This is a genomic window from Mesorhizobium sp. B2-1-3A, assembly GCF_006442655.1.
In the GTDB taxonomy this organism is placed as follows: domain Bacteria; phylum Pseudomonadota; class Alphaproteobacteria; order Rhizobiales; family Rhizobiaceae; genus Mesorhizobium.
Window position 1 is genome coordinate 615453 of sequence record NZ_VFWK01000001.1, and the last position, 112617, is coordinate 728069.

The following is a 112617-nucleotide window of genomic DNA, read 5'->3' on the forward strand; positions in this document are numbered from 1 at the left end:
AATCCGCGGCGCGGGTGAACGGGCAAAACCCAATGGGCGCCGGAAAGCCAGACGCTCCGCATTTCGTGAAGCCGCCGCCGGCTTGCGCACCTATGCCATTGCCGTCAAGATTCCGATCGGGGCGGGAGCAGATCTCATGAAAAGCTGGATATTCACGATCCGCGTTGTTTTTCCCACACTGACGCTGGCCATCTTGCCGGCATTGCCGGGCCATGCGCTGGCACAGAGCAAGCCATCCTTCGACTGCGCCAAGGCGGCCAACGTGGCGGAAAAGGAGATCTGCGCCGACCCGGTTCTCGCCCAGGCCGACGCCGACGTGGCGAAGAACTATGCGGCATTGCTCAGGACACTCGACCCTCGTGCCGGCAAGGCCTTGCGCGACGACCAGAGCGATTTCATCGCATACCGCGACCAGATCGCCGGTTTCAACGAGAATACGCCCAAGGACCAGCAGACTTTCGACCTCGGCGAATTTCTGCGCGACCGCGCGACCTTACTGGCCGGCATCCGCAAACCTGCGGACACCGGCTTCACCGGCACGTGGAGCAGTGTCCGAGGCACAGTCGAGATCAAGGCGGCGGGCGCTGGCAAGCTCGAAGTGTCGGAAGATGTCGCCAATCCTGTCTCCGGTGGGGGAGAGTGCGATGTCGGCGGCACGGTCAAGGCCGGCAAGAGCTTGCAGCTGGTCGACACCGACGACAATGACAAGCCGACCGGCTTTGTGTTCACCTTCCGCCGCAGTGGCGATGCGCTTGTGGTCGAGCAAAACGGCGCCGGCAAGGATGGCGCTTCGGAGCCGCCCTCATGCGGCGCCAACGGCCATGCCGATGGGACATTCTTCCTGAGTGAAAAGCAGTAACCCCCTGTCGGCAAACCGCCCTCTCGCCCGTCCTTGGTGAGAAGCGCCTCATCGCACCCGCAAGGGTTGATAGGGCGTGCAACGGAGGCTCCCGATCATGCAGATATCATCCGGCATCAAACCTCGTCTGGTCATTGAGGGCCTTGCCTTCGGGGAATCGCCGCGCTGGCATGACGGGCGGCTGTGGGTCTGCAACTGGGGCACCGGTGAGATCATCGCAGTCGATGCCGACGGCAACCGCGAGATCATGCTCACGGTACCCGCCGTCCTGCCCTACTCCATCGACTGGTTGCCGGATGGACGCCTGCTCATTGTCTCAGGCCGGGAAGGCTTGCTGTTGCGGCAGGAAGCCGATGGCAGGCTCGTCACTCATGCCGATCTGCGCAGCCTGTCGAAAAGCCCTTGGAATGAGATCGTCGTCGATGGGCGCGGCAATGCCTATGTCAATGGCGGTGGGCCGGCGCCGGCGCCCGGTGAGCATTTCGGTCCGGGCACCATCGTGCTGATCACGCCGGACGGTGCGGTCCGGCAAGTGGCTGACAACATCGCCTTTGCCAATGGCATGGCCGTGACCCCGGACAACAAGACGCTGATCCTTGCCGAATCCCACGGCAACCGGCTGGCCGCTTTCGACATCGCCGCCGACGGCATCCTGTCCAACCGGCGCGCCTGGGCCGATCTCGACGGCTATCCGGACGGCATCTGCCTCGATGCCGAAGGTGCGGTCTGGTACGCGGATGTTCCCAACAAGCACTGCGTGCGGGTGCGCGAGGGCGGCGAGGTGCTGCAGACCGTCACCGCCGATCGCGGCTGCTTTGCCTGCATGCTGGGCGGTGCGGACCGAAGGACATTGTTCATCGCCGCCGCGCAATGGCGCGGCTTCGAGCACATGATCAGCGATATCAGAACCGGCCAGGTGCTCAACATTGAAGCGCCGGCACCTGGCGTCGGCTGGCCTGGTTAAAGCGCTTCGCGTCGACGCGCTTTAACTCTCTTTGTTTGCGTATGTCGTTGTCCCAAAACCGTTACACGCTTTTGGGGGGACATGCGTTACGCCTCTGGAATCCGCTGATAGTTGGCGATGTCGGCGCGTACCCCAAGCCTGGCGATCGTTTCCTGCGGATTGAACGCGACGCGCTCGTGCGCGGCCTTGACGATCGGCACGACCTTGTCGACGGCCGCCTGGCTTTCCCATTCGACGATCGTCACCAGGTTGAATTCGCCCGGCCCCGAAAATTGCTCGAGCAGAAAATCCTGCACGAAGCCCTGCTGCCGGCGCAACAATTCGTGCGTCGTCCTGACCTTGACGAGGATCTCCTCGCGGGCCGCGGCCGGGACGACGAACTTGTCCACCCTGAACACGCTGCCGCCGTTAACGTTCTGCTTTAGGTCGTTCATTTCGATTGTTCCGTTCCTGGATCATGGTGTTTGCGGGCTCCAGAGCGGCGTACAATCTCAACTTAAGTTGAGGTCAAGCACAAAATCAATTCACCTCCGACGTGCGCCGGCGAACGATGACTCCAAGCTCGTCGCCCTCGCGGGCGAGGCGCAGCCGCTCCTCGGCCTCGGTCGCTTCGCGCTGACGGTCCCACATAGAGGCGTAGAGGCCATGTTTGCGCATCAGTTCGACATGGGTGCCGCGCTCGGCGATCTGTCCGTCCTTCAGCACGATGATCTCATCGGCGGAAATCACCGTCGACAGACGGTGGGCAATGACAATGGTGGTGCGGCCCTTGCTGACCAGGTCGAGCGCGGCCTGAATCTCCTGCTCGGTGTGGCTGTCCAGTGCCGATGTTGCTTCGTCGAGCATCAGGATCGGCGGCGCCTTCAGGATGGTGCGGGCAATCGCGACACGCTGCTTCTCGCCGCCCGAAAGCTTTAACCCGCGCTCGCCGACCATCGACTTGTAGCCTTCGGGCAGCTTCTCGATGAACGGTCCGATCTGGGCGAGCTCGGCCGCCTTGCGCACCTCCTCCTCGCTCGCGCCGACGCGGCCGTAGCGGATGTTGTAGGCGATGGTGTCATTGAACAGCACCGTGTCCTGCGGCACCATGCCGAGTACCGCGCGCAAGCTGTCCTGGGTGACGTCCCTGACGTCCTGGCCGTCGATCAGCACCTGGCCGCCCTGCACGTCGTAGAAGCGGAACAGCAGGCGCGAAATGGTCGACTTTCCGGCGCCCGACGGCCCGACAATGGCGACCGTCTTGCCAGCCGGTACTTCGAAGGACACGCCTTTGAGGATCTTGCGGTTGGGGTCATAGGAGAAATGCACGTCGCGGAATTCGACCTTGCCGGCGCCGACGGCGAGCGGCTTGGCGTCTGGCTTGTCGACGATCTCCTGCGGCACGTCGAGCAGATCGAACATGTGCTCGATATCGGTCAGGCCTTGCCGGATTTCGCGGTAGATGAAGCCGATGAAGTTGAGCGGTACGGAAAGCTGCACCAGCATGGCGTTGATGAAGACGAAATCGCCGACTGTCTGCGTGTGGGCCTGCACCTCCAGTGCCGACATGCACATGACGACGACCGTGCCGAGGCCGAAGATGACGCCCTGGCCGAAATTCAGCCAGCCGAGCGAGGTCCAGGTCTTGGTGGCGGCGACCTCGTAGCGGGCCATCGAGCGGTCGAAGCGCTCCGCTTCCATGCGCTCATTGGTGAAGTATTTGACCGTCTCGAAATTGAGCAGCGAGTCGATCGCCTTGGTGTTGGCGTCGGTGTCACTGTCGTTCATGTCGCGGCGGATCGAGATGCGCCAGTCGCTGGCCTTGACCGTGAACCAGACGTAGAGCCAGACGGTGATTGCCACCACGGCCACGTATTTCCAGCCATAGGTGAAACCGAATATGCCGGCGGTCAGCGCGAATTCAAGGATGGTCGGCGCAGTGTTGAGCATGATGAAGCGCACGATCGTTTCGATGCCCTTGGTGCCGCGTTCGATGATGCGCGACAGGCCGCCGGTGCGGCGCTCCAGGTGGAAGCGCAGCGACAGCTGGTGCATGTGGACGAAGGTGCGGAAAGCAAGCTGTCGCACCGCGTGCTGGCCGACCCGTGCAAACAGCGCATCGCGCAACTGGTTGAAACCGAGTTGGACGAGCCTCAGGACATTGTAGGCAATGACCAGCATCACCGGGGCAAGCAGGAAGGACGGCAATGGCGGCGGCGTTCTGGCCCCACCAGCCAGCGCATCGGTCGCCCATTTGAAGAAATAGGGACCGGCGACCAGTGTTACCTTGGCAACGACCAGCAGCAGCGTCGCCCAGGTGACGCGCGCCCTGAGATCGGCGCGTTCGGCCGGCCACATATAGGGCCAGAGATTGCGCAATGTCGTCAGGGTGGATGTTTCGGCGGAGACGGTTTTTTCGGCCACTTTTTCTTGCCTTTTGGGTGGGAGGGTCAGCGGCCGGAGCAGCAGGAATTGACGAGTGCGCTCAGCGATGCCGATGTTTCGGCGAGGGCCGCGCGATCGACGGCATAGCGAGAGCGCTGGCGGTCGGGCTCGAAGCGGACAAGGCCGGCCTCGACCAGTATCTTCAGATGCTGCGAGACCGTCGATTGCGCCAGATCGAAACGATCGACGACCTCGCGGCAGCAGCACGAATTGCTGGCCGAGAGGTGCTTCAGTATCTCGATACGCGCGGGATGCGACAGCGCCGCGAATCGCGCCGCGACAGCGCGACTGTCGCAGATGCGGCTGGGTAGCGCGCTGCCGGCGCTGTCTGGTGCAAGGGTGGATTCTGTCATCGTTCATCGGCGATAGACGATGGACGTCACCGCCGCAAGCTGCTCTTGCGGGCAGATCGTATCGCGCTAATGCCCCGAGATGGATTTCTCGATCCCTGGAATGGCGGCAATCTGTTCAGCCAGAAACTCGACCAGCAAGCGGACCCTTGCGACGCCCGCGCGCTCCGGGACAATCAACATGTTCAGCGGGACGGACGGCAGCGAATAATCCGTCAGGATCGTCTCGAGAAGGCCCGCCGCCAGAAGATCGTCCACAAGCCATCGATGCGCCGGCGCGATCCCTCGACCAGCGACCATGGCCTGCCGCGCGGCAAGCCCGTGATCGATCCGCAGCCGCCCCGCGAAAGGCACGGTGTGGCGTTCGCCGCCTGCGCCCTGCAAGGCAAGCGTTTCGCTGCCCGCCACGTTCGACATCCGGATACCCTCATGCCGAGACAGATCCGAAGGAACGGCCGGTCTTCCCCGCGCCGCCAGATAGTCCGGCGATGCCACGAGCAGACGCCGCGACCGGCCGAGGGCCCGCAGCTTCAAAGAACTGTCCGTGAGCGGGCCAAGCCGAAGCGCGATATCGACACCTTCGCGGACGAGATCCACCCGCTCGTCGGTAAGGCTGAGGTCAATGCCGATGTCGGGATGACGGTCTTGAAAGGCGAAGATCAGCCGGCTGACATGCAAGACGCCGAAGGCGGCAGTACAGCTTATCCGGATCGTGCCGGCGGGCGCGCCACGCGTGCCTCGGGCCTCATCGCTGGCCTGCTCGATAAGACGCAGGATCTGAACGCTATTGGCATAATAGCGGCTGCCTTCGGCGGTCATCGTGACTCGCCGGGTCGTTCTGCTGAGCAAAGGCACGCCGACAGCTTCCTCGAGCTCCCGCACATGCCGCGTGATCGTTGACTGCCCGACACCAAATTCCCGCGCGACCGCCGACAGGCTGCCACGCTCGGCCACGCGGATGAAGGTGCGCATGCGCTCGAATGTGATGTCCGATTTATCCATTATTCGGCACAATATTATGCATTACCGACATATAGTGGATTGAACAGCCATTGGCTACCTTCCCGTCAGTTTCCTCAATGTTGGATCTGACCCATGAAAGTCCTGCTTGTCTTCGCTCACCCTGAATCACGCTCGCTGAGCGGCGCGCTTCGCGACGTCGCCGTCAAGGAACTCGAGGCTCAAGGGCATGAGGTGCGCGTATCGGACCTGTACGCCGATGGCTGGAAGTCCGAGGTCGATCGCGCCGACTTCCCATCACTGGAACCCGATGCGCGGCTCATCCCGGTCGCGGCTTCCAAGAAGGGTTTCGAGGCCAACATGCTGACCGCAGATGTAAAGGCCGAGATCGAGAAGCTCCTGTGGGCCGACACCTTGATCCTGCAGTTCCCGCTTTGGTGGTTCGCCATGCCGGCGATCCTCAAGGGCTGGGTCGACCGTGTCTTCGCCTACGGATTCGCCTATGGCGTTGGTGAGCATAGCGATCGGCGCTGGGGCGATCGCTATGGCGAGGGTACCCTTGTCGGAAAACGCGCGATGTTGATCGTGACCGCCGGAGGCTGGGAGGAGCACTATACGCCGCGCGGGATCAATGGACCCATTGATGACCTGCTGTTCCCGATCAATCACGGGATCCTTTACTACCCCGGATACGACGTACTTCCGCCGTTCGTGGTCTACAAGGTCGATCGTCTCGAAGAGGCCGGCTTCGAACCCCTGGCCGAACGCCTGCGTGACAGGATGCGGACACTGGCGGCGACACCGCCCATCCCATATCGTCGGCAAAATGGCGGAGATTATCTCATCCCGAGCATGAATCTCCGCCCTGAGTTGGGCGATCCGGGTGCAACCGGTTTTGCGCTTCACGCCAACCGCGTGGGCGATGCCAGTTGATGCGGGCTTCTACTGCGTCTTTGCCGGAGCCGTGGTCGCCTGCTCGCCCATCGCCTTGAGGTCGGCGGCTTCGCCTTCCTTGGACTTTCCCGGGACCTTGAACACCTGTCCGGGCCAGATGCGGTCAGGATTCCTGATCTGGTCCTGGTTGGCGAGGTAGATTGTGGAATAGCGCACGCCATGGCCATAGACGCGCCGCGAAATCCGCCACAGCGTATCGTGGCGGCGGATGACGACGGCGCCGTCGGCATGTTCGAGCTTGGGCGATACGACCTCCGGCACGTCGCTTGGCGGCGTGGCTTCCGCGACGACGGCCGGAGCCTCGGTGGCGGGCGCACCTGGAGCCGGAGCGGCAGGAGCTTCCGCGGCGGCCGGTGCGGCCGGCTTGGTCTCGGCTGGCTTGCCATCCGCTGGCTTGGTTTCGGCTGGCGCCACGGCGGCGACCGCTTCGCCCGGCTCGCGCTCGAACGGCACGGCGGCGCGAGCCACAACCTTCACGCCATCGGCATCGAGGCCGTCGACATGAATGGTGTAGCTGCCGACCGGAATGTCGCGCGTTGCCTCGACGAGGAAATGACCATCCGGCGATGTCTGCGCGTCACCGAGCAGGATGTCGTTGGCATAGGCGCGCACCTTGCGGCCCGGATCGGCGAGGCCGGCGACAAAGATCTTGTTGCCGTCTATCTCCACCGCCTCGACGACGATCTTGGGTTCGCCCACGGCCGCGGCGGGCGGTGTTGCCTCCGCGACGGCTGGCGCGGGTGCGGCTGGTGCAGGCGATGCAGCGGCGGGAGCAGTCGGTGCCGGAGCAGCGGGAGCGGCTGGTGCCGCCGCTGCATCGCCGGCGGGTGCGGCTGGTTTGGTCTCGGGTGCTGGAACTGTCAGCAGTTCGGCCGGCTTGCCTGGCTCCTCGACCATGGCCAGCACCTGGCCGGCCGCGTTTGCCGGAACCGAGACCACGGCGGTCTGCGCCGAGGCGGTCACAACCGTGCCGACAGTCGAACGCAGGGCAATCGTATAGTCGCCGGGCTTCAGCGGATCGTCGAGCACGATGACAAAGGCGCCATCCGGACCCGCCAAGGTAGAGCCAATCACGGCCGTGCCGTTCAGGATCTCGACCTTTGAATTGGGTGCCGCATTGCCCGCAACGACGATCGAACCATTGCTCTCGACGCGCACGACATCGAAAGTCGGCGCAATAGGACCAGTTGCTGCCGGCGCAACGGGCGCCGCCGCATCGGCAGCGGGCGCGGCTGGGGGCGTGGCCTCTGTTGCAGGCGCGGCGGGGGCCGCTGTCTGCGGCGCCGCGGCGGGAGCAGCCGGCACCGCCGGAGCAGGCAGTCGTCCTTCCGTGCCAGGATCAGCCGGTTTCGGCGCCTCGGGCGGCGTCAAGGCCGCGACCTGCGCCGGGGCGGCTGGATGAAGATACGGGTCGAGTGCCCCCGACACATAGGCGGTTCCCGCGGCCGCGACGGTCCCACCCGCCGCGAACAGGAACGCCTTTAATGGATTAATTGCCATATTTCCCTACCCCTTAGCCACCTAATGCCGGTCTAGCGTGTTTTCCCAAAATCGACAAGAAAAACGGGCCGGCAAGAAAAAGCCCGGGCTTGTCAACCCTTGGGGCTTGACCACGCTTTCAGACCCAATCACCAATCATCCGTATGAATACGATTCGATCCGTCTGCGTCTATTGCGGCTCGTCTCCGGGCCGCGATGAAGTCTATGCGAAGGCCGGACACCTGCTTGGGCGCTCAATCGCCAGAGCGGGCCTGCGGCTGATATATGGCGGCGGCACCAAAGGCATTATGGGCGCCGTCGCCGACGGCGCGCTCAAGGCCGGCGGCAAGGTCACGGGCATCATTCCCCGCTTCCTGATCAACAGGGAAGCAACCGAAACCGCACTTGACCGGCTCGACGAGTTGCTGATCACCGACAACATGCACGAGCGCAAACACAAGATGTTCGAGAAATCCGACGCCTTTGTGGCGCTGCCTGGCGGCATCGGCACAGTCGAGGAGATCGTCGAGATCATGACCTGGGCGCAACTCGGCCATCACCGCAAGCCGATCGTCTTCGGCAACGTCAACGGATTCTGGGACCCGATGACGGCGTTGCTTGATCACATGGCGGCGGAAGGCTTTATTCACACCGCGCAACGGGTCAAGCCGCTGGTCGTCAACGACCCGGAGGCCATCGTCGCAGCCATCATGGTGGCAGGCTCCTCCGTCGACGCCCCGACCGAGGGTGTGCAGTCGGTGATAGACAAAATGTAGGGAATAGGCAGTAGGGGATAGGGCTTGCCTACTGCCCTACTGCCCTCCGCAAATCCCCTATCACCGCGCGCTCATCCTGCCGCCGCCAGGCGAGATGGATCGCCACGCTGCGCTTGAACCAGGGAAGGTCTCGGAAAACGATCCCCGGCGGCGCGACGCTTCGCAGGCTCTCCTGGACCGTCGCCAGGCCCAGTCCGGCGCTGACCAGGCCGAGCGAGGTCAAGGGATCGGCCGTCTCATAAGCGATGTCGGGCACGAAGCCAGCTTCGATGCAGGCAGCCAGGAACTGGCCGCGGTTGGTATCGGCGGGCTGGCGCACCACGGTGATCCAGGTGCGGCCATCGAGATGATGCGGGCGGATGTCGGCCACAGCCGTGAGCGCATCGCCCTCGGGTATCGCCAGCACCAACGGCTCGCGGCGGACCAGCGTCGAGGCGATTTCGGGATAGTCGGCCGGCGGCGGGGAATAGACCAGGCCGAGATCGAGCGTGCGCTGGCGCAGCCCCTCCAACTGCGCGGCAGAGCGCAGGCTCATCAGACTGAGATGCAATTGCGGCCGCTCTCGCCGAAACTGCCTGAGCATGCCGGCGACCAGCCCGGCATGCACGGCACCCTCGACATAGCCGACAGCAAGGCGGCCGGCCGCGCCGGTCGCAAGGTCACGGCCGAACATCTCCAGCCGCTTCGCGCCAGCGAGAAGCATCTTGGCCTCGGCGAGAAAGGCGCGACCTTCAGCACTGAGGTGAATCCGCTGCTTTGCCCTTTCGAACAGAGCAAAGCCCAGTTGCTCCTCAAGCTGGATGATCTGCCGGCTGAGCGGCGATTGCGAGATGTGCAGCAGTTCGGCGGCGCGGCCAACATTGCCGGTCTCGGCGACGGTGACGAAATACCGGATCTGGCGCAGGTCGAACAATTTTTCTCCGAATTTCCAGTCTCTTCAGGTCTCAACTTTAGCCTAATCAGTCTTGGACAGTCTGACCAGCCAAAAGCGATAGTCGGCCATCCCAACCAAAGGAGACCGACATGCAGTTCTTTGCCCTTCTCACCCGCAACACCACAAAGTTCAGCGACGCCGACTTTGCACCGCTTTTGCCGGGCGAGGCCGAGCAGCGGCGCACGCTCTACGCCGAAGGCGCTGTGCGCCAAGTCTGGAACCGCGGCGACATTCCCGGCAGCAGCATGATGTTCGAAGCATCCGACGATGCCGAAGTGCGCGGCCATCTCGCCACTTTGCCGCTGATAAAGGCCGGCATGATGGAGATCACCGCGATCGTGCCGCTCAATCCCTATCCGGGATTTGGGCCGAAGCGCTGAGCCGCATCAGACGGCGCGTTCGGCGACATTGTTCGGCGGCCGCCGGTCGAGCGGCAATTGGAGCCCTCACGGCCGCTCTGGCGATTTCCATTTGCGGCGAATCTCCTGGTTGGCTATCGGGAAGATGCGCAAGGGGAGTCAACGGTGGTGGATAGAAAAGGCGGCGATGCGGATCGCGTTCCACGCGCTTCCGTCGTCATGACCGTCTATACGGACCAGCGCTTTCTCGATGCCGCGGTCAACAGCATCCTGACCCAAGAATTCGACGATCTCGAACTCATCATCGTCGATGACGGGACCGGCCAGGACGCGGTCTTCCAGGAGCTGGCGCGTCGCGATCGGCGCATCCGGCTGGTCATCAATCCCACCAATCTCGGTACCGCCGCCGCCGCCAACCGCGGCATCGAGGCGGCCCGAGGCGAAATCATCCTGCGCCTAGACGCGGACGATATCGCCGAGCCCGCGCATGTCGGGCGACTGGTCGCGGCGCTGGACGAGGACAGCGAGCTTGGCCTCGTTGGACACGCGGTGACGCTGATCGACGAAGCTGACCGCGTCGTCGGTACGCAACGCATGCCCGAGACGGATCTGGAGATCCGCTGGACGATCCTGTTCCACAATCCCTTCTACCATTCGACGATCGCCTACCGCCGGGGTTGCTTCGAGGTCGCCGGACGCTACAGGATCGATGAACTGGTTTCGCAGGACCATTATCTGTGGTTCGACATGCTGCCTTTGTGCCGGGCGCGAAATTTTGCCGAACCGCTGACGCGCTACCGGCTGAACGCACTCGGGCTGACCGCGACAAATGCAACGAATGCCCGCAATCGCACGCATCCGATCCGCCAGGCATCATGGGCGCGCCTCGGCTTGACCTATGACCTTTATGACGACGCTTTCGCCCAGGATCTCACCCAGTTCATCCGCGGGCAAGTGATCGCCGTCGACCGACGCGCCGCCGCCTACGGCAAGTTGCTTGGCGTACTCAAGGCCTTCCTTGCAGCGTCGCGGCCCTTCAGGCGCCCGGAGGATGCGGTTGCGGCAAGACAGCTGACCCATGGCATCGTCGCGCGCATGCTCGCCAACCCGCCGCCGGGTCTCACGGGGAGGCTGCGCGTCTGCTATCTGTGCTGGCCGCTCGACTGGCGCGCTGCAACCGGCGCGGTGACAGAACGGCTGGCGATCAGGCTCAAGGCGTGGCTGCCCAAAACAGGCAGATGACTGGACCGCTTCTGGAGACCGAAAGTGCCGTCTCCGCGCTAAAGAGTGAGAATTATGGACCCTGACTATTCTGCGTGGTTTGCCGGCAAGAGCCTTTCGACCGACTGGACGTCGGGCTTCTTTCCCCTCTGGGCCACACTGCTCCGGCCGCGCCGCGACGAGGCCCTCGATGTCCTGGAGATCGGCTCTTGGGAGGGCCGCTCCGCGCTCTTCTTTCTCAACTACTTCGGCAAGTGCCGGCTCACATGCATCGATACATTCGGTGGCAGTCCTGAACACATCCAGCGCCAGAAGTGGAGCGACCAGCTTGCGCATGTCGAGCAACGCTTCGACAGCAATCTCGCCGCGTTCGGCGAACGGGTCGAGAAGATCAAAAGTCCCTCGTCCCAGGCACTGGCCCGCCTGATCACCGACGAGCGGCGCTTCGACCTCGTCTATGTCGATGGCAGCCATCACAGTGCCGACGTCCAGTCGGATGCGGTGTTCTCCTGGCCGATGGTACGGGATGGCGGGATCGTCATTTTCGACGATTACGAATGGACGTTCTTTGCCAGCGAGGTCGAGCGTCCAAAACTCGGGATCGACAGTTTCCTGTCGGTGCATGCCGGCCAATACCGCGAGCTGTACCGAGGAGAACAAATCATCATCCAGAAGATTGGCGTCGGCAGGAATGAGCGCCCGGCAGTTCCCACTCGGCCATCTCCTGTCCCGCGCGAAGAACCCGTCAACAGACCCCAAGCCGAAAACGTCGAGTTCGTGCTGATTGCCGAAGCTGGCATTCTCGAAGCCCAGGCCCTGCTGCTATGCGAAAGCATAAGGTGTTTCGCCGGCTCTTATTCGCAATCCCCGATAACGGCGGTTTCGCCCAGAAGCAGCCGTCGTCCCTCGCCGTCGACGATCGACCGGCTCGAGCAACTGGGCGTGGACTATCTGCCCATCGAGATCGACAGCTGCTGTCCGCAATACGGCACCTCATACCGGATACATTCTCTCGCTCACGCCGAAAGACGGACCGGGCCGCCGGTCATCATCCAGCTTGACAGCGATGCGATATTCATCGCCGAGCCCGACTTTTCGTTGGGCACATGCTCCGCCGCCGCCCGCCCGGTGGACAGCAAGGGGATGTGCACGACAGGCCCTGGAGACCCATTCGACCCCTACTGGAGACAGCTATGCGCCCTTGCCGGTGTCGACTATGAGCACCTGCCCATCGTGCGCACGAGCGTCAACGGTCTGGCTGTGCGCGCCAGCTACAATGGCGGGCTCATCGCCGCAAAAAGGGCCAGTGGCCTCTTTCAGCGCACCGAGGACATTTTCAGAAGGTTGGTGGACGCCAATATGAAGCCGTGGGCCGGCGCCGAGCCAGTCTACAACACCGGGACCGGCATTTTGCAGGGAGATGCTACGGCCTTCTGGGGCACGAGCCAGGCTGCCTTCTCACTGGCAGCCGTCGCCGGGAACCATTCCGTGCGGCTTTTGCCGGCGACCCATAATTTTCCGCTTCACAACTTCAATCCGGCCAAGGCGCCAGACCCGGCCCGGCTGGTTCATATTCACTATCATGGACTGTTCAACGAGGGCTCCGCTACAGCGAACCCGATCCTGGACGGAACGCTGGCGTTGCCCGCGGGAATACGCGAATGGCTTGAAGCCCGGTTGCCGTTGCGGGAGGCCCAGCCTCCGGTCGCGTCGATACCGGACCGCGCGCGCCACTCCCGGAGAAAAGCGATCCTCGTGCTTGGAATGCATCGCAGCGGAACCTCGATGCTTGCCGGCACCATCGCCGCGTTAGGATCGGCCCCTCCCAAAAAGCCATTGCGCGCGGACGGCAACAATCCCAGGGGATACTGGGAAAGCGCCCCGCTCAACTTCGCCAACAATGATCTGCTCGCAGCGGCGGCCTCCTCGTGGCATGACTGGCGGCCGCTCGATCCGCAATGGCTGCGATCACCTGCGGCGGAGCATCACCGCCACAAGATCAAGGCGATCCTTGCAAGCGAATTTGGCGATGAACCGCTGTTTTTCATCAAGGATCCCAGGATCTGCCGGTTCGTTCCGTTCATGTCGTCGATCCTTGCCGAGATGCAGATCGACCCGGTGGCCTTGCTTCCGCTCCGCAACCCTCTCGAGGTCGCTTGCTCGCTGGAGCGGCGGGATGGGTTGCCCCTGGCAAAATCCCTTTTGCTCTGGCTGAGGCACGTGCTCGAGGCGGAATTTCATTCGCGACACATGCCACGTTGTTTCATTCGCCACGAACGCTTCCTGATCGACTGGCGACATCACGTCGACCTTGCGGCGGAGAAGACCGCCATCACCTGGCCAACACCATCCGACAAGGCGGAGACGGAGATAGGGCGTTTCCTGACAGCGGACCTGCATCATCAACGGGCAACAGTCATGGAATTGCGAAGCGATGTGACACCGCTGATCCGCACCGCCTACGACATTCTATGTACCATGGCAGACGACGGTGACAGCCAGGAATTGCGCGACGAGCTGGACCTGATGCGAGCGAAATTCGATGACGCCTGCGATGTTGTGGGTGCCGCCGTGGCCGCAGAGGCAGACCATTTACGCGGCGAACGCGACGCAATCAGCCGCGCCTATCAAGAGCTCAGCCTCGAACGGAACGCATTGGTGCATGATCGAAACCGTCTCGTTTCCAAGCGCGCCGCACTGTTGGCATCGTCCAGTTGGCGACGATTGACAGCCCCGTTGCGATGGATGCGAAGTCCATCCAAGCGTCGAAAATGACTGTGGTGCATTGAGGCCTCCCTGCTCGACACACTGTGATCGGCTGTCAAGAAACCGTCACACGGAACCGGGTTCGCGCGTGCTAGAAATCGTGGTGAGGTGCCGCAGTGCGGCGCTGCGCTCGCAACCTGTATCTGGCACTGCCCATGGATATCGCCCTCGCTCCGGAAGGCTCCGACCTGTCGCCTTATCTGCCCGATGAGCACGGGTTGTTCTTCAGCTATCATTTCACGGCGGAAGGCTCCCGCACCAAGGACCCCGCGCAGGCGCGATGGACATGGCGCAGCTACCAGATCACCGACCTCCACGCTCGCCAGGAGATCGGCGCCGAGAAGGCTCTGCCGCCCCCGGCGCGCGATGCTTTCCTCGCCCCCAGCCATGGCTGCCACATCGACTATGAGGATGGCTGGCTCTACGGCGATCTGCCGGACCTCAAGCACGATTTTTCGGAAGCGCGCGGGCTCGTCCATTTCCGCTTCGCCTTCAACGACACGATGCTGATCGGCGCCCGCAAGCAGCCGCTGGAGTCTGTCGACGCCGTGCGCAAGGTAGTGGAGAGTGGATCGCGGAAATTCCGCTCGCCGTCGAACCTGATCGAGGCGGTCATGGGCCAGTCGCTTGATGGCATGGCGATCGAGCTCGGCAAGCTCGGGGACACGCTCGATGGCATAGAGGACCGCGTCGTGCGCGACGCATGGCACAATGAACGGCAGGCACTGGTCGAGGCGCGCCGGCAGCTGGTGGTCATCCACCGGCAGATGGCAACGCTGACCACCCTGTTCCGGCATCTCGACCATTCGCATCGCGACGAGTTGCCGGATTCGATCAACGACATGGCGGCCCGGCTCTCGCACCGGGCGCAGACGCTCTACCATGATGGCGAGCAGTTGCAGGCGCGCACGAGGCTTCTGCAGGACGAGCTTATGGCCAAACTGACCATGCAGTCGAACCAGTTGCTCTACGTTCTCTCTGTCATGACGGCCGTGCTGCTGCCGATGACCATTATCTCCGGCCTGTTCGGCATGAATGTCGGCGGACTGCCGCTTGTCGACACGCCATTGGGCTTCTGGGTGGTGACGGCGGTGTCAATGGCTATCGCCGCGGCCACCTATCTGTTCGTCAGACGGCTTGGCCGGGGCCTGTAGCGGCAACCCATCGGCAATATCTTGCGCGGAAGCCTATCGGGCAGCAGCCCGCCGGGCCGTCATCAGCATCGACCAGGAATAGATCGCCAAGGCCATCCAGATCAGGGCAAAGGCAACGGCCTGGGTGGTGCCGAACGGCTCATCGAAAATCAGGACCGCGATCAGGAACACCATGGTCGGCGCGATATATTGCATGATGCCGATGGTGGAGAGGCGCAAAAGCTTGGCGCCGAACGCAAATAGAAGCAGCGGCACCGATGTGACAGGGCCGCAGCCGATCAGCAATGCCGTATCGGTGCCGTTGCCGGACACGATGTGATCCTGTCCGGTCGCGATCAGGTAGGCGATATAGAAGAGTGCGGGCACGGACAGCAAAAGCACTTCGAGCAGAAAGCCCTGGCTTGGCCCGATCGGCAGCGTCTTGCGGAAGAAGCCGTAGGCGGCGAAGGAAAAGGCCAGCGCCAGCGATACCCAGGGCAGCTTGCCGCCCTCGATTGTCAGCACCGCCACGGCAACCGTCGCCAGCACCACCGCCGCGATCTGCAATTTGTCGAGGCGTTCGCCAAGCAGCAGCGCGCCAACAACGACGCTGACCAACGGGTTGATGTAGTATCCAAGCGCGGTCTCGACGGTGCGGTCGACGGCGATCGCCCAGACATAGATGCCCCAGTTGACCGAGATCAGCGCCGCCGTCAGTGCCGCCATGGCGATGGTGCGGGGTGAACGAATTGCCGCCTTGAAGTCCGCCGTGCGGCCGGCCCAGACCAGAACCGCCGCCGCGATCGGCACGGACCAGACAATGCGGTGGGCGATCACCTCGGCAAGCGGCAGATGCGCCACCGCCTTCATGTAGAAAGGCAGCAACCCCCACAGGAGATAGGCGCCCAATGCCAGCAGGAAGCCGCGGCGGGCTTTTGAATCCGCGTCCAGGGCAATTGCTTCAGTGGCCATGGGCCAACGCTATGGCCCAGTAATCTTGGCAAGACCATCACAAAGTTCTGATGGATCAATGGACTTTCGCTGATGGGTCAACCTTATTCGGCGGCAACCAAGCCAGCCATCTCACGGTTCTTCATCAGCTTGTACACGATCGAATCCATCAGCGCCTGGAATGAAGCGTCGATGATGTTTTCGGAAACTCCGACCGTCCACCAGCGCGCACCGGTGCCGTCATGCGATTCGATCAGCACGCGGGTGATCGCCTCGGTGCCGCCATTGAGGATACGCACCTTGAAGTCGGCGAGTTCTAGATCGACGATCTCGCTCTGGTATTTGCCGAGATCCTTGCGCAGCGCGATGTCGAGCGCGTTGACCGGTCCGTGTCCCTCGGCCACCGACATCTTCTCCTCGCCGTCGACCAGCACCTTCACGATCGCTTCGGACACGGTCTTCAACTGACCGTTGGCATCGAAACGCCGCTCGACCATGCAGCGGAACGAGGTGACATTGAAGAATTCCGGCAGGCCGTGCAGCATCTTGCGGGCGAGCAGTTCGAAGGAGGCGTCGGCGCCCTCATAGGCATAGCCTTCGGCCTCGCGTTCCTTGACCACGGCAATCAGCGCATCGAGCCGATGATCGTCCCTGGGCACGTCAATGCCGCGCCGCTTCAGTTCGGCGAGGAAATTGGCCTTGCCGCCCTGGTCGGAGACCATGACGCGGCGGCGGTTGCCGACGGATTCCGGCGGAACATGCTCATAGGTCGCCGGTTCCTTGGCCAGCGCCGAGGCATGGATACCGGCCTTGGTGGCGAAAGCCGAGGCGCCGACATAGGGCGCTTGCGCTTCCGGGGCACGGTTCAAGAGTTCATCGAATGCGCGCGACAGACGCGAGATGCCGGTCAGCGCTTCGGCCGAAATACCCGTCTCGAAGCGATCCGCGAATGCTGGCTTCAGCGCCAGTGTCGGCACGATCGAGATCAGGTTGGCATTGCCGCAGCGCTCGCCAATGCCGTTCAACGTGCCCTGGATCTGGCGCACACCGGCCTCGACGGCGGCGAGGGAATTCGCAACCGCCTGGCCGGTGTCGTCATGGGCGTGGATACCCAGATGATCGCCGGCAATGCCCGATGCGATGACCTTGGCGACGATGGTGCGCACTTCCGAAGGCTGCGTGCCGCCATTGGTATCGCACAGCACCACCCAGCGCGCGCCGGCATCATACGCCGTTTTCGCGCAGGCCAGCGCATAATCCGGATTGGCCTTGAAGCCATCGAAGAAATGCTCGCAGTCGACCATCGCTTCTTTGCCGGCGGCGACGGCGGCCTCGACCGAAGTCTTGATCGACTCCAGATTCTCCTCGTTTGTGCAGCCGAGCGCCACGCGGACATGATAATCCCAGCTCTTGGCGACGAAGCAGATGGCGTCCGATTTCGACTGCACGAGCGCCGCAAGGCCGGGATCGTTCGAGGCGGAGACCCCTGCCCGCTTGGTCATGCCGAAGGCGACGAACTTCGCCTTGGCCGTGCGCTTCTTCTGGAAGAAGGCGGTGTCGGTCGGATTCGCGCCGGGATAGCCGCCCTCGACATAGTCCATGCCGAAGTCGTCGAGCAGTTTTGCAATCGCGATCTTGTCCTCGACCGAAAAGTCGATGCCCGGCGTCTGCTGGCCATCGCGCAATGTGGTGTCGAAGAGATAGAGGCGGTCGCGGGTCATGGTCATTTGCCTGCAAATTTGTCCGTCGCACGGATCAACTGGTCGAGGATGCCGGGCTCGGAATAGGCGTGGCCGGCGCCTTCGATCAGGTGGAAATCGGCCTTTGGCCAGGCCTTGTGCAGCGCCCAGGCATAGCGCGCCGGACACGGCATGTCGTAGCGGCCATGGACGATGGTGCCGGGAATGTCCTTGAGCTTGTGCGCATCGCGCAGAAGCTGCCCCTCCCCCAGCCAGCCGGCATGGACGAAATAGTGGTTCTCGATACGGGCAAAGGCGACGGCATAGTCGTCCTGTCCAAACGGACCGCTGGTTTCAGGCTCCGGCAGCAGCGTGATCGTCTCCCCTTCCCACAGGCTCCAGGCGCGAGCAGCCTCTATCTGCGCCTTGCGGTCCGTGCCGACCAGACGCTTGCGGTAGGCCGCCATCATATCGCCGCGCTCGGCCTCGGGGATGGGCGCCAGGAAACGTTCCCATTTGTCGGGAAACATCTCGGAGACACCGAACTGATAATACCATTCGAGCTCCGCGCGCGTCAGCGTATAGATGCCACGCACCACCAGCTCGCTGACGCGGTCAGGGTGCGTCTCCGCGTAGGCGAGCGCCAGCGTCGAGCCCCAGGAACCGCCGAACACCAGCCATTTGTCGAAGTCGGCCATTTCGCGCAGGCGTTCGATGTCGGCGACGAGATGCCAGGTCGTATTGGCCTCCAGCGAGGCGTTCGGCGTCGATTTTCCGCAGCCGCGCTGATCGAACAGGATGACGTCGTAGAGTTTTGGATCGAACAGCCGCCGGTGTTTTGGCGAGATGGTGCCGCCTGGCCCGCCATGCAGGAACACGGCCGGCTTGGCACCCTTGGTGCCGGAACGCTCCCAATAGACCGTGTGGCCGTCGCCGACATCGAGCATGCCTGAGTCGAACGGTTCGATTTCCGGATAGAGTGTGCGCAAGTTCATAGTTTCAAGCCCTGTTGCGGCCAGTTGGCCGTTTCGTGGTCGGGGTGTTGGAAAGAGATGATCTGCTCCTGCCTGGCGTAGTAGTCGGGGTCGTCGTGGACCGGCGCCTCGAAGATCTTTTCCACCCAGGGCAACCGGGCCCCATAATTGACCTGGATTTGCGGTGCCAGATCCGAGCGGTCGTCGAAGGCGCCGATAGCGATCTCGAGCCCGCCGGGTTGGCGGTAGGTCAACGGCGTGCCGCAGCGGGCGCAGAATCCGCGATCGATGTTGATCGACGACTGGAAATAGCTCGGTTCCTCATGGGTCCATTCGACGTCTTCCCGGGGCACGGTAACCAGCGCGCCGAAGAACGAGCCGAACTGCTTCTGGCACATGCGGCAATGGCAGATTGACGGACGCCCGAGCGCTCCCTTGATACGGAAGCGCACGGCGCCGCACTGGCAGCCGCCGGTTCGGACGGTCTCGGTCATGGTCTTTCCTCCGGCGGCCATTGTTCGGTGTCGTGATCGGGATGCTGGTAGGAGACAAGCTCGGCGAGATAAGGGGCCGAACCCATGTCCGCCATCGTATCTTCGCCCGGCAATTGCGGAATGGTGTCGACATAAGGCAGTTTTGCTTCGGTGCCCCACTGTACAGTCGGTGCGATGCCTGCCGGATCGTCGAAGGTGGCGATCGCCAGCGCAAGTCCGTCGGGCGCCTCGAATGTCAGCGGCGTGCCGCATTCGGCGCAGAAGCCGCGCCAGGCGGCATTGGAGGAGCGGAAACGCTTGGGCTCGCCGCGCGTCCAGTCGAGCTTGGCGCCATGCACCGAGACCAGCGGCATGTAGAAATTGCCGCTCGCCTTCTGGCACATGCGGCAGTGGCAGATCGAGGCGTCGCCAAGCGTGCCTTCGACGCGGAAGCGCACCGCGCCGCATTGGCAGCCGCCTGTGTAGACCGGCCGGTTGTCGAGGCTCATCGCGTCTCACTCCGGATCATGGCAGACGGCCTCGACATTGTTGCCGTCGGGATCGAAGACGAAGGCACCGTAGTAATTCGGGTGATAGTGTGGGCGCAGCCCCGGCCTGCCATTGTCCTTGCCGCCGGCGGCAAGCGCCGCCGCGTGAAAGGCGTCGACCTCGGCACGGCTGCGCGCGGTGAAGGCAATGTGCTGATGGGCCTTGGGCTTGTCCTTTGCGGCCTGCAACCAGAACACCGGGCGGTCGCGGCCGTAGCCACCGACTTTCTCACCGCCGGTGTATTCCAGCGGCACCATGTAGATCAGCGAAGCGCCAAGCGGTGCCATCGCCTTGTCGTAGAAAGCCTTCGAAGTGTCAAAATCGGCAACGTTGATGCCGAGATGGTCGATCATCTTTTTACCTCCCAGGTCGTGATGCGTTCGCCGGTCGCCGGATCCTTGCCGTCCTTCAACTGCACGCCTTGCGCCAAAAGGTCATCGCGGATGCGGTCGGCCTCGGCCCAGTTCTTCGCCGCGATGAGAGCGAGGCGATTGGCGATTGCCTTGGCGATCTTGTCCTCATCCACCTCTTCGAAGCCGACATCGAAGCCAAGAAACAGCAGCGACGCCTTCAGTGCGGCAGCGGCTTCGTTGCCGTCGGCTGCCTCACCGGCCAACTGCGTCAAAACCTGGAAGGCGGCATAGGTGGCCAGGTCATCGGAGAGTGCCTCCACGACCTTTGCCGGCAGTTGCCCGACGGCCGGCGCCAGGTCCGCCGCGCGTTTCCACTTGCGCAGCGTGTTCTCCGCCTCCTCCAGCTTGCGCACGGAGAAGTCGATCGGCTCGCGGTAGTGCGTCATCAGCATCGCCAGCCGCAGAACATCGCCCGGCCAGCTGCGGCCGCCGAAGGTCTCGGTCTCCAGCAGTTCATGGATCGAGTAGAAATTGCCGAGGCTCTTCGACATCTTCTGGCCCTCGACCTGCAGGAAGCCATTGTGCATCCAGACATTGGCCATGACCGACGTGCCGTGGGCGCAGCGCGACTGGGCGATCTCGTTCTCATGATGCGGGAAGATCAGGTCGAGGCCGCCGCCATGGATGTCGAAAACCTCGCCGAGATAGGCCGCGGACATGGCGGAGCATTCGATGTGCCAGCCCGGCCGGCCCCTGCCCCATGGGCTCTCCCAGCCCGGCTCTTCCCGCGATGACAGCTTCCACAGCACGAAATCCTGCGGGTTCTTCTTGTGCGCGTCGACGGCGATGCGAGCGCCGGCCTGCTGCTCGTCGAGATTGCGCTTCGACAATTGCCCATAGTCCGGCATCGACGCCGTGTCGAAGAGAACTTCGCCAGCGGCGACATAGGCATGGCCGCGTTGGATCAGGCTTTGAATCAAGGTGATCATGTCGGCCTTGCCGTCGGCGCGCGGCTCGACGAATTCGGTGGCGCGCGGTTCGACTGTCGGCTCGAGGCAGCCGAGCGTGGCGACATCCCTGTGGAACTGGTCGGCGGTCTTTTCCGTCACCCGCCGGATCGCTTCGTTGAGCGACAGCTTTCCGGTGGATATCTCGCCGCCGAAATCGCGCAACGCACGCGCGTTGATCTTGTCATCGACGTCGGTGATGTTGCGCACATAGGTGACGTGGGCTTGTCCATAGAGATGGCGCAGCAGGCGGAACAGCACGTCGAAGACAATGACCGGCCTGGCATTTCCGATATGGGCGAAGTCGTAGACGGTCGGGCCGCAGACATACATGCGCACGTTCAGCGCATCGATCGGAACGAAATCCGTCTTCGTACGCGTCAGCGTGTTGTAGAGGTGCAGGCCCTTCGATGCGTCAGACATTCCATGCCTTCCCGGTTCAGAACTTCTTGTTTGCATGGAGCCAGCCTCGCGCCGAGGCGCAAATCAGGCTCCAGCCTGCTGGCCGGGGCGTTTGTCCAATCTGGGGAAAGATGAGGCGAAAACGTCCGGACCAGCGCGAGGCTAGCCAATAATGCAAATGCCACAAATGGCGAAAGACGTTTTCATGGGCGGCTTTATCGCCTTGGCCATTGTTGCCGTCAAGTCGCTGATCCCGGGAAAAACGTCGCCAAGACAGGCAAACCCGTCGCTCGATCACGCGGAATCAGCCAGTGAAACATTTTATTAAACATGTCGGCACAGTCATGAAACATTCGCCGGCTAGATCACCAAGCGTCACGATTTGGTCGGAATCAGCCATCAAACGCAGACACGAAAACGTTACCAGGGAAGAGAACATGCCTCGAAGCAAGCAGGAAGCCAACCGCGCCAAGCAACCGGCGCTGGCCAGCCACTATCGCGCAATCGGCCCGGCCGCGATCGTCGCCGCACTTCTTCATACCGCGAAGAAGAAGAAGCCGGCGCAGAAGATCGTATCGCCGCGCGCCGCCTGAGATGATGTTCCGCCGGCGCGAGCGCCGGCGATGAGGGTGCGAACAAGCATCCTGGAATAAGGCCCTCGACAGGCTTCGCTAGAACAGCGTCATCTGACTGTCGTCGGTGCCAGGTTTCTGGCGTCTGGCCTTCTCGGGCTCCGGGCCGATCTCCCCTCTTACTTGAATCTCCGGTCCGGTGTTGGCGACCTTGTTGACGAGGTCGGAGACTGGAATCGCCTCGAAGAAATCGAGTTGCGCCGGTCGCAACAGGTCGGCGACGTCGCGCGGCTCCTGCGTGCGGCAATCCAGCCAGCGAGCGAAGTCCCTGGGATCGATGACGACCGGCATCCGATCATGAATATGGGCGATGTCGGCATTGGCGTTGACCGTCAGGATTGCGCCGGTATCCATTTCCGAGCCGCCCGGCTCCGCATAGGTCTCGATCAGGCCGGCAAAGGCGACCAGCCCGCCATGCCTGGGCCGGATCCAATAGGGCTGCCCCTTCTTGCCCCCGGTCTGCCGCCATTCGTAGAAGCCTGATGCCGGCACCAGCGCGCGGCGATGGCGCATGGCAGCCTTGAACGAGGCCTTTTCGATCGCGCCTTCCGAGCGCGCGTTGAACAGCAGCGGAAACTCCCTGGTGTCCTTCACCCAGGTCGGGATGAGCCCCCAGCGCACCAGCATCGGTTGCCGGTCCGGCAAATTGGAACCTGGTGAGCGCGGCGCACCAGCGGTCGCCATCAGCACCGGCTGGGTTGGCGCGATGTTGTAGCGCGCCGGGAAATCTTCCAGTTCGGCCAAGCCCAGAAAGGCAGCGGTTTGATCCGGCGTGGCCGTTAAGGCAAAACGTCCGCACATGATCGATTGCTCCTGCCCTGGAATGGCTGCGCAAGAAAGTGGCGATGGAACAGCCGCACTGCAACCGCTAAAGCTGTCTGGCGCCAACCGTCCACAGCGGGCTGCGGCGGTCGAACGGTTGAGAGCCATGAACGACATGCGAAAGATACTGCCAGCTGTCTCCGTAGCCGTGGTGCGTGGCGACACCGTGCTGCTGGTCAAGCGAGCCCGGCAGCCCTCACAGGGACTTTATGCATTTCCGGGCGGCAAGGTCGAGGCCGGCGAGACGCTGGAGGATGCCGCGAAGCGCGAACTGCTGGAAGAGACCGGTCTGCGTGCCACCGGTTTCCGCCCGCTTCGGGAAATCCATATCGACGGCAGGGATGATTCCCACCCTGTCGATTACCGACTCACGGTCTTCGGCGCCGCCTATGCCGGCGGCGAGGCCGTGGCCAGCGACGATGCCGAGACAGCCGCCTTCTACACGCTCCGCGAGATGACGGCGCTGCCGCTTGCCGGTTCGGTGTTCGCGGTGGCGGAAGATCTGCTTGGCCGACCTGCTGGTTCCCCTGAAAGCCGCTGAATTCCTCAACGGCGGCGCCGGAAACGCCTTGCAGGCGACAAATTGTTTGGCCACATAGACCTATGAGCCGCGCTCCTCTTCTTGTTGCTTTATGCCTTGCCGTCAGTACCGCCGTGGCCGTGCGGCCGGCGTTCAGCGCCGAGTCGCCGTTCGAGCCGGGGCTGATGCGGCTGGCAGAGGTTCTGGGGTCGCTGCATTTCCTGCGCAATCTGTGCGGGGAGAAGGGCGACCAATGGCGCGGCGAGATGGAAAAACTGCTCGATTCGGAAAATCCGGACCCGGAGCGCCGCGCCCGCTTCATCGCCAGCTTCAATCGCGGCTATCGTTCCTTCGGCGGCACCTATACCCAGTGCACCGCTTCAGCCACCGAAGCCATCAGCCGCTACATGAAGGAAGGCGAGACGCTGTCGCGCGATATCGCCTCGCGCTATGGAAACTAATGTATGTCGCCCAAAGTGCCCCGGCTTTGGGACGCGACATGCATAAGTACAAAGACATGAAACGCGTTGCATGACTCTGTTTCGACGCACGTGCTTCAGGCGATCCATCAACAGGTATCGGGGCCATCATCGGTGATGTTGGAGAAATCCGGCTTGTACCGGTCTGTGTCTTGGTGCAATCCTGATGTTGCACTTCTGCAACAGCGTTAATCAAACGTTACCGCACGAATGCGAAATTAACTCAAACTGAAGGTTTTCAACCCGCAGGCCGGCCTAATCGGCTAAGTTCGATCCGGGTTGAAACGCAGCTTCGCCAGATACAGCCGCCCCCTGTAAAAGACGATCAAAAAAATGTCGTATTTACAGATACTTACTTAGGCTGCGTGTAAACGGAACAGATCAAGCATGATCCCCATTGACGGGTCGCCGCTTGAAAGGGTGGACATCGCTTATGGAACATGGTGTCAACGACATCGACGCGCTGGTCAGGGAAGAAAAACGCCTGACGGCGGTGGAGAGCCACAGCGAAGCCTGGGCTGAGGGCCTTTCGGCCGGCATCGAGCCCGAGATCATTGCCGAGGCAGCGCTAGAGACCGCGTTCGGTGAAATGCTGCGCGCCAATGGCGAGACATCGGCCCTTGCCCTGCTCGACCGCATGCGTGAAAAGGTTATTGCTGGCGCCTTCGAACCCGAGCGGCTGCGGCACTGAACCGACATCCGGTTCTTTGACGATCGATTGCCGTTTGGGCATCATGCCCGGGAGCCAAGGAGATACGGGCAGTGAATTTTCCGATGTCGGGCCGGTCGAAGGGCCTGGTCCTCCACATCCGCCTCGCCGCTTGCTGTGCCGCGATTGCCTTTGTGACGTGCCTGCCAAGCAGCCAGGCCTATGCGCTGAGCGAAATCCAGCGCGAAGAGCTTCCCTCACCCGTCACACCGTCAGCGGATAACGACGCTTCGTCGCCCGGCGGCGCGATTCCCATGCCTGACCCGGTGGGAACGCCACCTTCGACCGGCCAGCAGCCGGCCGCTCCGGACGCGGCGGAGCCCAACAGCCCGGCGGATGGCGGCAGCAACAGACCGCGTGTCGATCCCGAAGCACCCTTGCCGGAAGTCGTATACGACCTCGGCAAGCTGCCGGAGCCCGTGCGGCGCATGCACGACCTCATCATCGAAGCCTGCAAGAGCGGCGACATCGAAAAGCTCAGGCCCCTGATCGGCAAGGGCGACAGCATGACCCAGCTGTCGCTGGCCGACATCGACGGCGACGCCATCGCCTTCCTCAAAGGCCTGTCGGGTGACCCGGACGGCCAGGAGATCCTGGCCATCCTGGAGGAAGTGCTCAGTGCCGGCTATGTTCATGTCGATGCCGAAACACCGCAGGAACTCTACGTCTGGCCGTATTTCTTCGCGCTGCCGCTGGACAAGCTCGACGCCAAGCAGCGGGTCGAGCTGTTCAAGATCGTCACCGCCGGCGATTTCGACGACATGAAGCAGTTCGGCGCCTATATCTTCTATCGCGTCGGCATCACGCCCGCCGGGGAGTGGACCTTCTTCGTCGCCGGGGATTGAATATCGGGTTACGCGAATGCCTATCCGCGCTGAGCGCCGGTGAGAATGCCTATATCCGGCCAAATGCGGATACCTTCATCTCGAAGGGCTGAGATCGCTTCTGTAGCCAAGCCGGGATCCATTTGCAGGACCTCGGCGGCGTTGTGTAGCTCGTCCCGGTCCTGAAGCTTGTTCGCGACCCACGCAACCTTGTTCTGGATATCAGTGCCGTAGGCAGTCTGTGCCTTGCCGAGAGCCTCCGTCGGGATTTTTCCATGGATACCAATCAAGATCCCAAGGTCGATGGCATCGCGATACGCGGTCGCGCGATCCTGGCACCGATCGGCATTGGCCAGCAGTTTCTCGGCGAACATGTCCGCTGCAGTGAGAGTAGGTACCTTTAGATCTTTGTCGAATTGACCTTGAAGTTGGATGCGACCTTCGCGGATCACTTCGAATTTGATCGGTTGGCCTTGCAATCTCACGATTGTTCTCAAACCATACTGGTCAATCTGGAAATCTCGAACAGCTTCTACGGGTTCAGGGAAAAACGCCTTGATCCCACGTTCGATCGCATGGGTCCGCAATTCGCGATAGCCATCGGGATCAGCGCACAGGAAATCAACATCCAGGGATCGTCGGTACTCGCCGAATTTCATAACAATCGCCGTCCCGCCCCCAAACCAGCATTTGTTTGCGGTAAGGAGATGGCGATCCATCAACGCGAGAGCTTCGCCAATGATGCGATGTTCGGGTCTTCTGAATTCCTTCATGATCCGCTCGCGCTATATCCAGTTCAATGTTGTAGACGCGAGACGAAAACAGACAAGAAAGGGCTTCAGCCAGCAGTCAAAAGGACGCCATGACCGAATTCGTCGGCCAGATTCTGTATAAGCAGCTTTTCGCGCGCCGTAAGCCGCGTTTGGTCGACAAAACGCCAATTGCGCTCGTACAAAGCAAACGCCTCCTCGGCAGGGATCGGGCGCGCGACATCACGGTCCCACAAGAGCGCCTGCAGCTCCGGAAACTCAGCGGGGACAATCATGGGCAGCGCATATGTGTTCATAGCGTCCTGAACATAGTGCAGAAACGCTTGAGAATCAAAGGCGTGAAGCATGTTGAAGGGGAAGCCTATCCCGGCAACGCCTCGGAAAACTCCACCGCCCGGCCCTGCCCAGGCATCACGATCTCGCCGTCCCACATGATGCGGCGGCCGCGAATGACCGTGCCGACCGGCCAGCCGGTCACTTCCTTGCCGTCATAGGGCGTCCAGCCTGCCTTCGAGCCGGCTTGCGCATTGGTGATGGTCTCGCGCCGCTTCATGTCGACAATGGTGAAGTCGGCATCATAGCCGGCGGCGATGCGGCCTTTTCTGGCCATGCCGAAGATGCGTTGCGGGCCGTGGCTGGAGAGATCGACAAAGCGCTGCAGGGTCAGCCGTCCCGCGTTGACGTGGTCGAGCATGATCGGCACCAGCGTCTGCACACCGGTCATGCCCGAGGGTGAGGCCGGATAGGGCTTTGCCTTTTCGGCCAGCGTGTGCGGCGCGTGGTCGGAGCCGAGCACATCGACAATGCCTTGTGCGATGCCATGCCAGACGCCGTCGCGGTGGCGGGAGGCGCGCACTGGCGGGTTCATCTGGATCAGCGTACCGAGCCGGGCATAATCGTCGGCACTCAGCGTCAGATGGTGCGGCGTCGCCTCGCAGGTCGCGACGTCCTTGTGCTGTTCGAGGAACAGAATCTCCTCGGCGGTCGAGATGTGCAGGACGTGGATCCGGGCGCGAGCGTCGCGCGCGATGTGCACCAGCCGTTCGGTGCAGCGCAAGGCGGCGATCTCGTCGCGCCAGACCGGATGCGATGACGGATCGCCCTCGATGCGTTCGCCCAGACGTTCGCGCAACCTGAATTCGTCCTCGGAATGGAACGCGGCACGACGGCGGGTGTTCCTCAGGATGGAAGCGACGCCTTCGTCGTCCTCGACCAGCAGATCGCCGGTGGACGATCCCATGAAGACCTTTATGCCTGCTGCCCCCGGCAACCGCTCGAGTTCTCCGACATCCCTGGCGTTATCGCGAGTCCCGCCGACCCAGAACGCGAAGTCGCAATGCATGCGGCCGCTGCCGCGCCGGACCTTGTCGGCAAGCGTTGCCTCGCTGGTGGTCAGCGGGTTGGTGTTCGGCATCTCGAACACCGCGGTGACGCCGCCGAGCACCGCCGCCCGCGAGCCTGTTTCCAGATCTTCCTTGTGCTCCAGTCCAGGCTCGCGAAAATGCACCTGGCTGTCGACGACACCGGGCAGGATGTGCAAGCCGCGGCAGTCGATCGTCTCACCGGCCGAGGCCCGGTGGAGATCGCCGATGACCGCTATGCGCCCGTCCTTCACCCCGAGATCGCGTTGCCCCTCGCCGTCATGGTTGACCACCGTGCCGCCTGTCAGGATGAGGTCGTAGGTCATGAGCATGCTCTCTTGCGGGGGGAGTGTCAGCGGCTTACGTAATGGCCAACCGTTTTGCAAGATCAGGCTTTTATTCTCCCCATGCCCTTTGCCCTGCTGAAAGACCGCGCGCTCATCTCCGTTTCCGGCCTGGATGCCGAGCACTTTCTGCAAAACATCCTGACCACCGATCTCGATACGCTTGGCAAAAGCGAAGCAAAGCCCGGCGCGCTGTTGACCCCGCAAGGCAAGATCCTGTTCGATTTCCTGATCTCGCGTGCCGGTGAAAACGCCTTCCTGCTGGAATGCCGTGCCGACATTTCAGATGATTTCATTCGCCGGCTGATGCTCTACAGGCTTCGCGCCAAGGTCGAGATTGCCAAGTCGGAACAGGCGCTTGTCACCGTTGCGTGGGGAAAAGGGTCAATCGCCTCGGAAAATGATTCAACCGCGGTTGCCGACACACGCTTTCTCAATGAAGGCGTCACGCGCTCCTATGCCGGCACTGCGGGCGCCGGCGACGCCGCCGCCTGGCAAGCCTTCCGCATCGCCCACGGCATTGCCGAGAGCGGTGCCGATTATGCGTTGGGCGACGCCTTTCCCCATGACGTCCTGCTCGACGAGACGGGTGGCGTCGGCTTTAGGAAGGGATGCTATGTCGGCCAGGAAGTCGTCTCGCGCATGCAGCATCGCGGCACAGCGAGGCGCCGTGTGCTGATTGTCCAGGCAAGTCCTCCCCTGCCCGCCGCAGGCACCGACCTCACCGTCGAGGGACGGCCGGTCGGTACACTCGGCTCGAGTGCCGACGGCACGGGACTTGCCATTGCCCGCATAGACAGGGTCAAGGCAGCCTTGGACGCCGGCCAGCCGATCCTGGCGGGTGATGTCCCGGTGACGGTGACCATTCCCGCATGGGCCAAATTCCGTTTTCCTCAGGAAACCGTCAGCGCGGAGGAAACCTGATGGCGGCGGACCGCGCCGGTGCGCCGCCACGTGCCTGGCAGCGCATGCTGTCCGGCCGTAGGCTCGACCTGCTCGACCCCTCCCCACTCGACATCGAGATTTCGGACATTGCCCATGGGCTTGCCCGGGTCGCGCGCTGGAACGGCCAGACCAGCGGCGAGCATGCGTTTTCGGTCGCCCAGCATTCGCTGCTGGTGGAGGCCCTGTTCAACGAACTGGCGCCACAGGCTTCGGCCGATGACCAGTTGGCCGCGCTGCTGCACGATGCGCCCGAATATGTCATCGGCGACATGATCTCGCCGTTCAAGTCGGTGATGGGCGGCAGCTACAAGGACTGCGAGTTGCGCCTGCAGCGCGCCATCCATCTGCGCTTTTCGCTGCCGCCCGAACCGGCCGCGGCACTGCGCAGGGAGATCAAGCGCGCCGACCAGATCGCCGCCTATTTCGAGGCAACGCTGCTCGCCGGCTTCTCTACCGCCGAAGCGACCGAATTCTTCGGCCGTCCGCGCGGTTTTTCCGCCGAGCGCTTCGACTTCACACCGCGCTCGGTGACCTCCGCGCAGAATGCCTTCCTGAAGCGGTTTTCAGGGATCGAGAAGTCGCGGCGCCCAGTTGCGACGTCGGCGGTAGGGTAGAAAACGCTAAATTAACCGGAAAAGATAACAGTGCGGTGTTCGATCACGCACCGCAGGCGCGCCTCATGCCCGTCGTGGATGTCAAGAATGGTTCGGTCGTCCCGGAGCGGGCGGCCGAAGGCATGGAGCGCTCGCGCCGCATGGAAGACGAGCTGCGCGAACAGAACGAACGCTTTTCAGCCGCCGTCGAGAACATGTCGCACGGCCTGTGCATGTTCGACGCCGACGAACGCATGATCATCTGCAACGGCAACTACCTCAATATCTTTCGCCTCGACGCCAAGCTGATACGTCCGGGCATCCGCTTCATCGACATCCTGCGGCACAGCGCCGACATCGGCATCGCCTCGCAAACCGCAGACGAGCTTTATGCCATCCGCAAACCCTATATCGACCAGGCGAAACCCTCGACCTACGAGGAGACGCTGTCGGATGACCGCATCGTCAGCATCTCGCACCGCCCGCTGGCCTTGGGCGGCTGGGTTTCGATCTACGAGGACATCACCGAACAGCGACGCGCCGAGCAGGACCTCAAGGAGCAGCACCGCCGCTTCGACGCCGCGCTCGCCAACATGTCGCAAGGCCTGCTGATGTACGACGGCAACGGCAAGATGATCGTGCGCAACCGGCGTTTTCTGGAGCTCTACAACGTCACCGCGGCGGACTTCCCGCTTGGAACAACGCACCGCGACGCGCTGGAACGATTGCTGGAACTCGGCATCTATACGAAGATCGATGTCGACAGCGAAGTCGCCAAAACCGAAGCCTGCCTGGTGGCGGCAAAGATGCATTCGGCCTATCGGTATCTAACCGACGGCAGGACGGTTCTGGTCACGCGCCAGCCGATGAGCGGCGGCGGCTGGGTGGTGACCTTCGACGACGTCACCGAACGCCGCCGCACCGAAGAGCGCATGACCCATCTTGCGCATCACGACACGCTGACCGGACTGCCCAACCGCTCGATGTTTCGCGAGCGGCTCGACCTGGCGCTGGACGATGAGGCGGCTACGCCGTTGGCGATCTTCTCGCTCGATCTCGACCGCTTCAAGGCGGTCAACGACACCTGGGGACATCCTGCCGGCGACTGGCTCCTGAAAAGCGTGGCCGAGAGGCTGCAGCACTGCCTGCGCAATGAAACAGACATCGTCGCCCGTTTCGGCGGCGACGAGTTCGTCATCATGCAGTTCAATTCCAGGGGCATCGCCGAAGCGGAGAAACTGGCGAAGCGCATCGTCGAGGCGATCGCAAAACCGTTTCGCGACAAGAGCCGGGAGATGCACATCGGTATCAGCCTGGGCATTGCCGTTTTCCCCGACGATGGCAGGGACGCCGATACGCTGCTGAAAAACGCGGATACCGCGCTCTATCGGGCGAAGAGCGAAGGGAGAAACCTGTATCGCTTCTTCGAGCCCGAAATGGACGCCGTGGTGCAGGCCCGCCGGGCGATCGAGGTGGACCTCGAGGCTGCGCTGCCGCGCCAGGAATTCGATCTCGACTTCCAACCCATCATGAACATCGCTTCCGGCGAGATCATCGGCGCGGAGGCCTTGATGCGCTGGCATTCGCCGGCGCGCGGCACTGTCGCGCCAGACGAATTCATTCCGGTCGCCGAAGAAACCGGACTGATCGTGCCGCTTGGCGAGTGGGCGCTGAGAACGGCCTGTACGGCGGCGGCAAGCTGGCCTTCTGGCTTGCGCATCGCGGTCAATGTCTCGGCCGTGCAGCTTAGAAGCGGCGGCTTTGCCCGCAGCGTTATCTCGGCGTTGGCCTTTTCCGGCGTGCCGGCCGCACAGCTAGAGCTGGAAATCACCGAAACCGTGCTGATGGACGAGAGCAAAGCCGTGCTCAAGACGCTGCGGCAGTTGCGCGAACTCGGCATCCGCATCGCGCTGGATGATTTCGGCACCGGCTATTCCTCGCTCGGCTACCTCAGGCGTTTCCCGGTGGACAAGATCAAGATCGATCGCTCATTCATTGGCGACATGGCCAATCACGACACGGCGGCCATCGTCCGCACCGTCATCGGGCTCGGCACCGAGCTTGGCATTGTTGTCACGGCCGAGGGCGTCGAGACCGAGGTGCAGCTCGACATGCTGCGCAAGAATGGCTGCGTCGAGGCTCAGGGGTACCTGATCGGCGTACCGTCAAAGGCATCGGATATTCAGCGTCTGTTGAAATCGCGTGCACTGCGCAGCCAGATCGGCTGACCTTAGGCCAAAGGCGTTTTGTCACTCCGTCCCGAACCGAGCCGTTCCGAGAGCATGCCGTCGGGCCTCTATTGTTCCGCCGCGCCATCTATTTGGAGATCAGTTCCCAGCTTGGTCTCGACAGGTGCGCCGCCATGAATCCGGCGACGGCTTCCACCTTCGCCGGGCGCGAGCGGGCCGACGGCGTGACGAAATACAGCGCGCCTCTGGGTAAAGTCCAGTCGGTCAGGATCGCTTCCATGCGCCCGTCGGCAAGGTATTCGCTGGCAATGAATTCCGGCAGCTCGGCAATTGCCAACCCCGCCAAAACGGTCGGAACCAGGGCGTCTGAGTTGGTTACTCGCAACGGCCCTGACGGTGTGACAACTTCCTGATCACCCACGACATTGCTGAAATGCCAGACGTCCTGCCGCGGACGATAGGCGTAGCCCAGGCAGTGATGCGCGTCGAGATCGCGTGGTGTGCCTGGACGGCCATGCCTGGCGAGATAGGACGGTGCAGCCACGATATACGGGGCGATGCCGCACAGGCGCCTGGCAACCAGCGAAGAGTCCGGCAACACGGCAATCCGCAGTGCTGCGTCGAACCCTTCACCGATCAGATCGACGACCGCATCGCTCAGGTGCATATCGATCGACACATCAGGATAGAGCTTGAAGAAATCAGGAAGCAACGGCGCCACCCACCGCAACCCAAACGACATCGGCACGGCCAGACGCACCAGGCCGCGCGGGCTGGCTGACAGTTCTCGCGCCGCGTTCTCGGCATTCTCCGCGTCGCGGTAGAGTCGAGACGCACGTTCGGCGAGCCGCTGACCAAAATCGGTAAGAGCCAGCCGCCGCGACGTGCGGTTGAAAAGCCTTGCGCCAAGTCGCTCCTCCAGCCGACTGACACCACGCGACACCGTTGCCACCGACAGGCCGAGCACGCGTGCGGCAGCGGCAAAGGACCGCTCCTCCGCGACCTTGGCGAACATGGCCAACCCTTCGAAATCCGGAACTTTCGACATCACCAATTCTGCAACGATTGTTTTCAAGCATTGCTATTTCGAAAAGAACCGGCTGTCCATATGTCTTCGCTACCCACAACAGGAGTAGCGAAAATGATACGGAAGCTCGAAGGAAAGATCGCCCTGGTTACCGGCGGCAGCAGCGGCATCGGCCTTGGCATCGCCAAGCGCTTCGCCGCCGAAGGCGCGCATGTCTACATCACCGGACGGCGACAGGCCGAGATCGACAAGGCCGTCGCGGCAATCGGCAAGAACGCCACCGGAATCCAGGCGGATTCGACCCGCTCTGCCGATCTCGACCGTCTCTATGCCCAGGTGAAAACGCAAAGCGGCCACATCGATGTACTCTCGGTCAATGCCGGCGGCGGTTCCATGCTGCCGCTCGGCCAGATAACCGAACAGCATTTTGACGAAACCTTCGACCGTAACGTCAAGGCAGTGCTGTTCACGGTGCAGAAGGCGCTCGCACTGCTGACCGATGGGGCCTCGGTGATCCTGACCGGTTCGACAGCCGGCTCGACCGGCGCGGCCGCGTTCAGCGTCTACGGCGCGTCCAAGGCGGCGCTGCGTAACTTTGCCCGCAGCTGGATTCTCGACCTGAAGGAGCGGCAGATCCGCGTCAACATCCTCAGTCCTGGCCCGACCCGTACGACAGGCCTCGCCGAGCTTGCCGGACCTGAAGCCCAGAACCAGAAGGGCTTGCTGGACTTCCTTGCTGCCCAGGTGCCGATGGGCCGGCTTGGCGATCCTGATGAGATCGGCAAGGCGGCAGTGTTCCTGGCCTCGGACGATTCCAGCTTTGTCACCGGGGCCGAACTGTTCGTCGACGGCGGCATAGCCCAGGTCTGACCGCTCATGCCGAACGGTCGCGCCCTCAACCGGACGCGACCGTTTGCCGGCTGCCCGGCATCAGCGCAATGTCTCTATGTATTTCTCATGGAAGCTGACATAGCCCGGCTCGACCACCTTGAGATGCCGCTCGATCAGCGCGTGAAACTGCGGCAATTGGTGAAACGGCACACCAGGATAGGCATGATGCTCGGCGTGGAACGGCATGTTCCAGGCGAGCTTGCGCACCACCCAATTGGTCAGCGTGGTTCTTGTGTTCTCCAACATGTTGGCGACAAACGGACAGCGGCCGTGCTCGGCCAGGAGATAGAGGCGCAGAAACGGCTGACCGAGCAGAGCCGGAATGATCCAGACATAAAGGAGCACGGAGAGCTGGAAATAGACGGCGAGCAGAATTAGCACAGCGTAGAAGACAATCATGGCGCGCGCCTCGGCGCTAACCTTGGGTCGACCTTTCGGCGGCACATAGCTTTCCTGGCTGCCGCCGGCCGCATTGGCGTAGAGCGTCTTGAGATGGCCCAACCACAGCGGAATGCCGGAAACATGCACGAGATACTGTCGCAGCGTTTCCGGCTTGGGAAAGGCCAGTTCCGGGTCGTTCTCGGGATCCTGAGTGAAGCGGTGATGGGCGAAATGGAAATAGCGGAACCAGTCGGCCGGCAATGCAAGCGCCAGGCTGCACACCCGCGCCACGGCATCGTTCAGCCACTGTGTCTCGAAGGCGGTGCGATGAACCGTCTCGTGCAGCAGCGTGAACAGGAACACGATCAGGATGCCTTGCGGCAGCATCAGCAACGGCCAGAATGGCACTTTCGCGGCAATCAGCGATCCAATGATCACAATCGCACCCCAGTGGGCGCCGAGCTGAACGAGACCCGCGGCATCGGACTTGGCGGTCAGGCGGCTGCGTTCTTCCGGGGTTAGTGACGCGATTATGTCGCGATGATCCATCGGCTCGATCCAGGCCGGCGATTTGACGAGGCTTACCCTATCCGCTGAAAAAGCTTTTCAAAAGCGACGATTCCTGCAATTTGGATAAGGTTATCTTGTCTATATGGCGATCATGGTCACATCTCCATCACTCAAAGGGCTTCAGGCTTTCGAGGCCGCGGCACGCACGGGCAGCTTTGCTGCGGCGGCGGAGGAGCTTTCGGTTTCGGCCGCCGCCGTCAGCCAGCTTATCCGCACCGTCGAGGAGCAGATGGGCCGCAGGCTGTTTCATCGGGTCAACCGCAAAGTGGTGCTCACCGAGGCCGGCGTGGAGATGCTGCCACGGCTGACCATGGCCTTCCAGGAAATCGGCAGTGTCTCGCGCGAACTGGGCGGCGACACATTTCGCCCGCGCCTGGTGGTCTCGGTGCCGCCATCCATGGCCATGGGCTGGCTTTCGCAGCGTCTGTCCGGTTTTGTCGCAAGCCATGGCGCCGCCGATATATCGCTGCGCGGTGACGACGACCCGGTGCCGTTCGACCGCGAGTTGATCGACATCAGGCTCTCTTACGGTCCGCACTATCGCGAGCACCCGACCGAGGATATCGCCCGGGACGCCGTCTATCCCGTCTGCGCACCATCGCTTTCCAGCACAATCAACGCAGGCGACGGTCCGCTTGCAGGGCTGCCGCTGATCCACACCGACTGGGGTCCGACCGGCGCATCGTTTCCGTCCTGGCGCAACTGGTTCGAGGCCGCCGGTGTCCAACCTGGCAGGGCAGCGCAGCGAGGCCTGTCGGCCAATTCGTCGCGTGCGGCGCTCGACCTCGCCATTTCGGGGCTGGGCGTTGCGCTGGCACAAGGGGTCTATTGTGCCGAGGCAGTGGAGGACGGCAGGCTGATAAGGCCGGCAGCCGGGGCAATTGCGCTACGCCAGCCCTATTGCCTGACGATCCCGGAGCGCAGCGCCAGACGCGATGTCGTGGCGGCGTTCCGCGGCTGGCTGATCAAGGAATGCCAGCGCAAGGTGGGCTCACCGGCGTTGCGTTGATACGCGATGGTCACAGGTGTCCGCTCAAGGCCACCACCATGTCCTTGCTGGTGGCCACGGGAATGATCTCGAATTCGACCAGATCAGCCCATTCGATGACCCAGCGCTGCAGGAGCGTGACGTCATCGGCCTCGACGAGCAGGAAGCAGCGGCTCATATCCGCAGCGATCCAGCTGTGGTGCACGACAAGCTCCTCCGGCTTCAGACGGCCCCGGTCGCGAAAGCGGCGGTAAATGTCCTTGCGATCGCAGCCGGTGAAATCCTCGATCACGATGAACTGCATGTTTCCCCCTGGAGCAATTTCAGGAAAAGTGTGAAGCGGTTTTCCGTCCGGAATTGCTTCAAAACAAAGAGATAGAGCAGCTCGCCGTTTCCGTGAAACGGCGAGCTGCTCGGGCCGAACTATTGCCGCCCCGGCCGGTCGAGCCGTTCCAGAAACCACTGCGTCAGCCGGATCCAGACCTCGTCCTTTTCGCCGGAATCCTCCCAGCCATGGTCGAGATTGGGATTATCGTTGACCTCGATGACGAAGACGCCGTCCTTGGTCTCCTTGAGGTCGACGCCGTAGAGGCCGTCACCGATGCAGCGTGCCGCCTTCACCGCCGTTTCGACGACATGGGTGGGCGTCTCCTTCAGCGTGAAGGTCTTGATGCCGCCCTGGTCGGGCTTGCCGTTGGCCTTGTGATTGACGATCTGCCAGTGCTTCTTGGCCATCAGATAGTGCACGGCAAACAGCGGCTGGCCGCCGAGCACGCCGACGCGCCAGTCATATTCGGTGGGAATGAATTTCTGCGCGATGAGGAGGTCGGAATCCTCCAGCCATTCGGTAGCGAGCGTCTTCAGTTCCTCGAAGTTGGCGCATTTCTTGACGCCGCGCGAGAAGGACGAATCCGGGATCTTCAGTACCAGCGGGAAGCCCAGAGTCTGCGCCGCGAGTTCAAGATCCGAGGTGCCGGCGATCATCACCGTCGGCGGCACCGGCACCTTGTTGTAGGACATCAGCTCGTTGAGATAGACCTTGTTGGTGCAACGGATCATAGACAGCGGATCGTCGATGACCGGCATGCCTTCCTGCTGCGCGCGGCGGGCGAAGCGATAGGTGTGGTTGGAGATCGACGTGGTCTCGCGGATGAACAGCGCGTCGTAGTTCGCGAGCTTGGCGAGATCCTTTCTGGTGATAGGCTCGATTTCGACCCCCATCTTTTCGGCGATCTTGGCCCAGTAGCGCAGCGACGAAATTTCCGATGGCGGCAACTCCTCATGCGGATCGACCAACGTGGCGAAGGTGTAGCGCGCAGGCGTGCGCCCCTTGGTGTCGCGCCATTCGCGGTTGGTGTAGGTCTCCAGGCACTGGATGAAGCTCTTTTCCTCGTCCTCGGTCATGCGCGCCAGCGGATGAAAGCCGATCTTGCGGATCGAGGCCCATTCGGCGCTGTCCTTGATGTGGACTTCGAGCGCCGGCGCCCGGAACCAGTCGAACAGGAGCTTGGCGAAGCGGTCCCAGACCTTTGACGGGCCGATGCCGAAGAAGATGCAGACCTTGGCGGGAAAGGCGCCGCCGAGATCCTTGCGGCATTTGTTGAGCGCCAGTTCCAGTTCGGGCAGCGCATGCTCGTAGAGTTTGCGCTCCGACAGGTCGATCATCGTCTCGACGGTCGGGATAACCTTGTGGCCACGCGAGCTCGCCAGCAGCGAGGCATAGTAGCCGCGGCTCTGGTAGCCATAATTGTTCGACAGGTTGATGACCTTCGGACGCTGGCCCCGAAACAGCGAGGGATGCGCGAGGTAATCGCGGTTGGTGATGATCTTGTGCGGTGTCGCCACCTGGTCGAGATCGCTCTGCCGGCCGGTAAGAATGACCCAGGTCATTGTGTGTCGCGCTTCCCCAGAGTGATGGCGGCACGCAGTCCGTCGCGGCCGAACTGCGCCATGTTCATGAAGATGCCGTAGGGCACTGGAATGTTGGCGGCATCAAGGATGGTTTCCTGCCTTTCGTCCTCGACCCAGGGATCGTGGATCAGAATATGATCGCCGTCATCGCCGATGGCCAGCACCCAGTGCGGCACCTTCTTGCCGAACATCAAGAAGCCGCTGATCAGCACCAGCACCAGTTTTCCCTCTGATATCGCGGTGCGGATATCATCGATGGCGAACGAGCGGTAATTCACCGGGATGCCGTAAAGTTCCGCGCGGCGGCGAAAGTCGACCTGGGCCAGTTCCATCACCCGGCGCTTGTCCTCGCTGCGCACCGACTGCAGGAACAGCGCGCCGTAGAAGGAAACAAAAATCTCCGCCGCGAGCCCGCTTTCGTACCCCGACACAGCCAGGCCGAACGGCTCGCAGCCGCCCGGACCCGACATCATGAAGACGGTGGTCGCCTCGCGCCAGAGGCGGATTTCCATCACCGGATCGGGCACGAAGTCGCGGTCGAAATTGGCCATCGCCATCATCAGGCAGCATGGGCCGCAGGTGAACTCGCAGGTCTGCTGATAGAATGGCACCCTGGTGGCGACAGGAAGGTCGCCGCGCAATGTCTTTTCATAACGAAGCGCCGTCGCGCCGTCCTCGTAGTAGCCGGGCTCGCGGCCAATCTTGCGGTAGCCGGCCTGCTCATAGATGCGGATGGCCCGGTCGTTGTCCTCGCGCACTTCGAGACGCAGCATCATACGGTCGTGCTCGAAGGCGGCCTCCTCCGCCGCCGACAGCAGCCGGCGCCCGATGCCGAGCGCGCCGAAAAACGGGCCGACGGCTATGGAGTAAAGCCGGGCCACCCCACTGCCCTTGCGAAACAGCACGATCGCATAGCCGGCGACGCGGCCTTCGACTTCGGCGACCAGCGTCTCGGCGGTCTCGCGCTCGATGAACAGGCGAAAAGAGCGGCGGGAAATGCGATCGCTCGAAAAAACGGCTTTCTCGATGGCGGCGAGATCATCGACGTCAGAGGCGCGGGCCGTGCGGATCTCGGCAGGCATGCGACTTGAGAAAACCTCGATTGCGTTGCGGAAACGGCCCCAGTCAAAAGCGTCGCAAACACCGGCCGAAGCGCCGGTATTCATCAAGCGCTATCGCTCCTTGATTAGGGCCGAATTGTGACAGGTTCCCTGGCGGCAAGGAAGCTCGCGGGCTTTGAACAGGATCGCTGTTTCGACAGGTCGCCGGCGGCGGATGATTGCAGCCGACTCAGCTTGCCAAGCCTGCCAGAAGCTGGCCGTAGGCACTCTTGGCCACGACCGCCAATTGCTCGCGCGGCAGCGAACCGACGACGGCGCAGCCATAGCCCTTGTCCAGCCAGTAGACGGCCTGCGGGCCATCCTGCGCCGAAGCGTAGGTGCCCTTGGCGTTCTCCGTCGATTCGGCGGTGACGAAGAGGGATATGCGCTCGCCCTTGTCGTCCTCGTAGAGCAGCATCGCGGCCTTGCTGTCGCCGGCCGGCAGCAACCGGCCGCCGATCAGTTGAAAGCCATTCGCGCTCAAGTCCGGCGCCACCAGCTTCAGCCCGACCCGGTTGGACAGCCAGGTCTGCAAATGATCCTTGTCGCTGGCCAGCACTTCCACCGCATGCCGCTTCTCGGCAGCATAGATGACATGGGCGGCGATCGCCTGTTCGGCGAGCCGATCCTCGGCAGGATTCTCCTGCCCGATGCCGTCAATGCCTGCAAAGTAGCCGCCAAATCCGCCCGTGGCCAGAAGCACGGCCGCCGCCGCGGCAAGCCACCAGCGCGAGCGGGGCACCGCAGTCCTAACAGGTGCTTCGCCGAGCACCACCTTGCGCAAGCGGGCGGGAACAGGCTCATCCAGCACACCGGCAAAGGCGGAGCGCAAAGCCTCCCGGTCGGCTGTGAAGCGGGCGCTTCTGGCCTTCATCTCGGGATTGGCATCAAGCCAGGCATCGTAAGCGGTACGCTCGTCGGAGGGCAGTTCGCCATCGAGCGCCATATGGATGTCACGTTCGGAAAAATCGCGGCGGATCATTTCTCTACGATCCTTATCGCGCGGCGGCGTGCCGTGTCATCCAGCAACCCGCGTAATTCCTCACGCCCGCGCGCAATGCGCGACATCAGCGTGCCGGCGGGCACGCCCAGAATATTGGCGGCCTCGGCATAGGAAAAGCCTTCGATGGCAACCATGACAAGGGCCGCGCGGCGATCGGGGCTGATCGCCTGCAGCGCGTCGATGATCTCGCGCGAGGCGATGCCGTCCAACTGCTCGGCCGGCTGGGCAACCGCCTCGCCCGCTTCCAGTGGCAGCATCGCCGCTTCGCCGCGACGGTTCACCTTGCGCATCTGGTCGATGAACAAATGATGCATGATCGTAAACAGCCACCTCCTGGGGCTTTCTCCCGTCTGCCAGTTTTCGAGCCGCATGAGTGCGCGCTCGAGGCAGTCCTGAACGAGGTCGTCGGCAGAATCGCGGTCGCGCAAAAGCGAGCGTGCGTAGCGGCGCAGGCGCGGTATTTCGCCAAGGATTGCTGCCTTCTTTTCGTCCATGACCGCTGGTTCTGAAATCGCCCTTATTGATCCCGATTCAACGCGCCTTCCCGGCGCGACGCAAGCGGCCAGCGCGAAGCGGTCCGCCGCCCCGGTCACCCAAGCAATGAGATAACGTTCCCACTGGCCGATTTATTCCCGGCCGGGCTGAAATCTTATTGTTCTTGCTTGCCTTTATCCATTTTCCTTCGCCGCCCTGGTCAAAAGCCGCTGGTAGAACAGGCCGATGCCGATCAGCACGGCGCCAAGGCCGATGAAGGACAGCGCCCTGAGCACGCCTTCCAACTCCGACATGTCGAAGAGGAAGACCTTCAGCACCGCGATCGCGATCAGTACGGCGGAGGCGATGCGAAGCACCTGCGATTTCAGCCAGACGCCGGCGGTGAGCAATGCCACGCCGATCACCAGCCAGAGCGCCGAATAGGTGTAGGTTTCCAGCTGGCCGAGCCCGCTCCACAGGCCGATGAACTCGCCCTTGAACAGGCGCCTTACCGAAAGCGTAGCGTAGGTGAAGGCAAGTACCGCCGCCACCAGCGCCAGCATTTGCGCGTACCATTTCGGTCGCTTGTCCCTGATGTAGAGCGCCAGCCCGCCGGCAGCGACCGCCGGCAGGAGATAGGCCAGGAACAAGAGGTTGAAGACCGGGATCCGGCCTGTCGATTCGTCGGTGAATAATGGGTTCAGCACGACGAAATGCCGGATGACAATGAGGGCGACCGAAACCACCCCGGCGGCCATCGAACCATAGCGCAGCACCGAACTTGGCGAGCGCATGTCGATGGCGACCAGGATGGCGCCGGCGCCGATGGCGATCAGTGTGTAGATCGCCTGTTCGGCGAGCGTCATCGCACCCGTGTCGATGACGCCGCCATGCATGGCGTGACGCACCAGCATGGCGACGGTCAGCAGCGCAAACAGCGCCGCAGCCGCCTCCATGGCGAGGCGCGGCCGGCCATTGGTGGTGCGGGCGAGCTGCCAGGCGGCGAAGCCAGAGGCGAGCGCCGGTACGCCGTAGCCCGGCAGCAGCCAGTTGAACACCGGTGTCGTCGACAGGAATTCGGCGCCGACGATCGTCGGATCGAAGGCGACGCGGCCAAGCACGGCGATCACGGCGCCAACCGAAATCCAGCCGAGCACGGGATAAGAGCGCCAGCGCGTTGCCAGCGCAGGCACGATGGCCGCGGCACCGAGCAGAATGGCGGTCCAGCCGGAATCGAAAGCCATGTGCAGCATCAAGAGGCCGGCGACCGCCGCGCCGCTCAAGGCAAACGACACCGCCATGCCGCCCTTGAGTGGCGGCCCCTCGGCGCGCGCGATCCACTCGCCGCCGGCGGCGAAGACCACGACCAGCAGGGCTGCAACGGCGGCATAGACAAAGTCGCGGTCGAGGTTGCCGAAGGTGAACCAGAGCGCCAGCAGGATGACCAGTGGCACGATGACACCCGATGCCGCCCAGGAGGCGGACCGCAACCAGGACGATGCCGCGAACTTGCGGGCGGCCCACAAGCCCGCGCCGATGAAGACCAGGCCCAGTGCAATGCCAATGCGCTGGGTCAGACCATTGGACGTGGCCAAGGGCAAGCCATCGACGCCGAGAGCGCCGGCCGAAAAGTCGGACGCGATCGAGGTTGGCGGGATGATGCCGAGATAGATCAGTACTGTCGCCAGCCCTGCGGCGTAAAGCAGCGGCAGCGCCAGCGGACGATAGAGCGCAACGGCCACCATTGCCGCGAGGATCGCGGCGCCTGGCAAGGCATAGCCTGCGGCGGCGAAGACCGGGTCGACCGACAGGCCCAGCGCCGAGAAGGCAACGAACAGGCCAGGCACGATGGACGGCCAGTCAAAGGCCCTGGCGGTTTCGTCGCGATGGCCGCCGAGCCAGACAAAAGCGAGGATGGCCAGCGTGACGGCGTCGATAAACAGGATCGCGGACAGATTCACGCCCGGGGCATCCGTCATGTAGAGGATGGTCCAGATGCCGGTGCCGAAAAAGGCCGCCGCCATCAGCGCTTTCCAGTCGCGCATGCGAGCGATGACGCCGGTGGCGGCGAGCACTATGGCGAGATAGCCGAACAGCGCCCAGGGATTGGGCGCCTGGGAGGCGATCAGCACCGGCGTCACCATGGCGCCGACAAGGCCGATGCCGGCCAAAGCCTGGCCATGGACGAGAGCCGCAGCGATGGTGGCAACGCCGATGGCGCCGAGCAGCGTAAAGGCGAGCGCCGGGCCGATGAAGCCGTAAATGCCGTGGGCGGCATAGACGGTGCCGAACAGGATGAAGGCACCTGCCGCCGTCAGGATCGCCGGAATATAGGCGCCCGCAACACCTTGCACCGGCACCTTGAAGCCGGTGCGGCGAATGAATTCGCCGCCGGCGACCAGCACCAACCCGAGCACCGCTGCCATAGTGAGCCGCACGCCAGGGCCGAAAATGCCGGCCTCAATCGTGTAGCGGATCAGGAACAGGCCACCCAGTGCCAGCGCGATGCCGCCGACCCAGACGGCCCAGCGGGTGCCGAGCGCCGTCTCGATATCCGGCTTGCCGGGAGCCCTTGCCGCGACGGCCGGCTCGACAGGTTCAACTGCCTTCGGAGCCTCGCCCGCGGACCAGGGGCCGGACACGATCTCGCCTGGCGGAGATTCTGTCTCCGTGGTCGGTGTCCCTGCAGTCGGCGTCTCCGCTACCGCCGGCTCGCTTACCGCTGACGAGGCGATATCGGCCGCCGCTGCAGCCACCGGCACGGCGTCCGTCTTGCCATCGGTCGCGGCCTGCTCGGGCGGCTTGGCCACCGGCGGCACGACACCCGAAAGGACAAGGCTGCGCAGCGCGCCAAGCTCGCGCTCGATCAGACCGATACGGTTCTGCTGGCGCGAAATGATGACGAACAGGGCGATGATGGCGACAAGGCCAATCAGGCTCTCAAACATGGCGGTTCCCCCAAACCAGGCCAGTTTTCACTGACGTTTCATCTCACTGACATTCAAATACGGCGGCTAAACGGCTGGAAAACTCAACGTGCCGCCAGATTGGCGGCCGGAAATATCGAACATGTCTCCGTGCCGAAAGCCAGTAGCTTGCCGCCGGCATCCTTCAGCGTCGCTTCCGACACGGCAAGCGTGCGGCCCTTGTGGACCACCTTGCCTTCGCAGACCACCTCGCCGGTCCAGGGCGTGATCGGCCGCGTGAGATTCACCTTGAACTCCGCCGTCGAATAGGCCTCGCCTTTTTCAAGCAATGTCTGCACGGCGCAGCCCAATGCCGAATCGAGCAGCGTCGCCGCCCAGCCGCCATGCACGCTGCCCAGCGGATTGAGGTGACGCTCGCTCGGCATACCGCGAAAAACCGCCCGCCCCTCCGACACTTCGGTAAGGGCGAAATTCAACTGAAAGGAAATTGGCGGCGCCGGATATCCGCCGTCGATGATGCGCTGCAGCAGTTCCAGGCCTGTGTATTTCAGGATGTCGGCGTGCGGAATAGTGCCGAGGCCGAGCGGCGAGACCCGGCCCGGATACAGTTCGACTTCGGTCATGCTGCGTTGTCTCCGGCAATGGTCTTGCGCGTCGCATGGTGCTTGCGCAAGGCGGCGAGAAAGCCGGCGCGGGCATCGGGCTGTTCGATGGCACGCGGCTCGTAGACGTGGCGCGTGAAGAAAAACCCTGTCAGCCGGAAGGCATCCTCGACCGCCGCCGGATCAGCGCGCAGGCCGGAGCCGCGCTGCAGAAACGCCGGCAGCACCAGCATCTTGTCGCGCCAGGGCGCGCCAGCGTCGCGCGACACCGCGCGGCCCGACTTCGGCGAGACATAGGCAAGGTCCTGCCTCGTGCCGGTGGCGGCGCATTGGCTGAGATCGAGGCCGAAGCCGAGTTCATCAAGGATCAGAAGCTCGAAGCGCGCTACCAATTCTCCGGCGGCATCGGCATCGTCGAGATGGGCGATCATGACGGCGAGCGCTTCGTAAAGGCCGCCATGGGCGTCACGCTCGGGCAACAGGCGCAGATGCGTGGCCATGGTCTGCAGCCCGTAGACGGCGACGGCGCTGTCCATCAGCCGGGCGGCGTTCATTTCGATCGCCTCGACCTGGAACGTACCGAGATGTTCGTCAAGGCGCGCGCGCCATAAGAGATCAACGCGATTGCCGGGTTGGAGAACAGGTTGCTGCTTTCGCGAACGGCCGCCGCGAACGAGGCCGAGATAACGGCCATGCGCACGCGTCATCACCTCGAGAATGGCGCTGGTTTCGCCATGCTTGCGGGTGCCGAGAATGATTCCCTCGTCGCGCCATTCCATGCCCAGAGCTTTTCACCGATCGGGTGGCGAAATCAAGGTATGGGCCTGGCGCCTGGGCAGATCGTGAGCGGGACTCGGCGCAAAAAACCACCCGTAGCGGTGTGCCACGGGCGGTTCGATGACGATCGGTCGATCTGTTAGAATGAACGCTGGAAGCGGAAAATGCCACCGATCGCGTCTGAGTTGTTCTTGTCGAAATTGTCGTAATAATCGACTTCGGCGGTGATCGTGTAGCCCGGGACGATCGTGTAAGCCACGTTGGCCGCCACCGCGAAGTCGCTGGCATCGGTGTAGGAGACCTGTGCGTTGAGTGCGACCTTCTTGTTCACCGTGTAGGTGCCACCGCCCCAGACCGCGAAGTTTCCATTCCAAGGCTTGTAGAAGCTCTTGGCAACGTTGTCGTCGGTGCCGTAACCAACCATTGCGAACAAGGTCAGATCCGCCGTCGCCTTCAGGTCAAGACGGGCCTTGCCTGCCCATTCTTCCCAGTTGCTGTTGTAGGCGCCAACCGCGGTGATCGCACCCCAATCGCCCTTGTACTTCACACCGCCGACAACATGCGGAACGTAGCTGTCGATGGTCTCTGTTGTGCCGGAACCTTCTTCCAGCGAAGCTACGGCCGAGAAGCCGTTGCCGATGTCAAAGTAGTAGCTGATCAGGTTGGTGTCTTTAATACCATATTTTATGATCGTATCCTGCACGACGTTACCAGCGTAGCCGATGAACGAATCATAAGGGGTTTCATCCTTACCGACGCGTAGACCACCAAGCTGTATCCAGGCGAAATTCAGGGTAACACTCTTGTTGGCAGCGCCTGCATTGTAGCTTTCAGTATATTGATTGTAGCTTGCAATGCCGCTTTTTGAAGTGTTGCCAAAATTAAAGCGGGTTTCAGTATAGGTCTTCAAAGTGCCAAGCTCGGTTTCCTGGCCGGTCCACGTCTTCAAATTGAAGCGAGTGTTTTTCAACCAGGTTCCCTGCTGGCTACCGTCGCGGACATCAGTGGCGCGAGCGCCGTCCAACGAGCCGACATCACCAAAACCGGCGTCATAGCGGATATAGCCGCCGATGCGCAGGCAGGTCTCGGTGCCCGGGATGTAGAAGTAGCCGGCGCCGTAGACGTCGCAGATCTTGACGTATTCGGCCGGTTCCGGTTCGGCGACGACAACCGCGTCCGCGGCGCGAGCGCCGGAAACCGCGATCAGGGCCGCGGCTGAGCCGAGAAGGAGGCTCTTGATGTTCATTTTCTGACCTCTCCAGTCATAGTTTAAATGGCTTCGGATTTGTGGCTGGCGGATATGTTTTCCCGCCTCACCCCCACAACGAAAAGGCGCGCACCGCGTCCCCTTTTCGCGGCGAACATACCCATCAATCCTCCGCCTTCAATGACGGTTTTGGAAATAAAGGCGATTCTTCGAACAGATTAATGTCGTGTTGCACAAATAACACTGATATACATAACGATTGGCACAAATGGCACAACGTCATATATTCAATATATATTTGGATAGTTTCGCGGCTAACTATGCGTTCAATACGAGATGTTCCAATTAATGGACTTAAAATGGCATTTTTTGGCTACTTGCCCTCAGAAACACCATTACGTTGCGCTCAGGAGATGACAGGCTGGTGTCCTCCACCTCGTGATGACGCAGGGGAACTCCAACGCTGCCTGCAAGGTCGGCCAAATTTCGCGAAGACGGTCGAGACAGGCCGGCGCACGCTCCGGCGCTATCGATTGTGACAGCCACCCCTCACCGTGAGCCTCTGCGGGACAACTTTTCAAACCCAATGCGACAGATGCAGGCGGCAAGAAACAAGAGCGATGGCGGAATCAGATCAAGCTGAATTCCTGTAGTCGGCCAGCACTTCGCCGATCACGTGTCCGGATTTTTCGACTTCTGCCTGGTTGTTCGTATGGCCAGCGACCGTGATCAGCGCCTTCCATAGCGCCCAGCCACGCCCGCGTGCCCAGATCGCCTCATCAACGGCAAGACCGGTGCGGAAAACCTCCCTGCTCTCGCCCTCAAACAAGGTCCAGGCGATCGCCAGGTCGCAGGACGGATCGCCGACACCCGACGTGCCGAAGTCGATCACCGCGCTCAAACGATCCTTTTCGACAAGCAGGTCGCCCCAGCTGACATCGCCATGGAACCAGACCGGTGCCCCGTGCCAGGTGGCGGCAAGGGCAGCCGCACGGTCATCTGGTCGCCAAGATGAAAGGTCCTGTTGTCCCATCCGCCAAGCTCAACCGGCCTGACCGCAAGATCCTTCCACAAGGGGAATTGCCTGGCGACCAGCCGGCGGACCAGAGCCGTGTCGATGATGAGCCTGCTATCCATGGGCCGCTAATGCGGGAATTCGAGACCCATCTCGCGGTAACGCTCGGGATCGTCGCCCCAGTTCTCGCGCACCTTCACGAACAGGAACAGATGCACCTTCTGCTCGAGGATGCCTGCAATCTCCATGCGTGCCGCCTGGCCGATGGCACGGATGGTTTCGCCCTTGTGGCCAAGCACGATCTTCTTCTGGCTGTCGCGCTCGACATAGATGGTCTGGTCGATGCGCACCGAGCCGTCCGGCTTCTCTTCCCATTTCTCGGTCTCGATATGCGAGGAATAGGGCAGTTCCTGATGCAGCCTGAGATAGAGTTTTTCGCGGGTGATCTCGGCCGCAAGCTGGCGCATCGGCAGATCGGAGATCTGGTCTTCCGGATAATACCAGGGGCCTGCGGGCAACGCATGCGCCAGATAGTCGAGCAGGTCCTTGCAGCCAGAGCCGGTCAGTGCTGAGACCATGAAGGTGCGCTTGAAAGGCACTTTCTCGTTCGCAGCCGCGGACAGGGCCAGCAACGTCTCATGCTTGACCCGGTCGACCTTGTTGAGGATCAGCGCCATCGGCTGGCGCACGTCCTTCAGCCTTTCGAGGATGGCGTCGGCATCGCCCCTTATGCCACGCTCGGCGTCGATCAGCAGCAGAACGATATCGGCATCCTTGGCGCCGCCCCACGCGGTGGTCACCATAGCCGTGTCGAGGCGCCGCTTCGGCTTGAAGATACCCGGCGTGTCCACGAAGACGATCTGCGCGTTGTCGTGCGTGGCGATGCCGCGCACTATGGCGCGTGTCGTCTGCACCTTGTGCGTGACTATCGACACCTTGGCTCCGACCAACTGGTTGACCAGCGTCGACTTGCCTGCATTCGGCGCACCGATCAGCGCGACGAAGCCGGAATGCGTGGCGGGGGCTTCAGCAGTTTCAATATCGGTCATGCTGCGTTCCATACACCTTCGCGCAGCAGAAGGGCAGCCGCGGCGGCCTGCTCCGCTTCACGCTTTGAACGACCGCTGCCTGTCGCCGGCTGAAATGCACCAACCCTGACGCTGACGGTGAACAACGGATCGTGGTCCGGCCCTTCGCGGCTGTCGATGTTGTAAGCCGGGACGGCACTCGCCGCCTGATGCGCCCATTCCTGCAATTCGGTCTTGGCGTCGCGGCGCGCGGCACCCGAAGCCTGCGAACGCGGTTGCCAGTATTTGTGGATGAAAGCGCGCGCCGCCTCCAGGCCGCCGTCGAGATAGAGCACGGCGATCAGTGATTCCAATGCGTCGGCGCGCAGATTGACGCGCTTGCGACCCTCGAGCCCGCGCACGTCGGATCCGGCGCGGACGAGGTCCGGCAACCCGATATGCTCGGCGATCTCGGAAAGTGCCTCGGCGTTGACCAGCGCGTTGAGCCGCAGTGACAACTCGCCTTCCGCCGCATCGGGAAAAGCAGCCAGCAGCATGTCGGCAACAACCAGACCAAGAACTCGATCGCCGAGAAATTCGAAACGCTCATAGTCCGTGCCGGCATTGGCGCCCCGGGCACTGGCATGGGTGAGCGCGCGCTGCAGACGCTGGCGGTCGGCAAAGGCATGGCCCGTGCGTTCCACAAGCGCTTCGGCGAGCGCATCGGCGGTCAACCGCTTCGCCGCTGCCATCCCTAGTTGACGAAATGGAACAGGCGCGAAGCGCGCATCAGCGACGGCCATTTCCAGATTTCGAGCGGGCTTGCCTTGCCGGCGATCGAGAAGAAGACAAGGTTGGCGCGGCCAACCAGATTCTCGGCAGGAACGTAGCCGACGGTGAAACGGCTATCGGCGGAATTGTCCCTGTTGTCGCCCATCATGAAATAATGGCCGGGCGGCACGTCGAATTCACGTGTGTTGTCGCCGATTGAATTCGGATTGAGGTCGAGCGTGTCGTAGCTGACGCCGTTGGGCAGCGTTTCCCGGTAGACATCGATCGGCTGAGGCATTTCGGTGATATCGGGATTGTCGATCTGGCCGGTCTTCACGCGCGGCACGCCGACGCCGTTGATGAACAGTTGGCCATCCTTCATCTGGATCTTGTCACCAGGCAGGCCAACCACGCGCTTGATGTAATCGACGGACGGATCCGGCGGGAACTTGAACACCACCACATCGCCGCGCTTGGGCTCGGAGCCCCAGATACGGCCCGAGAAGAGGTCGGGACCGAAAGGCAGCGAATAGCGCGAATAGCCGTAGGACCATTTGGTGACGAACAGATAGTCGCCTTCCAGAAGCGTCGGCCGCATTGATCCCGACGGGATAGAAAAGGGCTGGAACAAGAGCGTGCGGATGACGAGCGCGAGCAAAAGCGCCTGGACGATGACGCTGACGGTTTCGCCAAGCCCGCCGGATTTCTTCTGGGATTTTTCAGCCACGCTCATGTCGTCCTCGATTGTGCGTTGGATGTATAGAGTCTCGGCGCGCGCTGGGCAACGTCAATGCCGGACGTCAGATGCAATCAATGTGGCGCTTCTTCGACGGGCAACGCCTCGATGATCACAAAGGCTTGAGCGAGCGGGAAATCATCCGTGATGGTGAGGTGGATCGCTGCCCGATGGCCTCGGGGAAGTATCTTTTGCAGTCGCGCCAGCGCTCCGCCGGTCAGCGCCATCGTCGGCGCGCCGCTGGGCAGGTTGACGACGCCCATGTCGCGCCAGAAGACGCCTTGCGCCAGACCGGTACCCAGCGCCTTGGCGCAAGCTTCCTTGGCGGCGAAGCGCTTGGCGTAGGAGGCGGCGCGCGCGCCGCGGTTCTCCGAACGCGCCTGTTCAACCTCGGTGTAGATTCTCTGGATGAAGCGCTGACCGTGACGCTCCAGCGATTTCTCGATGCGCCTGATATCGATCAGATCGCTGCCGATGCCGATGATCATCGGGCGGCTGAACCGATGCCTGCGCCGGGGTGGGCCGACTGCTCACGGCGACTTGCACGCTCTGCCAGCCGCTTGCGCCTTTGCTCGCGGAAGACATTCATGCCCCAGCGCGTGACACCGTAGAACAAGAGGCCGAACACCAGCCCGAGCGGCACCGCGCCGATCAGCATGGGCTCCAGAACGGGATGCCACAGCTTCGCGAAGGAAAGCGTGTGCATCATCTCGCCCAGATGCGCCGGCGGACCATGCGCCGGCAGGCGATCGTGCAAGATGAGTTTGCCGGTTTCCCAGGATGCACCCCACAGAATGGGAAAAGTCAGCGGATTGCCAAAGAAAACAGCGCCGAGCGCCGCCGCCACCAGATTGCCGGCGATAACCCAACACAGAACGGCGGCAATGATGAAATGGAAGCCCACGGGAAAGAACGAGGCGAAGACACCAGCCGCCACCCCGGCGGCCACCGCATGCGGCGTGGCCTTCAGGCGCAGGATGCGCTTGGAAAAATACTGCAGCGAGCGCGAAAACGAACGGCGCGGCCACAAATAGGTGCGCACCCGCTCCAGGAGACCATCAGGCTTGCGGCGACGAAAAAGCACTCTCTTCCTATTCCCGATACTTTACAGCTTACATGCCAGCCGTCTCCAGCCGGGCTTCAACCGCCACATCTTGCGCTTTGCGGCCACTGAAAGGCAATCGCCACTTTGATATAGCGATACGCAACCCCGACAACAACCGAAGGCTGCCTGTACAGCGGCCGCGGCAGCATAATCTTTGGTAAGGTCCACCCTTCCAACACCTGACAATCACGGCGAATTTGAGAAGTGCGTTCGGCCTTTTGTCGCAGTCGAATGCTTGAGATACTACCGCAGGTACCGGCTGACCTCGACAAGATTGCCGTCCGGGTCGCGGAAATAGACGGACATCATCGGGCCTCGCGCCCCGATGCGTTCGACCGGCCCCAGTTCAAGCACAACACCATCGGCTTCGAGACGGGCACAGATTTCGCCGAGCGGCAGTTCGGTGATCAGGCAGAAATCGCCTGAGCCCGGCGTCGGCGACTTCGCCTTGGGCTCAAAAGTGCGGCTGATCTCATGGACGTTGATCTTCTGGCCGCCAAACGCCAGCGCTGTCGGCCGGCCCGGCGCATCGATGCGCTCAAAGCCCAGCACGCGCTGGTAAAAGGCGCAGGTCGCCTCGAGCGAGGCCACGGTCAATACGAAATGATCGATACCGACGATCATCGCCAATTTGCTTTCATGCATATCGTCATTCCCAAACCGCCGGATACTTTTGGGCGACATGCATGTTTGTTTCATGCATGTCGTTGTCCCAAAACCGCTGCACACTTTTGGGCGACATGCACAGTCAAATGTTGCGGCTGCCGGGCTTGACCGCAGGTATCGCGGCAAGCTCCGGCGGCAGCCGGTCCGGCGGATAGGCCGGAACCTCATATTCGGCGAGCGCGATCAGCGGCACCCCGACATGGGTCTTCCCAGCCGAACGGTCGATGATGCAGGCCGCGGCCACCACCTCGGCGCCAAGTTCGCGCAGGCACTCGATGGTTTCGCGGATCGACAGGCCGGTGGTGACGATGTCCTCGACGATGACGACGCGCGCACCCCGAGCGATCTCGAAGCGGCGCAGGCGGAACTCGCCCCCTTCCCGCTCGACCCAGATCGCCGGCACGCCGAGATGACGTGAGGTCTCGTAAGCCGGGATCAGGCCGCCGATCGCCGGGCCGACGATATAGTCTATCTTGCCCGGCACCGCGGCGCGGATCTTCTCGGCCAGCGCCTTGCACAAGCGCTCGGTCTTGTCGGCATGCATGAACACCCGTGCCTTCTGCAGGAAGACCGGGCTGCGCAAGCCCGACGTCAGGATGAAATGCCCCTCCAGAACAGCGCCCGCCTCGCGGAAAATGCCCAGCACTTCATCGGTATTCATCTGTGTCCCTCTGGATTGACCATGATCCCAAAGAACGGTTCCCCCGTTTCGGGATCATGGTTCTAGCCATTCACGCGCCGTGCATCGCTGACGCTGGAATTGTCCTTGAGCTGCGATAGCAGCCGGTTGAGATGCTTCAGATCCCAGACTTCGAGATCGATCAGCATTTCGGTGAAGTCAGGCGCGGTGCGCACCATCGACAGCGTATGGATGTTGGCGTCGTTGGACGCGACGACCTGGGCTATATCGGCGAGCGACCCCGGCGCATTGATGGCGGTGACCGAGACACGCGCGGGGAACCGTTCCTTGGTGCGCTCGTCGATGTCCCAGCGCACGTCGATCCAACGCTCGGGCTGGTCGTCGAAGGCCTGCAGGGCCGGCGACTGGATCGGATAGATGGTTATGCCGGTGCCCGGCTGGACGATGCCGACGATACGGTCGCCCGGTACCGCGCCTTCCGGCGCGAAGCGCACCGGCAGGTCGCCACGCACGCCTCGGATCGGCACGGCGCCGTCGCGTGGCTGGTCCTTGTCCTTGCGCGCCGCGCGGCCTGGAATCTGGAACAGCATGCCGGCGGCGTTGCGGATCTTCGACCAACCTTCCTCGCGCTGCTTGGGGGCCGCAGGCGTGACGCGCTCGTCCTTGTAGTCAGGGAAGACCGCCTTCATGACGTCGGTGGAGGCCAGTTCGCCACGACCGACGGACGCCAGCACATCCTCTATATCCTTGCGCGCCAGCCGGTGCAGAACCGGCTTCAGGCTTTCCTTGGTGAAATTCTTGCCGGCCCGCTCGAAGGCGCGCTCCAGAATGCGCGCGCCGAGGCCCGAATACTGCTTGCGGATGGCGTTCTTGGTGGCACGGCGGATGGCGGCGCGCGCCTTGCCGGTGACGACGACCGATTCCCACGCGGCCGGCGGCACCTGCGCCTTGGAGCGGATGATCTCGACCTCGTCGCCGTTCTTCAGCTCCGTCATCAGCGGCATGATGCGGCCATTGACCTTGGCGCCGACGCAGGTGTCACCGACATCGGTGTGCACGGCGTAGGCGAAGTCGATGGGCGTGGCGCCTCGCGGCAAGGCGATCAGCATGCCCTTCGGGGTGAAGCAGAACACCTGGTCCTGGAACAGCTCCAGCTTGGTATTTTCGAGAAAGTCCTCTGGATTGTCGCCCTCGGCGAGCTGCTCGATGGTGCGCCGCAGCCAGGCATAGGCATTGGTTTCCTTCGAGATCGCATGGCCGGCGCCATTCGTCTTGCCGCCGGTGTCCTTGTAGATCGAATGCGCCGCGACGCCGTATTCGGCGATCTTGTTCATCTCGCGGGTGCGGATCTGCAGTTCGACGCGCTGGCGCGACGGCCCGACGATGGTGGTGTGGATTGAACGGTAGTCGTTCTGCTTCGGCGTCGAGATGTAGTCCTTGAAGCGGCCCGGCACCATCGACCATGTGGTGTGGATGGCGCCGAGCGCGCGATAGCAGTCCTCGACCGTATCGACGACGACGCGGAAGCCGAAAATATCGGACAGCTGCTCGAAGGACAGCGCCTTGGCCTCCATCTTGCGGAATACAGACCAAGGCTTCTTCTGCCGGCTCTTCACGCTGGCGTTGATGGCATGCTTTTCAAACAGCGCCGACAGCGCCTTTTCAATATCGGTCAGCACGCCCTTGTTGCGCTCGAAGATCTCGGCAAGCCGCGCGGTGACGGCTCGGTAGGCTTCCGGATTGATGAAGCGGAAGGCGATCTCCTCCAGCTCTTCGCGCATGCCTTGCATGCCCATGCGCCCGGCCAGCGGCGCGTAAATGTCCATCGTCTCCTCGGCGATGCGCAGGCGTTTGGCCTCGGGCATATGGTCGAGGGTGCGCATGTTGTGCAGCCGGTCGGCGAGCTTGACCAGCAGCACGCGGACATCTTCCGAAATCGCCAGCAGAAGCTTGCGCAGGTTTTCCGCCTGCTCGGCCTTCTTCGACACGAGATCAAGCTTCTTGAGCTTGGTCAGGCCCTCGACCAGCTTGCCCATTTCGGGACCGAACAGATCGTCGATCTCGGCCCGCGTCGCCGTGGTGTCCTCGATGGTGTCGTGCAGCAGGGCGACGGCGATCGTCGCCTCGTCCATATGCATTTCGGTGAGGATGGCGGCGACTTCGAGCGGATGCGAGAAATAGGGATCGCCAGAAGCGCGCTTCTGGTGGCCATGCTTCTGCATGGCATAGACATAGGCCTTGTTGAGCAATGCCTCGTTGACGTCAGGCTTGTAGCGCTGGACGCGCTCGACAAGCTCATACTGACGCATCATGGGCGGAATCTCGCGGTGCTGAAATGATTGATGCGCCGCACTAGCGTACGGCGCATCCCATAGATAGCCACGAAACTGACTGGACGGAAGTGCCGGAAACGTATTCCGGGCAGTCCAGAGTGCTCGCTTAGTAGTCGTCGCTCTTTTCCGGCGGTACCAGACCCTCGATGCCGGCCAGCAGGTCTTCCTCAGTCATCCGATCGAACGTGACATTCTCCTCGGCGTCATCGGTGTCGGCGGCCGCAACGGCGCCGCCGGTCTGATCGGCGATCACCTCGCCATCGGCTTCGGGCTCGTCGACCTCGACATGCTTCTGCAGCGAATGGATCAGGTCTTCCTTGAGATCGTCGGGCGACAGCGTCTCGTCGGCGATCTCGCGCAAGGCGATGACCGGGTTCTTGTCGTTGTCGCGAGGAACGGTGATCTGCGCGCCCTGGCTGATCTGGCGAGCACGGTGGCCGGCCAAAAGCACCAGCTCGAAGCGGTTGTCGACCTTGTCGATGCAATCTTCAACGGTTACGCGGGCCATGGACTGCCCCTTTCATGCCTGGATTTGATGGAAAACAGGCGCGGTCCATAACCCGAACGCCGCCAAAATACAAGCATCATGGCATTGACGGTAGCATTGGGCACCCAATCCCCGTTCAGACATTGGATTTGGCAAAACCGGGCCGCATCCTTGGTTCAGCGCCGCGATCACAATTGCTTGCGTTGTGCCATCACGCCTTGGATTGCCCCCAAACTGGCGTTATCTCGGATGGCTAGGGTCAGCCGGTTTATTATGAGCCTGACCGATAGTCGCTACCGCATTTCGTTTAGACGGCCGCATTTTCGAAAAAGGACTATTTTCCATGTTCGACCCCCGTGAAAAGATCGCCCTCTTCATCGACGGTGCCAATCTCTACGCCACGTCGCGGGCGCTCGGCTTCGACATCGACTATCGCAAGCTGCTGTCCAGCTTCCAGAAGCGCGGCTATCTCCTGCGCGCCTATTATTACACGGCGCTGGTCGAGGATCAGGAATACTCCTCGATCCGCCCGCTGATCGACTGGCTCGACTATAACGGCTTCAAGGTGGTGACGAAGCCAGCCAAGGAATTCACCGACTCGACCGGCCGCCGCAAGATCAAAGGCAATATGGACATCGAGCTCACTGTCGATGCGCTGGAACTGGCCGATGTCGTCGACCACTATGTCATCTTTTCCGGCGATGGCGACTTCCGCACGCTCGTCGAGGCGCTGCAGCGGCGCGGGCGCAAGGTATCGATCGTCTCGACCATGGCCTCGCAGCCGCCGATGATCTCGGACGATCTGCGCCGCCAGGCCGACCACTTCATCGACCTGACTACGCTGAAGAACGAAGTCGGCCGTGATCCCTCCGAACGGCCGGTGCGCCGGCCCGAGCCGGCTGAAGTTGAAGAGGACGACTACTGAGGCCGGTCGCCTTGACCGCCCTCTCCCATGCCGAACCGAACCGCGACTGCCCGCTGTGCCCGCGGCTGCATGACTTCATTGCCGAATGGCGGCAGCGCGAGCCGTCCTGGTTCAACGCACCGGTGCCAACCTTCCTGCCACTGGGCGGCGAGGATACCGTCCAGCTTCTGATCGTCGGCCTGGCGCCTGGCCTGCGCGGCGCCAACCGTACCGGACGCCCCTTCACCGGCGATTATGCCGGCGACCTGCTCTACTCGACGCTGATCGCGCACGGCTTTGCACGCGGTGAATTCAAGGCACGGCCCGATGACGGGCTGGAGCTTGTCGGCACCGCGATCACCAATGCGGTGCGCTGCGTGCCGCCGGAGAACAAGCCGGTCGGCGCCGAGATTTCGACGTGCAGAACATTCCTGGTGCCGACCATCGCCCGCTTTCCGAAACTGCGCGCCGTTCTGGCGCTGGGATCGATCGCGCACCAGTCGACCGTGCGCGCGCTGGGCGGACGCGTCGCCGCCTATCCGTTCAAACATGGCGGGCAGATGGAGGCTGGCAGTATTACGCTGTTTTCGAGCTATCATTGCTCGCGCTACAACACCAATACCGGCGTTTTGACGGAAGCCATGTTCGTCAATGTATTCAGCCAGATCGCGACGTTCCTGCGAACATGACGCCGTACTATTCTTGACGCAATTCCCAAGGGAAAGCGCTACGCGCCTTTCCCGGAATTGCTCTAAAACCCCTCCAGCACGATCTTGCCCTTGGCCGTGCCGGTCTCGATCAGCGCATGGGCGCGCTTCAGATTGGCGGCGTTGATACGGCCGAATGTTTCGCCCAGCGTGGTGCGGATGGTGCCGGCGTCGACAAGGCGTGACAGTTCGTTGAGATGCTCGCCTTGCAAGGCCATGTCCTGCGTCTCGAACAGCGAGCGCGTGAACATCAGCTCCCAATGGACCGAAACGCTCTTGCGCTTGAACGGATTGATATCGAGCGTCTGGGGATCGTCGATCAACCCGAACCGGCCCTGCGGAGCGATCAATTCGGCAATCTCGGCCAGGTGCCGGTCGGTATTGGTTGTCGAGAACACAAAGGCCGGCGCGCCGATGCCCAGCGCGGCGACTTCGGCGGCCAGAGGCCTGGAATGATCGATGACATGATGGGCGCCAAGCCCAAGCACCCAGTCGCGTGTTTCAGGCCTCGATGCGGTGGCCACCACAGTCAGATCGGTCAGTTGGCGTGCAAACTGGACCGCAATCGAGCCGACGCCGCCAGCGCCGCCGATGATGACGATGGCATTCGCGGCGCCCATGACAGGCTTCTTCACGTCAAGACGGTCGAACAGCGCCTCAGAGGCGGTGATCGCCGTCAGCGGCAGCGCGGCAGCCTGCGCATAGTCGAGCGAGCCAGGCTTGCGGCCGACAAGGCGCTCATCGACAAGGTGGAATTCGGCATTGGTGCCTTGCGGCGCGAGCGCACCGGAATAGAAGACGTCGTCACCGAGCTTGAACAGGCTGACATCCGCACCCGTTGCAGCGACCCGACCGGCGGCATCCCAACCAAGCACCCGCCAGGTTCCGGCTTCGGGCCTGGCACTTCGGCGTATCTTGGTGTCGACCGGATTGACCGAGATCGCTTTCACCTCGACCAGCAGTTGACGGCCTTTCGGCTCCGGCTTGGGCAGGTCGATATCGACGAGGGACGCCTCATCACTGATGGGAGCTGGGATCTGATAGCCGACGGCGCGCATTTTTATCTCCGCGATTGCTGTTGAGCTTTGTCTGGGGCAGAGATGCGGACTATGCGCGCCAAGCGCAAGAATGCACATATAAAGCACATAGTGTCGAAAAGGATACCGTCATGCCGCGCATTCGCCATGAGCGATTCGATTGCAGCCCCGGCTGCACCGTGGAGGGAACGCTCCGCTATATCGACGGAAAGTGGAAAGGAGTCGTGCTCTACCATCTGTTCGAGGGCACGCTGCGCTTCAACGAGATACGCCGGCGCATTCCCAATTGCACGCCGCGCATGCTGACCAACCAGCTGCGCGAACTGGAAGCCGATAGGCTGATCGCCCGCAAGATCTATCCGGAAGTGCCGCCGAAGGTGGAATACAGCCTGACCCCGCGCGGCAGAAGCCTGGAGCCGGTCATCACAGCCCTGAAAGTGTGGGGCGATGCGAATGTGACGCTGGCGTCGGAGGTATCGCGGGCGGCGGCTTGAAGTGGTGGCGGCAGGGACTGACGGAATTCATACCGGCAGCAGGGCATCCGGTTTCACGTCGCCGATCGACGCATAGGTGTGTGTCTCCTTCACTCCAGGCAATGGCAGGATCACGCGTTTGAGAAAGTCCTGATAGTCGGCCATCTCGGCAATGCGCGCCTTCACCAGATAGTCGAAACCGCCGACGACCATGTGGCATTCCAGAACCTCGGGCGCCTTTGCCACCGCCTCGGCGAAGCGGTCGAAGATATGGGGAGCCGTATGATCCAGCCGCACCTCGATGAAGACGAGCGTGCCGCGGCCAATCTTTGCCGGATTGAGCACCGCCCTGACGGCAGTAATGAACCCGTCGCGGAACAGTCGTTTCACGCGCTGGCTGGTACCGGTCGGCGACAGGCCGACGCGCACTGCCAGATCAAGCGTGGTGCGACGTCCATCTTCCTGCAGCAGCCGCAGGAGACCGCGATCGATGGCGTCAAGATCATCTGATTCTGAATTCACGTTGTAACCGGCATATTTGCGTGAATTGCACTCAACTCTTTTAAAATGAGCGTATTTTATCGCAGGCTCTTCGGCAATAGCCTGTGTTTATGCCGCAACGCCTTATCGATCCAGCGGCGGTTGTTGTGGGTGACTGGACGTGGCACAGAGCACGGGAAGCGCAAGGTTGGCGATCGTCGCCGGGCTGACCATGATCGGCATCTATGCCGTTCAATTCGTCGCAGCCCGCTTCAGCCTGAGAGAGCATCTGACGGTGACCGATATGGTCGTCTTGCGCTTTGCAGGTGCGGGTGCTGCCTTCCTACCGCTCGTCTGGCGAAGCGGCTTCGCCCGAATAAGGGCATCGGGCTGGAGGCGGGCACTGGCATTGGCGGCGCTGGCGGGATTGCCTTATCCGCTGATCATCAATTGGGGCCTCACCTATGCGCCTGCCGTCCATGGGGCGGCGCTTTGCCCTGCCTCGATCGTCGTCTTCTCGTTCCTGCTGTCGATCTTCCAGGAACGCGCTTCGCACCAACGGACCATCGGGGTCGCCACCATAATCGTTGGGCTGTTGCTGTTCATCGCGCCGGCACGCGGCAGCAATGAAGTTCTCCTCGGCGATCTGCTGTTCGTCGGATCGGGCCTCATGTTTTCGGCCTATGCAACGCTTGTGCGGCAATGGCGTATCGATCCGTTCACGGCCACCGCCGCCGTCGTGCTTCTGTCTTGCCTGCCATTGCCGTTTCTCGCCCTCTTCGCGCCGAGCGGCTTGCATGCCGCGGCAAGCGCCGAGATCGTCGGCCAGGTCATTATCCAGGGGCTTCTTGCCGGTGCGGCCGCCATGTTCCTCTACACTTATATCGTTGGCCAACTCGGGTCGCAGGCGGCGTCGCTGTTCATGCCGGGCGTACCGATCGCCACGGTGGTGGTCGGCATGGTCGTGCTCGGCGAAACACCGACCCCGATCCAATTCGCGGCAGTCGCGATCATGGCCGCAGGGATGGGTTTTTCAGCGATGGCAAGACGCGCTGCAAGGGCGGTCTGACGATGCCGATCGCAGCCGGATCATCAACGCACACAAGAGCATAGCCCGGTTTGTGAAGAAACCGATTCGGACGCGCGATCGCGATCGCTTCGGCCGCAAGGCCTCAATGCGCTGATGCAAGCAGCGCCGCCAATTTCTCCGACCCGCCCTGCAAAACGTTCAGGTCGACGTCACCCTGGATGCCATCCACACGCCCCCTGTTGTGATACTGCCAATAGATCCAGTCGTGGCGGTCCGGTTCCATCAACAGTGAGCGAAGCCACAGCGGGCGCGCGGCGATCTGCCCGGCATAGGCGGCCTCGGCCTCATCGGTCAGATAAACGATCGCCGTCTTGCCGAACGCCGCCTCGACAGGTCCAAGGAAAGCCTGGAGTTCGGCATTCAATTGTTCGGGCGATGGACGCTGCGGACAGTTGCCGCCGAACTCGATATCGACGACCGGAGGCAGCAAGGGCTGATCCTGCGGCACGACCGAGATGAAATTCTTCGCCTGGTCGGCGCCGGGGCGGCAGAAGGTGAAGAAATGATAGGCGCCGACGGCGAGGCCAGCCGCGCGAGCCTCACGCAGATTGGTGGCAAAGGCACGATCGACGTGATCGCCACCTTCGGTCGCCTTGATGATGGCGAAGGCGACATCGTCGGCGGCAACGCGCCGCCAGTCGATTTCGCCCTGATGGTGGGAAACGTCGATGCCTCTGACCGGATATCTGCCACGGTCCGGGGAGTATGTGTGGAAGTAGACGAAGCCACCGGCGGCGACGAGCGCAGCAAAGACCAGGCTGACCGCCCCCCAGAGGATTATCCGGTTCTTCAAGACGACCCTCTCTCTGGTATTTTCTGGCTCCGTGTGTTCGAAACTTGAAAGCCAAACGGTTGGCTTTTCTAGGGCTACCGCCCGATACCCCGCCCTTCGCTATGGCTCCCTGCCCTTCGGGCGTTCAGTCCCTTAAAAAGGTCCACTGGACCTTTTTATCCGCCCGAAGGCGGACCGGGCCTCCACCGTTCGTCGCTCGAAAAGCCGAATCGTTGGCTTTTCGCCCGCTTCGCGGACCGCTCCTCACCCACGCTCCTTCAAGAGCCGGCCCTTCTCGCGTGACCAGTCGCGCTGCTTTTCGGTCTCACGCTTGTCGTGCAGCTTCTTGCCCCGGCCGACGGCGAGCAGCAGCTTGGCGCGGCCCTGATCGTTGAAATAGATCTTTAGCGGCACCAGGGTCATCCCTTCGCGGTCGACGCTCTGCGACAGCTTGGCCATCTCGCGCTTGTTCAGCAGGAGTTTGCGGCGCCTCCGGGGCTCGTGATTGAAGCGGTTGGCCTGCAGATATTCCGGCAGATAGGAATTGATCAGCCAGATCTCGCCGCCTTCGACCGAGGCGTAGCTGTCCTGAATGTTTGCCTGGCCCTGGCGCAGCGACTTGACCTCGGTGCCGGTCAGCACCAAGCCGGCCTCGATCGTGTCGAGAACCTCATAGGAAAACCGCGCCTTGCGGTTTTCCGCAACGGTCTTGTTGTTGGGATCGGCTTTTCTGACTTGATTCATGATGTGGAGAGGTGGCGCCTCATCCTCAATTAATCAAGCCGGCGTGCTTCATGGCCGCATCGATCTTTGCCGCGGTCGACTCCTCGACCGTGACCAGCGGCGAACGCAGCACGTTCTCGACCTTGCCGAGCTTCGACAGCGCGTATTTGGCGCCGGACACGCCGGGCTCCAGGAAGATCGCCTTGTGTAGCGGCAACAGACGATCCTGCAACTCAAGCGCCTTTGCACTGTCGCCGGACAGCGTCGCTTCCTGGAATTCGGCGCACAGCCGCGGCGCGACATTCGACGTCACCGAGATGCAGCCGACACCGCCATGGGCGTTGAACCCGAGCGCCGAAGCATCCTCGCCGGACAGCTGGATGAAATCCTTGCCGCAGGTCATGCGCTGCTCGGAAACACGCTCGACCTTGCCGGTGGCATCCTTGACGCCGACGATGTTCTTGAAGTCGTGCGCCAGCCGGCCCATCGTCTCGGGCATCATGTCGATCACCGAGCGCGGCGGAATGTTGTAGATGATGATCGGCAGCTTGGTCGCCCTGGCGACGGCGGCGAAATGCTCGTAGAGGCCGCGCTGCGTCGGCCTGTTGTAATAGGGTGTGACGACCAGGGCGGCATCGGCACCGGCCTTCTCGGCATATTGTACAAGCCCGACTGCTTCCGCGGTGTTGTTGGAACCGGCGCCGGCGACGACCGGAGCGCGGCCCTTGGCCACCTCGATGCAGACCTTGACGACATGGCGATGCTCATCATGCGACAGGGTCGGCGACTCGCCGGTCGTGCCCACCGGAACCAGGCCCGTCGTGCCTTCCGCGAGCTGCCATTCGACAAATGCGCGAAAGGCTTTCTCGTCGAAACGCCCGCTCTTTTCGAACGGTGTCACGAGCGCAGTAAGCGAGCCTCTCAGCATGTCGTCCAACTCCTTGGGACTTGTTTGTTTGTGCATGTCGTTGTCCCAAAACCGGTATCCACTTTTGGGCGACATGTATCGGTGTTTTGTCGATCAGTTGTCGTGCGCGCCTTCTAGCCGAAAGCGAAGCGGCGCACCATAGTCTCGACATGGTTGCGCGGCAAGCATTGCCATGGTGCCAGCAAGCGCAATTCGAACGGCCTCGATAACTCTTTGTTTACGAGCCCTTCACGACCTAAGTTTAGGCTTCGAGGCTTCTTCGCCTTCTGGTAAAATGCTGGATTAGGAAAGACACGAGATCATGCCGGCCAGTCGGCCCCACCTCTTCGCGCTGCTTGGCGCCATCGCCGCGCTGATGCCCGGTGTGGCGATCAGCGGCAGCGTCGATGTGCAGGTCACCTCGGCGATCCCGATGCCCAGCCCGCAGGACGGGGCGCAGCAGGCACCCTCACCCAGCGTCGCTATGTTGAAGAGCGGGTTGGACGCACTGGCGGCCGGCGATATTCCAGGCGCCCGCGGTGTGCGCGACGCGCTTCCGGCTCAATCGCTCGACCAGCATATTCTGGCTTGGGCGATCGCCCTTTACGGCGGCGACAAGGTTCCGAGCGGCGATATCGCCGCGGCCGCGAGGATGCTGCCCAACTGGCCGGGCACCGTCGCCTTGCGCAAGAACAGCGAGCGCGCGCTCTATCGGGAAAACCCAGCCCCCGGCATCGTCACTGCGGCCTTCGGCGGCAGCCAGCCGCAAACATTCGAAGGCATCATGGTTCTCGCTCGCGCCTATGTGGCGGCGGGCAACGTCAAGGCGGCACGCTCGGTGCTGTCGCCGTTCTGGCGCACCGCGATCCTGGAAGCCAAGGACGAGACGGCGCTGATCAAGGAGTTCGGCGGCCTGATCCCTGCCGCCGACCACCGTTTTCGCATGGATCGTATGTTCTATGCCGATCGGGTGAACTCCGCCCTGCGGATTGCCGGCCTTGCCGGCGCCCAGCAGTTCGCCGACGCCTGGGCTGCGGCCGACAGAGGCGACAAGAATGCGCTGAAACTGCTGAAGGCGGTGCCGGCATCCCAGCGTTCGGCCGGCTATTTCTTCGCCCAGGCCGAATATCTGCGCAAGCAGGAAGACTTTGCCGGCGCCGCCGCCATCGTGATGAAGGCGCCGACGGACCGCGAGGCTTTGGTCGACCCGGACGCCTGGTGGGTCGAACGCCGGGTGCTGTCGCGCGAACTGGTCGACCAGGGCGACATGAAGACGGCTTACCGGATCGTCGCCACGCATGCCGCCGAAAGCGCGGCCAATGCGGCCGAGGCCGAATTCCACGCCGGCTGGTATGCGCTGCGTGGCCTCAACGATCCCAAGCTTGCCGCGACGCATTTTTCGCGCATCGCCGAGCTCGCGCAGGGGCCGATGACATTGTCGCGCGCCTATTACTGGCTCGGTCGTGCGGCGGAAGTCGGCGGGCCGGGCAATGCCAAGGACTATTTCGGGCGTGCGGCTGCCTATGGCACGACCTTTTACGGCCAGCTTGCCGCCGAACGCGTCGGCCGGCAGGCACTCAATATCGTCTATCCCCAGCCGAGCGCTGCCGACCGGCAGAACTTTGCCAGCCGCGAGGCCGTCAGCGCCATCAAACGCCTGCAGGAGGCAGGCTACGACCGCTACGCCGAAACGCTCTATCGCGACCTTGCCGGGCAGTTGACCAGCCCTGGTGAACTGGCGCTGCTCGCGGTCCTTGCCGAGAAGCAGGGCAACCATTTCATGGCGCTGAAAGTCGGCAAGATCGCCGGCGCGCGCGGCATCGATGTCGGCGCGCTGTCGCATCCGCTCGGCGTCATCCCTGATTCGGCCAATATTTCCGGCTCGGGCAAGGCGCTGGCCTATGCAATCGCGCGCCAGGAAAGCGAATTCAACATCGGTGCCGTATCAAGCGCCGGCGCACGCGGGCTGCTGCAGCTGATGCCGGGAACCGCCAAGCAACTGGCGAAGAAGGCCGGATTGCAGTTTTCGCAGGCACGGCTGACCACCGACGCCGGCTACAATGCCACGCTCGGTTCAGCCTTCCTTGGCGAACAGCTCGACCGCTTCAACGGCTCCTATGTGCTGACCTTCGCCGGCTACAATGCCGGCCCCAACCGGGCCAGCCAGTGGGTGGCGAAATACGGCGACCCGCGCGGCAAGGACATCGATGCGGTGGTGGACTGGATCGAGCGGATTCCCTACACGGAAACAAGAAGTTACGTACAGCGCGTGATGGAGAATTACGAAGTCTACAAGATGCGTATTTCCGGCAAATACGACATCGTCGGCGACCTCGTGAACGGGCGCAGCTGAGGGCTCGACAAGAGGGGTGGGAAGGATCTCCAGTCCTTTGAATGGTCCTATCCCTGGGAATGAGCTTACAGGTCAACGCGACAGCCCCTCTCCTTGCCAAGGCATCTCTGCCGCAGGAGGAGATCGGGAACTTCAGTCTCGCCTTCTATTTGACCGCTCCCACTCTCACCTGTAGCAATCCGAGACGATCCCGCGGCAAGAAGGTGGCATGTCCAGATGCCTGGTACCGAAGGCTTTTCCGACTTCTTCTACGCCGCGCCGGATGGGCTGAGACTTCATGTGCGAGTCTATGGCGAGGCGAATTCCGGACATTGGCCGGTCGTCTGCTTGCCTGGCCTGACCCGCAACGCACGAGATTTTCATGAGTTGGCGCAGCACCTTTCGACGGGCTCCAATCCGCGCAAGGTGATTGCCTTCGACTATCGCGGGCGCGGGCAATCGGCCTACGACCCCGATGTCAGCCACTATAATGTCGGCGTCGAGGCCGGCGACATCCTTGCCGGTCTGTCCGCACTCGGTATCGAGGAGGCAGCTTTCATCGGCACCTCACGCGGCGGGCTGATCATCCATGTGCTCGGCGCCCTGCGGCCGGGAGTGCTCAAAGCCATTGTTCTCAATGATATCGGGCCTGTGATCGAGCCGGCCGGCCTCGCCCATATCCAGTCCTATCTCGAACGCGCGCCGAAGCCGAAGACTTTCGCTGAAGTGGTGAATGTCCAACGCCATGTTCATGGCCAGGACTTTCCCGCACTCACCGACGCCGACTGGGCTCGGATGGTGGGGGCGCTCTACCGTGAGACGGATCAAGGGCTGTTGCCGGATTTTGACCCGAAACTGGTCGACACGGTTGCAAGTCTCGACCTGTCGCAGCCATTGCCGGCGCTCTGGCCGCAGTTCGACGCGTTGGCGGCCATTCCCTTGCTCACTGTCCGCGGCGCCAACTCAAGATTGCTGTCGACCCAAACGCTGGATGAGATGCGAAAGCGCCATCTTGGCACCGAGACGATCACCGTCACGGGTCAGGGGCACGCACCATTCCTCGAAACCGGCAGTCTGCCTGGCGATATAGCAACCTTTCTTGATCGGGCTGAGCGCCACAAAGAAAACCCCAAGACCAGATCTGGTCCTGAGGTCACAGCAGCAGTATAGCCGCGTCTGTCGGAATTATTTGACCTTGGAGCTTTTCCCTAGGGATTTTGCCGGCTTCGCCGCACCCGCCTCGCTCGTTTTGCCACGCTTTGGCGCCGAAGGCGCGGTCAGCGGGGACGAGAAGGCCGAGCTTTCATCACCACGCGACGCATCTTCGCTTCGCGGCGTCTCCAGCACGACGACACAGCCGTCGAGATCGTTGGTGGCCAGATGCGCGTAGCGCATGGTCATTGAAAGAGTCTGATGGCCAAGCCACATCTGCACGCGCCTGATGTCGATGCCGCCCTGGACAAGGCGCGAGGCGCAGGTGTGACGCAAGATGTGCGGCACGACCTGGTCGTCGGCGCCAAGACCGACTTCGGCCTTCGCATCATTCCAGATGGCACGGAACTGTGCCTGGCTGAGCTTGGTGAACGGGCCCTTGGGCCGACGCCCTTCGGCCGGAGGCAGCTTGATGACCTCTTTGACACGCTCGGTCATCGGAATGGTACGGCTCCGGCCGGATTTGGTGATCCAGAAGGAGACGCGATGCTCCTGGATGTCGTTCCAGATCAGCCCGAGCGCCTCGCCGAGACGGCATCCGGTGTCGACCAGGAAGACGGAAAGCCTGTAGGCATCCTCACTGCGGCTTCTGATGGCCGCGAACAGCCTTGCCTCTTCGTCCCTCTCGAGGAATCGAATCCGTCCCGCCCGCTCTTTCTGGCGGCGAAACTCGGGCAGGCTGTGGATATCTCCCATCTTGTAGGCCTTGCGCAGCAGTTTGCTGAGAGCAGCCATCTTTCGATTGATGGTTGCGTTGCTGTTGCCGCGCTGGCGCAAGGTGCCGATAAGGTTGTCAAGGGTACTCTGGTCAAAGGCACTGAAACGCTCCCCAAGGAGAATTTCATCTATTTCGCCGATGAAAGAGCTGACATTGTATTTATGTCGCCCATCATCCCACAGTATGTCCCGGTAAGCTGAAAAAAGCTCTCCGACTCGGTACGACTTTACTTCTCTTATCTTGTTGTAAGTGTACTTGATCTTTGAATTCTGAGAAGAAAACATCGAAAACGGATCGGAGGGGTTAGCCTCCTGGATCGCTTCGTTGGTCATAATTCGTCGCACCCCCGAGTGGATAGATCAGCCCTACCCGCTTGGAAGCGTCCTTTCAAGAGTTTTAATCACGCGGTTGTGATCTCATTCGCCCATCAGCGAATCCCACGAAATCACTCTGCGGATTTGTTCAGCTACCGATTCCCCCTCTTCCTTCGTCTGCGTTGACCCAGTCACGAAACAAAAACAGCCCGGGCGTTTGTGCGCCCGGGCTGGATTTCACCTGTAAGGAACCAGCCCTTAGAAGGAGCGCTGGAAGCGGACGATGCCGCCGAGGTTGCTCTTCTTTTCGGCGTGAGCCCAAACCGACGCGTTGTCGATAGAGCCCTGACCGACGCGCTGGTAGTCCACTTCCGCCGTGACGTTGAAGCCGGGGACGATGTCATAGGAGATGTTCGCGGCAACGCCGAGATTCTTCCAGTCATCATACGAAACCTGAGCGTTGAACGAGGTCTTCTCGTTGAACTTGTAGGTGCCACCGCCCCACACTGCCCAGTTGCCACCCCAGATCTTGTACATGCCGCGACCGAACGCCGGGACGACGTTGTTGGCATTGTCGTTGAGGTTGTCGTCGGTACCATAGCCGCCCATGACCCAAAGCGACAGTTCGTTGGAAACGTTCACATCCAAGCGGACCTTGCCGGCAACTTCTTCGTAGTTGCTGTCATAAGCGACGACGCCCGTGATCGCGCCCCAGCCCTGCGTCCACTTCACGCCACCAACGACATGCGGGACATAGCTGTCGATCGTACCGACGTTGCCATAACCTTCTTCGAGCGAGACCACGGCCGAGAAGCCGTTGCCGGCATCGAAGTAGTACTGCACGACGTTGGTGTCGAAACCGCCGTAGGGAACGATCGTATCCTGGATCACGTTGCCGGCGTAGCCGATGAACGTATCGAAGGCCGATTCGTCCTTACCGACGCGGAGACCACCGAGCTGGATCCAGGCGAAGTTCAGCGAGATACCCGAGTTGGTAGCACCGGCATTGTACGATTCGGTGTACGGATTGTAGCTTGCGCGACCGCTGTTGCGGGTATTGCCGAAGTTGAAGCGGGTCTCGGTGTAGGTCTTCAACGTGCCGAGTTCCGTTTCCTGGCCCGTCCAGGTCTTCAGCGTGAAGCGCGCGTTCTTCTTCCAGGTGCCCTGGTCCTTGCCGTTCTGCACGTCGGTAGCGCGAGCACCGTCGAACGTGCCGATATCGCCAGCGCCGATGTCGTAACGGACATAGCCGCCGATGCGCAGGCAGGTCTCGGTGCCGGGGATGTAGAAGTAGCCAGCGCCGTAGACGTCGCAGATCTTGACGTATTCAGCGGGTTCCGGCTCGGCGACGACGACGGCGTCGGCGGCGCGCGCACCGGAAACTGCGATCAGGGCCGCAGCGGAGCCGAGAAGAAGGCTCTTGATGTTCATTTTCTGACCTCCAGTCAAAAGTTAAAAAACGGGTCTGGGTATTCTTTGCTGAAGGACAGCGTTCCCTGCCCCATCCCCACTACCGAAAAAGATGCGCACCGCGCCGCTCCTTCGAACTCGACATTACCCATGAGGCGGCGGCGTTCAACAACGATCGTACCGGCGAAAGGGCTGTTCGGCTGCTATCCCCTGGCGTTGTTGCACAAATGACACGATTTGGCCTCACTCAGAAAGCTCTCGTTAACCATCAGGCTCGCCGCAACCGCTTATTTCCTGCCGAATCCGGCAATCGGCCGACGGAATCAAGGCAAGGCCTGGAGTCGCCGGCCAGGGATTTGCCGTAGAACCGCCGCACCTTGCGCAGGCAGCAGCTCGGTACGCTCTTATTTTTCCATATAATGACTTCTTTTCCGAGATAATGGCTGGGGGCTTGTTGATTGTGCCCGCGCTTTTCTTTATCCAGCGGCGCAACGGAGAGGTGGCCGAGTGGTCGAAGGCGCTCCCCTGCTAAGGGAGTAGAGGTCAAAAGCTTCTCGTGGGTTCGAATCCCATCCTCTCCGCCACCCTGCCTCGCGCTGCCGCGCCGCGCCGATATTTTCCCAGCAATAACAGACAGATGACCCAGCGCTTGGCCGTTCCGGCGGCAGCGTCAGGGCCGTTACAGGCCTTTATTTCGTTCGATTCTGACTGGAGGTCAGAAAATGAACATCAAGAGCCTTCTTCTCGGCTCCGCTGCGGCCCTGATCGCAGTTTCCGGTGCGCGCGCCGCCGACGCCGTCGTCGTCGCCGAGCCGGAACCCGCTGAATACGTCAAGATCTGCGACGTCTACGGCGCTGGCTACTTCTACATCCCCGGCACCGAGACCTGCCTGCGCATCGGCGGCTATGTCCGTTATGACGCCGGCTTTGGCGATGTCGGCACGTTCACCGGCGCTCGCGCCGACGACGTCGTCACCGGCAAGAACCAGGGGACGTGGTACAAGGACGCTCGTTTCACGCTGAAGACCTGGACCGGCCAGGAAACCGAACTCGGCACGTTGAAGACCTACACCGAAACGCGCATGAATTTCCAGAATCACCCCCTGGACAACGGCGACGCTAATGACGCTTCCAACAGCTTCGACCAGCACTTCGCCTGGATCCAGCTTGGCGGCCTGCGTGTAGGCTTGGACGAATCGGCATTCGACACGTTTGTCGGCTACGCCGGCAACGTCATCAACGATACCATCGTCCCCTACGGCGGGTTCAAGACCGGTGTCGTTCAGTACTACTTCGACGCCGGCAACGGCTTCTCGGCGATGGCCTCTCTCGAAGAAGGCTCGGGCGGCGCCTCCCAGGAGCCAGGTGTTTCTTATGGTTATGGTCGCTCCACGATCGACAGCTATGTTCCGCATGTCGTCGGCGGTCTGAAGTATACGCAGGGCTGGGGTGATATCGTCGGCGTCGTCGCCTATGACAGCAACTACGAATACGTCTCGGGCAAGGTTCGCGTGGATGTGAACATTTCCAGTGCACTGTCACTGTTCGGCATGTTCGGTTACGCCAGCGAGGGAAAGCTTAACGACAACAACCCCAACAACCTCCCTGTCCCCCCCCTCGGTAGCTCCTTTGCTAACGGCCGCGGTTTCTACAAGCCGTGGGGCGGTAACTGGGGCTTCTGGGCCGGCGGCACCTACAAGTTCAACGAGAAGACGTCGTTCAACCTCCAGGTGTCGGGTGATCAGTGGAAGGACTATGGGGTTGCGGCAAACATTGCCTACACCGTCGTTCCCGGCTTCACGGTCACGCCCGAAGTTGACTACCAGCACGTTGGTTCGGGCGCCATTAACGCCGGCAACGTTTGGGCTGGCGCGGAAAAGAAGAACGCCGTCGGCGCTATCATCCGCTTTCAGCGCGATTTCTAAGACCAGATATTTCTGGGGAGACAGGAGAACCCGGCGGGCAACCGCCGGGTTCTTTTTTCGTTCTGATGCATGCCGTTGTTCCAACACCGCTGCGCACTTTGGGCGACATGCATCAGCAATAGTCAGGGTGCACAGTGCTGCATTCGGCAGCCGGAATCGCGGTGCCACTTGCTAGAGCACTTCACCGTTTCAATGAAACGGCGAATTGCTCTAACTCTTTGTTTTAAGCAATTCGGAACGCAAAACCGCTCACGCTTTTCCTGGAATTGCTCCAGGTCGCAGACATACCGTCAGCCACCGTTCGCTTCGATGAACCACCGTAAACGTTCGCAATTGGCTTAAGCCCCACAGCTTCGTCCATCCTTGGGCGGAGCGAAGACCCAAGGATCCATGCATGACTTTTGCCGAGGAGTGCGGAGGAGCAAGTTCTGCACTGCGGCGACGCTCTCAGGTCACGGCAAGGATCTCAGGTCAAGCCAGGTCAAATTCGAGGATGAAGACAGTGCATTGGTGTCGCATTGGCGATTCTACCAAGCGCCGAACCAGCCTATGAAGCGCGTCGCGATCTTTCAGACTCGCTTCTGCGCTTAGCTCTTTGACATGCCTAGGCCTGGGAACTAAAGCTCAAACGTCAGCGAGGTCGCCCAACGCTTCAATCAAAGGCTGGATCTCACTTTCGTAATTCTTCCAGCGCTTCACGGACGATTTGTACATCGGCTGACGAACCTGCCAGCGGCTGGGCGTGGTGACCGCCCCTTCCCTGTCGAAGAAGCGTAGGCATGCGTTATCCCAAGGCAGGCCGAGATAATCGATGAGCCGGCGCGACTGCGCGTCTTGATCCTCTACAAGCGTCTCATAGCGATTTTCAAAGATACGACCCGGGAAAACCTCGTTCCAGTGACGCATCAAGCGGTCATATTCTCGATAGTATAGGCCAAGTGCCCGCAGGTCTGTATTGTAGCTGTGTGCCGAACTGAAAGGCAGGACAAAGCATGACACGCAGTTGTCGATGGCATCCCGGCGGCAGTGAATGATGCGGGCATTGGGAAAGAGCAGGGTGAGCAGGCCGATCAATTCGAAATTGTGCGGCATTTTATCGATGATTCGGTGCGCAGCCGGAGCGCGCTCCCTCAGATAGGAAAGATGCTCTTCAGCCAACGTCTTGGACAAGCCTTCGGTGACCGTCATGATCGGCTTGTTGAAATCAAAAGCCGAGGGGTTCAGACCGATCGCGTTCGCTACCCGCCTTAGTTTGCTAAGCTCTCCAGCGCCATGAACGTCGGGATGACTGGCGCATATTTGTTCGGTCAGTGTCGTCCCCGAGCGCGGCATCCCGACCACGAACACAGGCGCTTCGGAAGGGTTCCCGTAGCTGGACCTTGCAGCAAACAGATCCGGCGTGAAGGTTTCAATGGTCAGATCCACGAAACGACGATACTGATCGATGTCGAACTTGTGGCCGTCGGCCTGTTTCGCCTTGTTGAAATGGTCGAACGCCTCGGCGTAGCGCTTGAGGTCGTTCAGCACCTTACCGGCTGCGTAATGCAAATTCTGCACGGCCTCCGATTTAAGTCGTGGACCGTCGAGTTCGCGAAGGATCGATTGGAGTTCCGCAGGCTCTTCGGTAAACTTTCGGCTCTGCACGAGGTCGTAATAAGCCGCGGCCACGTCAACGCGGTGTTCGATCGCCTCCTTAAGATAGGCGCCGGCCTCGTCCATGCGCCCAAGGCCGGTGAGCGCGGCAGCCATTCCGATCCGCGCCTTGGGGTGATCGCGGTTGATTTTCATCGCCTTCTCATAAAGCGGCAAGGCCAGGTCGGGTTTGTCGAACTGGACATAAACGCGCCCCAGGGCACACAGGGCCTCTACAAGATCGGGTTGCAACTCCAGGGCATACCGCATGTGTTTGATCGCGGCTGAAAATTCGCTCAGCTTGCCATAGGCCTCACCGAGGCTAAGATGATAAAAGGGGTTTCTAGGCTCCTCACCGACAGCGCGTGCGAAATAACGCAGAGCCGCCTCGTCGTCGTAACCTAGATAGACGGTGCCCATGATGTAGAACGCCAGCGGATGGTTTGGCGTGCGCGCCAGAACCTGCAGACATAGGTCCTGAGCCGCATCAAGCCGCTTGGCCTGCTGATGCTCATAGGCTTGCTTCAGCAGCAATTCGTCAGCCTGTGCGCGCGCAAACGAATTTGTTTTCGGCAGGTTTGCCTGTCCTGGAGTTGCCTGTGGCAATCCAGGTTTCGGCGCAGCACCGGACTTGAGGTGTTTGGACCAGGCAGGCGGCAGACGATTGTTCATGGTCGCTGGCTAGCAAAAAAAGCCTATCGAATCCAGACAAAATGGACCTGTCCAGCGCTTGCGCGCACCCACTCCACCACGCTAGCAAGAAGACCCCTTTTCATGCGAGCTTCCGTCATGCGTCTGCGCCCTCCTCTCTCGCCGCTTATCGCCGCGCTTCCCTCGACCGTGCCGTTTGTCGGACCCGAAGCACAGGAGCGCGAGCGCGGGCGAGCCTTCCGCGCCCGTATCGGTGCCAATGAGAGCAGTTTTGGCCCTTCGCCGCGTGTCATTGCCCGCATGGCCGAGATAGCTCGCGACATGTGGATGTATTGCGATCCAGACAATTTCGACCTGAAGGTCGCGGCTGCCGCGCATCACGACGTGGCGGTCGAGAACGTCGTTGTCGGCGAAGGCATAGACGGCCTGCTCAGCCTTGTGGCGCGCATGTATGTGGCGCCTGGCGACGCGGTGGTCACCTCGCTCGGCGCCTATCCGACCTTCAACTTTCATGTTGCCGGCGTCGGCGGGCGGCTGATCACGGTTCCCTATGAAAATGACAAGGAAAGCCTGGAGGGTTTGCTCGCAGCGGTCATCAGGGAAAAGGCGCCGCTGGTCTACCTGTCCAACCCGGACAATCCGATGGGCAGCTGGTGGGAAGCAGACGAGGTGATCCGCTTCATCGAGGCGCTGCCGCAGGCCACCATGCTGGTGCTCGACGAGGCCTATGGCGAATTGGGGCCGGCCTCGGCCCTGCCGCCGATCGATGTCTCGCGGCCGAATGTCATCCGCATGCGAACGTTTTCAAAGGCTTATGGACTTGCCGGCATACGCTGCGGCTACGCGATTGCGGAGGCCCAGGTAATCCGCGACTTCGAGAAGATCCGCAACCACTACGGCGTCAGCCGCATGGCGCAGGTCGCCGGCGTCGAGGCGCTCGCCGACCAAGCCTATCTCGAGACCGTGGTGGCGCGGGTGGCTGCCGGCCGCCGCCGCATCGCTGATATCGCCGAGCAGAACGGATTGAAGCCCTTGGCCTCGGCGACCAATTTCGTCACCATCGACTGCGGGCATGATGGCGCCTTCGCGCTGAAAGTACTGCAGGGGCTATTGTCGCGCGATGTATTCATCCGCAAGCCGATGGCGCCAGGGCTCGACCGCTGCATTCGCGTCAGCGTCGGCCTCGATCACGAACTGGATATTTTCGCCGAGGAATTGCCCGGCGCGCTGGCCGCGGCGCGAGGGAATTAGGCAATTTCGCCGCGCTCGGAATCCGTCGCGCCACCGAGCAGCCTCCTGACACGTGCCAGCATGTCCGACAACTCGGCGGCCTCCTCGTCGCCCAGGCCCGTGGTCAAGCGGATAAGGTCGCGATCCGCTGCCGACTGAAGTTCGGCAAGCGCGGCGCGGCCGTGTGCGGTGAGCGAGAGGACGTGCCGACGCAGGGTGTCAGGACCGGCACGCGTTTCGATCAAGCCGGCGGCGGAGAATTTTCGAAGGATTCTGACAACATAGGCAGGATCCAGCTGGAGATCCCGGGCGATTTCGGATGCCGCTGGCGCGAAATCGAGTTGAAACACCCGCGCCAGGAAGCCTGCCTTGCCGCCAGGGTTGGCGGCAATAAGGCTGGTCCGGTGCCCCAGTTCGAACAGTATCCGCGCCTCGGCCAGCGTATAGGCACTGTGGGTCAAGGTTTCGTCGAGCAGCCCAATCAGGCCGGTATAGAAACGGTTGAAGCGCCTAAGGTCGCTGACCAAGGCATTCCGATCGGTCGGCATGTCTGGCGCCCCTGAAGATTTCTACATCGCCGGATCATCGCAATAAAGTTGACCAAGTCAATTATTTATTGGATGAAGTCATCTATCTTCCGGACGAAACACGGCTCGACAATTCGAAAGACTCCTCCCCTCAAACCAGTTGCCTTCGTTCGATCCTGCGCCAGACTCAATGCAAGGAGCGAGCCATGAAAGACCGGAGAAGGGCAGTGCGGGCGCGTGTCCACGGCAAGGTGCAAGGCGTCGGCTACAGGATCTGGACGCGAGGCGAAGCGACAGGGCTTGGCCTGATGGGCTGGGTGCGCAACGAAAGAGACGGATCGGTAACGGCATGGCTGACCGGCACGGATACGGCGGTTTCGGCCATGATCGAGCGGCTTTGGCACGGCCCGCCGGGTGCCGCGGTCCACCAGATCGACATAGAGGAACTCGAGAGTTGGATTGCGCCTGGAGACTTCAGGGTTGTCGCATAGACGGGCTCCAATAGAGCCTCTTGAATTAATTGAACGTTCGTTTTATTATTGTCTAAAGAGGCGATCATGGCGCGTACCACAGGATCCGATGGCGAGCGAACGGAGGCGGCGGTCCGCGAGGCGGCGGTCAACCTGATCGCACGCTATGGCTACGAGGCGATGTCCATGCGGCAGCTGGCCGCCGAAGTAGGCGTGCAGGCGGCCGCGCTCTACCGCTATTTCCCGACCAAGGAAGACCTGCTGTTCACGCTGATGCGCGAGCACATGGAAGGGCTTCGCGAAGCCTGGGAAAACGCCCGGCCAGCCGGCGCCGATCCGGCGGAGCAGCTTGCGGCCTATGTCCGCAACCACATCGCTTTCCATATCGAGCGCCGCCACGCCACGCATGTGTCGAACATGGAATTGCGCAGTCTGTCGCCCGACAGGCTGACACAGATCCTGCGCATGCGCACGGCCTACGAAAAGGAGCTGCGCACCATCCTGCGCGATGGCGCCGAGGCCGGCGCCTTCGCGATCGAGGACACCGGCCTGACGGCCATGGCGCTGATTCAGATGATGACCGGCGTCATCGTCTGGTTCCGGCCCGGCGAGCGGCTTTCGGTGCCTGAAGTAACGGCGACATATCTTTCAATGACAATGCGGCTCGTCGGCGCGAAGATCGCTGACAGCGCCGCGCGTCCATCGGACGCGCAAAGGATGCTGTCCCACTTTGATTTTCGCGCATGATCCTTTCCGAAAATCGAAGTCGATTTTCTGGGTCATGCGCCACGGAGGAGAAACATGTACACGAACACGCTCAGCTTCGGGCATGACGGGGACATCGAGGCGCTGCGCGACATGGTGCGGCGCTTTGCCCAGGACCGGATCGCGCCGATCGCCGGCGACATCGACCGCGACAACGAATTTCCGGCGCATCTGTGGCGCGAGTTCGGCGCGCTCGGCCTGCTTGGCATAACGGCAGATCCCGATTTCGGTGGCAGCGGCATGGGTTACCTCGCCCATGTCATTGCCGTCGAGGAGATCTCACGTGCCTCCGCGTCGGTCGGCCTCTCCTACGGCGCCCATTCCAATCTCTGTGTCAACCAGATCAACCGCTGGGCAACGCCGTCGCAGAAGGAGAAATTCCTGCCACCGCTGTGTTCGGGCGAACGTGTCGGCGCTCTGGCGATGTCGGAATCCGGCGCCGGCTCCGACGTCGTCTCCCTCAAGCTGCGCGCCGAAAAACGCAATGACCGCTATGTGCTCAACGGCACCAAGATGTGGATCACCAACGGCCCGGATGCCGAAACGCTGGTCGTCTATGCCAAGACCGATCCGGAACGGAAATCGCGCGGCATCACCGCCTTCATCGTCGAGAAGGCGATGGCAGGGTTTTCCGTGGCGCAGAAACTCGACAAGCTCGGCATGCGCGGCTCCAACACCGGCGAGCTGGTGTTCGAGGATGTCGAAGTGCCATTCGACAATGTGCTGCATGAGGAAGGGCGCGGCGTCGAGGTGCTGATGTCGGGCCTCGACTATGAGCGCACGGTGCTTGCCGGCGGCCCCATCGGCCTGATGGCGGCGTGCCTTGACGTGGCGATCCCTTATGTGCACGAACGCAAGCAGTTCGGCCAGCCGATCGGCGAGTTCCAGCTTGTGCAAGGCAAGCTTGCGGACATGTATACGGTGATGAACGCCTCGCGCGCCTATGTCTATGCCGTCGCCGCCGCCTGCGATCGCGGCCAGACCACCCGCAAGGACGCCGCCGGCTGCGTTTTGTTCGCGGCCGAAAAGGCGACGCAGATGGCGCTCGACGCGCTACAGCTGCTTGGCGGCAATGGCTATATCAACGACTATCCGACCGGCCGGCTGCTGCGTGACGCCAAGCTCTACGAGATCGGCGCCGGCACCAGTGAGATCCGGCGCTGGCTGATCGGCCGCGAGATCATGGCGGAAGGGGTCTAGCATGGCCGTCCTCCAGACGCAGATATCGCCCTCCTCCGACACCTTTCGTGCCAATGCCGAACGCATGCGCGGACTGGTCGCCGACATCGCCGAAAAAGCCGCCGTCGTCGAGCGCGGCGGCTCTGAGGAGGCACGCGAGCGCCACATCTCGCGCGGCAAGCTGTTGCCGCGCGAACGTCTCGCGCAATTGCTCGATACTGGCTCGCCTTTCCTCGAGATCGGCCAGTTCGCGGCATGGTCGATGTATGGCGAGGAAATTTCCTCGGCCGGCATGATCGCCGGCATCGGCCGCGTCGAAGGCACCGAGGTGATGGTCGTCGTCAACGATGCCACGGTGAAGGGCGGCACCTATTATCCGCTGACGGTGAAGAAGCATCTGCGCGCGCAGGAGATCGCGCTGCAGAACAATCTGCCCTGCATCTACTTGGTCGACAGCGGCGGCGCCAATCTGCCCAACCAGGACGAAGTGTTTCCGGACCGCGAACATTTCGGCCGCATCTTCTACAACCAGGCCAACATGTCGGCGGCCGGCATCCCGCAGATCGCCTGCGTCATGGGTTCCTGCACGGCCGGCGGCGCCTATGTGCCGGCTATGTCGGATGAGACGATCATGGTGCGCAACCAGGCGACCATCTTCCTCGGCGGCCCGCCGCTGGTGAAGGCGGCCACCGGCGAGGATGTCAGCGCCGAGGATCTCGGCGGCGCGGACGTGCATACCAGGCTTTCCGGCGTCGCCGACCATTATGCGATGGACGACGAACATGCGCTCGCCATCTGCCGTCGCATCGTCAAAAACCTGAATCGGAACAAGACTGTAAGCCTGAGCTTACAGAAATCGATTCCACCACTTCATTCGACGGATGAACTCTACGGCGTCGTGCCCACCGATCTGCGTCAGCCTTATGATGTGCGTGAGGTGATCGCGCGCCTTGTCGACGGCTCCGAATTCAACGAGTTCAAGCAGAACTACGGCACGACGCTGATCACCGGCTTTGCCCATCTCCACGGCATGCCGGTCGGCATCATCGCCAACAATGGCGTCTTGTTCTCCGAAAGCGCGCTGAAGGGCGCGCACTTCATCGAACTGTGCTGCCAGCGCAGGATCCCGCTGGTCTTCCTGCAGAACATCACAGGCTTCATGGTCGGTCGGAAATACGAAGCGGGCGGCATCGCCAAGGACGGCGCCAAGCTGGTGATGGCGGTTGCCACCGCCAGGGTTCCGAAGGTGACCGTCATCATCGGCGGTTCGTTCGGCGCCGGCAATTACGGCATGTGCGGACGTGCCTACTCACCGCGCTTCCTGTGGATGTGGCCGAATGCCCGCATCTCGGTGATGGGCGGCGAGCAGGCGGCGACCGTTCTTGCCATGGTCAAGCGCGAGGGCATCGAGCGCAAAGGGGGCGAATGGAGCGACGAGGAGGAAGCAAAATTCAAGAAGCCGATCCTGATGAAATACGAGCATGAGGGCCATCCGCTCTACTCGTCCGCCCGCCTCTGGGATGACGGCATCATCGATCCGGCAAAGACGCGCGATGTGCTGGCGCTCAGCCTTTCGGCGGCGCTCAATGCGGAGATCGAGGACACGCGCTTCGGCGTGTTCAGGATGTGAGATGAGCAAGGCGCTGGACAGGATCCGCATCCACACAGGCGACATCACGAAGCTGGATGTCGATGCCATCGTCAATGCCGCCAATTCGTCGCTGCTCGGCGGCGGCGGGGTCGATGGCGCCATCCATCGCGCGGCGGGCCGCGAGCTCGAGTTCGAATGCCGGATGCTGAACGGGTGCAAGGTCGGCGACGCCAAGATCACCAAGGGTTACAAACTGCCGGCTCGACATGTCATCCACACGGTCGGGCCAGTCTGGCAAGGCGGCGGCAGAGGCGAAGCCGAACTGCTGGCCTCCTGCTATGTCAGATCGCTTGAGCTCGCGGCCGCCAATGATTGCCGCACTGTGGCATTCCCCGCGATTTCGACCGGTGTTTACCGCTACCCGAAAGATAAGGCGACCGACATCGCTGTCGGGACGATCGGCACGTTCATCGACGAGAAAAACATGCCCAAGACTGTCATCTTCTGCTGCTTCGATGAACAAACGGCGGAACTATCGGCTCGCCGTTGCTGCGCTTCGGGAGGCCTGAACTGTATGGACCAATCGATTCATCAGCATAGCCAAACTCGAATCCCCGCCAACGAACTGGCGGCAAGGCAAAATGTTCGCTACTGCTTGTTCTGCGTAATACAATGGGGACAGGGCGAAGATGATGCTGAAATATCACCGGGGTACAGCTGCCTCGACACTTGCAATCCTGCTAATATTCTCAACGACTGCCGCCAGCCCGGCCGGATCGCTGGCAGGCAGCAGGGGCGACGTGCGTTACCCAATAAATATTCCAGTGGGGACCACCGGAGGCTGCGGCAAGATCTATGCAGCGTATCTCGCAGCCGCGGGCCATTCGGCCTTCGCGGCGACGCCAATCGTTCCGGCGAGCGAGTACTTCATTTGTGGCGCGAAGCTAAATGCACCGTCACAGAAGGCGGCCGAGGAACTGGCGCTGAAATCCTGTCAGGCCAGCAAGAGCAAATACAAGGTGACCGTCGCTGGCGGCTGCAGTCTCGCCGCGTCCAAATAGGCTGGAAGGCGCGCGGTTTTTCTCTTTGGGGGAAGCAGAATGAAATCCACGAATTCCAAGCGACCAGCCATCGCGATACTGGCCGGGTTGTTCATGATCGCCTGGTCCGGCATCGGCGTGGCCGGCTCGCTGGCGGGAAGCGAGGGAGACAAGCGGTTCCCGCCGGCTTTGAATGGCGACCCAAAGTCGCCATGCACCAAGGCGTACAAGGCCTATGTAGCGGCCAGCGGCCATTCGGCTTACGCCACCACGCCGTATTCCAGGGTAGTCTCGCTGTACATCCTGTGCGGCACACGGCTGAATGCACCGTCGCAAAAGGTGGCGGAAGAGCTGGCGATGAAATCCTGCCTGGCCACACGTGCGCACTACAAGGTGACGAACGGCGGCGCCTGCGAGATCGCCGCTTCGAAGTAGGCCGGCGCCTGCCAGAATGGCGCCGCCCGCCACAAACCCGGGAGGCTCCATGTTCGCCAAGATCCTGATCGCCAATCGGGGCGAGATCGCATGCCGTGTGATTCGCACGGCCCGCAAGCTCGGCGTGCACACGGTCGCCGTCTATTCGGATGCCGACGCGAAAGCCCTGCATGTCGAGATGGCCGACGAGGCTGTTCATATCGGCCCCTCCCCTGTCGGCGAGAGTTATCTGCGCGGCGACAGGATTGTCGCGGCGGCGCTTTCGACCGGGGCGCAGGCCATCCATCCCGGTTACGGATTCCTGTCGGAAAATCCCGATTTCGTCGACCAGGTGGTGGCGGCGGGGCTCACCTTCATCGGCCCGTCGGCGGCCTCGATCCGCGCCATGGGACTGAAGGACGCCGCCAAGCGGCTGATGGAGAAAGCCGGCGTTCCCGTCGTTCCGGGTTATCATGGCGAGGCGCAGGAGATCGTGCTGCTTGCGTCCAAGGCGCGCGAGATCGGTTATCCCGTGCTGATCAAGGCGCGCGCCGGCGGCGGCGGCAAGGGCATGCGGCGGGTCGAGCATCCCGATGATTTTTCCGAGGCGCTGTCCAGCGCCCGGCGCGAAGCAAAGGCTGCTTTCGGCGACGACCGCGTGCTGGTCGAGAAATATGTCGACAAGCCCCGGCACATCGAAGTGCAGGTGTTCGGCGACAATTTCGGCAATGCCGTGCATCTCTATGAACGCGACTGTTCGGCACAACGCCGCCACCAGAAGGTGATCGAGGAAGCACCCGCCCCCGGTATGACGCCGGCTTTGCGCAAGGCGATGACGGAAGCGGCTGTGAAGGCCGCAAAGGCGATCAACTATTCCGGCGCCGGCACCATCGAATTCATCGTCGATGCCTCGCAGGGCCTCAAGGCCGACCGATTCTGGTTCATGGAAATGAACACCCGCCTGCAGGTCGAGCATCCCGTCACCGAAATGGTCACCGGCACCGATCTGGTCGAGTGGCAGTTGCGGGTCGCCAGCGGCGAAAAGCTGCCGAAGTCGCAGAGCGAGATCGCGCTTGCCGGCCATGCCTTCGAAGCGCGCATCTATGCGGAGGACGCGGCAAAGGGGTTCCTGCCGGCTACTGGCACGCTGCATCATCTGAAATTTCCCGTAACGGCACCCGACGCGGCCACGATGCGCATCGAGACCGGCGTACGGGCCGGCGATGCCATCTCGCCCTACTACGACCCGATGATCGCGAAGCTGGTCGTCCATGCAAAGGACAGGCAAGCCGCGCTCGAAGCACTCGGCACAGCGCTGTCGCAGACCGAAATTGCCGGCTCCACCGTCAACACCGCCTTTCTTGCCGCCCTCGCCGCCGATCCGGACTTTTGCGCTGGCGACGTCGACACCGGCCTGATCGGCCGACATCAGGCGGCACTGACCGAGCTCGCGCCGCCAACCGGCGAAATCATCTCGGCAGCCGCCCTTGCCGCGTCCGGCGCAGGACTATCGCCGGCGTCGAACGACCCGTGGTCTTCGCTTTCCGGCTATGCGCATTTCCACGACGTGGCGCGGCGCACGCGGTTGAAGTTCGGCGACGACGATATTCTGGCAAAGGTTTCGGTGCGGCCGGACGGGCGTTTCCAGGTAGCGCTCGGTGCGCCCTACGACAGCGCCAATTCGCATGATTTTCGTGCCGCTCCACGCCTCGCCCGCTGGCCAGGCCACATCACGGTGTTCGAAGGCGCCATCGGCTATACTTTCGCGGTGCCCGACCCGCTGGCACGCAGCGATGACGCGGCGGCGGCATCCGGCAGCCTACGCGCGCCGATGCCGGGTCTGGTCAAGCTGGTGCGCGCGGCAAAGGGCGATGCGGTGATAAAGGGACAAGCTCTCCTGATCCTCGAGGCGATGAAGATGGAGCACACCATCGCCGCCCCGCATGACGGGGTGATTGCCGAAATCGCCACGGAAGGTGCGCAGGTCACCGACGGGACGGTGCTGGTGCGGTTCGTCGAGGAGCAGACCGCCTCGGCCGCCGCCGCGGGCTGATACAGCGAGCGCATCGCCGACCGCAAAACAAAATGGCCGGGGTTCGCCCCGGCCATTTCTCTGGATTATCGCCTCAGATTACTGCGCGATCGGCGCGTACTTGCCGTCGTGCCACTGGTTGATGTCGTAGCTGGCGTTCTTGAGGTCGCCCTTCTCGTCGAAGGTGACGTCGCCGACAACGGTGCTGATCGGCGTGCCGTTCTTCAACGCTTCGGCAACCTTGGCCGGATCGTCGCTGCCGGCACGCTTGATGCCTTCGGCGAAAGCCTGGACCACGGCGTAGGAGAACAGCGTGAAGCCTTCCGGCACGAAGCCGCCGGCCTTGATCTTCTCGACGGCGGCCTTGGCCTCCGGCTTGGCCTGCGGATCCGACGGGAAGACGAACATGGTGCCTTCGCCGGCCGGGCCAGCAACCTGCCAGAACTCCGGCGAGGCAATCGAATCCGGCATGATCAGCTGGAACTTCAGGTTCTGTTCGGCCGACTGGCGCAGGATCAGGCCGGCTTCAGGATGGTAGCCGCCGAAATAGACGACGTCGGCCTTGAGATCCTTGAGCTTGGTGACAAGAGCGGAATAGTCCTTCTCGCCGGGATTGATGGCGTCGTAGTAGACTTCCTTCAGGCCACCGGTGTTCATAGTTGCCCTGACAGCGTCAGCCACGCCCTGGCCGTAGGCACTCTTGTCGTGCAGGATGACGACGTTCTTGCCGGCATACTTCTTGGCGATCCACGGGCCGATGAAGGCGCCCTGTGCATCGTCACGCGTATAGAGGCGCATGATCGTCGGCCAGCCGGCCTTGGCGGCCGCGTCGGTCAGCACCGGGTTCGAGGAAGCCGGGCTCATCATCAGCGCGCCGGCTTCGGCATAGACGGCCGAGGCCGGAATGCTCGATCCTGAGCAGGCATGCCCATCGATGAACTTGACGCCGTTGGCGACGATGCGGTTGGCGACCGACACTGCCTGCTTGGGATCGCACTGGTCATCCTCGATGTCGAGCTTGATCATCGAACCGTTGACGCCGCCCGCAGCATTGATGGCATCGGCGGCGGCCTGTGCGCCCTGCTTGAACTGATCGCCGATGGTGGCGAGCTGTCCGGTCATCGGGCCAACCACCGAAACGGTGATGTCGTCGGCGAATGCGACCGGGGCACTCATCATCAGGCCGAAAATGGCCGCGCTCAAAATACTCATTTTTTTCATTGCAATAGAACTCCTCCACTCACGCGCGGCCGCCCCGGCCGCGCTTCTTCCAGAGAGGCGGGACAATTTCATCCTTCATCGGGCCTGTCTAGGCGCATTGACGCCGCTCGATTGGGCCTGGGAGGCCTCATCCACGCAAAAAAGCCACGCCAGCCTTGTTCCGGCCGGTCATGGCTTTTTTGCCTGTCGGGCTGTTTCCCCAGCGCCCCCGCGCCGCAAACCCCAACTTGGCCGTCCCTGTCTTTCCTGTTGACCATGATCTTGGCCGAAAACCGGATTCCACTTTCCGGGATCATGGTCCGTCGTACGGCTTGACCTATTCGCCTGCCGCCTTCTTGTTGTTGGCCTGTGGCCCGGCTGTCTGCGCAGCCTTGTCCCTGTTGTGGCCCGACCGTCTTTGAGCGATCTGGACCCGAGCTTTCCCGCCTGGCGGAAACCTAGTGCATGGTCATCCATTCGCGGGCTTCGCGCAGCGCCCTGGCAATCTCGACCTTCGACATGGCCGCCGACAGTTCCGAGCGCAATTCCGCGGCGCGGGCCGACCCCTTGATGGCGGCAATGTTGAACCATTTGTGGGCGGCAACGACGTCGGTCTCGCAGTCGCGGCCGGTCGCATACATCATGCCCAGTTCGAAAAGAATGTCGGCCTGGGCAGTTGCCCCCATGGCGCCGAAACCTGCTTCAAGCATTTCAAAACGTGCCATTTTAGTCCCCTGTCTGGCTCCCGAGAGCTGCCTCCGTTTGTCTTGTCCGGGCCGCTCTTTCGATGCTTTCGAGAATGCCGCTCAGGCTTGAATCCGTCGTTAAATGGCGTGCTTAATTTGAGGAAAACAAAGCTAAAACAAGAGGTAAACGCGGAAATTCGTTAAGGATACGAAGCCAGTGTTTCAGCCGATTTTCGCTAAATTTGACGAAAATTTTCCGGGCTTGGATCAACACTCCGCTAACCACGGGAAACAAACACGATGCGCCGGTCGTTTTCATTTCCCTCCGCGACGACGCGAATCAGGCGCTTTCAGAATCCCAAAGCCTTCCGTCGCGGCACCGCTTTTGTTTTGGCGGGAGCTGGATTAGCTTACGTTTGCGTAAACGGCAGACCGGCGAGGCGGAGCATCCGGCCGGCCATCCAAAGGGAGGAAGACATGTTTCGAAAAGTGAGCCTGGCCCTTGCAGCCACATTGATCATGGCGGGAACGGCGTGGGCCGATCCGATCGAGGGCAACTGGAAGACGCAAGCCGGCGACACCGCGGCCATTTCAGGCAGCGGCTCGTTTTCGATCACGCTCAAGTCGGGCAAATATGCCGGCAAGACCATCGGCTCGCTCAAGGCGGCCGGCGACAACAAATATGCCGGCAGCATCACCGACCCGGCAAACGACAAGACCTATTCGGGCAAGGCGACGTTGTCGGGCACCTCGCTCAAGATGAGCGGTTGCGTGCTCGGCGGTCTGATCTGCAAGAGCCAGACCTGGCACAAGCTCTGATCGACCATATCCTTGGGACATGATGACGGGGCCTGGCAGGCCCCGTTTTCGTTTCATCGGCGGGCCGAGCACCGGTGCCATTGCCCTGCCTCCGTTGGCCGTATCAGGCCGGCAGCGACCGGATCAGATCCCGTCAATCATTTTGAACCGCAGATGAACGCCGGCATCAGAGCCGGTTCAGAGGCGTTGGGGCATTCTCCTGCGTATTGAAGGAGACACCACCCGATGCTTGCTCGCCGCTTCACCATCGTCTGCCTGCTGATGAGCCTGTTTGGAATGTTCTTCGCCATCCTCGTCGCCGAAGCGGGCCGTTCCCCCCGCTCCTGGGACGAAGCCAGTTCCAGGACATGCCGCCTCGCCTGCCCCACCCACCTTCGCAACTGAACCAAAGAAACCAGACCTCGAAAAGAAAAGCTCAGACATCATGAACCGCATCGCCGCCAACGCACTCAAGACCCTTCGGCTTCTGCCGCGGGCGGCGCTTATCCTGATGGTCCTGGCCGCTCCGGTCCTGGCCGTGCCGATGATGCGCGCCGATGCCGGCTCGACGATCGAGGCTCCGGCCCTGAAGAAGTCCGGCGTCGGCTTCGTCCTGCTGGTCAGTCTGCAGCGGGGATAAAGAAAAATGGCGCTTTGGGCGCCTTCGACAGCCACACCCCTCCCAACCGCTCGTCCGAGTCTCTATATTGAGCCATGGAAAAGCGAATCTACCCTCAAGCCATCGAATCTGTGGTCATGCCGGAGGCTTTTGGCCGGCAAAGCTTCGACAATGCCGCGAAAGCGGTCGCGGCACTGCAGCTGCTTTATGACCGCAACACCAAGTTCCTGCGCGATTCCTTCGCCGCTTTGGCCGCCGGCGGCGACAGCAGCAAGCGCTACCGCGCCTTCTATCCCGAGATCGGCGTCACCACGAGTTCGTTCACCCAGGTCGACTCGCGCCAAGCCTATGGCCATATGCCGACGCCCGGCCATTTCGCCACCACGATCACGCAGCCGCACTTGTTCGAGAACTACCTGATCGAACAACTTCGCCTGATCATGCGCAACCACGGCGTGGCGGTCACTGTTTCGGAATCGACCACTCCCATTCCACTGCATTTCGCCTTCCTGGAGGGAACTTACGTCGACGGCGCCGCCGCGGAGCGCATCAAGCGGCCGATCCGCGACCTGTTCGACGTGCCGGACCTCGACGGCACCGACGATCAGATCGCCAACGGCACGTTCGAAGTGGCCTTCGGCGAACCAAGACCGCTAGCCCCATTCACGGCGCAGCGTATCGACTACTCGCTGCACCGCATGACGCACTACACGGCGACCAGCCCGCAACATTTCCAGAATTTCGTGCTGTTCACCAACTACCAGTTCTACATCGACGAGTTCGGCGCCCGCGCCCGCGACCTGATGGAGAAGGGCGGCGGCGGTTATGTGGAATTCGTCGAGCCGGGCAATGTCGTGACCAAGGCCGGACAAAGTGCGCCGAGCGAAGGCGTTGGACCACAGCGTCTGCCGCAGATGCCGGCCTATCACCTGAAAAAGGCGAACCATGGCGGCATCACCATGGTCAACATCGGTGTTGGCCCTTCGAATGCCAAGACGATCACCGACCATATTGCCGTGCTGCGGCCGCACGCCTGGGTGATGCTCGGCCATTGCGCCGGACTGCGCAACACCCAGGCGCTTGGCGACTATGTGCTGGCGCATGCCTATGTGCGCGAGGACCACGTACTGGACGACGATCTTCCGGTCTGGGTGCCGATCCCGCCGCTGGCCGAGATCCAGGTGGCACTGCAGGAGGCGGTTGCCGAAGTCACCGGCCTGTCGGGCTACGATCTCAAGCGCATCATGCGCACCGGCACGGTCGCCACCATCGACAACCGCAACTGGGAACTGCGCGACCAGCGCGGGCCTGTGCAGCGCCTGTCGCAGTCGCGTGCCATCGCGCTCGATATGGAATCGGCGACGATCGCCGCCAATGGCTTCCGCTTCCGCGTGCCCTACGGCACGCTGCTGTGCGTGTCCGACAAGCCACTGCATGGCGAGTTGAAACTGCCAGGCATGGCGACCGAGTTCTACAAGCGGCAGGTGGCGCAACACCTGACCATCGGCATCAGGGCGATGGAGAAGCTGGCCGAGATGCCGATGGAGCGGCTGCATTCGCGCAAGCTCCGGAGCTTTTCGGAAACAGCGTTCCAGTAGGTGGCCGCAGCGCCTCGGCGAGGCAATTCGTCGTCTTGCTCAAGCCGCAATTGGACCGCTAAGCAGATTGAACGGATCGTCAGGCGGCATTCAGCAGACACGACCTCAATGACAACAGGCGCGCGCTTGAAAATGACGGCTGGGTTGGCATTCCTGGCGATGACGGCACTGTCGGCCGTGCTGTTGGCCGGGTTCTTCGGCACGCTGCATCCCGCTTTCGATTCGTTCTCGCATTTCCGCATTCACCTCAGCGTGCTCATGGCGCTTCTGGCACTGCCGCTGCTCGCCAGCTCGTTTCGGCTGCAAGCGGCAGCGGGGCTGCTCTTTGCCATCGCCTGCCTGGCCACGACGGCAAGCGCCCTGCCGAGACTTTGGCCGCAGCCCGCGGTTGCCAAGCCCGCCGATCAGGCCGTCTACAGCCTGCTGCAGATGAACCTGCGCTTCAACAACCCGACACCGAAGAAAGTGCTCTCGCTGATCGGCCGCACCAATCCGGACGTGATCACCCTCGACGAAGTGTCCGGCATGTGGACGACCGAGCTTGGCTACATCACCAGCGCCTATCCCTACCGTATCCTCTGCCCTTACCCGAACGGCATGTTCGGGGTGGCGTTGCTGTCGCGCCGGCCGTTTGCCGCCGACACCGCACCGCGTTGCGAGCCGCGCGGCGCGATGGCGACCGCCACCATCGACTTCGGCGGGATCGGGGTCGACGTCGCCGCGATCCATTTGAGCTGGCCGTGGCCGAAGGAGCAATACTGGCAGATTGGCGAACTGGCGGAACCACTGGCCGGGCTCGGCGAGACAGCGATCATGGCCGGCGATTGCAACGCCGTGCCGTGGAGCGCGGCGGTGCGGCGGGTTGCTGCTCTCGGCAGGCTGACCGTCATGCCGTCGGCCGGACCGACCTGGATCCACCGGACACTGCCCGACTTCCTGCGCCGCTATGCAGGCCTGCCCATCGACCAGGTGTTCAGCAAGGGCGGACTGACGATCCTGTCTTCGACGCGGTTGGAGGATACCGGCTCCGACCACCTGCCGGTGCTGGTCGAGTTCACGTTAAGGCCTGGCGACAAGCAGCCTGAAAATGATCACGCCACGGCGCTCGCGGCGAACGGCTCTCAAAACAAGCCGCAGGGCTGATCCCGTCATCCCGAGCGAAGCAGAACGGCGCCTGTGTCCTCGGTGCTCATCAGTCAAGCTTGGTCAGCGCGTCGACAAGATGCTCGACATGGCCGCCGCCACGATGCTCGCGGGCGTCGAAAGCGTTCTGCTTGGCTTCGTATTCGGCATAGGTGGCGTTGATCCGCCGCCTCGCCTCGAGGTGCGTGCCCGTGCAGAACCAGTTGTCCCGACGCTCCAGGCCGGCAAGCGCGGTCTCGGTGGCCCGCATCATCCGCATCGCGATGCGGCCATGCGTGTGCTCGTGCCTGCGGACGCCAGCCATGAACCCGTCCCAGCGCTTGCGCAGCCCGGGGCTTGCCGGCGAGAGCCGTCGCGGGAAGGTGTAGGTCAGGTCGAGCTTGCCGTTGGCCTGCCGCAGACGACAGATCCCATCCTGGCGGCTGATATCGAGATCCCAATGCACCGTGTAGCCGGTTTCGGCGATGGCGCGTGTCATGTAGCCGTGCTTCGGTCCCAGCCGGTCCATGGCCTCCACGAGGGCGGCCCCGGTCTTTCCGGCAACGTCATAGGTACGGACATGAACAATGAGCTTTGTGTCCGCCGACGCGGCTGACACACAGGACAGCACACAGGCCGCGGCGAGCATCGTCAGGCTGGTCAGGCGCATGTCCGCATCCTTTGTCGGTGGCCGAGAAGACCACACTCGGCCAGACGCTTCAACGGGCCTGAGCAAAGTCCCAGTCTCGCGAAGGCGACAAACAGACCGGCGCCGTTCACATGTCCGGTATTTTTCCGCCGGATCGAGGGCCTGTCGGCGCGCGGGTCACATGCCCTGGTAGACTGGCCCCTCGCCGCCCTGCGGCGGCACCCAGTTGATGTTCTGGTTCGGGTCCTTGATATCGCAGGTCTTGCAGTGGACGCAGTTCTGCGCGTTGATGACGAAGCGCACGTCTTTCGCCGCCGGATCGGCGGCGGCATTGCCATCCTTGTCGACCCACTCATAAACGCCTGCCGGGCAATAGCGTGTCGATGGTCCGGCAAAGACATCATGCTCCGAGCGCTTCTGCAGCTCCATGTCGCCGACCAGCAGGTGGACCGGCTCGTTCTCTTCGTGATTGGTGTTGGATAGGAACACCGAAGACAGGCGGTCGAAGGTCAGCACGCCATCAGGCTTCGGATAGGCGATCTTCTTGTGCTTGGCGGCGGGCTCGAGCGCGGCATAGTCGGCCTTGCCGTGCTTCAGCGTGCCGAAGGGCGAGATGCCGAACAGCGTGTTCAGCCACATGTCGAGGCCCCCGAGGCCGATGCCGACAACGGTACCGAACCGCGACCACAGTGGCTTGACGTTGCGCACCTTCTTCAGATCCTTGCCGATGTCGGTCGCGCGCCAGGCTTGCTCGTAGGTGGAAAGCTCATCATTGGCACGGCCCGCGCCAATCGCCTCGGCGACATGCTCGGCCGCCAGCATTCCCGACAGCACTGCATTGTGGGAACCCTTGATGCGCGGCACGTTGACGAAGCCCGCGGCACAACCCATCAGCGCGCCACCGGGGAAGGACAGTTTCGGCACCGACTGCCAGCCACCCTCGGTGATGGCACGCGCGCCATAGCCCAGCCGCTTGGCGCCCTCGAAGGTGCCTGCGATCGCCGGATGCGTCTTGAAGCGCTGGAACTCCTCGAATGGCGAGAGATAGGGGTTCTTGTAGTTGAGGTGGAGGACGAAGCCGACCGCCACCTGATTGTCCTCGAGATGGTAGAGGAAGGAACCGCCGCCGGTCTTCATGTCGAGCGGCCAGCCGAAGGAATGCTGCACCAGGCCCGGCCGATGGTTCTCCGGCTTGACCTGCCAGAGCTCTTTCAGGCCGATGCCGTATTTGCCGGGCTCGCGGCCGTCGGAAAGCTTGTATCTGGCGATCAGCTGCTTGGCGAGCGAGCCACGTGCGCCCTCGCCGATCAGCACATATTTGCCCATCAGCGCCATGCCCGGCGCAAAGCCCGGGCCATGTGTGCCGTCCTTCTCGACGCCCATGTCGCCAGTGACGACGCCGGTGACGGCGCCTTCCTCATTGTAGAGCAGTCCGGCGGCGGCAAAGCCCGGATAGATCTCGACGCCAAGCGCCTCGGCCTTGGTTGCCAGCCAGCGGCAGACATTGCCGAGCGAGACGATGTAATTGCCGTGATTGTTCATCAGCGGCGGCATCAGGATGTTGGGCAGACGGAAAGAGCCGGCGGGGCCGAGCACCAGGAAATGGTCCGCCGTGACCGGGGTCTTGAAAGGATGACCTTCTTCCTCGCGCCAACCGGGCAGCAGCCGATCGATGCCGACAGGATCGACGACGGCGCCGGAGAGGATGTGGGCGCCGACCTCGCCGCCCTTTTCCAGCACGACGACGGAAAGCTCGGGATTGACCTGCTTGAGGCGGATGGCCGCGGCAAGGCCGGCCGGACCGGCGCCGACGATGACCACGTCGAATTCCATGCTCTCGCGTTCGATATCGCTCATCAACCCCTCCGCACTGGCTTGCCGCTGTTGCGTATCTTGCTGGCTCCTGCGCTGCATAGCGCATCAATTGGCGACAGGAAACCGGCGCATACGTGACAATGCGGATTTGGCCAAAAAGTCGCGCATTCCGCCGGATAATAGCCCTCAGCGCCCCGCGAGAACCGCGGTCCCCGCGTTTTTTAATTGTTCGACGGCTTGCTTATCGGCCATACTTCCCGCCATGCGCATTCCTGGGCCAGCCGGCTTTCCTTCAACGCGCTTTGTTTTGACGCCCGGCCGGGCCTGCCGGGCGATTCTTTTGGCCCTTCTGGCGTCGGCGCCGGGGCATGCCGCCGCGGACGAGGTGAAAGTCTGGGCGACGGGCGCCTACTCCTTCTCCGACGAGTTCGGCGGCTTCCGCATCACCGGAGCCTCAGGCATCGGAACCAAGGACGATCCGCTGGTCATAACGGAAGAGCTGAATTCAGCGACACCGGTGACGCTGACCATCCGTACCACCAAGCCGATCCAGACATTCGGCAAGGCGGGCGAGTTCGCCAACGGCATCATGTATATGCGCATCGACGTGCTCAACAACAGCGGCCAGGCCTGGATCGAATTCCAGTTCGAGCTTCAGGAGATACTGGACCAGCCGAGCGTGTTTGGCGACGGGCTTTCGTTCGACCAACGCAACAAGACGCCCGACAACATCTGGTCCAGCAATTTCGCCGATTTCGACCGCGACTTCGAACCCTACGACCGGTTGCTGTTCAAGAACGGCAAGGTCGATCCGCTGAAAACCGCCAGCTTCGAGTTCCTGATGACCGACTACACGCCGCGCTGGACCTTCTATCTGGTGCAGGATCCGCGCATCCCGACGGGATAGGGCGAGCGGCCGGCCTTGCAAATTGCAGCCACGCGGACGAATGTGCGCGCCATGACTGCCGCGTCCCCCAACAGCCCGACCGATATTGCCGACATCCTGGCCTTCTACGCCAGCGCCGGCGTCGATGAGGCGCTGGAAGACGCCCCGGTGAACCGCTTCGCCGAGGCGGCGCCGAGGCCTGTGGAGCGCACGCCGGCGCAGATGCCCCCCCCTCGCGAGGACAGGGCGCCGGAGCGGCCCGCCACATCATCCGGGTTGGATGCAAGCAAGGTGCCGGATGCGCCGGCGCGCACCGTGCCCTCCGCCATACCCGACGAGGCGCAGGCCGCTCTCGCCCGGCAAATGGCGGCAAGCGCCTCGACATTGGAAGAGCTGCGCCAGCACATGGCCGCCTTCGACGGCTGCAATCTCAAGGCCACCGCCAAGAATCTCGTATTTGCCGACGGCAACCCGGAGGCCGCGGTCATGCTGGTCGGCGAAGCACCCGGCCGCGACGAGGACATTGAGGGGCTGCCCTTCGTCGGCCGTTCGGGCCGGCTGCTCGACCGCATGCTGGCCGCGATCGGGCTCGACCGCACCTCGGTCTACATCGCCAACGTCATTCCCTGGCGGCCGCCGGGCAACCGCACGCCGACCCCGCACGAGACCGAGATCTGCCGGCCGTTCATCGAGCGCCAGATCGAGCTGGTCAATCCCAAGGTCCTGGTCAATCTCGGCGGCCCGTCGGCCAAGACCTTGCTCAACACTTCGGAAGGCATTTTGCGGCTGCGTGGCAACTGGCGCGTCCACACCACGGCCTCGGGTACCGCCATTCCGGCCATGCCGACGCTGCATCCGGCCTATCTGTTGCGGACGCCGGCGCACAAGAAGCTGGCATGGCGGGATTTTCTCGAGGTGAAGGCGAAGCTGCGGTCACTCTCCTAGATCGAGATGACGCTTGATTGAAGCGTTCCCACTTTTCGGGATCATGCTCTGGCGATAACCTCGCGGGTAATTGAAATGCCGTCGCTGTCGGCCTAGCCATCCTCCCATGACAACAGTCCAAACTTCCGCCGGCAGTCTCATCCGCGAATGGCGCACGCGACGCCGCATGAGCCAACTCGACCTCGCCATGGAGGCCGAGATTTCGCAGCGGCATCTGAGTTTTGTCGAGAGCGGACGCGCCGCGCCCTCGCGCGATATGGTGCTGCACCTGGCCGAGCAGCTTTCAATCCCGCTGCGGCAACGCAATCAATTGCTGCTGGCCGCGGGCTTTGCGCCGAGCTTCAGCGAACGACCGCTCACCGACACGACGCTGGCGCCGGCGATGGCGGCGGTCGAGGCCGTGCTCAAGGGCCATGAACCGTTTCCGGCACTGGCCGTCGACCGGCACTGGAACCTGGTTTCGGCCAATGCCGCGATCGCTCCGTTCCTTGTCGATGTCAGCGAGGCTTCCCTGCTGACGTCCCCGGTCAATGTGCTTCGCCTTTCCCTGCACCCCGGCGGCATCGCACCGCGCATCGTCAACCTCCAGGAATGGCGCACGCATCTGCTGGAGCGTCTCAAGCACCAGAACGATGCGACAGGCGACCCGGTGCTGGTCGAACTGGAGCGCGAGTTGCGCGGTTATCCTTCCGGCCTCAAAGGCGGCCGGCCGGCACCCGTCGAACCGAACGCCATCGTGCATCCGCTCAGGCTTGCCCATGGCGATCAGGTGCTGTCGTTCATCAGCACCATCACCGTGTTCGGCACACCGCTCGACGTGAGCTTGTCGGAACTGGCGATTGAATCCTTCTTCCCGGCGGATGAGCAGACACGCGCCGTGCTGGTGCGGCTGGCGAAGGAACGCGCTGAGCGGTCCTGATCAGCCCTGAGGCAACGTCGCCTTGCGCGTTCGCCTGCGTTCCAGGCCCAGTTGCCGTTCGCGCCAGATGATGAAGATGCCGGCCGCGACGACAATCAGGCCGCCGACCAGCGTGCTGAGCGAAGTCACGTCGCCGAAAACGAAATAGCCGACGACGACGCCGAGGATCATCGAGGTGTATTCGAACGGTGCCACCACCGACGCCTCGGCATGGCGATAGGCCGAGGTCATCAGGATCTGGCCGAGGCCGCCGCAGAAGCCGGCCATGATGAGCAGCGCGGCTTGCGCTGGCGTCAGCGATTGCCAGCCGAAAGGCAGCGTCAGCAGCGAGAGCACGCTCGCGGTCGACGAGAACCATAAAACGATGGTCGCCGTCTTCTCCGTCTGCACGAGATTGCGCACAAGCAGCATGGCGACAGCCGAGATCGCGGCGGCCACCAGCGCGGCCATGACGCCCAGGACCTCCTGGTCGTCGAGCGCTTCATCCGAATTGAGCAGGGTCAGTTCCGGCCAGGAGATGATGAGCACGCCAATGAGGCCGACGGCGACAGCGCTCCAGCGATAGACGCGGATCGTCTCGCCAAGGAAGACCGAAGAAAACACCACGACCAGCAGCGGCTGCGCATAGTTCAGGGTGATCGCCTCCGGCAGCGGCAACCTGGTGAGCGCGAAAAAGCCAAGTCCCATGGCACCGACGCCGACGATGCCGCGCGCAACGTGGTTGAAGGGACGTTTCGTGACGAATGCGGTGGCCAGATGCCCTTTCAATGCCAGGAAGGCAATGATCGGGAAGATGGCGAAGAAGGAGCGGAAGAACACGATCTGCCCGGCCGGCACGTCGCCGGCCGCCTTGATGCAGGTTTGCATGCCTACAAAAACCGCCACCGAGACGATCTTGAGCGCGATGCCCCTCAGCGTACCGTGGCCGCCCGTCGTTCCTGGTTCCGCCCCCGCCCCTGATGTCACGTTGGCGATGCACCCCTGATCGCGGCCCAGATGCGCGCCGGCGTCGCCGGCATCTCGATATGCCGGATGCCGTAGGCGCGCCACAGCGCGTCGGTCACCGCGTTGAGCGCGGCCGGCGTCGAGCCGATCGTGCCGGCCTCGCCCGCGCCCTTGATGCCGAGCGCATTGGTGGTCGACGGCACGTTGCGGGTCTCGAAATGGAAGAACGGAAAATTGTCGGCGCGCGGCATGGCATAGTCCATGAAGCTCGCCGTCAGCAACTGGCCGTCCTCGCCATAAATGGTTTCCTCGGTCAGCGCCTGGCCGATGCCTTGCACGACGCCGCCATGCACCTGGCCGGCGAGCAGGATCGGATTCACGGTAACACCGAAATCGTCGACGATCGTGTAACGCACGATGTCGGTCGTGCCGGTGTCTGGGTCGATCTCGACCTCGCAGATATGGGTGCCGTTCGGATAAGTGCATTCGTCCTGGACGAACTCGCCGAAACCCTTGAGATCATCAGGATTTTTCGCGGCCTTGGCGATGCTGGAAAAATCGATCGTACGGTCGGTACCGACGATGCGGGCAATCCCATCGGCCAGCTCGATATCGCCGGCCGAGGCTTCCAGCTCGTCCGCCGCGATGCGCTTGATCTTGTTGGCCAGGTCCTCGCCCGCGCGGGAAGCCGATACGCCCCCCAATGGAATGGACCGTGAGCCCCCGGTACCGCCGCCGGCCTTCAATTCGTCAGTGTCGCCCTGGCGGACATGGATCTTGTCGATGTCGAGATTGAGCTTTTCCGACAGGAACTGTGCATAGGCGGTGGCATGGCCCTGGCCGTTCGTCTGGGTGCCGATCTTCAGCGTCACCGTGCCGTCGCCATTGAGCTCGACAAAGGCCGGTTCGGAGCCAGGGAAGGCGCAAGCCTCGATATAAGTCGCCATGCCGATGCCGCGGATCCTGCCGGCGGTCTTCGACTGCTTCAGCCGCTGCGTAAACGTCTTCCACTCAGACCGTTCGATGGCGCGGTCCATATGGCCTTCGAATTCACCATTGTCGTACAGGCGGCCAGTCTGCGTGCGATAGGGGAATTGCTCGGGCCGGATGAAGTTGCGACGGCGGATTTCGTCGACAGGCAGGCCGAGATCATGGGCGCAGGCATCGACCAGCTTTTCCAGCAAGAACGCCGCTTCGGGCCGGCCGGCGCCGCGATAGGCGTCGACCGGGCACGTGTTGGTGTAGAGGCCGGTCACCGAGACATCGAGCGCCTGGATGTCATAGACGCCGGTCGACATGGTGACGCCGATATACGGAATGAACGGGCCGTATTGCGAGACATAGGCGCCGATATTGGCGAGCAGCGCGACCTTCATACCGAGGAAGCGGCCATCCTTGTCCATGGCCATTTCAGCCGTAACGGCGTTGTCACGGCCTTGCGCGTCCGTGAGGAAATGTTCGGTCCGGTCGCCGGCCCATTTCACCGGGCGGCCGAGCCGTTTCGCGGCCTCGAGCACCAATGGATATTCCCGGTAGACGAAGCTTTTCGGCCCGAACCCGCCGCCGACATCGGGCGTGATGACGCGCAGTTGGTCCTTCTTGATCTTGAACAGGCTGGCCAGGATGTACTGCATGGAATGCACGCCCTGCGACCCGGTGGTCAGCACCAGGCGGTTTTCCTCGACATTCCATTCGCCTATCGCCGAGCGCGGCTCCATGTAGTTGCAGACCAGCCGGTTGTTGACGAATTCGATGCGGGTAACATGGGCCGCCCTGGCGAAGGCCGCCTTTGTCCTTGCCTTGTCGCCCATGTGGTAGGTGAAGGCGCGGTTGGAGCCGAGTTCCGGCCAGACCAGCGGCGTGCCTTCGGCAAGTGCCGTCGCCGTGCCTGAAGCGGCGTCCTCGCCATCGTAATCGACATCGATCAATTCGGCGGCATCCTGCGCCAGGGCACGGCTGTCGGCGACCACAAAAGCAACGGCATCGCCGACATAGTTGACGCGGTCCCGGCACAGGATCGGAATGTCGCGCGTCGGCGCCTTGGTGCCGTCCGGCTGTGCCTGCATGACACCGGACTTGAGATCGCCAAGATGAGCGAGATCCTTGCCAGTCAGCACCAGATGGACGCCGGGTGCCTGCCTTGCCGCTTCCGTCGAACCGATCCTGAAGCTTGCCTTGGCTACCGGCGAGCGCAGGACATAGCCATGCACGACGCCGGCCGGCTTGATATCATCGGTATAGCGGCCCTGTCCCTGGATGAATGCCCCATCCTCGCGCCGCAGCACGGAAGCGCCCATGCCGAATTTCGGTGTGACGACGGTCATGGCTGCCTCGTGATGATGTGGAGAATGAACGCCTGAAATAGGCATCGGTTGAGTTTTGTCGAGGGATCGTTTCGTGTAAAGAGCGCGGACTTCAAATTTCTTGGACCAGCGGGAACTGTCCGCTTCCAACGCAATCGACAGGAAAACCAACGGAATGCGCACGGACACCGGCCAGGTCTTCAAGCTCGAAGACTATCGCCCCAACGACTATCTCATTCCGCAGACCAACCTCACCTTCCGCCTTTCGCCTGAGGCCACGATCGTCACCGCAACGCTGACGATCGAACGCCGCGATGGCGTGTCCGCGACCGCGCCATTGGTGCTCGACGGCGACGGGCTGATACTCAAGCGCATCGAGATCGACGGCAAGAAGGCAAGACCGGCTGACTTGCTGGTGACACCTGACCAACTCACCATTCTCGAACCGCCGGCCGCGCGCCGCTTCCAGCTGCTCATCGAAACCGAACTGGCGCCGGCCGGCAACGAAGCCCTGATGGGTCTCTATCGCTCGAACAACGTCTATTGCACGCAATGCGAGGCCGAGGGCTTCCGCCGCATCACCTACTTCCTCGATCGGCCCGATATCCTGTCCGTCTACACCGTGCGGATCGAGGCTCGGCGCGACGAGGCGGCGCTGCTCCTGTCCAACGGCAATCCGGTCGACAAGGGTGATCTCGGCGACGGCTGGCACTATGCCGGATGGTACGACCCCTTCCCCAAGCCATCCTATCTGTTCGCGCTGGTGGCCGGCAATCTCGGCCAGGTCGCCGACAGTTTCGTCACAGCGTCCGGCCGCAAGGTCGAACTCGGCATCTATGTCGAGCCCGGCAAGGAGAAGCTCGCCGGCTACGCGATGGACGCGCTGAAGCGGTCGATGCGATGGGACGAGGAGGCATTCGGTCGCGAATACGACCTCGACGTCTTCAACATCGTCGCCGTGTCCGACTTCAACATGGGCGCGATGGAGAACAAGGGCCTCAACATCTTCAACGACAAATATGTGCTGGCCGATCAGGAGACCGCGACGGACGCCGATTTCGCCAATATCGAGGCGATCATCGCGCATGAGTATTTCCACAATTGGACAGGCAACAGAATCACTTGCCGAGACTGGTTCCAGCTTTGCCTGAAGGAAGGGCTGACGGTTTTCCGCGACCATGAATTCTCCGCCGACCAGCGCTCGCGCGCGGTCAAGCGCATCGCCGAAGTGCGCACGTTGAGGGCGCACCAGTTTCCCGAGGACCAGGGTCCGCTGGCGCACCCGGTGCGGCCGCGCCGCTACCGCGAGATCAACAATTTCTATACGGCGACGGTCTACGAAAAGGGGTCCGAAGTGGTGCGCATGATCCGCACCATCCTCGGGACGGAAGCCTTTCGCGCCGGCATGGACCTCTATTTCGAACGGCATGACGGCGAAGCGGCCACGATCGAGGATTTCATCAAGGTGTTCGAGGATGCGTCGGGCCGCGACCTGTCGCAGTTCGCGCTCTGGTATCATCAGGCGGGCACACCCAACCTGACGGTCAGTTCGACGCACAATCCGGCCGCGCGGGAGTTCACGCTCGAGATCGAGCAGTCGGTGCCGCCCACCCCCTCCGAAAGCCGCAAGCGGCTGATGCATATACCGCTCGCCTTTGGCCTGATCGGCGCTGGCGGCAAGCCTGTCGAGTACAGCGGGGTCGAGGGCGCCAGCGTCGAGGACGGCGTCATCCATGTCCGCAAGCGCCGCCATATGGTGCGCTTTTCAGGCGTTGCCGAACGGCCGGCCGTGTCGCTCAACCGCGGCTTTTCGGCGCCGGTGACGCTGTCTGTCGAGCAGAAGGCCGACGATCAGTTCTTCCTTGCCCGCCATGACAGCGACGCCTTCTCGCGCTGGCAAGCCTTCAATACCCTCCTCACCGATGCGCTCATCGCTGCCTTCCGCGAGATCCTTGGCGGCAAGCAGCCTGACTTCACGCCACGGCTGACCGATCTTGCCGGCCGCATCGCCGGCGACGAGGCGCTGGAGCCCGCCTACCGGGCGCTGGCGCTGACGCTGCCTGGCGATGCCGACATCGCCCGCGACATCGGCAAGAACATCGATCCCGACGCCATCCACACGGCCCGGCAGGCCCTTGCGCTGGCGATAGCCACGGCGAACCGGGAACCCTTCGCGCAACTGTATGATCGCCTCGCGGACAAGGCCGTGTTCAGCCCGGATGCAACAAGCGCCGGACGACGCGCCCTGCGCAACGTCCTTCTGGACTATCTCTCGCTGCTGCCGGGAGGTGCGGCACTTGCCGCCGGACATTTCCAGTCCGCCACCAACATGACCGACCGCGCGGCCGCGCTTGCCGTGCTCGCGCATCGTCACCATGGGTCGCCGGAGGCGAACAAAGCTCTGGCGGCTTTCGAAAAGACCTATGCGTCCGACCCGCTGGTCATGGACAAATGGTTCCAGATTCAGGCCAGCGTGCCAGGGCCGCAGGCTGTCGACACAGTTCGTGCCCTGACTGCTCATGCAGGCTTCTCGATGGCAAATCCAAATCGGGTACGCTCGCTGATCGGTACATTCTCCAGTGCAAACCAGACCGGTTTCCATCGCCCCGACGGCGAAGGCTACCGGTTCTTCGCGCAAACGGTACTCGAGGTCGAAAAGCGCAATCCGCAAGTGGCGGCAAGGCTGGCGACGGCACTGAGATCATGGCGTTCGCTCGAACCGGGCCGGCAGGCCAAGGCCAGGGAAGCCCTGCTTTCGATCGCCAATGCTGAAAACCTGTCGGCGGATCTGCGCGATATTGTCGAGCGCACGCTGGCCTAGATACCCTCGGCCTTCTCCCGTGCGGGAGAGGGCCGAGGCTCCGCACCTCCAAAACCGATTATTTTAGTCGATTTTTAATCTTTTTTCGCCGGACCACTGGACAAGGCGAATCACCTTTGATTCTTTACTGACGATTCGGAAGTGCGGCGTTTGCCGGATCACAAAGCAGCATAGGCAAATTCGGGGAGTGCCATTTATGGCGAAGGCGGACGCGTGGGGCGCGCCCGGTGGGATGGCTTTTGCGCGTCGCGAGACGCGCGGCGACGGCCTTGCCGGGAATACGCGGCTTATCGCCGAACCGGCCTACAAGCGGCTTCTGGCCGCCGAACCGCTGCTGCGCCGGTCGATACCGGCCCTCATCATCATCTTCCTGCTCGTCATCGCGGCGCTGCGCGTGCTGTCGCTGATGAACGAGCGCGACGACGTCGAGCGTGATGCCAAGGCGATCCTGACGCTGGCGGCGGGCCAACTGGCCAGTTCGCTTGCCACCACCTCGGATACCCTGCCCGGCGCCGTCCAGGACCTGCTGGAGACCACCAGCCGGCAGGGCGCGATGGGCCGCAGCCATGTGCTCGTCATCACCGACAGCGCCTTCAAGATCACCGCGGTGACGCCCCGCTCGATCCCCTGGCAAGGCCATTCGCTCGACGGCCTCGTCCAGGGCGGCCAGCCGCTGTTCATGTTCGGCGACCGCGCCGGCGTCATGGAAGTCAACATCGGCGGCCAGGACTGGTATGCCGCGGTCAGCGTCGCCAAGGATCGGAAGGGAGCCGCGGCGGCTCTGGTGCCCCAGGAAGCGGTCTTCGATACATGGCGCAAGACCGTCTCGCTCAACGTCACCCTGTTCGTGCTGACGGCCGGCGTGCTGATCATCATCCTCTATGCCTATTTCGGGCAGGCGGCGCGCGCACAGGCCGCCGACCGCATCTACCTCGAAGCGCACCAGCGCATTGACATGGCGCTGGTCCGCGGCCGCTGCGGCCTGTGGGACTGGGACATGGTGCGCGGCAAGATGTACTGGTCGCGCTCGATGTACGACATGCTGGGCTACGAGCCCTGCGAGACGATGCTGTCCTTCGGCGAGGTCGACGAGATCATCCATCCCGAGGACGGCGACCTGTTCGAACTCGCCAACAGAATTGTCGCCCGCGAGATCGACCACATCGACCAGGTGTTCCGGATGCGGCATGCCGATGGCCAATGGGTGTGGATGCGCGCTCGCGCACAGGTCATGGATCCGGAAGCACCCGAAATCCAGCTGATCGGCATTGCCGTCGACGTCACAGAGCAGCGCCATCTGGCGCTGCGGTCCGAGGCGGCCGACCTTCGCCTCAGGACCGCGATCGAGAACATCAACGAATCCTTCGTCCTGTGGGATTCGACGCAGCGGCTGATCATGTGCAACTCCAAATACCAGCAGGACAACGGACTCTCGGATCGCGACGTGATGCCAGGCGTGACGCGCGCGTCCCTGGAAGAGCGGATGCTGGCTTTTGCTTCCGAGCGCAGGCTTGCCAACACCAATGGTCCGCAAGGCGGCGCCACTTTCGAGCGGCAGCTGTCCGACGGCCGCTGGCTGCAGGTCAACGAACTCAAGACCAGGGATGGCGGCATCGTCTCCGTCGGCTCCGACATCACCCAGATCAAGCTGCATCAGGAGAAGCTGGTCGACAGCGAACGCCGGCTGATGGCGACGATCCATGATCTCAGCCTCGCCCGCCGGGCCGAAGAGGAACGGTCTCGCGAACTGGTCGACCTCAACCGCAAATACATGAAGGAAACCGAGCGCGCCGAAGCGGCGAACCGGGCCAAATCCGAATTCCTGGCCAACATGTCGCATGAATTGCGTACACCGCTGAACGCCATCATCGGCTTCTCCGAATTGATGGAACAGGGGCTGTTCGGCCCGCTGGGATCGGAGCGCTACGAGGAGTACGCCACCGACATCAACAGCAGCGGCAAGTATCTGCTCGGCGTCATCAACGACATTCTCGACATGTCCAAGATCGAGGCCGGCCAGTTCTCGCTCGACCAGGAACAGATCGACCTCGGGCCGTTGATCAGCGAGACGGTGCGCGTCGTCTCGCTGCAGGCCGCGCAAAAGGCGATCACCGTGGAAACACGCATCGCCGACGCGCTGACCTTGTTCGCCGATCGCCGCGCGATCAAGCAGATTGTCATCAACCTCCTGTCCAACGCGGTGAAGTTCACCGGCCAGGGCGGCCACATATCGGTCAGGGCCCGCAACACGTCGGGCGCCCTGGTGCTGACCATCGAGGACAATGGCTGCGGCATCCCGAAGGAGGCGCTCGGCAAGCTAGGACGGCCTTTCGAACAGGTGCAGAACCAGTTCTCCAAGAACCATGCCGGATCAGGCCTTGGCCTCGCCATCTCGCGCTCGCTGGCCGAGCTCCAGGGCGGCGCGCTGAAGATCCGTTCGACCGAAGGCGTCGGCACGATCGTGTCGGTGCGCATTCCGGTGAAGAAGGCGCCGGCGGCGGTGAAGGCCGCGGCTTGAGCGGCAGGATTTCTCTCCCGCTCCATCGTGCAAGCGAGGTGAGGCGCTTTGACAAAGTTATCCATTCTATCTATTTTAGATAGAAGAGGATTTCTCATGCGCGTAACGTCAACGGAATTCCAACAAAATGTCGGGCGTTTTCAGGACGCCGCCCAGCGTGCGCCGGTCGCGATAACAAAGAATGGCCGGACCCACACGGTGCTGGTGTCAGCGGCGATGTTCGAGGTTCTGGTCAAGGGGCGGGTCTCTCGCCCTGTGGAGGAACTGGACGACGAGACGCTGAATGCAGTCGCCGAAAGCGCTGTCCCGACCGAATATGCCGGGCTTGACGCAATGCTCAAAGACTGGACGCCGTGAGCCTGCCCAAGCCTATCCCTGGCCTGGTGATCTCCTATTCATACCTCTGGGTGAGAGAATACGGAAAAGGTGCTGAAGAAGGCCGCAAAAGCCGGCCTTGCGCCATTGTCGCCGCTCGACGGATCGTAGAGGGCCGGGAGGTCGTAACGGTCGTTCCAATCACACACTCGGCACCGGCTGACCCTGTCGATGCAGTAGAGATACCTGCGCAACTCAAGGCCCATCTTGGCCTCGACGAGACGCCGTCATGGATTGTCGTGACCGAAACCAATGATTTCCTTTGGCCAGGCCCCGACCTGAGGCCCATTGCAGGCAGTAAGCCATCCCGCTTCGACTATGGCATGCTGCCGCCGCGCTTCTATGCTTATCTGCGCGACAGGATTTTGCAGGCCCACGCAAGCCGCACGCTTCAGCAGGTTCGGCGCACAGAGTAGCTCCACGATCGCTCAAGATTGCTAGAAACTCCAGCGACTGATGGCGCCGGAATTTACATGGTCACGTTCACTCGACGCTGCCGTCGTCATCCGATTGGCGGTGATGGCCAAAACGCCCGCCCTTCGGCAGTTCGCTCTTCTCGATCTTGCCGTCATTGTTCTTGTCGAGCACGGCGAACACTTTCTTCTCGCGACCGGTGATGTCATCCGTGGTCAGCGTGCCGTCGCCCCTGGTGTCGTAGCGGGCGATGATGCGCCTGGCCATGCGCTCGAAGCGCGCCTTCTCCAGCGCGTCGGCGAGTTGGGCGACGGTCAGCTTGCCGCCATTGGCGGCAACGAGCTTCTTCAGCCGCGCGTTCATGGCGTCGGAGAACTGGTCGAAGGTGATGGCACCGTCTGAATCGCTCATCGCCTTGTCGAGGCGGGCCATCATGCCGTCGCGCATTTTCGCGCTGGCATTGTTTTCGGCATAGGCGGTGGTGCCGACGGCGCCGGCAAGTGCCGCGAAGGCAAGGGCAAGCTTGGTTGACTTTCTCATGGTCTTCTCCTGTTGCATCGTCACCCCCGATGCGAGAGCGGCGGATCTTCGATCCTGTTGCCACTCCATCTCTTTGTTCGAGCATCGGATCTTCCCAAACCGGTTTCCACTTTTGGGTCCGATGCTTCGACAGCTATTTCACGGTCGTCCGGCACGAAGCAAAAGGTCAAAGTCCTTCCTGACCTTTTGCGACGTCTCCTTGAGGTGTGCTTCCAGCACACCGAAATCCGGCAGGTCGGTAACCGCCAGCAGCAGATCCGAAAGCCCCGGCGGAACGTCGTCGCGCTCGAACGGTCCGGTGAGACAAAGCCGGGTCATCTGGGTCAGCGCCAGATAAAGTGCGAAGGCGGCACCAAGCTCCTGCCTGACACCGGCATCGGCGAAGCCGGGCGCGAGGCGGGACAAAATCTCGGCTGTACCGGTAACACGCGGGCCGGCCTCGACCTGCCCGGTGATGACAGCCACCTGAGCGATGAATTCGAGATCGATCAGCCCGCCGGGGATCAGCTTGATGTCCCAGAGGTCACGCGCCGGCTTTTCATTCTCGATCATGGCGCGCATGTCCGCGGCCTCGGTCTTCACCTTCGCCGCGTCACGCGGCTGGCCAAGGACGGCGGCAACTTCCGCTTCGACCTCGGCGCACAGGCCGGCGTCGCCACCAATGGCGCGCGCCCGCGACAGCGCCATGTGCTCCCAGGTCCAGGCCTCCTGGCGCTGATATTTCTTGAACGCATCGATATGGGTGGCCACCGGCCCCTTGTTGCCGGACGGCCGCAGCCGCAGGTCGAGTTCGTAGAGCACCCCTTCCGCCGTCGGCGCCGATACCGCCGAGATCAGCCGCTGCGTCATGCGGGTGTAATAGTGGGAAGGCGCCAGCGGCTTGTCGCCGTCGGAATCCTCGGCGTTCGCGTCATGGTCGTAGAGCAGGATGAGGTCGACATCCGACCCCGCGGTCAATTCACGGCTGCCAAGCTTGCCCATGCCGAGCAGAGAAACCACACCGCCCGCGATCGTACCGTGGCGCGCCGAGAATTCGGCGGTCACCGCCTGCAAGGCAGCCTCGATGGTGAGATCGGCGAGATCGGAAAAGGCGCGGCCGGCCCGGGCCGGATCGATTGAACCGGCGAGCAGCCGCACCCCGATCAGGAATTTTTGCTCCGAGGCAAAGATGCGCAACCGGTCGAGCACCTCCTCATAGATCCTGTCACCTTCGAGGAAGGCGGAAAGACGTGCCGAGAGATAGGCGCGGTCAGGCAGTTCGCTGAGAAGAGCGGGGTCGAGCAGGCCGTCGAACACATGCGGCCGGCGCGTGATGATCGCCGCCAGCCGAGGCGCCGCGCCCATGATCGTCGCCATCAGCTTGAGCAGTGCCGGGTTGGACTGCAGCAGCGAGAACAGCTGGATACCAGCAGGCAGGCCGGCAAGGAATTCGTCGAAACGGATCAAGGCTTCGTCCGCCCGGCGCGTCTGACCGAAAGCCTTGAGCAAGGCCGGCGTCAATTCCGTCAGCCGCTCGCGCGCCTCCGCCGACTGGGTGACGCGGTAGCGCCCGAAGTGCCAGCCGCGGATGACACGGCAGATGTCGCTCGGCCGCTGGAAGCCGAGACCGTGCAAGGTCTGCAGCGTGTCGGGGTCGTCGACATCGCCGGTGAAGACCAGATTGCCGATACCCGCTGAAAGCTCGGGTGCCGTTTCGAACAGCGCCGCATAGTGGCGCTCGACCTGCTGCAGCGAGGCGCGGAATGCCAGGGAAAAGGCAGCCGCATCGGCAAAGCCCAGCATATGGGCGATCCGCTCAAGCCCCTCATCGTCTCCCGGCAGCGTATGCGTCTGCTCGTCGGCGACCATCTGGATGGCGTGTTCGACACGGCGCAGGAACCAGTATTGGCTGGCGAGCGCATCACGCGCATCGGCGGTGATCCAGCCGCGTGTGGCAAGCTGGCCGAGCATCGGCACGGTTTCGCGGCCGCGCAATTCCGGGAAGCGGCCGCCTGCGATGAGCTGCTGGGTCTGGACGAAGAACTCGATCTCGCGGATGCCGCCACGGCCGAGCTTGACGTTGTGGCCCTTCACGGCGATCTCGCCGTGCCCCTTGTGGGCGTGGATCTGGCGCTTGATCGAGTGGACATCGGCAATCGCCGCGTAGTCCATGTATTTGCGCCAGATGTAGGGCTGCAGCTCCTTGAGAAAGGCGGCGCCCGCCGCCAGATCGCCGGCCACCGGACGCGCCTTGATCATCGCCGCACGTTCCCAGTTCTGGCCGCGCGCTTCGTAGTAGCGCAGTGCCGCCTCAACGGGGATCGCCAGCGGGGTCGAACCGGGATCGGGACGCAGCCTCAGATCGGTCCGGAAGACATAGCCGTGCTCGGTGCGGTCCTGCAGGATGCGCACCAGCCGTCGCGTCAACCGCGAAAACAGCTCGGTGGCGTCGAGAGGATCGACGACGGCGGGCGCTTCCGGATCGAAGAAGACGACAAGATCGATGTCGGAGGAGAAATTCAGCTCATGCGCGCCGAGCTTGCCCATGCCGAGCAGTATCCAGCCCGATTGCCGCGAAGGGTTGTCCAGATCAAGCAGTTTGAGCTTGCCCTGGCCATGCGCGTCGCGCAGCAGGAAATCGACGGCCGCACGGGTGCAGGCGTCGGCAAGATCGCTCAGCCGCCGCACTGTCAGCGACGTTTCCGCCTCACCGGCGAGATCAGCCAGCGCGATCAGGAAATGCGCCTCGGCCTTGCACTGGCGCAGCTCCATCATCAGGCTGGATTCGGAAACCGTCTCAGCCAGTGGCGCCTGGTCGATCGCGGCGGTGATCGCTTTCAGGCGAGCCTCGACCGTCTGGTCGAAAAGAGCATCCAGTATCCGCGGCCGGCGGCGCGCCGTGTCGCGGAGGAAAGGCGAGAGGTCGAAAACTGCAGCCAGGAAATCCTGGGCCTCCCCCTTGGCGCCCAGGAATTTGGCCAACCTTGTCAGCCCTTCTTCGCGTGCCGCCGCGGCAATGTCGGCCAATTCCTGTCGCGCCTGGCCTTCATCGAGAGGGGCAAGCCCAACGGCTGGCTTCAGCAGCCAGTCCGTGACCGTCCGTTTCGCGACCGCAGCCATCAATGATCCTCCCGTGCTGGGAAACTCATGACCACGGATAGTCCCGGATTGCCAGGCAGGAGATCAAGCCGCCCATAATGGAAAGTCATGACAGCCTTGGCGAGGCTGAGGCCAAGGCCGGAACCGGGCTGCGAACGGCTCTTCTCCAGCCGCACGAAACGTTCGGTCGCCCGGGCGCGATCGGCATTGTCCGGAATGCCTTGGCCGTTGTCGGCGACACAAAGCCTGATCTCGCCATGCGTCCGCTCGAGCGTCACACGAACTGTCGGCTTGGACGTGGAATCCGTCGAATACTTGATGGCGTTATCGACGATGTTGGACAATGCCTGGCCGATCAGCTCGCGGTTGCCGTCGACGAGAAAAGCACCATTCGGTTCGGCTTCAAGCGAGACGCCAGCCTCTTCCGCCACCGGCTCGTAAAGCTCGACGACGTCACGCACCGCCGCCGCCAGATCGACGCGGTTGGTGTGTTCGGACGAATATCCGGCCTCCAGACGGGAGATCATCAGGATGGCGTTGAAGGTCTTTATCAGCTGGTCGGACTCAGCGATGGTGCCTTCCAGCGCCTGGCGATAATCGGCAGGCTTGTGCTTGCCGGAAAGCGTCGCTTCGGCCCGATTGCGCAGCCGGGTCAGCGGCGTCTTCAGATCATGCGCGATGTTGTCGGAAACCTGCTTCAGGCCTTCGTTGAGCGTCGCGATCCTGGCCAGCATGGAATTGAGGTTTTCCGAAAGCCGGTCGAACTCGTCACCGGCGCCGGTCACCGGCAGCCGGCCCGACAGGTCACCACCCATGATGCGGCGGCTTGCCTCCGAAACGCTGTCGATGCGCTTGAGCGCGGCGCGGCCGACAAAGAACCAGATCAGGATGCCGCCCAGGCCCATCATGCCAAGCGCCAGCGTCAGCGCACGGCGGATGACGGCGCGGAAACGTTCCGGTTCGCCAAGGTCGCGGCCGACCAGCATGATCATCTGGTTGGGCAGCCGCAGCACCAGCGCAATGGCGTTGTGGCCCTGCGCGCCTTCGGTCTGCTGCGCCGTGTTGTCACCAGTTGCGGGAGGCGTCGCCTGGTCGGTCGTTCCGCTGCGCAGGCGGTCAAGCTCACCTTCTCCGAAGCGTTTGTAGGAGAACGGCTCGGTCGTCCAGCCCTCGGTGTCGATCACCCCCGGTTCGAGGCTCTGCACGTTGCCGGTCAGGATCTGGCCATTGGCGTCGGCGATCAGATAGAGATTGGCGCCTGGCTGGCGCGATCGGGCCTCCACCACCCTGACCAGAACCGGCAGGCCACCGCGCTGATAGGCCCTGGCAAGACCGAGCACTTCGTCGTTGATGGTCTCCTGCGTCTGCGACGTCAGCATGCGCGCAGACAGCGAGGTCATGTAGAAGACAAGCAGTACGGCGCAGAGCGCGAAGAGCAGAAGGTAAAGCGCCGAGAGCCGCGCTGCCGTCGTCCTCATGATGGCGGGCACGGAAAGCGCCATGCTGTCGCCTAGCCGCCCTTCAGCATGTAGCCGGCGCCGCGAACCGTATGCAGGATCGGCTTGTCGAAGCCTTTTTCAATCTTGCCGCGCAGCCGCGAGACGTGGACATCGATGACATTGGTCTGCGGATCGAAATGATAGTCCCAGACATTCTCGAGCAGCATGGTGCGCGTCACCACTTGGCCGGCATGGCGCATCAGATATTCGAGCAAGCGGAACTCGCGCGGCTGCAGCGTGATCTCGCGCGCCGCACGGCGGACCGAATGCGACAGCCTGTCGAGTTCGAGGTCGCCAACCCGGTAGACGGTTTCAGCCTCCTTGGCGCTGGCGCGCCGGTTCAACACCTCGACGCGGGCCAAAAGCTCGGAGAACGCATAAGGTTTGGTCAGATAATCGTCACCGCCGGCGCGCAGCCCGGTGACCCGGTCATCGACTTCGCCCAGCGCCGACAGGATCAGCACCGGCGTGGTGTTGCCCCGGGAGCGAAGGCCGGCAATGACCGACAGGCCGTCGCGGCGCGGCATCATCCGATCGATGACCATCACGTCATAGTCACCGGCATCGGCAAGCGCGAAACCGGTTTCGCCGTCGCCGGCGACGTGGGCGGTATGACCAGCCTCGGCGAAGGCTTTCTGCAGATAATCCGCAGCCTCGCGATCATCTTCTATGACGAGAATCTTCATAGGGCCGTTATACGCGATTTCGCTGGAAGGTTGAGTAGCCGGCATCTGCATTTTAGCCTTTGCCAAAGCGCGTCGCGATCAAGATGATCGAGACCACACGCGATAAGATCTTGTTCTCTGGTGGTCTTCATCCCGGACATGCCTGCTTTCGAGGCATGATCCTGAAATCACCACATCCTCTCGTCCCGGGTCCGGGGGAGTGTCTTTGGGCGGCTTCCAGAATGTGCGGCAGCGGGCGATGGGAGGCCCGCTGCCGCTGGAGGAGAGCACGATGACTGACTAACGTACCCGGCTCCATGCTTTCCCATGCGGCGGCTCGGGGGTGTTTGAAACCGCCGCATCGGAAAAGTCGTTGTCAGCCCTTGGCGACAGGCAGCGCGACGAAACGATTGTTGTTGTCGCGGGTGATCTGCATCAGCACCGCCTTGCGGCCGGACTTCACCGCGTCGGTCATCGCCTTGGTGACGTCCTCGGTGCCGTTCACCTCGCTCGAATTGACGGCGGTGATGATGTCGCCCGGCTGGATGCCGCGGTCGGCGGCATCGCTGTCGGGATCGACATCGGTGACCACCAGGCCCTTGCCGTTTTCGGACTTGGTTACGGTGAGGCCGAGATCGGCCAGCGTGTCGGGCTTTGCCGGAGCGGCAGGCTGCTGTTGCTGGTCGTTCGAAGCCTGCTTGTCGCTGGCCGGCAGCTTGCCGAGATCGACCTTGACCGTCTGGCTCTTGCCGTCGCGCCAGACGGTGACGTCAACCGACTTGCCCGGCGAATACGCGCCAATCAGGCGGGCGAGTTCCTTCGGCGACGCAACGTCCTTGCCATCGACCTGGGTGATGACGTCACCAGCGGTGATGCCTGCCTTCTTGCCAGGGCCGTCGTCCTGGGCGCTGGATACCAACGCGCCATTGTTGGACTTCAGGCCAAGCGACTCGGCGATGTCAGACGTGACCGGCTGGATTTCGACGCCGAGCCAGCCGCGCTGCACCGCACCGCTCTTCATCAGATCGCCGACAACCTGCTTGGCGGTCGAGGCCGGAATATCGAAAGCGATGCCGACGCTGCCGCCCGAAGGCGAGAAGATGGCGGTGTTGATGCCGACCACCTGGCCGTTGAGGTTGAAGGTCGGGCCGCCCGAATTGCCGCGATTGACCGAGGCGTCGATCTGCAGGAAATCGTCATAGGGGCCGGCGCCGATGTCACGACCACGCGCCGACACAATGCCGGCGGTGACTGTGCCGCCGAGGCCAAACGGATTGCCGACGGCCACCACCCAGTCGCCGACGCGAACCTTGGAATCGTCCGCGAAATCGACATAGGTGAACTTGCCGCCACCATCGACCTTGAGCACGGCGAGATCGGTGCGCGGATCGGTGCCGACCAGCTTGGCGTCGAGTTCCTTGCCGTCATTGGTCACCACGGTGAAGGCGGTGCCCTCTTCGACGACATGGTTGTTGGTGACGAGATAGCCGTCCTCGGAAATGAAGAAGCCGGAGCCCTGGGCCACCGGGCGAGGCTGGTCATTGTTGCGGTCGCGGTGACCGAAGCGACGGTGGCCATCGTCATTCTGTCCGCCCTGGTCGCCAAAGCCGCGGAATTCCTTGAAGAAACGGCGCAACTGCGGATTGTTGGGAAGATTGTCGAAGCCATCCTGGTCGTCGGAACCGTCATCTGCGGTCGGCTGGATCTTGGCCTTGACCTTGACGCTGACCACGGCCGGCGAAACGCGCTCCACGACATCGGCAAAGCTCGGAACCTGCGGGGCCTCGACACGCACAGCGTCGGCCAGAACGGGGCTGGTTCCACTGGTCAACGCGCCAACACCGATCGCGCCGGCAATGGCGACGGACGCGGCAGCAGCCAGGAAACGCTTGCGGGTGCGGGAATATGAATTGGGGGCAATATTCATGGGGTCTCGTATCCTCTTTCAAACGGACGCGCCTTGATCGGCATCCTCGAAGAGAGAGAAGTAGAGCGACCCACATTACAGCGCCATTTCCGACGCATGAAACTTTGGTAATGTTGGCGGCAGAAGGGGCTCACAAATTACTTGGTGACAAGCCGCCTAGTGGCTTATGTTGTACACAACTCAGCACAAGGCTTTCACCATGACGACCAGCACCACCATGACAATTCGCGTTTCATCCGAAACCAAGCTGAAGCTTGAAAGGATCGCCGCCGACACCCGCCGCAGCAAATCCTTCCTCGCGGCCGAGGCGGTTTCGGCCTATGTCGACCGCGAACTCGAAATCATCGAAGGCATCAAACGCGGCATGGCCGATGCGGTGGCTGGCAGTGTCGTGCCTCACGATGATGCCATGGTCGAAATCGATGCCGTTATCGAGGCCGTGGAAGCCAAGCGCAAGGGCAACGCGTGAAGCGGTTCGTCACCTGGTCGCGAGACGCATTGGACGACATTAAGCAGCAAGTCGCCTTCATCGCGCGAGACAACCCGGCCGCCGCCAGACGTATCGCGGATCGAATTCGCGACACGGGCCGAGGTCTCGGTGACATGGCCACGGGCCGGCCAGGCCGGGTAACAGGCACCTATGAGACGCCCCTCGGCCGCCTGCCCTACATCATTGCCTATGAGTTGCGGCCGATCGCAGGCCGCGAGAGCGTCGTTATCGTGCGTATCATCCACACGTCGCGGGACTGGCTGCCGGAGGAATGGCCGAATTAGTCACCAAGCAACTTGTCCAGCGCGGCCTGCTCCTCCGCCGAAAGCGCTGTCGATACCGGGCGGCGCGACCGCGCGCTGAGCACGATGAAGACGCCCCCGATCAGCAGCAACAGCACAGGCGTGCCCCAAAGCAAGGCGTTGCGCAGGTCGAAACGCGGCTTCAGCAGCACGAACTCGCCGTAGCGGGACACCACATAGTCCATCACCTGCTGGTCGGTATCGCCGGCGACGAGGCGCTGGCGCACCAGGATGCGCAGGTCCCGGGCAAGATCGGCATCGGATTCATCGATCGACTGGTTCTGGCAGACCATGCAGCGCAGGCCTTCCGAGAGTGTCCGGGCTCTCGCCTCAAGCACCGGATCGGCCAACATTTCGTCGGGCTTCACCGCCAGCGCCGAGCCGGCGAAGCCGAGCGCCAGCACCAGGAAAAGCAATACGACGGAAAACCTTGCCTTCATGGCAGGCTCGCGGTTGCCACGGCATCGGCCTGCTTGCGCCGGCGCGAGGGCGCGCCGACACGCAAGCGCCTGTCCATCAGCGACATGGCAGCACCAGCCATCATCACCAAGCCGCCGCCCCAGATCAGCGTCACCAGCGGTTTCCACCACAGCCGCACCACCACCGATCCATCCTTGCCCTCGTCGCCGAGCGAAATGTAGAGCTGGGAAAAGCCAAGGGTCTTGATACCGGACTCCGTCGTCGTCGTCTGCCGCACCGGATAGAAGCGCTTGGCGGAACTGATCTCGCCGACAGGACTGCCGCTGACACCGATCAGCTCGAAACGGCCACGATCCTCGCTGTAGTTCGGGCCCTGCGCCGGATAAAGACCGACGAAACGCAGCGTATGGCCTGACAATTCCACCGTCTCGCCGGCGCGCATGGTGAGGATCTTCTCGGTGCCGAAGGAGAGCGTGGCGACAATGCCGAGCAACGTCAGGCCAAGGCCGAGATGGGCCAATGCCGTGCCGAAGACCGAGCGCGGCAGGCCGACGAAGCGCCTGAACATGACGGCCGGCGCAACCGACCCGACTCCGGACTTGACGGCAAGGTCCGTAAGGGCTCCGGCGACCAGCCAGACGGCAAGGCCGATGCCGAGGGCGGCGAAAACCGAAGCGCCGTCGATAAACAGGCCAGTGACCAGCATCGCCGCCAGCGCCAGCGCGAAGGCAGCCATCAGGCGCTGCGCCGCGGCGAAGACATCGCCACGCTTCCAGGCGAGCAGCGGCCCGAACGGCACAAGGGCCAGAAGCGGCAGCATCAATGGGCCGAAGGTCAGGTCGAAGAACGGCGCGCCGACCGAAATCTTGCCGCCGGTAAGCGCTTCCAGCGCCAGCGGATAGAGCGTGCCGACGAGCACGGTGGCGGTCGCCGTGGTCAGGAACAGATTGTTGAGGACGAGCGCGCCTTCACGCGAGATCGGATGGAACAGTCCGCCGGCCGTCAACCTTGAGGCGCGCAGCGCAAACAATGCCAGCGAGCCGCCGATGAACAGCGTCAGGATGCACAGGATGAAGACGCCGCGCGTCGGATCGGTGGCGAAGGCATGCACCGAGGTGAGCACGCCCGAACGCACCAGGAAAGTGCCGAGCAGAGACAGCGAAAAGGTGAGGATGGCGAGCAGCAGCGTCCAGATCTTCAGCGCCGAGCGCTTTTCCATGACGATGGCCGAATGCAGCAGGGCGGTGCCCGCCAGCCACGGCATGAAGGAAGCGTTCTCGACCGGGTCCCAGAACCAGAACCCACCCCAGCCGAGCTCGTAATAGGCCCAGTAGGACCCCATCGCGATACCGCCGGTCAGGAACATCCAGGCGACCAGCGTCCACGGCCGCACCCAGCGCGCCCAGGAGGCATCGATGCGGCCCTCGATGAGGGCGGCGACCGAGAAGGAGAAGCAGATCGAGAAGCCGACATAGCCGAGATAGAGCAGCGGCGGATGAATGGCGAGGCCGAGATCCTGCAGGATCGGGTTGAGATCGCGGCCTTCGATCGGCGCCGGGTTGAGCCGGGTGAAAGGATTGGACGTCGCAAGGATGAACAGGAAGAAGGCAGCGCCAATGGCGCCCTGCACGGCCAGCACATTGGCGCGCAGCGTTGCCGGCAGGTTGGAGCCGAAAGCCGCGACAAGGGCACCGAAGAAGGTCAGGATCAGCACCCAGAGCAGCATCGAGCCTTCGTGATTGCCCCAGGTTCCGGTGATCTTGTAGATCAGCGGTTGCAGCGAATGCGAGTTTTCCCAGACGCTCGCCACCGAAAAATCGGAGTTCGCGTAGGCGCCCGCCAGGGCGACAAAGGACAGCGCCGTCAGCGCAAAGCCAGTTATCGTGACAGGACCGCCAACAGCCATCAGGCGCTGGTTGTTGAGGCGCGCTCCGAACAGGGGCACGATCGTCTGCACCAGCGAGAGCGCGAACGCCAGGACCAGGGCGAAATGTCCGGTTTCAACCATGATTGCCCCCTGCCCGTCCGCCAGACTCACTCACTCTTGCTCTCCTGCCAGACGCCCTTGGCCTTCAGCCCGTCGGCCACCTCCTTGGGCATGTAGCGCTCATCATGCTTGGCCAACACGCTGTCGGCAACAAAGACCCCGTCCGCGCCAAAAGTGCCTTCGGTGAT

Annotated in this window: 108 protein-coding genes, 1 tRNA gene and 2 pseudogenes (1 of these 111 cut by a window edge); 50 read left to right on the plus strand and 61 right to left on the minus strand. The window is 62.4% G+C overall.

What is annotated here, in order from left to right; genetic code table 11:
• Positions 1 to 136 precede the first annotated feature (136 nt).
• Both FJ977_RS03130 and FJ977_RS03135 read left to right on the plus strand, forming a co-directional pair.
• Positions 137 to 859, plus strand: coding sequence for a lysozyme inhibitor LprI family protein (locus tag FJ977_RS03130; RefSeq protein ID WP_181179537.1), 723 nt, complete (start codon positions 137 to 139; stop codon positions 857 to 859).
• Between the two features lie 97 nt (positions 860 to 956).
• The gene (locus FJ977_RS03135) at positions 957 to 1823 is read left to right on the plus strand and encodes an SMP-30/gluconolactonase/LRE family protein (RefSeq protein ID WP_140768454.1); all 867 of its coding nucleotides are present in this window, start codon (positions 957 to 959) and stop codon (positions 1821 to 1823) included.
• Positions 1824 to 1909: 86 nt separating this feature from the next.
• On the opposite strand, the gene FJ977_RS03140 is transcribed toward FJ977_RS03135, so the two are convergent.
• The 4 genes from FJ977_RS03140 to FJ977_RS03155 form a co-directional block, all read right to left on the minus strand.
• Entirely contained in the window at positions 1910 to 2257 is a 348-nt protein-coding gene (locus tag FJ977_RS03140) for an antibiotic biosynthesis monooxygenase (protein WP_140768456.1), read from the minus strand.
• An 85-nt stretch (positions 2258 to 2342) separates the two neighbouring features.
• On the minus strand, positions 2343 to 4226 hold the full coding sequence (locus FJ977_RS03145; protein WP_140768458.1) for an ABC transporter ATP-binding protein/permease: 1884 nt from the start codon (positions 4224 to 4226) through the stop codon (positions 2343 to 2345).
• Positions 4227 to 4252: 26 nt separating this feature from the next.
• Positions 4253 to 4600, minus strand: coding sequence for a metalloregulator ArsR/SmtB family transcription factor (locus FJ977_RS03150; protein WP_140768460.1), 348 nt, complete (start codon positions 4598 to 4600; stop codon positions 4253 to 4255).
• Between the two features lie 66 nt (positions 4601 to 4666).
• Positions 4667 to 5599 (minus strand): LysR family transcriptional regulator, encoded by a 933-nt coding sequence (locus FJ977_RS03155; protein WP_140768462.1) that lies wholly within the window; start codon positions 5597 to 5599, stop codon positions 4667 to 4669.
• 93 nt (positions 5600 to 5692) lie between these two features.
• On the opposite strand from FJ977_RS03155, the gene FJ977_RS03160 reads away from it, so the two are divergent.
• Positions 5693 to 6490 (plus strand): NAD(P)H-dependent oxidoreductase, encoded by a 798-nt coding sequence (locus tag FJ977_RS03160; protein WP_140768464.1) that lies wholly within the window; start codon positions 5693 to 5695, stop codon positions 6488 to 6490.
• Positions 6491 to 6499: 9 nt separating this feature from the next.
• Here the strand turns inward: FJ977_RS03160 and FJ977_RS03165 are convergent, their stop codons facing one another.
• Positions 6500 to 8011: a LysM peptidoglycan-binding domain-containing protein gene (locus tag FJ977_RS03165; protein WP_140768466.1), complete on the minus strand. Its 1512-nt coding sequence runs from the start codon at positions 8009 to 8011 to the stop codon at positions 6500 to 6502.
• 143 nt (positions 8012 to 8154) lie between these two features.
• Between FJ977_RS03165 and FJ977_RS03170 the strand changes: the two genes are divergently transcribed.
• Positions 8155 to 8766, plus strand: a complete 612-nt coding sequence (locus FJ977_RS03170) for a TIGR00730 family Rossman fold protein (RefSeq protein WP_140768468.1) — start codon at positions 8155 to 8157, stop codon at positions 8764 to 8766.
• Between the two features lie 28 nt (positions 8767 to 8794).
• On the opposite strand, the gene FJ977_RS03175 is transcribed toward FJ977_RS03170, so the two are convergent.
• Positions 8795 to 9679: a LysR substrate-binding domain-containing protein gene (locus tag FJ977_RS03175; protein ID WP_140768470.1), complete on the minus strand. Its 885-nt coding sequence runs from the start codon at positions 9677 to 9679 to the stop codon at positions 8795 to 8797.
• 110 nt (positions 9680 to 9789) lie between these two features.
• On the opposite strand from FJ977_RS03175, the gene FJ977_RS03180 reads away from it, so the two are divergent.
• The 4 genes from FJ977_RS03180 (at position 9790) to FJ977_RS03195 (ending at position 15200) form a co-directional block, all read left to right on the plus strand.
• Positions 9790 to 10080, plus strand: coding sequence for a muconolactone Delta-isomerase family protein (locus FJ977_RS03180; protein ID WP_140768472.1), 291 nt, complete (start codon positions 9790 to 9792; stop codon positions 10078 to 10080).
• Positions 10081 to 10224: 144 nt separating this feature from the next.
• Positions 10225 to 11301, plus strand: a complete 1077-nt coding sequence (locus tag FJ977_RS03185; RefSeq protein WP_140768474.1) for a glycosyltransferase — start codon at positions 10225 to 10227, stop codon at positions 11299 to 11301.
• A gap of 54 nt (positions 11302 to 11355) precedes the next feature.
• On the plus strand, positions 11356 to 14055 hold the full coding sequence (locus FJ977_RS03190) for a class I SAM-dependent methyltransferase (protein ID WP_140768477.1): 2700 nt from the start codon (positions 11356 to 11358) through the stop codon (positions 14053 to 14055).
• Positions 14056 to 14201: 146 nt separating this feature from the next.
• Positions 14202 to 15200, plus strand: a complete 999-nt coding sequence (locus FJ977_RS03195; RefSeq protein ID WP_181179540.1) for a transporter — start codon at positions 14202 to 14204, stop codon at positions 15198 to 15200.
• 33 nt (positions 15201 to 15233) lie between these two features.
• On the opposite strand, the gene rarD is transcribed toward FJ977_RS03195, so the two are convergent.
• From rarD to cysS, 7 genes are all read right to left on the minus strand, one after another.
• Positions 15234 to 16151 (minus strand): EamA family transporter RarD, encoded by a 918-nt coding sequence (gene rarD, locus FJ977_RS03200; RefSeq protein ID WP_140768479.1) that lies wholly within the window; start codon positions 16149 to 16151, stop codon positions 15234 to 15236.
• A gap of 83 nt (positions 16152 to 16234) precedes the next feature.
• Positions 16235 to 17857 carry a citramalate synthase gene (cimA, locus tag FJ977_RS03205; RefSeq protein WP_181179542.1) on the minus strand — a complete coding sequence of 541 codons (1623 nt, stop codon included), beginning with the start codon at positions 17855 to 17857 and terminating at the stop codon, positions 16235 to 16237.
• The gene (gene pip / locus FJ977_RS03210; protein ID WP_140768483.1) at positions 17854 to 18804 is read right to left on the minus strand and encodes a prolyl aminopeptidase; all 951 of its coding nucleotides are present in this window, start codon (positions 18802 to 18804) and stop codon (positions 17854 to 17856) included. Before pip ends, cimA begins: the two co-directional genes overlap by 4 nt.
• A complete protein-coding gene (locus FJ977_RS03215) occupies positions 18801 to 19277 on the minus strand; it encodes a GFA family protein (protein WP_140768485.1) in 477 nt (158 codons plus the stop codon). The genes pip and FJ977_RS03215 overlap by 4 nt, the downstream gene beginning before the upstream one ends.
• Complete coding sequence (locus tag FJ977_RS03220; RefSeq protein ID WP_140768488.1) at positions 19274 to 19765, minus strand: GFA family protein; 492 nt, start codon at positions 19763 to 19765, stop codon at positions 19274 to 19276. The genes FJ977_RS03215 and FJ977_RS03220 overlap by 4 nt, the downstream gene beginning before the upstream one ends.
• A gap of 6 nt (positions 19766 to 19771) precedes the next feature.
• A complete protein-coding gene (locus FJ977_RS03225) occupies positions 19772 to 20158 on the minus strand; it encodes a VOC family protein (RefSeq protein ID WP_140768490.1) in 387 nt (128 codons plus the stop codon).
• A complete protein-coding gene (cysS, locus tag FJ977_RS03230) occupies positions 20155 to 21588 on the minus strand; it encodes a cysteine--tRNA ligase (RefSeq protein WP_140768492.1) in 1434 nt (477 codons plus the stop codon). Before cysS ends, FJ977_RS03225 begins: the two co-directional genes overlap by 4 nt.
• Positions 21589 to 21754: 166 nt before the next feature.
• Here cysS and FJ977_RS35680 point away from each other — a divergent pair, with 166 nt between their 5' ends.
• The gene (locus tag FJ977_RS35680; RefSeq protein WP_181179681.1) at positions 21755 to 21895 is read left to right on the plus strand and encodes a hypothetical protein; all 141 of its coding nucleotides are present in this window, start codon (positions 21755 to 21757) and stop codon (positions 21893 to 21895) included.
• A gap of 109 nt (positions 21896 to 22004) precedes the next feature.
• On the plus strand, positions 22005 to 22160 hold the full coding sequence (locus FJ977_RS03235; protein WP_140768494.1) for a hypothetical protein: 156 nt from the start codon (positions 22005 to 22007) through the stop codon (positions 22158 to 22160).
• A gap of 78 nt (positions 22161 to 22238) precedes the next feature.
• Here the strand turns inward: FJ977_RS03235 and FJ977_RS03240 are convergent, their stop codons facing one another.
• A complete protein-coding gene (locus tag FJ977_RS03240) occupies positions 22239 to 23000 on the minus strand; it encodes an SOS response-associated peptidase (protein ID WP_140768496.1) in 762 nt (253 codons plus the stop codon).
• 127 nt (positions 23001 to 23127) lie between these two features.
• Here FJ977_RS03240 and FJ977_RS03245 point away from each other — a divergent pair, with 127 nt between their 5' ends.
• The 4 genes from FJ977_RS03245 (at position 23128) to FJ977_RS03260 (ending at position 25574) form a co-directional block, all read left to right on the plus strand.
• Positions 23128 to 23562, plus strand: a complete 435-nt coding sequence (locus FJ977_RS03245) for an NUDIX hydrolase (RefSeq protein WP_140768498.1) — start codon at positions 23128 to 23130, stop codon at positions 23560 to 23562.
• Positions 23563 to 23624: 62 nt separating this feature from the next.
• Entirely contained in the window at positions 23625 to 24002 is a 378-nt protein-coding gene (locus FJ977_RS03250; protein WP_140768500.1) for a TIGR02301 family protein, read from the plus strand.
• Positions 24003 to 24453: 451 nt separating this feature from the next.
• Complete coding sequence (locus tag FJ977_RS03255) at positions 24454 to 24711, plus strand: hypothetical protein (RefSeq protein ID WP_008874920.1); 258 nt, start codon at positions 24454 to 24456, stop codon at positions 24709 to 24711.
• Between the two features lie 71 nt (positions 24712 to 24782).
• The gene (locus tag FJ977_RS03260) at positions 24783 to 25574 is read left to right on the plus strand and encodes a hypothetical protein (RefSeq protein WP_181179544.1); all 792 of its coding nucleotides are present in this window, start codon (positions 24783 to 24785) and stop codon (positions 25572 to 25574) included.
• Between the two features lie 20 nt (positions 25575 to 25594).
• Here FJ977_RS03260 and FJ977_RS03265 read toward each other — a convergent pair whose 3' ends face one another.
• From FJ977_RS03265 to FJ977_RS03275, 3 genes are all read right to left on the minus strand, one after another.
• Positions 25595 to 26326 (minus strand): nucleotidyl transferase AbiEii/AbiGii toxin family protein, encoded by a 732-nt coding sequence (locus tag FJ977_RS03265; RefSeq protein WP_140768502.1) that lies wholly within the window; start codon positions 26324 to 26326, stop codon positions 25595 to 25597.
• 65 nt (positions 26327 to 26391) lie between these two features.
• On the minus strand, positions 26392 to 26598 hold the full coding sequence (locus tag FJ977_RS03270) for a hypothetical protein (RefSeq protein WP_181179655.1): 207 nt from the start codon (positions 26596 to 26598) through the stop codon (positions 26392 to 26394).
• Positions 26599 to 26684: 86 nt separating this feature from the next.
• On the minus strand, positions 26685 to 28016 hold the full coding sequence (locus FJ977_RS03275) for a dihydroorotase (protein ID WP_181179546.1): 1332 nt from the start codon (positions 28014 to 28016) through the stop codon (positions 26685 to 26687).
• 75 nt (positions 28017 to 28091) lie between these two features.
• Between FJ977_RS03275 and FJ977_RS03280 the strand changes: the two genes are divergently transcribed.
• The 3 genes from FJ977_RS03280 (at position 28092) to FJ977_RS03290 (ending at position 31794) form a co-directional block, all read left to right on the plus strand.
• Positions 28092 to 28952, plus strand: a complete 861-nt coding sequence (locus FJ977_RS03280; RefSeq protein ID WP_140768506.1) for a folate-binding protein YgfZ — start codon at positions 28092 to 28094, stop codon at positions 28950 to 28952.
• Positions 28952 to 29587, plus strand: a complete 636-nt coding sequence (locus FJ977_RS03285) for an HD family hydrolase (RefSeq protein WP_056563397.1) — start codon at positions 28952 to 28954, stop codon at positions 29585 to 29587. Before FJ977_RS03280 ends, FJ977_RS03285 begins: the two co-directional genes overlap by 1 nt.
• Positions 29588 to 29652: 65 nt before the next feature.
• A complete protein-coding gene (locus FJ977_RS03290; protein ID WP_140768508.1) occupies positions 29653 to 31794 on the plus strand; it encodes an EAL domain-containing protein in 2142 nt (713 codons plus the stop codon).
• A gap of 88 nt (positions 31795 to 31882) precedes the next feature.
• Here FJ977_RS03290 and FJ977_RS03295 read toward each other — a convergent pair whose 3' ends face one another.
• Positions 31883 to 32803 (minus strand): LysR family transcriptional regulator, encoded by a 921-nt coding sequence (locus FJ977_RS03295; protein WP_140769707.1) that lies wholly within the window; start codon positions 32801 to 32803, stop codon positions 31883 to 31885.
• A gap of 93 nt (positions 32804 to 32896) precedes the next feature.
• Between FJ977_RS03295 and FJ977_RS03300 the strand changes: the two genes are divergently transcribed.
• Positions 32897 to 33652, plus strand: a complete 756-nt coding sequence (locus FJ977_RS03300; RefSeq protein ID WP_140768510.1) for an SDR family oxidoreductase — start codon at positions 32897 to 32899, stop codon at positions 33650 to 33652.
• 60 nt (positions 33653 to 33712) lie between these two features.
• Here FJ977_RS03300 and FJ977_RS03305 read toward each other — a convergent pair whose 3' ends face one another.
• The gene (locus FJ977_RS03305; protein WP_140768512.1) at positions 33713 to 34603 is read right to left on the minus strand and encodes a fatty acid desaturase family protein; all 891 of its coding nucleotides are present in this window, start codon (positions 34601 to 34603) and stop codon (positions 33713 to 33715) included.
• 112 nt (positions 34604 to 34715) lie between these two features.
• On the opposite strand from FJ977_RS03305, the gene FJ977_RS03310 reads away from it, so the two are divergent.
• Positions 34716 to 35633: a LysR substrate-binding domain-containing protein gene (locus FJ977_RS03310; RefSeq protein WP_140768514.1), complete on the plus strand. Its 918-nt coding sequence runs from the start codon at positions 34716 to 34718 to the stop codon at positions 35631 to 35633.
• Between the two features lie 10 nt (positions 35634 to 35643).
• Here FJ977_RS03310 and FJ977_RS03315 read toward each other — a convergent pair whose 3' ends face one another.
• The 19 genes and pseudogenes from FJ977_RS03315 to rpoZ form a co-directional block, all read right to left on the minus strand.
• Complete coding sequence (locus FJ977_RS03315; protein ID WP_140768516.1) at positions 35644 to 35916, minus strand: DUF3303 family protein; 273 nt, start codon at positions 35914 to 35916, stop codon at positions 35644 to 35646.
• Between the two features lie 119 nt (positions 35917 to 36035).
• Positions 36036 to 37502: a RimK family protein gene (locus tag FJ977_RS03320; protein WP_140768518.1), complete on the minus strand. Its 1467-nt coding sequence runs from the start codon at positions 37500 to 37502 to the stop codon at positions 36036 to 36038.
• Positions 37499 to 38605, minus strand: a complete 1107-nt coding sequence (locus FJ977_RS03325; RefSeq protein ID WP_140769709.1) for a peptidase C39 family protein — start codon at positions 38603 to 38605, stop codon at positions 37499 to 37501. Before FJ977_RS03325 ends, FJ977_RS03320 begins: the two co-directional genes overlap by 4 nt.
• A 208-nt stretch (positions 38606 to 38813) precedes the next feature.
• Positions 38814 to 39605 carry an anti-sigma factor gene (locus tag FJ977_RS03330; protein WP_140768520.1) on the minus strand — a complete coding sequence of 264 codons (792 nt, stop codon included), beginning with the start codon at positions 39603 to 39605 and terminating at the stop codon, positions 38814 to 38816.
• On the minus strand, positions 39602 to 40120 hold the full coding sequence (locus FJ977_RS03335; protein ID WP_140768522.1) for an RNA polymerase sigma factor: 519 nt from the start codon (positions 40118 to 40120) through the stop codon (positions 39602 to 39604). Before FJ977_RS03335 ends, FJ977_RS03330 begins: the two co-directional genes overlap by 4 nt.
• Positions 40121 to 40294: 174 nt before the next feature.
• Positions 40295 to 43048 (minus strand): DUF2339 domain-containing protein, encoded by a 2754-nt coding sequence (locus FJ977_RS03340; protein ID WP_140768524.1) that lies wholly within the window; start codon positions 43046 to 43048, stop codon positions 40295 to 40297.
• Positions 43049 to 43131: 83 nt separating this feature from the next.
• The gene (locus tag FJ977_RS03345) at positions 43132 to 43650 is read right to left on the minus strand and encodes a PaaI family thioesterase (RefSeq protein WP_140768526.1); all 519 of its coding nucleotides are present in this window, start codon (positions 43648 to 43650) and stop codon (positions 43132 to 43134) included.
• The gene (recO, locus tag FJ977_RS03350) at positions 43647 to 44408 is read right to left on the minus strand and encodes a DNA repair protein RecO (protein WP_140768528.1); all 762 of its coding nucleotides are present in this window, start codon (positions 44406 to 44408) and stop codon (positions 43647 to 43649) included. Before recO ends, FJ977_RS03345 begins: the two co-directional genes overlap by 4 nt.
• Before the next feature lie 137 nt (positions 44409 to 44545).
• Positions 44546 to 45652, minus strand: a complete 1107-nt coding sequence (locus FJ977_RS03355) for a porin (RefSeq protein ID WP_140768530.1) — start codon at positions 45650 to 45652, stop codon at positions 44546 to 44548.
• A 595-nt stretch (positions 45653 to 46247) separates the two neighbouring features.
• Positions 46248 to 46750: pseudogene (locus FJ977_RS03360) on the minus strand (phosphotransferase).
• Between the two features lie 6 nt (positions 46751 to 46756).
• Positions 46757 to 47689 (minus strand): GTPase Era, encoded by a 933-nt coding sequence (gene era, locus FJ977_RS03365; RefSeq protein ID WP_140768532.1) that lies wholly within the window; start codon positions 47687 to 47689, stop codon positions 46757 to 46759.
• Entirely contained in the window at positions 47674 to 48387 is a 714-nt protein-coding gene (gene rnc / locus FJ977_RS03370; RefSeq protein ID WP_140768534.1) for a ribonuclease III, read from the minus strand. The genes era and rnc overlap by 16 nt, the downstream gene beginning before the upstream one ends.
• A gap of 2 nt (positions 48388 to 48389) precedes the next feature.
• Positions 48390 to 49139, minus strand: coding sequence for a signal peptidase I (gene lepB / locus FJ977_RS03375; RefSeq protein ID WP_140768536.1), 750 nt, complete (start codon positions 49137 to 49139; stop codon positions 48390 to 48392).
• 77 nt (positions 49140 to 49216) lie between these two features.
• Positions 49217 to 49630 carry a holo-ACP synthase gene (acpS, locus tag FJ977_RS03380; protein ID WP_140768538.1) on the minus strand — a complete coding sequence of 138 codons (414 nt, stop codon included), beginning with the start codon at positions 49628 to 49630 and terminating at the stop codon, positions 49217 to 49219.
• The gene (locus FJ977_RS03385) at positions 49627 to 50226 is read right to left on the minus strand and encodes a DUF2062 domain-containing protein (RefSeq protein ID WP_140768540.1); all 600 of its coding nucleotides are present in this window, start codon (positions 50224 to 50226) and stop codon (positions 49627 to 49629) included. Before FJ977_RS03385 ends, acpS begins: the two co-directional genes overlap by 4 nt.
• Positions 50227 to 50490: 264 nt before the next feature.
• On the minus strand, positions 50491 to 50892 hold the full coding sequence (locus tag FJ977_RS03390) for a VOC family protein (RefSeq protein ID WP_140768542.1): 402 nt from the start codon (positions 50890 to 50892) through the stop codon (positions 50491 to 50493).
• A gap of 103 nt (positions 50893 to 50995) precedes the next feature.
• Positions 50996 to 51574, minus strand: coding sequence for an orotate phosphoribosyltransferase (pyrE, locus tag FJ977_RS03395; RefSeq protein ID WP_140768544.1), 579 nt, complete (start codon positions 51572 to 51574; stop codon positions 50996 to 50998).
• Between the two features lie 62 nt (positions 51575 to 51636).
• A complete protein-coding gene (locus FJ977_RS03400) occupies positions 51637 to 53865 on the minus strand; it encodes a bifunctional (p)ppGpp synthetase/guanosine-3',5'-bis(diphosphate) 3'-pyrophosphohydrolase (RefSeq protein WP_056563445.1) in 2229 nt (742 codons plus the stop codon).
• Between the two features lie 127 nt (positions 53866 to 53992).
• Positions 53993 to 54394, minus strand: coding sequence for a DNA-directed RNA polymerase subunit omega (gene rpoZ / locus FJ977_RS03405; protein WP_013896382.1), 402 nt, complete (start codon positions 54392 to 54394; stop codon positions 53993 to 53995).
• 322 nt (positions 54395 to 54716) lie between these two features.
• Here rpoZ and FJ977_RS03410 point away from each other — a divergent pair, with 322 nt between their 5' ends.
• The gene (locus FJ977_RS03410; protein WP_056563452.1) at positions 54717 to 55298 is read left to right on the plus strand and encodes an NYN domain-containing protein; all 582 of its coding nucleotides are present in this window, start codon (positions 54717 to 54719) and stop codon (positions 55296 to 55298) included.
• A gap of 11 nt (positions 55299 to 55309) precedes the next feature.
• The gene (locus tag FJ977_RS03415) at positions 55310 to 55966 is read left to right on the plus strand and encodes a uracil-DNA glycosylase (protein WP_140768546.1); all 657 of its coding nucleotides are present in this window, start codon (positions 55310 to 55312) and stop codon (positions 55964 to 55966) included.
• 62 nt (positions 55967 to 56028) lie between these two features.
• Here the strand turns inward: FJ977_RS03415 and FJ977_RS03420 are convergent, their stop codons facing one another.
• Positions 56029 to 57042, minus strand: a complete 1014-nt coding sequence (locus FJ977_RS03420) for a zinc-binding alcohol dehydrogenase family protein (protein WP_140768548.1) — start codon at positions 57040 to 57042, stop codon at positions 56029 to 56031.
• 110 nt (positions 57043 to 57152) lie between these two features.
• Between FJ977_RS03420 and FJ977_RS03425 the strand changes: the two genes are divergently transcribed.
• The gene (locus FJ977_RS03425) at positions 57153 to 57515 is read left to right on the plus strand and encodes a winged helix-turn-helix transcriptional regulator (RefSeq protein WP_181179549.1); all 363 of its coding nucleotides are present in this window, start codon (positions 57153 to 57155) and stop codon (positions 57513 to 57515) included.
• A 27-nt stretch (positions 57516 to 57542) separates the two neighbouring features.
• Here the strand turns inward: FJ977_RS03425 and FJ977_RS03430 are convergent, their stop codons facing one another.
• Entirely contained in the window at positions 57543 to 58016 is a 474-nt protein-coding gene (locus FJ977_RS03430; protein ID WP_140768552.1) for an Lrp/AsnC ligand binding domain-containing protein, read from the minus strand.
• A gap of 139 nt (positions 58017 to 58155) precedes the next feature.
• On the opposite strand from FJ977_RS03430, the gene FJ977_RS03435 reads away from it, so the two are divergent.
• The gene (locus FJ977_RS03435; protein WP_246682807.1) at positions 58156 to 59043 is read left to right on the plus strand and encodes a DMT family transporter; all 888 of its coding nucleotides are present in this window, start codon (positions 58156 to 58158) and stop codon (positions 59041 to 59043) included.
• A 103-nt stretch (positions 59044 to 59146) separates the two neighbouring features.
• Here the strand turns inward: FJ977_RS03435 and FJ977_RS03440 are convergent, their stop codons facing one another.
• The 3 genes from FJ977_RS03440 to dapA form a co-directional block, all read right to left on the minus strand.
• The gene (locus tag FJ977_RS03440) at positions 59147 to 59857 is read right to left on the minus strand and encodes a GH25 family lysozyme (protein ID WP_140768556.1); all 711 of its coding nucleotides are present in this window, start codon (positions 59855 to 59857) and stop codon (positions 59147 to 59149) included.
• A gap of 243 nt (positions 59858 to 60100) precedes the next feature.
• Complete coding sequence (smpB, locus tag FJ977_RS03445) at positions 60101 to 60580, minus strand: SsrA-binding protein SmpB (protein ID WP_006202221.1); 480 nt, start codon at positions 60578 to 60580, stop codon at positions 60101 to 60103.
• 25 nt (positions 60581 to 60605) lie between these two features.
• Positions 60606 to 61487, minus strand: coding sequence for a 4-hydroxy-tetrahydrodipicolinate synthase (gene dapA / locus FJ977_RS03450; protein WP_140769711.1), 882 nt, complete (start codon positions 61485 to 61487; stop codon positions 60606 to 60608).
• 301 nt (positions 61488 to 61788) lie between these two features.
• Between dapA and FJ977_RS03455 the strand changes: the two genes are divergently transcribed.
• Complete coding sequence (locus FJ977_RS03455; RefSeq protein ID WP_140768558.1) at positions 61789 to 63819, plus strand: lytic transglycosylase domain-containing protein; 2031 nt, start codon at positions 61789 to 61791, stop codon at positions 63817 to 63819.
• Positions 63820 to 64035: 216 nt separating this feature from the next.
• A complete protein-coding gene (locus tag FJ977_RS03460; protein WP_140768560.1) occupies positions 64036 to 64968 on the plus strand; it encodes an alpha/beta hydrolase in 933 nt (310 codons plus the stop codon).
• A gap of 15 nt (positions 64969 to 64983) precedes the next feature.
• On the opposite strand, the gene FJ977_RS03465 is transcribed toward FJ977_RS03460, so the two are convergent.
• Both FJ977_RS03465 and FJ977_RS03470 read right to left on the minus strand, forming a co-directional pair.
• Entirely contained in the window at positions 64984 to 66060 is a 1077-nt protein-coding gene (locus FJ977_RS03465) for a site-specific integrase (RefSeq protein WP_181179552.1), read from the minus strand.
• A 240-nt stretch (positions 66061 to 66300) separates the two neighbouring features.
• The gene (locus tag FJ977_RS03470; RefSeq protein ID WP_140768562.1) at positions 66301 to 67473 is read right to left on the minus strand and encodes a porin; all 1173 of its coding nucleotides are present in this window, start codon (positions 67471 to 67473) and stop codon (positions 66301 to 66303) included.
• 472 nt (positions 67474 to 67945) lie between these two features.
• Here FJ977_RS03470 and FJ977_RS03475 point away from each other — a divergent pair.
• Positions 67946 to 68036, plus strand: a tRNA-Ser gene (locus FJ977_RS03475).
• Positions 68037 to 68174: 138 nt separating this feature from the next.
• A complete protein-coding gene (locus tag FJ977_RS03480; RefSeq protein WP_140768564.1) occupies positions 68175 to 69377 on the plus strand; it encodes a porin in 1203 nt (400 codons plus the stop codon).
• 624 nt (positions 69378 to 70001) lie between these two features.
• Here the strand turns inward: FJ977_RS03480 and FJ977_RS03485 are convergent.
• The gene (locus tag FJ977_RS03485; RefSeq protein ID WP_140768566.1) at positions 70002 to 71681 is read right to left on the minus strand and encodes a sulfotransferase; all 1680 of its coding nucleotides are present in this window, start codon (positions 71679 to 71681) and stop codon (positions 70002 to 70004) included.
• Between the two features lie 117 nt (positions 71682 to 71798).
• Between FJ977_RS03485 and FJ977_RS03490 the strand changes: the two genes are divergently transcribed.
• On the plus strand, positions 71799 to 72911 hold the full coding sequence (locus FJ977_RS03490) for a pyridoxal phosphate-dependent aminotransferase (protein ID WP_140768568.1): 1113 nt from the start codon (positions 71799 to 71801) through the stop codon (positions 72909 to 72911).
• Here the strand turns inward: FJ977_RS03490 and FJ977_RS03495 are convergent.
• On the minus strand, positions 72908 to 73438 hold the full coding sequence (locus FJ977_RS03495; protein ID WP_140768570.1) for a MarR family winged helix-turn-helix transcriptional regulator: 531 nt from the start codon (positions 73436 to 73438) through the stop codon (positions 72908 to 72910). The two genes, FJ977_RS03490 and FJ977_RS03495, sit on opposite strands and share 4 nt — an antisense overlap.
• Positions 73439 to 73623: 185 nt before the next feature.
• On the opposite strand from FJ977_RS03495, the gene FJ977_RS03500 reads away from it, so the two are divergent.
• The 8 genes and pseudogenes from FJ977_RS03500 (at position 73624) to FJ977_RS03535 (ending at position 80929) form a co-directional block, all read left to right on the plus strand.
• Entirely contained in the window at positions 73624 to 73908 is a 285-nt protein-coding gene (locus FJ977_RS03500; protein WP_140768572.1) for an acylphosphatase, read from the plus strand.
• Between the two features lie 66 nt (positions 73909 to 73974).
• Positions 73975 to 74634: a TetR/AcrR family transcriptional regulator gene (locus FJ977_RS03505; protein ID WP_140768574.1), complete on the plus strand. Its 660-nt coding sequence runs from the start codon at positions 73975 to 73977 to the stop codon at positions 74632 to 74634.
• Positions 74635 to 74688: 54 nt separating this feature from the next.
• On the plus strand, positions 74689 to 75852 hold the full coding sequence (locus FJ977_RS03510; RefSeq protein ID WP_140768576.1) for an isovaleryl-CoA dehydrogenase: 1164 nt from the start codon (positions 74689 to 74691) through the stop codon (positions 75850 to 75852).
• A gap of 1 nt (position 75853) precedes the next feature.
• On the plus strand, positions 75854 to 77461 hold the full coding sequence (locus FJ977_RS03515) for a carboxyl transferase domain-containing protein (protein WP_140768578.1): 1608 nt from the start codon (positions 75854 to 75856) through the stop codon (positions 77459 to 77461).
• Between the two features lies 1 nt (position 77462).
• Positions 77463 to 77957, plus strand: a pseudogene (locus tag FJ977_RS03520) (O-acetyl-ADP-ribose deacetylase); the annotation flags it as partial.
• Positions 77958 to 78111: 154 nt separating this feature from the next.
• Positions 78112 to 78483, plus strand: coding sequence for a hypothetical protein (locus tag FJ977_RS03525; protein WP_140768580.1), 372 nt, complete (start codon positions 78112 to 78114; stop codon positions 78481 to 78483).
• Between the two features lie 39 nt (positions 78484 to 78522).
• Positions 78523 to 78897, plus strand: coding sequence for a hypothetical protein (locus FJ977_RS03530; protein ID WP_181179555.1), 375 nt, complete (start codon positions 78523 to 78525; stop codon positions 78895 to 78897).
• Between the two features lie 49 nt (positions 78898 to 78946).
• Positions 78947 to 80929 carry an acetyl/propionyl/methylcrotonyl-CoA carboxylase subunit alpha gene (locus tag FJ977_RS03535; protein ID WP_140768582.1) on the plus strand — a complete coding sequence of 661 codons (1983 nt, stop codon included), beginning with the start codon at positions 78947 to 78949 and terminating at the stop codon, positions 80927 to 80929.
• 78 nt (positions 80930 to 81007) lie between these two features.
• On the opposite strand, the gene FJ977_RS03540 is transcribed toward FJ977_RS03535, so the two are convergent.
• Entirely contained in the window at positions 81008 to 82129 is a 1122-nt protein-coding gene (locus FJ977_RS03540; protein WP_027046653.1) for a branched-chain amino acid ABC transporter substrate-binding protein, read from the minus strand.
• A 437-nt stretch (positions 82130 to 82566) separates the two neighbouring features.
• The gene (locus FJ977_RS03545; RefSeq protein ID WP_115145099.1) at positions 82567 to 82833 is read right to left on the minus strand and encodes a sel1 repeat family protein; all 267 of its coding nucleotides are present in this window, start codon (positions 82831 to 82833) and stop codon (positions 82567 to 82569) included.
• A 438-nt stretch (positions 82834 to 83271) separates the two neighbouring features.
• On the opposite strand from FJ977_RS03545, the gene FJ977_RS03550 reads away from it, so the two are divergent.
• The 5 genes from FJ977_RS03550 (at position 83272) to FJ977_RS03565 (ending at position 86952) form a co-directional block, all read left to right on the plus strand.
• The gene (locus tag FJ977_RS03550; protein WP_140768584.1) at positions 83272 to 83613 is read left to right on the plus strand and encodes a DUF2147 domain-containing protein; all 342 of its coding nucleotides are present in this window, start codon (positions 83272 to 83274) and stop codon (positions 83611 to 83613) included.
• 225 nt (positions 83614 to 83838) lie between these two features.
• On the plus strand, positions 83839 to 83997 hold the full coding sequence (locus tag FJ977_RS35685; protein WP_167334910.1) for a hypothetical protein: 159 nt from the start codon (positions 83839 to 83841) through the stop codon (positions 83995 to 83997).
• 40 nt (positions 83998 to 84037) lie between these two features.
• A complete protein-coding gene (locus FJ977_RS03555; protein ID WP_056563514.1) occupies positions 84038 to 84232 on the plus strand; it encodes a hypothetical protein in 195 nt (64 codons plus the stop codon).
• Positions 84233 to 84348: 116 nt separating this feature from the next.
• Positions 84349 to 85809, plus strand: a complete 1461-nt coding sequence (locus FJ977_RS03560) for an AMP nucleosidase (RefSeq protein ID WP_246682808.1) — start codon at positions 84349 to 84351, stop codon at positions 85807 to 85809.
• 132 nt (positions 85810 to 85941) lie between these two features.
• Entirely contained in the window at positions 85942 to 86952 is a 1011-nt protein-coding gene (locus FJ977_RS03565) for an endonuclease/exonuclease/phosphatase family protein (protein WP_181179558.1), read from the plus strand.
• 49 nt (positions 86953 to 87001) lie between these two features.
• On the opposite strand, the gene FJ977_RS03570 is transcribed toward FJ977_RS03565, so the two are convergent.
• Positions 87002 to 87601 (minus strand): DUF922 domain-containing protein, encoded by a 600-nt coding sequence (locus FJ977_RS03570; protein ID WP_140768590.1) that lies wholly within the window; start codon positions 87599 to 87601, stop codon positions 87002 to 87004.
• Positions 87602 to 87757: 156 nt separating this feature from the next.
• Positions 87758 to 89437: an electron transfer flavoprotein-ubiquinone oxidoreductase gene (locus FJ977_RS03575; protein WP_140768592.1), complete on the minus strand. Its 1680-nt coding sequence runs from the start codon at positions 89435 to 89437 to the stop codon at positions 87758 to 87760.
• Positions 89438 to 89657: 220 nt separating this feature from the next.
• Here FJ977_RS03575 and FJ977_RS03580 point away from each other — a divergent pair, with 220 nt between their 5' ends.
• The 3 genes from FJ977_RS03580 (at position 89658) to FJ977_RS03590 (ending at position 92145) form a co-directional block, all read left to right on the plus strand.
• Entirely contained in the window at positions 89658 to 90302 is a 645-nt protein-coding gene (locus tag FJ977_RS03580) for a hypothetical protein (protein ID WP_140768594.1), read from the plus strand.
• A gap of 51 nt (positions 90303 to 90353) precedes the next feature.
• Positions 90354 to 91226, plus strand: coding sequence for a uracil-DNA glycosylase (locus FJ977_RS03585; RefSeq protein WP_181179561.1), 873 nt, complete (start codon positions 90354 to 90356; stop codon positions 91224 to 91226).
• A 106-nt stretch (positions 91227 to 91332) separates the two neighbouring features.
• Complete coding sequence (locus FJ977_RS03590) at positions 91333 to 92145, plus strand: helix-turn-helix transcriptional regulator (RefSeq protein WP_140768596.1); 813 nt, start codon at positions 91333 to 91335, stop codon at positions 92143 to 92145.
• Here FJ977_RS03590 and FJ977_RS03595 read toward each other — a convergent pair whose 3' ends face one another.
• On the minus strand, positions 92146 to 93111 hold the full coding sequence (locus tag FJ977_RS03595; RefSeq protein WP_140768598.1) for a DMT family transporter: 966 nt from the start codon (positions 93109 to 93111) through the stop codon (positions 92146 to 92148). It abuts the gene before it with no gap.
• Complete coding sequence (locus FJ977_RS03600) at positions 93108 to 95414, minus strand: xanthine dehydrogenase family protein molybdopterin-binding subunit (protein ID WP_140768600.1); 2307 nt, start codon at positions 95412 to 95414, stop codon at positions 93108 to 93110. The genes FJ977_RS03595 and FJ977_RS03600 overlap by 4 nt, the downstream gene beginning before the upstream one ends.
• 154 nt (positions 95415 to 95568) lie before the next feature.
• On the opposite strand from FJ977_RS03600, the gene pepN reads away from it, so the two are divergent.
• From pepN to FJ977_RS03620, 4 genes are all read left to right on the plus strand, one after another.
• The gene (gene pepN / locus FJ977_RS03605; protein WP_140768602.1) at positions 95569 to 98214 is read left to right on the plus strand and encodes an aminopeptidase N; all 2646 of its coding nucleotides are present in this window, start codon (positions 95569 to 95571) and stop codon (positions 98212 to 98214) included.
• A gap of 196 nt (positions 98215 to 98410) precedes the next feature.
• Positions 98411 to 100732: a PAS domain-containing sensor histidine kinase gene (locus FJ977_RS03610; protein ID WP_140768604.1), complete on the plus strand. Its 2322-nt coding sequence runs from the start codon at positions 98411 to 98413 to the stop codon at positions 100730 to 100732.
• Positions 100733 to 100780: 48 nt separating this feature from the next.
• Positions 100781 to 101089, plus strand: coding sequence for a type II toxin-antitoxin system prevent-host-death family antitoxin (locus FJ977_RS03615; RefSeq protein ID WP_246682809.1), 309 nt, complete (start codon positions 100781 to 100783; stop codon positions 101087 to 101089).
• Positions 101086 to 101523 carry a type II toxin-antitoxin system PemK/MazF family toxin gene (locus FJ977_RS03620; RefSeq protein ID WP_140768606.1) on the plus strand — a complete coding sequence of 146 codons (438 nt, stop codon included), beginning with the start codon at positions 101086 to 101088 and terminating at the stop codon, positions 101521 to 101523. The genes FJ977_RS03615 and FJ977_RS03620 overlap by 4 nt, the downstream gene beginning before the upstream one ends.
• 67 nt (positions 101524 to 101590) lie before the next feature.
• On the opposite strand, the gene FJ977_RS03625 is transcribed toward FJ977_RS03620, so the two are convergent.
• From FJ977_RS03625 to FJ977_RS03645, 5 genes are all read right to left on the minus strand, one after another.
• Positions 101591 to 102061 carry a hypothetical protein gene (locus FJ977_RS03625; protein ID WP_140768608.1) on the minus strand — a complete coding sequence of 157 codons (471 nt, stop codon included), beginning with the start codon at positions 102059 to 102061 and terminating at the stop codon, positions 101591 to 101593.
• A 138-nt stretch (positions 102062 to 102199) separates the two neighbouring features.
• A complete protein-coding gene (locus FJ977_RS03630) occupies positions 102200 to 105160 on the minus strand; it encodes a bifunctional [glutamine synthetase] adenylyltransferase/[glutamine synthetase]-adenylyl-L-tyrosine phosphorylase (protein WP_140768610.1) in 2961 nt (986 codons plus the stop codon).
• Positions 105160 to 106641, minus strand: coding sequence for a HAMP domain-containing sensor histidine kinase (locus FJ977_RS03635; protein ID WP_140768612.1), 1482 nt, complete (start codon positions 106639 to 106641; stop codon positions 105160 to 105162). The genes FJ977_RS03630 and FJ977_RS03635 overlap by 1 nt, the downstream gene beginning before the upstream one ends.
• 8 nt (positions 106642 to 106649) lie before the next feature.
• Positions 106650 to 107324 (minus strand): response regulator transcription factor, encoded by a 675-nt coding sequence (locus FJ977_RS03640; protein ID WP_027041628.1) that lies wholly within the window; start codon positions 107322 to 107324, stop codon positions 106650 to 106652.
• Between the two features lie 355 nt (positions 107325 to 107679).
• The gene (locus FJ977_RS03645) at positions 107680 to 109230 is read right to left on the minus strand and encodes a Do family serine endopeptidase (protein ID WP_140768614.1); all 1551 of its coding nucleotides are present in this window, start codon (positions 109228 to 109230) and stop codon (positions 107680 to 107682) included.
• 199 nt (positions 109231 to 109429) lie between these two features.
• On the opposite strand from FJ977_RS03645, the gene FJ977_RS03650 reads away from it, so the two are divergent.
• A complete protein-coding gene (locus tag FJ977_RS03650) occupies positions 109430 to 109699 on the plus strand; it encodes a CopG family ribbon-helix-helix protein (RefSeq protein ID WP_140768616.1) in 270 nt (89 codons plus the stop codon).
• A complete protein-coding gene (locus FJ977_RS03655) occupies positions 109696 to 110004 on the plus strand; it encodes a type II toxin-antitoxin system RelE/ParE family toxin (RefSeq protein ID WP_140768618.1) in 309 nt (102 codons plus the stop codon). The genes FJ977_RS03650 and FJ977_RS03655 overlap by 4 nt, the downstream gene beginning before the upstream one ends.
• Here the strand turns inward: FJ977_RS03655 and FJ977_RS03660 are convergent.
• The 3 genes in view from FJ977_RS03660 to ccmE are tightly spaced (at most 26 nt apart) and all read right to left on the minus strand, a layout consistent with a single transcriptional unit that may run on beyond the window.
• Positions 110001 to 110462 (minus strand): cytochrome c-type biogenesis protein, encoded by a 462-nt coding sequence (locus FJ977_RS03660; protein ID WP_140768620.1) that lies wholly within the window; start codon positions 110460 to 110462, stop codon positions 110001 to 110003. The two genes, FJ977_RS03655 and FJ977_RS03660, sit on opposite strands and share 4 nt — an antisense overlap.
• Positions 110459 to 112450, minus strand: coding sequence for a heme lyase CcmF/NrfE family subunit (locus FJ977_RS03665; RefSeq protein ID WP_140768622.1), 1992 nt, complete (start codon positions 112448 to 112450; stop codon positions 110459 to 110461). Before FJ977_RS03665 ends, FJ977_RS03660 begins: the two co-directional genes overlap by 4 nt.
• Positions 112451 to 112476: 26 nt before the next feature.
• Positions 112477 to 112617: the 3' end of a cytochrome c maturation protein CcmE gene (gene ccmE / locus FJ977_RS03670; RefSeq protein ID WP_140768624.1), read on the minus strand. 303 nt of this gene lie beyond the right edge of the window; 141 of the gene's 444 nt are visible here — the last part of the coding sequence; the start codon falls outside the window, past its right edge; its stop codon occupies positions 112477 to 112479.

Bases quoted from the DNA above. Each gene is read 5' to 3' on its own strand.
- FJ977_RS03130 (WP_181179537.1), top strand. From the start codon at position 137: ATGAAAAGCTGGATATTCACGATCCGCGTTGTTTTTCCCACACTGACG.
- FJ977_RS03135 (WP_140768454.1), top strand. From the start codon at position 957: ATGCAGATATCATCCGGCATCAAACCTCGTCTGGTCATTGAGGGCCTT.
- FJ977_RS03140 (WP_140768456.1), bottom strand. From the start codon at position 2,257: ATGAACGACCTAAAGCAGAACGTTAACGGCGGCAGCGTGTTCAGGGTG.
- FJ977_RS03150 (WP_140768460.1), bottom strand. From the start codon at position 4,600: ATGACAGAATCCACCCTTGCACCAGACAGCGCCGGCAGCGCGCTACCC.
- FJ977_RS03155 (WP_140768462.1), bottom strand. From the start codon at position 5,599: ATGGATAAATCGGACATCACATTCGAGCGCATGCGCACCTTCATCCGC.
- FJ977_RS03160 (WP_140768464.1), top strand. From the start codon at position 5,693: ATGAAAGTCCTGCTTGTCTTCGCTCACCCTGAATCACGCTCGCTGAGC.
- FJ977_RS03165 (WP_140768466.1), bottom strand. From the start codon at position 8,011: ATGGCAATTAATCCATTAAAGGCGTTCCTGTTCGCGGCGGGTGGGACC.
- FJ977_RS03170 (WP_140768468.1), top strand. From the start codon at position 8,155: ATGAATACGATTCGATCCGTCTGCGTCTATTGCGGCTCGTCTCCGGGC.
- FJ977_RS03180 (WP_140768472.1), top strand. From the start codon at position 9,790: ATGCAGTTCTTTGCCCTTCTCACCCGCAACACCACAAAGTTCAGCGAC.
- FJ977_RS03190 (WP_140768477.1), top strand. From the start codon at position 11,356: ATGGACCCTGACTATTCTGCGTGGTTTGCCGGCAAGAGCCTTTCGACC.
- FJ977_RS03195 (WP_181179540.1), top strand. From the start codon at position 14,202: ATGGATATCGCCCTCGCTCCGGAAGGCTCCGACCTGTCGCCTTATCTG.
- rarD (WP_140768479.1), bottom strand. From the start codon at position 16,151: ATGGCCACTGAAGCAATTGCCCTGGACGCGGATTCAAAAGCCCGCCGC.
- cimA (WP_181179542.1), bottom strand. From the start codon at position 17,857: ATGACCATGACCCGCGACCGCCTCTATCTCTTCGACACCACATTGCGC.
- pip (WP_140768483.1), bottom strand. From the start codon at position 18,804: ATGAACTTGCGCACACTCTATCCGGAAATCGAACCGTTCGACTCAGGC.
- FJ977_RS03215 (WP_140768485.1), bottom strand. From the start codon at position 19,277: ATGACCGAGACCGTCCGAACCGGCGGCTGCCAGTGCGGCGCCGTGCGC.
- FJ977_RS03220 (WP_140768488.1), bottom strand. From the start codon at position 19,765: ATGAGCCTCGACAACCGGCCGGTCTACACAGGCGGCTGCCAATGCGGC.
- FJ977_RS03225 (WP_140768490.1), bottom strand. From the start codon at position 20,158: ATGATCGACCATCTCGGCATCAACGTTGCCGATTTTGACACTTCGAAG.
- cysS (WP_140768492.1), bottom strand. From the start codon at position 21,588: ATGTCTGACGCATCGAAGGGCCTGCACCTCTACAACACGCTGACGCGT.
- FJ977_RS35680 (WP_181179681.1), top strand. From the start codon at position 21,755: ATGGCGAAAGACGTTTTCATGGGCGGCTTTATCGCCTTGGCCATTGTT.
- FJ977_RS03235 (WP_140768494.1), top strand. From the start codon at position 22,005: ATGCCTCGAAGCAAGCAGGAAGCCAACCGCGCCAAGCAACCGGCGCTG.
- FJ977_RS03240 (WP_140768496.1), bottom strand. From the start codon at position 23,000: ATGTGCGGACGTTTTGCCTTAACGGCCACGCCGGATCAAACCGCTGCC.
- FJ977_RS03245 (WP_140768498.1), top strand. From the start codon at position 23,128: ATGAACGACATGCGAAAGATACTGCCAGCTGTCTCCGTAGCCGTGGTG.
- FJ977_RS03250 (WP_140768500.1), top strand. From the start codon at position 23,625: ATGAGCCGCGCTCCTCTTCTTGTTGCTTTATGCCTTGCCGTCAGTACC.
- FJ977_RS03255 (WP_008874920.1), top strand. From the start codon at position 24,454: ATGGAACATGGTGTCAACGACATCGACGCGCTGGTCAGGGAAGAAAAA.
- FJ977_RS03265 (WP_140768502.1), bottom strand. From the start codon at position 26,326: ATGAAGGAATTCAGAAGACCCGAACATCGCATCATTGGCGAAGCTCTC.
- FJ977_RS03270 (WP_181179655.1), bottom strand. From the start codon at position 26,598: ATGATTGTCCCCGCTGAGTTTCCGGAGCTGCAGGCGCTCTTGTGGGAC.
- FJ977_RS03275 (WP_181179546.1), bottom strand. From the start codon at position 28,016: ATGCTCATGACCTACGACCTCATCCTGACAGGCGGCACGGTGGTCAAC.
- FJ977_RS03280 (WP_140768506.1), top strand. From the start codon at position 28,092: ATGCCCTTTGCCCTGCTGAAAGACCGCGCGCTCATCTCCGTTTCCGGC.
- FJ977_RS03285 (WP_056563397.1), top strand. From the start codon at position 28,952: ATGGCGGCGGACCGCGCCGGTGCGCCGCCACGTGCCTGGCAGCGCATG.
- FJ977_RS03290 (WP_140768508.1), top strand. From the start codon at position 29,653: ATGCCCGTCGTGGATGTCAAGAATGGTTCGGTCGTCCCGGAGCGGGCG.
- FJ977_RS03295 (WP_140769707.1), bottom strand. From the start codon at position 32,803: ATGTCGAAAGTTCCGGATTTCGAAGGGTTGGCCATGTTCGCCAAGGTC.
- FJ977_RS03300 (WP_140768510.1), top strand. From the start codon at position 32,897: ATGATACGGAAGCTCGAAGGAAAGATCGCCCTGGTTACCGGCGGCAGC.
- FJ977_RS03305 (WP_140768512.1), bottom strand. From the start codon at position 34,603: ATGGATCATCGCGACATAATCGCGTCACTAACCCCGGAAGAACGCAGC.
- FJ977_RS03310 (WP_140768514.1), top strand. From the start codon at position 34,716: ATGGTCACATCTCCATCACTCAAAGGGCTTCAGGCTTTCGAGGCCGCG.
- FJ977_RS03315 (WP_140768516.1), bottom strand. From the start codon at position 35,916: ATGCAGTTCATCGTGATCGAGGATTTCACCGGCTGCGATCGCAAGGAC.
- FJ977_RS03320 (WP_140768518.1), bottom strand. From the start codon at position 37,502: ATGACCTGGGTCATTCTTACCGGCCGGCAGAGCGATCTCGACCAGGTG.
- FJ977_RS03325 (WP_140769709.1), bottom strand. From the start codon at position 38,605: ATGCCTGCCGAGATCCGCACGGCCCGCGCCTCTGACGTCGATGATCTC.
- FJ977_RS03330 (WP_140768520.1), bottom strand. From the start codon at position 39,605: ATGATCCGCCGCGATTTTTCCGAACGTGACATCCATATGGCGCTCGAT.
- FJ977_RS03335 (WP_140768522.1), bottom strand. From the start codon at position 40,120: ATGGACGAAAAGAAGGCAGCAATCCTTGGCGAAATACCGCGCCTGCGC.
- FJ977_RS03340 (WP_140768524.1), bottom strand. From the start codon at position 43,048: ATGTTTGAGAGCCTGATTGGCCTTGTCGCCATCATCGCCCTGTTCGTC.
- FJ977_RS03345 (WP_140768526.1), bottom strand. From the start codon at position 43,650: ATGACCGAAGTCGAACTGTATCCGGGCCGGGTCTCGCCGCTCGGCCTC.
- recO (WP_140768528.1), bottom strand. From the start codon at position 44,408: ATGGAATGGCGCGACGAGGGAATCATTCTCGGCACCCGCAAGCATGGC.
- FJ977_RS03355 (WP_140768530.1), bottom strand. From the start codon at position 45,652: ATGAACATCAAGAGCCTCCTTCTCGGCTCAGCCGCGGCCCTGATCGCG.
- era (WP_140768532.1), bottom strand. From the start codon at position 47,689: ATGGAACGCAGCATGACCGATATTGAAACTGCTGAAGCCCCCGCCACG.
- rnc (WP_140768534.1), bottom strand. From the start codon at position 48,387: ATGGCAGCGGCGAAGCGGTTGACCGCCGATGCGCTCGCCGAAGCGCTT.
- lepB (WP_140768536.1), bottom strand. From the start codon at position 49,139: ATGAGCGTGGCTGAAAAATCCCAGAAGAAATCCGGCGGGCTTGGCGAA.
- acpS (WP_140768538.1), bottom strand. From the start codon at position 49,630: ATGATCATCGGCATCGGCAGCGATCTGATCGATATCAGGCGCATCGAG.
- FJ977_RS03390 (WP_140768542.1), bottom strand. From the start codon at position 50,892: ATGCATGAAAGCAAATTGGCGATGATCGTCGGTATCGATCATTTCGTA.
- pyrE (WP_140768544.1), bottom strand. From the start codon at position 51,574: ATGAATACCGATGAAGTGCTGGGCATTTTCCGCGAGGCGGGCGCTGTT.
- FJ977_RS03400 (WP_056563445.1), bottom strand. From the start codon at position 53,865: ATGATGCGTCAGTATGAGCTTGTCGAGCGCGTCCAGCGCTACAAGCCT.
- rpoZ (WP_013896382.1), bottom strand. From the start codon at position 54,394: ATGGCCCGCGTAACCGTTGAAGATTGCATCGACAAGGTCGACAACCGC.
- FJ977_RS03410 (WP_056563452.1), top strand. From the start codon at position 54,717: ATGTTCGACCCCCGTGAAAAGATCGCCCTCTTCATCGACGGTGCCAAT.
- FJ977_RS03420 (WP_140768548.1), bottom strand. From the start codon at position 57,042: ATGCGCGCCGTCGGCTATCAGATCCCAGCTCCCATCAGTGATGAGGCG.
- FJ977_RS03425 (WP_181179549.1), top strand. From the start codon at position 57,153: ATGCCGCGCATTCGCCATGAGCGATTCGATTGCAGCCCCGGCTGCACC.
- smpB (WP_006202221.1), bottom strand. From the start codon at position 60,580: ATGAATCAAGTCAGAAAAGCCGATCCCAACAACAAGACCGTTGCGGAA.
- dapA (WP_140769711.1), bottom strand. From the start codon at position 61,487: ATGCTGAGAGGCTCGCTTACTGCGCTCGTGACACCGTTCGAAAAGAGC.
- FJ977_RS03455 (WP_140768558.1), top strand. From the start codon at position 61,789: ATGCCGGCCAGTCGGCCCCACCTCTTCGCGCTGCTTGGCGCCATCGCC.
- FJ977_RS03460 (WP_140768560.1), top strand. From the start codon at position 64,036: ATGCCTGGTACCGAAGGCTTTTCCGACTTCTTCTACGCCGCGCCGGAT.
- FJ977_RS03465 (WP_181179552.1), bottom strand. From the start codon at position 66,060: ATGACCAACGAAGCGATCCAGGAGGCTAACCCCTCCGATCCGTTTTCG.
- FJ977_RS03470 (WP_140768562.1), bottom strand. From the start codon at position 67,473: ATGAACATCAAGAGCCTTCTTCTCGGCTCCGCTGCGGCCCTGATCGCA.
- FJ977_RS03480 (WP_140768564.1), top strand. From the start codon at position 68,175: ATGAACATCAAGAGCCTTCTTCTCGGCTCCGCTGCGGCCCTGATCGCA.
- FJ977_RS03485 (WP_140768566.1), bottom strand. From the start codon at position 71,681: ATGAACAATCGTCTGCCGCCTGCCTGGTCCAAACACCTCAAGTCCGGT.
- FJ977_RS03490 (WP_140768568.1), top strand. From the start codon at position 71,799: ATGCGTCTGCGCCCTCCTCTCTCGCCGCTTATCGCCGCGCTTCCCTCG.
- FJ977_RS03495 (WP_140768570.1), bottom strand. From the start codon at position 73,438: ATGCCGACCGATCGGAATGCCTTGGTCAGCGACCTTAGGCGCTTCAAC.
- FJ977_RS03500 (WP_140768572.1), top strand. From the start codon at position 73,624: ATGAAAGACCGGAGAAGGGCAGTGCGGGCGCGTGTCCACGGCAAGGTG.
- FJ977_RS03505 (WP_140768574.1), top strand. From the start codon at position 73,975: ATGGCGCGTACCACAGGATCCGATGGCGAGCGAACGGAGGCGGCGGTC.
- FJ977_RS03510 (WP_140768576.1), top strand. From the start codon at position 74,689: ATGTACACGAACACGCTCAGCTTCGGGCATGACGGGGACATCGAGGCG.
- FJ977_RS03515 (WP_140768578.1), top strand. From the start codon at position 75,854: ATGGCCGTCCTCCAGACGCAGATATCGCCCTCCTCCGACACCTTTCGT.
- FJ977_RS03525 (WP_140768580.1), top strand. From the start codon at position 78,112: ATGATGCTGAAATATCACCGGGGTACAGCTGCCTCGACACTTGCAATC.
- FJ977_RS03530 (WP_181179555.1), top strand. From the start codon at position 78,523: ATGAAATCCACGAATTCCAAGCGACCAGCCATCGCGATACTGGCCGGG.
- FJ977_RS03535 (WP_140768582.1), top strand. From the start codon at position 78,947: ATGTTCGCCAAGATCCTGATCGCCAATCGGGGCGAGATCGCATGCCGT.
- FJ977_RS03540 (WP_027046653.1), bottom strand. From the start codon at position 82,129: ATGAAAAAAATGAGTATTTTGAGCGCGGCCATTTTCGGCCTGATGATG.
- FJ977_RS03545 (WP_115145099.1), bottom strand. From the start codon at position 82,833: ATGGCACGTTTTGAAATGCTTGAAGCAGGTTTCGGCGCCATGGGGGCA.
- FJ977_RS03550 (WP_140768584.1), top strand. From the start codon at position 83,272: ATGTTTCGAAAAGTGAGCCTGGCCCTTGCAGCCACATTGATCATGGCG.
- FJ977_RS35685 (WP_167334910.1), top strand. From the start codon at position 83,839: ATGCTTGCTCGCCGCTTCACCATCGTCTGCCTGCTGATGAGCCTGTTT.
- FJ977_RS03555 (WP_056563514.1), top strand. From the start codon at position 84,038: ATGAACCGCATCGCCGCCAACGCACTCAAGACCCTTCGGCTTCTGCCG.
- FJ977_RS03560 (WP_246682808.1), top strand. From the start codon at position 84,349: ATGCCGGAGGCTTTTGGCCGGCAAAGCTTCGACAATGCCGCGAAAGCG.
- FJ977_RS03565 (WP_181179558.1), top strand. From the start codon at position 85,942: ATGACGGCTGGGTTGGCATTCCTGGCGATGACGGCACTGTCGGCCGTG.
- FJ977_RS03570 (WP_140768590.1), bottom strand. From the start codon at position 87,601: ATGCGCCTGACCAGCCTGACGATGCTCGCCGCGGCCTGTGTGCTGTCC.
- FJ977_RS03575 (WP_140768592.1), bottom strand. From the start codon at position 89,437: ATGAGCGATATCGAACGCGAGAGCATGGAATTCGACGTGGTCATCGTC.
- FJ977_RS03580 (WP_140768594.1), top strand. From the start codon at position 89,658: ATGCGCATTCCTGGGCCAGCCGGCTTTCCTTCAACGCGCTTTGTTTTG.
- FJ977_RS03585 (WP_181179561.1), top strand. From the start codon at position 90,354: ATGACTGCCGCGTCCCCCAACAGCCCGACCGATATTGCCGACATCCTG.
- FJ977_RS03590 (WP_140768596.1), top strand. From the start codon at position 91,333: ATGACAACAGTCCAAACTTCCGCCGGCAGTCTCATCCGCGAATGGCGC.
- FJ977_RS03600 (WP_140768600.1), bottom strand. From the start codon at position 95,414: ATGACCGTCGTCACACCGAAATTCGGCATGGGCGCTTCCGTGCTGCGG.
- pepN (WP_140768602.1), top strand. From the start codon at position 95,569: ATGCGCACGGACACCGGCCAGGTCTTCAAGCTCGAAGACTATCGCCCC.
- FJ977_RS03610 (WP_140768604.1), top strand. From the start codon at position 98,411: ATGGCGAAGGCGGACGCGTGGGGCGCGCCCGGTGGGATGGCTTTTGCG.
- FJ977_RS03625 (WP_140768608.1), bottom strand. From the start codon at position 102,061: ATGAGAAAGTCAACCAAGCTTGCCCTTGCCTTCGCGGCACTTGCCGGC.
- FJ977_RS03630 (WP_140768610.1), bottom strand. From the start codon at position 105,160: ATGGCTGCGGTCGCGAAACGGACGGTCACGGACTGGCTGCTGAAGCCA.
- FJ977_RS03635 (WP_140768612.1), bottom strand. From the start codon at position 106,641: ATGGCGCTTTCCGTGCCCGCCATCATGAGGACGACGGCAGCGCGGCTC.
- FJ977_RS03640 (WP_027041628.1), bottom strand. From the start codon at position 107,324: ATGAAGATTCTCGTCATAGAAGATGATCGCGAGGCTGCGGATTATCTG.
- FJ977_RS03645 (WP_140768614.1), bottom strand. From the start codon at position 109,230: ATGAATATTGCCCCCAATTCATATTCCCGCACCCGCAAGCGTTTCCTG.
- FJ977_RS03650 (WP_140768616.1), top strand. From the start codon at position 109,430: ATGACGACCAGCACCACCATGACAATTCGCGTTTCATCCGAAACCAAG.
- FJ977_RS03660 (WP_140768620.1), bottom strand. From the start codon at position 110,462: ATGAAGGCAAGGTTTTCCGTCGTATTGCTTTTCCTGGTGCTGGCGCTC.
- FJ977_RS03665 (WP_140768622.1), bottom strand. From the start codon at position 112,450: ATGGTTGAAACCGGACATTTCGCCCTGGTCCTGGCGTTCGCGCTCTCG.